This is a genomic window from Nonomuraea sp. NPDC050153 (assembly GCF_044460125.1).
GTDB lineage: Bacteria > Actinomycetota > Actinomycetes > Streptosporangiales > Streptosporangiaceae > Nonomuraea.
In genome coordinates, this window is record NZ_JBITJQ010000016.1 from 168,059 (window position 1) to 251,355 (window position 83,297).

Here is an 83,297-nt window from a genome sequence, read left to right on the forward strand (position 1 = left end):
GGGGCGGGGGCGGGGAGGCTCGGGTCGATCTGGTGGGCCCAGAATCGGTGGTGCTGGTTGTGGCTGGCGCGCTCGCCGTATCCGGTGACGTAGGACTGGTTGAGCGCGTTGCGTCCGAGCAGGTAGTCCATCGACTCCAGGACCGCTTCGCGGTAGCGGCGGTCGAGGGTGAGGTCGTAGGCCGTCGCCATGATCATTGCGCTGTTGGTGGTGGCGCTGGTCGAGCCCCAGACGTACTTTCCGTCGGCCGGCAGGTAGGGGTTGGCGTAGCCCTGGGCGTTCATGTCGCGTACGTGGCGGTCGGCGACGGACAGCACCCGCCTGCGTGCGGCGGCGGACATGGCGGCCGGGAAGCGGCCGGGCAGCCGGGCGACGGTCAGGTCGGCCAGCGCGCCGGTCGACTGCCAGGAGAACCCGTCCGCGGTCAGTTTCGTGGTGACGAAGGGCAGGTAGGAGCGCTTCCCGGTGGTCGCGTACAGTTCGGCGGCAGCCCAGGAGAACTCGTCGGAGACGTCGGTGTCGTCGTAGGCGCCCCCGCCCTCGCCGCCGGGCGGTGCGTAGAGGTCGGGATGCGCACGGGCCGCCCGCCAGGCGGTCTCGGCGGCCTCAAGGCACCGCCGGGCGAACGCGCGGTCCCATGCCTTCCAGATCCGGGCACACTGGGCGCCGGCCGCGGCGAGGTTGAGCGTCGCGGCGGTGGAGGGCGGGTAGAGGTAGCGCGGCTGGGCGTCCAGGTGGGGGATCGTCGGGTGCCCGGTCCACGCGGCGTCGTGCATCTTGTGGTGGACCAGGCCGCTGGCGGGCACCTGCATGCGAAGCAGGAACTCCACCTCCCAGCGCGCCTCGTCGAGCACGTCCGGGACGCCGTTGCCGGCCTCGGGGATGCGCAGCAGGCCGTCGCGCGTCCCCTCCCGATCGTTCTGCCTGAGCGAGCGCTCGTAGAGGTCCATGAGCTGCCAGGCGGCGAGCGCGCCGTTGACCACGTACTTGCCGTGGTCGCCCGCGTCGTACCAGCCTCCGCGCACGTCCAGCGTGTGGTCGCAGGTGCCCGGCAGGCACGGGACGCGGGTGTCCCCCTGGTTGGGCGCGACGCCGAGGTGCCCGGCGGGCCTGGCGTAGGCGTCGCCGACGTACGCGGCCTCGATCGGGATGCCGCTGCGGTTGTGGTAGAAGTACGCCAGCGCGTCCCTGCGCAGCCCGTCGTACAGGTCGTCGCCGAGGTCGAAGGGCAGGCTGACCTGGTCGCCGACCGCGAGCGTGTAGCCGGTGCCCGCCTTGCGGACGGACGAGAAGTCGGCCACGTGGACCTGGTCGCCGGACATCGCGTCGGCGCCGTGCACCCGGGTGCGGCCCCGGGCCACGGCTGTGCCGCGGGCGTCGAGCAGCCGCCATTCCAGCGGCTCCGTCCCGGGGTTGACGATCGTGGCGCGCTTGGGGCCCGAGATCGCGTAGCCGTGCTGGTTGACCCGCACCGGCGAGCCGAGATCCCGGACGCCGCCGGGCGGGAGCACCCCGCCGACCAGGGAGATCTCGTCCAGGCAGAGCGTGTACGGCTCCGTGGCGCCGCCCATCTGGAAGCTCAGCTGTCCGTGCGAGTCCGTGACGTTCGATGTCGCGGTGTACTCGAACGTGCGCGGCGTGGCTGTCAGCTCGGGCCGTTGGTCCAGGGGAGTGGTGTACGGCGGGCCGGCGAGCTGGACGGTGGTGCGGATGGTGACGTCCCGGCTGGCGGAGGCGGTGAAGCGGAGCGTGTACGGCTGGCCGTCCTCCAACGGGACGTCGTTCTGGCCGATCATGGAGTCCCACGGGTTCGTCGTCCCGGCGGGGACGTCGGCGCACAGCCGGCCCGATTCGACGCGTGACGGGGTGTTCTGGCTGCTCCACCAAGGGTCTTTGCCGCTGTCGAAGCTGCCGTTCAGGAGCCTTTCGTAGGAGTCGGCGTGCGCGGGGGACGCGAGGCCGGCGAGGAGGAGGACACAGGCCGCGGACAGCCTGAGTGTGGCGGACATACCGGGACCTTTCAGGTCGCTGGACAGATCGTCCCCGGCACACCACGGCGTCAGTGCCGAATCCTCTGCCGGAGCGCCGCGAGCTGTCAACCGTTTCGCAGAGATTGAACCTTGCTTTCGTCGCCCCCTTCTCAGCGGTGCGACAATCCCCTAACATCGGCTGGGAGCGCTCCCAATAATGCGCACAAAATCTGCTAGAACACCGACACAATCCGCGGCGTCAACGCAGGTAGTCGAGTGTATCCAGCGGCTCCATCCCTCTGGAACCGCTCCCGAAAGCAGGGAGAAATGACATGACGACAAGGCTGGCGCGGCCCCTGATCGCCGCCACCCTCACCGGCCTGCTCGCGGCCTGCGGTACCGGCACACAGACGCCGGACACCGCGACGCAGGGAAAGACCACTCTGGTGGTCAAGACCTTCAGCGAGTTCGGCTACGAGGAGCTCTACAAGCAGTACGAGGCCGCCCATCCCGGAATAACGATCAAGCAGGAGAGCATCGCCCAGCTCGGCGACTACCTGCCCAAGCTGCAGCAGTGGATGGCCTCGGGCAGCGGAGCCGGAGACGTGGTCGCGCTGGAGGAGGGCATCCTCATCCAGTTCATGGCCAAGCCCGAGCAGTTCGTGAACCTTCTCGACCACGGAGCCGGGTCGCTGAAGGCCGATTTCCTGGAATGGAAGTGGAAGCAGGCGCTCACGAACGACGGCGCCAAACTCGTCGGGCTCGGCACCGACGTCGGCGCGCAGGGCATGTGCTACCGGACAGACCTGTTCGCCAAGGCCGGGCTGCCCACCGATCGGGAGAAGGTCGGCGAGCTCTGGCCGACCTGGGACGCCTACCTCGCCACCGGGCAGAAGTTCGCTCAGGCCAAGACGGGAGCGCACTTCTTCGACTCGGCCGGGGGCATCTATCAGAACATCCTGATGCAGCAGGGCGACCACACCTACTACGACACCTCCAACAACCTGGTGATCGACACCAATCCCGGGGTGAAGGCGGCCTGGGACCAGGCGGTCAAGATGGTCCAGGGCGGGCTGTCGGCGAATCTCGCGCAATGGAGCCCGCAGTGGAACGCGGGGTTCAAGAAGGGCACCTTCGCCACCATCCCGTGCCCGTCCTGGATGCTCGGCGTCATTGAGGAGCAGGCGGGGCCGGAGAACGCCGGCAAGTGGGATGTGGCGCGCGTGCCGGGCGACGGAGCCGTTCGCGGCGGCTCGTTCCTGGCGGTGCCGACGCAGAGCAAGCACCAGAAGGAAGCAGCCGAGCTGGTGAAGTTCCTCACCAGCCCGAAGGGGCAGGTCGCGGCGTTCAAGGCCAAGAGCAACTTCCCCTCGTCGCCGCAGGCCATCGACGATCCGGCGGTGCAGGGCTTCGTCAACGACTACTTCAACAACGCTCCCGTCGGGAAGATCTTCGGAGCCAGCGCGAAGGCGCTCAAGCCGGTCTACCTGGGGCCGAACAACAACCCCGTCGGTGACCGCGTCGGCAACGCGCTGATGGCCGTGGAGCAGGGCAAGCTCCAGCCGGACGCGGCGTGGGCCAAGGCTGTCGAGGACGCCAAGCGTGCTGCGAAGTAGCAAGGCGCCGTCCGCCGCGCACGCGAGGTCGAGGGCGGGGCTGCGCTCCCGCCTCGACCTGGTGGGCTCGCCCTACCTCTTCGTGGCGCCGTTCTTCGTGATCTTCGGGGTCTTCGGGCTCTTCCCGTTGCTGTACACCGCGTGGGTCTCGTTGCACGACTGGGACCTGGCAGGGAACGCGGGGTTCGTCGGGCTGGCGAACTACGCGGAGCTGTTCGCCGACCCCGACTTCTGGAACGCGGTCGTCAATACACTCGGCATGTTCGTGCTGGCCACGGTGCCGCAGTTGCTCCTGGCACTGGTCGTGGCGAGCCTGCTCAACCAGCGGCTGCGCGCGCTGACATTCTTCCGGATGGGGGTGCTCGCGCCGATCGTCACCTCGGTGGCGGCGGTGGGCATCGTGTTCAGCCAGATCTTCGACCGCGACGCCGGCATGGCCAACGGCCTGCTCGCCCTGCTGGGGGTGGACCCGGTGGACTGGCGGGCGGACAAGTGGTCGTCCTGGCTGGCGATCTCGGTCATGGTCGATTGGCGATGGACCGGCTACAACGCGCTGATCTTCCTGGCCGCGATGCAGTCGGTGCCGCGGGACGTGTACGAGGCGGCGGCCATCGACGGCGCCTCCAAGGTCAGGCAGTTCTGGGGCATCACGGTGCCGCTGATCCGGCCGGCGATCCTGTTCGCCGTGATCATCTCGACCATCGGCGGCATGCAGCTGTTCACCGAGCCGCTCATCTTCGGCCAGGGCGGCTACGCCATCTCCGGCGGCAGCCTGCGGCAGTTCCAGACCGTGGCCATGTACATGTTCGAGAAGGCCTTCAGGGACTTCGACTACGGCTACGGATCGGCCGTCGCCTGGATGATCTTCCTGCTCATCGTGGTCTTCGCTCTGGTCAACTTCCTGGTCACGCGGAGAGCGAGATAGCCGTGCGAAACTCCGGACCCCTGGTCTACCTGACGCTGCTGGCGGCGATCGCGCTGTCGGTCTTCCCGCTCTACTGGCTGTTCGTCGTGGCCACCCGGGACAACGACGTCGTCGGCGACTGGCCGCCGCCGCTCACCCCGGGCGGCAACCTGGGCGAGAACGTCACGCGGCTCTTCGCGGCCGAGGACGCCAATTTCCTGCTGGGGATGGTCAACTCCGCCATCGCTTCGGTCACCGTGACCGTGTCGGTGGTGTTCTTCTGCTCGCTGGCCGGCTTCGCCTTCGCCAAGCTGCGCTTCCGCGGCAGGAACGCGCTGTTGCTCGTCATCCTGGCCACGATGATGATCCCGGTCCAGATGGGCATCATCCCGCTCTACATGATCATGGTGGAGCTCGGCTGGCAGAACCGGCTGCAGGCGGTCATCGTGCCGTTCCTGGTCTCGGCGTTCGGCGTCTTCCTGATGCGGCAGTACGCCGAGCGGGCCGTTCCCGACGAGTTGGTCGAGGCGGCCCGGGTGGACGGCTGCTCGACCTTCGGCATCTTCTGGAAGGTCGTGCTGCCCGCTCTTCGGCCGGGTGCCGCCGTGCTGGGGCTGTTCACCTTCATGGGCACCTGGAACGAGTTCCTGTGGCCGCTGGCCGTTCTGGAGGCCGACAACCCGACCGTCCAGTTCTCGCTCAGCCAGTTGTCCAGCACCTACTACACCGACTACACGCTCATGTTCTCCGGGACGCTGATCGCCACGCTCCCGCTGCTGTTCGTCTTCATCGCGTTCGGCCGCCAGATCATCGGCGGCATCATGGAAGGAGCCGTCAAGGCGTGAACACGTTCGATCCCGGCTTTCTCTGGGGGGCCGCCACCTCGAGCTACCAGATCGAGGGGGCGTCCGCCGAGGACGGACGCGAGCCTTCGATCTGGGATGTCTTCGCCGCGCAGCCCGGCAACGTACGCGGCGGCGTCGGCGGCGACGTCGCCTGTGACCACTACCACCGCTATCGCGACGACGTCGCCCTCATGGCCGAGCTCGGCCTGCGCGCCTACCGCTTCTCCGTGGCCTGGCCGCGGGTGCAGCCGCGCGGATCGGGGGCCGTCAACCAGCGCGGCCTGGACTTCTACCGGCGCCTCGTGGACGAGCTGCTGAGCCGCGGGATCCAGCCCTGGCCGACGCTGTACCACTGGGACCTGCCCCAGCCGCTGGAGGACGCCGGTGGCTGGCCCGCGCGGGACACGGCCCTGCGCTTCGCCGACTACGCCGCCGCCGTGCACGACGCGCTGGCCGACAGGGTGACGGACTGGACCACGCTCAACGAACCCTGGTGCTCGGCCTTCCTCGGGTACGCCACCGGAGAGCACGCGCCCGGCCGGCGTGAGCCTGCCGCCGCCATCCGTGCCGTGCACCACCTGCTGCTCGGTCACGGCATGGCCGCGAGCGCCATGAGCGGCTCGCGGGTCGGCATCACCCTGAACCCCACCCAGGCGCGCCCGGCCACCGGCTCGGCCGAGGACCTGGACGCCGCGCGCCGCATCGACGGCGTGGCCAACCGGATCTTCCTGGACCCGCTGTACCGGGCCGCCTACCCGGCGGACGTGGTCGAGAACCTGACCGAGACGACCGGCTTCGAGCACGTCCGTGACGGCGACCTGAAGGTGATCGCCGCGCCGCTGGACTTCCTCGGCGTCAACTACTACACCCCCGCCATCGTCTCCGGCGACGGCCCCGCCCACCCGCCGGGCACGCCGAGCCCGTACGTCGGGGCGGAGACGGTGCGATTCGTGGACGGCGGTCGGCCGCGGACCACCATGGGATGGGAGGTCGACGAGAGCGGGCTGTCCGACCTGCTCGTGCGGCTCGCCCGCGACTACCCGGTGACCGCCCTCTACGTGACCGAGAACGGCGCGGCCTACGACGACGAGGTGCACGACGCCGACCGGATCGCCTACCTCGATGGCCACCTGCGCGCCTGCCACGACGCTGCGGCGCGGGGAGTGCCGCTGCGCGGCTATTTCGCCTGGTCCCTGATGGACAACTTCGAGTGGGCGCATGGGTACTCCCAGCGGTTCGGCCTGGTCCACGTCGACTTCGCCACGCAGCGCCGTACCCCCAAGGACAGCGCGCGCTGGTACGCCGAGGTGATCAGGCGCGGTGGGCTGTGAGACCCACGATCGAGCAGGTGGCCGCGCACGCGGGGGTCGGCCGGAGCACGGTCTCCCGCGTGCTCAACGGCTCCTCGAAGGTGCGCCCGACGACCAGGCTCACCGTGCAGAGGGCCATCGAGGAGTTGCGCTACACGCCCAACCGGGCCGCGCGTTCGCTGGTCACCCGGCGCACGGACACGGTCGCGCTGGTCATCTCGGAGTCTCCCGAGCGCGTGTTCAGCGACCCGTTCTTCGCGGGCGTCGTACGCGGCATCGCGGCGCAGCTGACGTCGTCCGGCAAGCAACTGCTGATGACCATGGCCCGGTCGAGCAGCGAGCGGTCAGCCTTGGAGTCCTATCTCGGGGGCGGCCACGTGGACGGGGTCCTGCTGCTCTCGCTGCACCATGAGGATCCGCTCCCGTCCCACCTGGGGGAGCTCGGGGTCCCGGCGGTGCTGGGCGGCAGGCCGCTCGATCCCGCTCTCGCCGCTCATGTCGTGGACGTGGACAACCAGGCCGGAGCGTACCTGGCGGTGCGGCACCTGATCGAGCGGGGACGGCGCCGGATCGCGACCATCACGGGGCCGATGGACATGCTCGTCAGCGTCCACCGGCTGGGGGGCTACCGTGATGGCCTGACCGCCTCCGGGATCGAGGAGAGTTCCGAGCTCGTGGCGGGCGGGGACTTCAGTGAGCACAGCGGTGCCGTGGCCGTGCGGGCGCTGCTGGCTCGCAGGCCCGACCTCGACGCGGTCTTCGCCGCCTCCGACCTGATGGCACTGGGCGCGCTGCGGGTGCTGCGCGAGGCAGGCCGCACCGACGTGGCAGTCGTGGGCTTCGACGACTCGCCACTCGCCGAGCAGGCCGGGCTCACCTCGGTCCATCAGCCGGTCGAGGACATGGGCCGGGAGATGGTGCGCCTGCTGCTCATGCTGATCGGCGGCGGGACCCCGAGCCGATCGGCCCTCGTCCTCACCCCACACCTCGTGACAAGGGAGACTTCATGAAATTTCGTCATCTTGGGCGCAGCGGGCTCATGGTCAGCGAGATCGCCTTCGGCAACTGGCTGACCGAGGACACCGTCGAACCCTGCGTGCACGCCGCCCTCGACGCCGGGATCACGACGTTCGACACCGCCGACGCCTATGCCGAGACCCGCGCCGAGGAGGCGCTCGGCCAGGCGCTGCGGGGCGTCCGCCGCGAGTCGGTGGAGATCCTCACCAAGATCTACTGGCCCACCGGCCCCGGTCCCAACGACCGCGGCCTGTCGCGCAAGCACATCATGCGCTCGATAGACGGCTCCCTGCGCCGTCTCGGCACCGATTACGTGGATCTCTACCAGGCGCACCGCTACGACTACGCCACCCCTCTGGAGGAGACCCTGCGGGCCTTCGACGACCTGGTGCGAAGCGGCAAGGTCCTGTACGTCGGCGTCTCCGACTGGACGGCGGAGCAGATCGCCGACGCGCTGCGGATCGCCGACGACCTGGGCCTGGACCGGATCGTGTCCAACCAGCCGCAGTACAACATGCTCCGCAGGGTCATCGAACCGGAGATCCTCCCGCTGTGCGCCAAGGAAGGTGTCGGCCAGCTCGTCTACCAGCCGATGGCCCAGGGCGTGCTGGCCGGGCGCTACTCCCTCGGGCAGGCGCCGCCCGCCGAGGCGCGCAGGGAGTTCGTGGGCCGTCTGCTCACCGACGACGTCCTGACGCGCGTGGAGCGGCTGCGCCCGATCGCGGCGGACCTCGGGCTGACCATGGCGCAACTGGCCATCGCCTGGGTGCTGCGCGGCCCCGGGGTCTCGGCCGCGATCGTCGGCGGCTCGCGGCCCGAGCAGGTGTACGACAGCGCGGCGGCATCGGGGGCGAGCCTCGGAGACGACGTGCTCGGCGCGATCGACGAGATCTTGGACGACGTGGTGGAACGCGTGGCCGACGGACCGTTCAGCCCGCTCACCAGACCCTGATCGCGATTGGGAGCGCTTACAGACAGGAAGCCTGATACGCTCCCCATGACCAGCGTGTACACACTTGGGAGCGCTCCTAAAAATGACGGATCGGCAGCCGACGCTGGACGAGGTGGCCCGGCGAGCGGGAGTGTCCAGGGGCACGGTGTCCCGGGTGATCAACAACGCTCCGCATGTCAGCCGGGCCGCGCGGCAGGCCGTGGAGCGGGCCATCAAGGACCTGGGCTACGTGCCCAACGTCGCCGCCCGCTCCCTGGCCACCCAGCGCAGTGGCGCGGTCGTGCTGGCGGTCTCCAGCGACGACCAGGCGCTGTTCACCAATCCCTTCTTCGCCGAGGTCATCGTCGGGGTGAACGCCGCCCTGGAGGAAACCGACCTTGAGCTGCTGCTGATCCTGGCCGCCTCCGAGCGCGGCAGGAACCGGCTGGCCCGCGTCCTGCTGTCCCGCAGGGCCGACGGTGTCATGCTGCTGGCCCTGCGGGAGAACGACCCCTTGGCGAAGGTGGCCGCCGAGGGCGGCGTCCCCGTGGTGCACGGCGGACGCTCCCTGGGCGGCTCCCACCACTGGTACGTGGACGCCGACAACCGCGACGGCGCGCGCCAGGCGGCCGAATACCTGATCTCCACCGGCCGCACCCGGATCGCGACCATCACCGGGCCGCTCGACATGCATGTCGGCGTATCCCGCTACCTGGGCTTCCGCGAGGCGCTGGCGCTGGCCGGGCTCGGGGACGAGCGGGTCGCGCACGGGGACTTCACCGAGGCGAGCGGAGCCGCCGCGATGGCTCGCCTGCTGACCCGGCATCCGGACCTCGACGCCGTGCTGATCGCCTCCGACGAGATGGCCGTGGGCGCGCTCGGCGTGCTGAAAGAGCACGGCCGGGCCGTGCCCGGCGAGATCGCGGTCGTGGGGTTCGACGACGTGGTGACCGCCCGGCACACCCATCCCACCCTGACCACGGTGCGCCAGCCCATCAAGGCTCTCGGCCGCGAGATGATCCGCATGCTGCTCGCCCTGATCCGCGGCGAGCAGCCCACCCCGCTCATCCTCCCCACCGAACTGGTCATCCGCGAATCCGCCTGAACCCACATGGCGGCACCTGGGCGCTGCCGGGCCTGACCGGGGCCGTACGGTCACCGCTGCAACCCCCGCGCACCGGCTGGCCGGCGATTGTCCGTAAAACTCCGTGCGCGGGCGGTTACCATGACGGCGAGCCGGGCCTGAGGAGGCGCTCGTGCAGGAGCAGGCACTCATCACGACCCGCGAGGAGTTCGGCCAGGCGCTGACCCGGCTGCGCGAATCGGCCGGAGTGCCGGTGCGCCAGGTGGCGGCCAAGGTGGGGGCCGACATCGCCCCCAGCACGCTGGGCGACTGGTTCGCCGGGCGCGGCCTGCCCTCCCTCTCCTCACGCGACCTGCTGGTCGAGGTCCTGCGGGTGTGCGGGGTGAACGACGACGCGGCCGTCGAGCAGTGGCTCAACGCCTGGCACCGGGTACGCCGCGCGCCCGGGCGGCGGCCCGACCGCACTCGGCCGTGCCGTTTCGACAGGCAGGCCACCATCGGGCACGGTCATCGGGCGCGGTCATCGGGCGCGGTCGTCAGGCAGGGGCGATGCTTGCGGCGATTGCGCGGCCCAGCTCCTCCGGCCGGGTGAACTGCGGCCAGTGGCCCGTGGGCAGGTCGACGTAATCGACGTGGCGGATCCTGGAGAGCTCCCGCGTGAACGCGAGCGACTGCTCCATCCACTTGTGGAGCGTCGCGGTCGGGAACTCGCAGGCGATGACGGTGGCGGGCACGTCGTAGCGGCGCTCGTCGGACAGCTGCACCCGGTCGCTCGCGACGCGCGCCGGCGAGGGGATCGCCCGCGCGCGGAACGCGGCGCGCAGCTCGTCGTCGAGGTCGACGAGGTCCTCCTCCTCGAAGAGCGCCCAGTCGGGCAGCGGGATCTCGCCGTTCTCGACCGGGAGCTCGTCGTTGATGAGGCCGCCCTCGCCGGGAGGGACGCTGTCGACGTAGACGACCCGCGCCACCCGGTCGGGACGCGCGTCGGCGGCGACGTGCGCGACCGCGCCCCCGCCGGAGTGGCCGACCAGCACGACCTGGCCGCCGGCGGGGTCGAAGGAGTCGATCACCTCGACGACCGCGTCGACGTGGTCGCGCAGGGTGATCTCGGAGCGGTCGGCGTCTTTCGACTCCATGCCGGGCAGCGTGAGCGGGTGCGGGCGGTGCCCCGCCTTCTCGAGCGCGGGGACGACCTCGTCCCATGACGAGCCGTCGAGCCAGAGACCGGGAATCAGGATGATGTCCATCGCCCCGAGGTTAGGGCAGGTCACCGACAAAAAACCGAGACGCCTCCGCGCAGGCCGGCCCCCTGTGCGAGCCGGCCTCGGATCGGGCCGACCCCCGCTTTGGGGCAGGACCCTGCGCAGGCCGGCTCCCCGCTCGGGCCCGGGCCTCACGGGGTGCCGGTTCCCTCGGCTACTCGCCGGTCAGGCCGTCCACCGACTCCCGGATGAGGTCGGCGTGGCCGTTGTGCCGCGCGTACTCCTCGATCATGTGGCACAGGATCCACCGCAGGCTGGGCGCCTGCCCGTCGGCCCAGCTGCGCCGGGCCAGTTGGCCGAGGTCGCCGTCGGCCAGTGCCTCCGCAACCGCGGACCGCGAACGGGACACCGCCTCCTGCCAGAGCGCGAAGAGCTGTTCGGGGGAGTCGTCGGCCGCCGAGCTCCAGTCCCAGTCGCGGTCGGCCTGCCAGTCCACCGTGTCCCACGGAGGCGGCCAGTCCCCGCCGCGCAGCGACCTGGAGAACCAGTAGTCCTCGACGTAGGCCAAGTGCTTGATCATCCCGCCCAACGTCATCGACGACACGCCGACGGTCACCTTCAGCCCGGCCACGTCGAGATCCGAGCACTTCCACGCCAGAGTGGCGCGCTGATAGTCGAGGTAGCCCAGGAGGGTCGCGGTCTCGTCGGCCGCGAGAGGGGGCTCGGGGCGGCCCTGCTCGTCCAGTTGAGTCACGAGCGACGAGTCTAGAGGCCGGACGGGCAGGTGTCCGCGATCTCGGGTGGGTGAATCTTGCCGGGACCTTGCCGAATCGGTGACGGGGAAAGCCGCGCCGTTCGTGCCGGACCACGGTGGAATGGGCGATGTCGTGCAGCGCGGGAAGACGGGATGTCGGAGTGCTCGATCGGGTCCGTGAGGCCGCGGGAACGGCGCTGGCGGAAGACGCCGGCGCGGTCGTCGCGGCGGCGGCCGCCATGTCGTCGCGGTTCCGCGGCGGAGGCAGGCTGCTGGCGTTCGGCCGGGGCGAGGCCGCCTCGGACGCGGCTCACGTGGCCGTGGAGTTCACCCATCCGGTGATCGTGGGCAAGCGCGCGCTTCCGGCGTTCGGCCTGGGCGCCGAGCCCTCCCTGCTGCCGGTGCTGGGACGTTCCCAGGACATCGCCGTGGGGATCCGGCCGGCCGACGGTGATCTGGCCGTCGCCCGCGGGCTCGGCATGCTGACCGTCGCGCTGACGGCGGGCGAGGGGTGCGCGCAGGCCGAGCACGTGCTGGCCGCGCAGAGCACCGATCCGCTGGTCGCGAGGGAGATCCACGTCACGGTGTACCACCTGCTGTGGGAGCTGGTCCACGTGTTCCTGGAATCGGAGTGCTCCCCATGAGCGGCGAGTCCCGCGTGGCGCGCGGAGACAGCGGTGAGGCTGTCCGCGGCGACTCTCACGCGGTGCGCGGAGACAGCGACGAGCCCGTCCGCGGCGCCTCCATGGCCTGCGATGACGTCGGAGACTCGTGCGTGACGTGCGGCGATGTGGCGGTGGCGGTCCGGGTCGTGGGGTTGCTGCCCGGCGGGCTGGCTCGCGCCGGCACCGGCGAAGGGACCGAGGAGATCAGCGTGGCGCTGGTGGAGGCGCGGGTCGGGGACACCGTGCTGGTGCACGCGGGCGAGGCCATCGCCGTACTCGGAAGGGACGACCGGTGACCGGGACGCTCTACCCGTTCCTGCGGCGCGACCCGCTCGACGCGGCGGCGTCCACCGCCGAGAAGGCCCGCGAGAGCCTGGAGTTGCGGCGGCGCGTGCTCGACGAGCTGGAGGGGCCGCTGGTGGCGTGCGCGGCGGCGATGGCCGCCGCCTTCCGCGGTGGCGGGCGGCTGTTCACGTTCGGGAACGGCGGCAGCGCCACTGACGCGCAGTCGGTGGCGGCGCTGTTCACCGGCCGCGGCCTGCCCGCGGTGTCGCTGGCGGCCGACACGGCGCTCGTGACGGCGCTCGGCAACGACGTCGGCTTCGAGGTGGTGTTCGCCCGCCAGCTCGCCGCGCTCGGCGGGGCGGGCGACATCGCCTGCGCCCTGTCCACCAGCGGCGGCTCGGCCAACGTGCTGCGCGGCCTGGCGCAGGCCGCGGGCCTGCGGATGGTGACCGTCGGCTTCGCGGGCTCCGGAGGCGGCCGCATGGCCGAGGAGCGGCTGGCCGAGCACCTGTTCGTGGTCCCGTCGTCGTCGGTGCACCGCATCCAGGAGGCGCAGGCGACGCTCTACCACGTGCTGGCCGAGCTGGTGTCGGCCGAGGCCGATGCCGATGCCGGGTAAGTAGCGCGCCGCCCGCCGGGGCTCCGCGGGTGCGGGGCAGCGGGTCGCCCGCGACGCGCCGCCCGCCAGGGCCCCGGGCTCAGCAGATGCGGGGCAGCGGGTCGCCCACGAGGACGTCGACCACCCGGGTGCCGCCGAAGGCGGTGCGGAGCAGGACCAGCCCGGCCGGCGCGGTGGCGACGGTGCCGATGATCGCGGCCTCGGCCCCCAGCGGGTGGGAGCGCAGCACTTCGAGGGCCCGGTCGGCGTGCTCGCCGTCCACCACCGTGACGAACCGGCCCTCGCAGGCCACGTACAGCGGGTCGAGGCCGAGCAGCTCGCAGACGCCGGTGACCTCCGGCCGCACCGGGATGTCCTCCTCCCGCAGGACGACGGCCACCTCCGACGCGTGGGCCACCTCGTTGACGATGGTGGCCACCCCTCCCCGGGTGGCGTCCCTCAGAGTACGGACGTGCTGCGGCAGCGCGGCCAGCAGCTCGGCGACGATCCCGTGCAGCGCCGCCGTGTCGGAGGTGATCGGCGCTTCGATGCCGAAGTCGTCCCTGGCCAGCATGATGGCGGCGCCGTGCTCCCCGATCGGGCCCGAGACGAGGACCGCGTCCCCCGGCCGCGCGTGCGAGGCCGACAGCGTCACCGGCTGCTCGACGAGCCCGACCCCGGCCGTGGTGATGTAGCAGCCGTCGGCCTTGCCGCGCTGGACGACCTTGGTGTCGCCGGTCACGATCGTGACGTCGGCCGCCGCCGCGGCGGCCGCCATCGAGTCGGTGATGCGCCGCAGGTCGGTGACGGGGAAGCCCTCCTCCAGAACGAAAGCGGCCGACAGGTGGGCCGGTCGGGCCCCGCACATGGCCAGGTCGTTCACGGTGCCGTTGACGGCCAGGTCGCCGATGTCCCCGCCGGGGAAGAACAGCGGCGAGACCACGTACGAGTCGGTGGTGAAGGCCAGGCGCTCGCCGCCCACCCGCAGGAGCGCGCCGTCGTCCAGGGGCGCGAGCAGCGGGTTGCGGAACGCCTCCAGGAAGACCGCCTCGATCAGGGTGTGGGTGGCCTTGCCCCCGGCGCCGTGGGCGAGCGTGATGCGCTCCTCCCTGACGACGGGCTTGCGCCGCCGGATCCGCTCGATGCGGTCGAGCACCTGTCGCTCGCGGTTCATGCCCGGCTCGCCTCCTCCGTCAGCGGCTCGTCGGCGGCCGTCCCGCCGTCACCCGTCCGCAGCTCTGCCCCGCCGTCATCCGTCCGCGGCTGCGCCGGGCCGCCGCCCGCGCGCAGCTCCTCGCGGCTGAAGCGCCCGAAGTTGTAGTACGCGGCGCACGCGCCCTCGGAGGAGACCATGCACGTGCCGATCGGCGTCTCCGGGGTGCACGCGGTGCCGAACACCTTGCACTCCCACGGCTTGAGCACGCCCTTGAGCACCTCGCCGCACTGGCACGACCGCGGGTCGGCGACGCGGACCCCGGGCAGGTCGAAGACCCGTTCGGCGTCGAAGCGGGCGTACTCGTCCGCCATGGCCAGGGCGGAGTGCGCGATGAACCCGAGCCCGCGCCACTCGAAGTGCGGCCGCAGCCGCATCACCCGGCCGATGGCCGACAGCGCGATGTGGTTGCCGTGCCACGGCACGACGCGGGCGTACTGGTTCTCCACCTCGCAGCGGCCCTCGGCGAGCTGCGTCAGGAGCCGGTGGACCGAGTCGAGGATGTCCAGCGGCTCGAACCCGGCGACCACCATCGGCTTGCCGTAGTCGCGGGCGATGAACTCGTACGGCTGGCAGCCGATCACCGCCGAGACGTGGCCGGGCCCGATGAACCCGTCGAGCCGCAGGTCCGGCGAGTCGAGGATGGCCTTGATCGCCGGAATGATCATGACGTGGTTGCAGAAGACGGAGAAGTTCGTCAGCCCTTCGGCCTCCGCGCGCAGCACGGTCATGGCCGTGGACGGCGCCGTGGTCTCGAAGCCGATGGCCATGAAGACGACCCGGCGGTCCGGATTGGCCCGCGCGATCTTGAGCGCGTCCAGCGGCGAGTACACCATCCGGATGTCGGCCCCCGCCGCCTTGGCGTCCAGGAACGAGCCCGCCCCGCCGGGCACCCGCATCATGTCGCCGAACGACGCCATGATCACGTCCGGTTGGCGGGCGATGTGGATGGCGTCGTCCACCCGGCCCATCGGGATCACGCAGACCGGGCAGCCGGGGCCGTGCACGAGGTTCACCTCGGCCGGCAGGTGGTCTTCCAGGCCGTGCTTGTAGATGGTGTGCGTGTGGCCGCCGCAGACCTCCATGAAGGTGTATCGGCGCCCCGGCCGGCAGCGGGCGGCGATCTGCGCGGCGAGCGCCCGCGCCGTGCCCGCGTCGCGGTACTCATCGACGAACCGCATCAGAGGTCCTTCCTAGGCGATGTCCGAGGTGCGCAGCGCGTCGAGCTCGTCCTCGTACGCCTGCCCGAGCCCGTTGAGGTAGTCGAGCACCGCCTGCGCCTCCAGCTCGGAGATCTTGGACAGCGCGAACCCGACGTGCACGAGCACCCAGTCGCCGGGCTCCAGCGCCTCGTCGGCGAGCAGGCCGACGTTGATGCGCCGGCGCACGCCGCTGACGTCCACCACGGCGAGGTCTTCGTGTTCGGCCAGGCGCTCGACGAGCTCACCGGGAATGCCAAGGCACACCGGGCACCTCCCCCGTGGCAGCGCCGGAGGAGCCCGCGGCGGCGAAGGTGAGCGACTCCAGGACCAGCTCGTCGCCGCCGCTGACGTCGACGCCGTCGTCGCCGCAGCCCGGGCAGACCGCCAGCGAGTCCACCGACTCGGAGCTCTCACCGCAGTTGTGGCAGCCGACCGTCATCGGCGTGATGACGAGCTCCAGCACCGCGTCCTGCACGGTCGTGCCGGCCGCGGCCAGCGTGAACGCCTGCCCGAAGGCCTCGTCGACGACGGCGTGCCGGGCGCCGACGCGTACCCGGGCGGCCGCGACCGGCCTGCCTCCCGCCTGCCGCTCGATCAGCTCGACGAGCCCCTCGCACATCCCGATCTCATGCATGCTGCCTCTACATTCGCTCCATATTGATGTATCGCCGGATGTCCGGCCACATGCGGATGACGACCAGCGCCACCCCGCAGAGCACGACCAGCTTCACCGTGCGCGACTTCCACATCTCACATCACCTCACCGTGGGTGCCGGATCGCGGGCGTCCGGAGTGGCACTTTCCGCAATCATTTCCATAACCAGGGACTTCACTAGGCCGGCCGCCTCGCCGACCATGGCGCGTACCGGCTCACTCAGCTCGAAAGGGTCCTCCTCGACCGAGGCCGGCTCGCAGCAGACGACCCGCACCAGCGCGGGGAGCCGGCCGAGCTGCCGGGCCAGCCGCAGGACCCGGACCGGGTCCATGCCGTGCGTCTCCACCGACAGGTCGTCCCCGTCCGGCAGCTCGGGCTCCAGGACGGTGAGCGTGCCGGGAGCCAGGCCACGCGGGGCCGCGTCCACGAAGACCACGCCCGTGTAGTCGCGCTGCAGGGCATAGGCCAGGTCCATGCCGCGGATGCCGAAGTCGACGACCTCCATGCCCGGTACGCCCGCCTGCCCGGCCAGGTGGCGGGCCACCTCGACGCCGAACCCGTCGTCCCCCAGGAACACGTTGCCGATCCCGGCCACCAGGACGCGGCCGGGGGCGGGGCGGTCCTTCTGCTCCCCGAGGGGTTCGATCTCCTCGGGGGAGTAGAAGAAGCGGTGCCCGGGCAGCCGGGCCTCGCCCAGGTCGCGCCCGGGATCGTCGTCGAGCGTGACCGCGAGGTGGAAGGCGCCCTCGTCGTCCTGCTCCACGCTCTCCACGACCGCCACGCGGCCGTCGAGCACGAGGTCGAAGACGTCGGCCTGAGCGCGGGGCCGCAGCCGCACCCGGCTGCCCGGTCCGACCGGCACGCCGGCGATGACGACCTCGTCGGGGCCGCGGCCCGCCATCCGGGTCCAGAATCCAGTCATTCGTGTGGCTCCGTCCTGCGCATGATGCCGTGCAACCGCATCAGGTCCTCGGGCGTGAGGGAGTCGCAGCGGTCGAGGATCGCGCGGGCGCGCGGGTCCCCGTGGCGGATCTCCTCCCGTTCCCGGTCGCTGAGGGCCAGCACGCTCAGCGTGAGGAGCTGGTCGATCTCGGTCGCGTCGAACAGGTCGCCGGGGCTCTCCGGTGCGATCCGCGGGTGGTCGTAGAGGATGATCGGCGCGGACAGGACCGTGTGCCGGTCGCCGTCCGGCCCGGCGAGCACCGGCCAGGCGCCGGCGTTGTCGCAGGCCGCCGCCTCCGCCCGCAGGTCCTCCGGCGGGTCCATGAGCGAGACGAACCGGGCGTCCGGCGCGTGCAGCACGGTGTGCGCGGACACCAGCGTGCGCCGCATGGCCTCCTCGCGGGGGCCCCCGGGCCAGGGCGTGGTGTTGACCACCTCCACCGTGATCCGGAACAGGTCGGTGCGCAGCCGCCGCGCGCTCGCCTCGATCCGGCCGCGCAGCTCCCGCCGGCTGCGCAGCACGGTTCCCTCGGAAGACTCCTGCCCGGCGGGCACGTCGATCTTCTCGATGACCGGGCCGCCCAGCAGGTCCTCCAGGACCAGGCCCGGCATGCCCACCTCGCGCTCCTGCGCCTCCTCGCCGACCCCGGCGGCTTCCTCGCGCAGCCGGGTGATGACGTGCAGGAAGCGTACGGACACGTCGACGACGTCACGGGGCCCGCCTTCGAGCAGGCACTCGGTACGCATCAGCCACGGATGGCCGTCGTTGGCCCGCCCGTACGCCTCCGGATGGACGCCGCCGATCGTCCAGCGGTGCCGGTTCTTCAGCGACGACTCCCGGTACGGCCACAGCAGGTAGCCCTCGTACAGCACGGCCTGCGCGATCTGCCTGACAGGGTCCATGTGCGGTCAGCCTCCGCCCGTCTCCAACAGCGACCGCACCGCGTCGTCCCAGCCGAGCAGCGTGTGCCGCACCCGGTGCGCGTACAGGCGGTCGAACGTGCCGCGCTCCAGCCGGATCCACGCGGTGTCCGGGAAGTGGCGGTCCATGAGGTCCTTCCACACCCGCACCGGCATGCGGAAGTCCGCCTCGGTGTCCCACGGCAGGCAGGCCGCCTGCAGCCGCCCGTCATCGAGGTAGAACACGGTGCCGGTGAACAGGAACCGCAGCGGCACCTCGCCGTCCGGCAGGCCGTGCAGGTACTTGGTCGCGGCCACGTCGAAGTCGTACGTGCACGCGACCGTGATCGGCGCGCTCGTGTCCCCGGTGAAGGCCGGGACGTGGGTGACGGTCTGCGTCCACAGCAGGCTGGACAGGTTGCGCCCGAACTCCTCCGGCGGGCCGAACAGCTCCTTGAGCCGCTGCCGCGCGTGCTCGTCGTAGCCGCGCGCGGCAGCGTCGACGCGGATCTGCGTGGCCAGCGTCAGCGCCCGGACCGGAGCGTCCGCGCGCAGGTGGACCTGGAAACGCAGAGCGGGCGCGACGGCGGGCGTGGCCGCCTCGACGCCGCGCACCTCGATCCGCAGGGCCGGTGGTGTCGCCATCGATGGTGGTGGCATCACGCGGGTGACAGGTTGGGCATGTCGGGGTCGATCGGGTCGTGCATGCGGGGGTTCACGCCGGTCGAGCGCCGGGCCGTGGAGCGGCCGTCGGGCAGGTGGCCCTTCTGCCGCTCGTAGCCGCCCGGCGCGTTGCCCTCGGCCACGCCCTTGACGTGGGAGGGAGCGTCGGGGCGCACGTCGCGCCGCCCGGTCCTGATCGTCGACTTCTTGTTCACGCTGGGCTCCTGTCGCTGCTGGTGGCCGGCACGGTGACGGACCGGCCGCTGAGGTCGGTGAAGAATCGGGTGATGTGCTGGCGTACGTCCTTGCCGCCCGTCAGGCCCCGCCAGTGGGCGCGGATGGCGCCGACGAGCGCGTAGCAGTCGTCCACCGGCACGATCCAGGCCTCGCTGTCGACGAGCAGGGCCTCGACGTCCGGCTCCAGCTGCCGCAGCACCGGGTTGTCGCGCCGCAGCAGCTCCCAGGCGGTCCGGTCGGCGGGAGCCCGCACCGCTCCGGCCGGGCTCGGGTAGTACAGGACCGGGAGGCCGGTGTCGGAGTCGTGGATCAGGAAGACCGTGCGGACCGGGGCCCGCAGGCGGGTCCAGGCGCCCTCGTCCAGGCGGAAGCCGCTCAGCCGCCAGCGGCGCTCGGGCACCAGCCGGTAGTGCCCGCCACCGGCCGCCGCGTGGTCGAACAGCACCTGGCAGGCGCGGCACGCGCAGCGCAGCTCGCGCCCCGCCAGCTCCAGCAGGTGGCGGTGGACGGCGGGCAGCGGCTCGGCGCACAGCTCGCAGCGCTGGGCGCGCAGCTCGCGCCGCGCGGGCTCGGCTGCCTGCGTGGCGAGCCGGCGCAGCAGGCCCGTCATGGCACCGGCGCCCGCGAGGCGGGGCGGACGGCCAGGCTCTCGATCGGGATCAGGGCCGCGTCGGCGACCTCGACCTCGACCTCGACCTCGACCCGCTCGATCTCCGGGGCCACCTCCAGCACCGCCTCCCGGAGGGCCGACGCCGCCCCGGCCGCCGAGGAGCGGCAGCCGGTCGGGCGTACGCGCAGCCGCACCAGGTCGCCCTCGACGGCGATCAGGTCGGCGGATCCGGCCAGCGCCTGCTCCACCCGGGCCCGCGTGTCCAGCGGGTGCAGATCGTGCAGCAGGAGCAGGGGCGAGACCAGCTCGTCGGCGCCCAGCCGCGCCGCCGCCTCCTCGCCCACGACTGTCATGACCCGGGCCAGGCCCTCGCCGTACAGGCCGAGCACCTCGGCGACGAGCTCCGTGGCGGCCGGGTCGGCCTTTTCGAGCAGGGCTTCGATCCTGCGGACGCGCTCGTTCATCAGCCGGAGACGCTCGCGCCGAACGTGGGCGAGTGCACTTGTTTCAGCACCTTGCCGTCGCCGAGGTACATGTGCACTCCGCAGGGCAGGCACGGGTCGAAGCTGCGCACGGTACGCATGATGTCGATGCCCTTGAACGAGTCGGCGCCGTTCTCCTCGAAGATCGGCAGCCCCTGCACCGCGTCCTCGTACGGCCCCGGCGTGCCGTGCCTGTCGCGCGGGCTGGCGTTCCACGGCGTCGGCGGGTACGGGTGGTAGTTGGCGATCTTCCCGTCGCGGATCACCACGTGGTGCGACAGCACGCCGCGCACCGCCTCGTGGAAGCCGCAGCCGATCGCCTCGTCCGGCACCTCGAAGTCGGTGAACACCTGCGTGCGCCCGGCCCGCACCTCGCCCATCGCCTGTTCGAGGAAGTAGACGGCCATCGCCGCCGCGTACGCCACGAAGTAGACGCGGGCGCGGTTGCGCTCGATGGTGTTCGCCCAGCGCGGGATCCGCCACTCCATCCGCGTCTCCGGGAAGGCCGCGCTCTTGGGCAGGTGGATCTCCACGCTCTGGCCCGTGGCCTTCACCGTGCCGGTGTCGACGAGGCCGGCCAGCGCCGTGGTCCACAGCCGGGCCAGCGGGCCGCCGCCGGTGTCGAGCGCCAGGTGGTCGCCGGTGCGCTTGTCGTACCAGCGGGGGCTCATCACCCAGCTGTAGTTGCCGTTCTCCAGGTCGCGTTTCTGCGGCTTGGGCAGGGTCGTCTGGTTCCACGGGTGGCGCTGGTCCACCGGGTTGCCCAGCGGGTCGTGGGTGACGAACGTCTCCTCGGCCTGCCAGTCGTCGTAGTAGGAGCTGCCGAGCAGGATCCTGATGCCGAGGTTGATGTCCACCAGGTTCGTCGTCACCAGCTCGCCGTCCACCACGATGCCCGGCGTGACGAACATCCGCCGGCCCCACTCGTTCATGGTCCGGTAGTCGTAGTCGGCCACCGCCGGATCCTGGAACGAGCCCCAGCAGCCGAGCATCACGCGCCGCCGGCCGACCTCCTCGTAGCCGGGCAGCGCCTCGTAGAAGAAGTCGAAGAGGTCGTCGTTCATCGGGACGGACCGCTTGACGAAGTCGAGGACCCTCAACAGCCGCACCATGTAGTCGGTGAACACCTGCGGGGTCGCCACGGTGCCGACGCCGCCGGGGTAGAGCGTGGACGGGTGCACGTGCCGGCCCTCCATCAGGCAGCACATCTCCCTGGTGATCCGGCTCACCTGCAGCGCCTCGCGGTAGAGGTCGCCGCTGAACGGGTTGCAGGCCCGCATGATGTCGGCGATCGTCCGGTAGCCGTGGATCGCGGAGTTGGGCGCCAGGGTCGTCTCGGCCCGGCGCAGCAGGCTCGGGTTGGTCTCCTTGACCATCTGCTCGCAGTAGTCGACGAAGACCAGGTTGTCCTGGAAGAGCGTGTGGTCGAACATGTACTCGGCGGCTTCGCCCAGGTTGATGATCCACTCGCCCAGCGGCGGAGGTTTGATGCCGTACGCCATGTTCTGCGCGTAGATCGAGCAGACCGCGTGGTTGTCGCCGCAGATGCCGCAGATGCGGCTGGTGATGAAGTGGGCGTCACGCGGGTCCTTGCCCCTCATGAACACGCTGTAGCCGCGGAACAGCGACGAGGTGCTCTTGCACTCGACGACCTCGCGGTTCTTGAAGTCGATCTTCGTGTAGATGCCCAGGTTCCCGATGATCCTGGTGATCGGGTCCCAGGACATCTCGACCAGCTCGCGGGCCTCGCCCTTGAGCTTCCTTTCCCCTGCCGTACGGGTTGCCACCTCGCCGCTCTCCCTCTTAGCCGTTTCCCCAGCGCGGGTCGAACCCGCTCGTCAGCCTGCGGCGGTTGTGGCGCCACTTGGGCTCCTTGTTCGCCGCCTTGTTGGTGATCGCGCGAAGCCTGCGGATCATCGCGCCGTACGCGCCGCTCATCGCGACCGAGACCGCCGCTCCTGGGGGTTCGTCCATGAAAGGCATGAACTTGTCGGGAAAGCCGGGCATGGTGCAGGCGATGCAGATGCCGCCCACGTTCGGGCAGCCGCCGACGCCGTCCATCCAGCCGCGCTTGGTGACGTTGCAGTTGACCACCGGCCCCCAGCAGCCGACGCGCACGAGGCACTTGGGGGAGTTGTAGTCGTGGGCGAAGTCGCCCTGCTCGTAGTAGCCGGCCCGGTCGCAGCCCTCGTGCACGGTCTTGCCGAACAGCCAGGTGGGGCGCAGCATGTCGTCGAGCGGGATCGTCGGCGCCATGCCCGCCGCCTGGTACAGCAGCCAGGTCAGCGTCTCGGTGAAGTTGTCCGGCTGGACGGGACAGCCCGGGATGTTGACGATGGGCAGCCCGCCCGCGGAGCGGAAGTCGCGGCCCAGGTAGTCGGCCAGGCCCATGCAGCCGGTCGGGTTGCCGGCCATGGCGTGGATGCCGCCGTACGCCGCGCAGGTGCCGATCGCGACCACGGCCCAGGCCTTGGGCGCGAGCCGGTCGATCCACTGGTTGACCGTGATGGGCTGGCCGGTGGCCGGGTCGTTGCCCATGGACGTCCAGTAGCCCTCGCCGTTGATCTTCTCGTTCGGGATCGAGCCCTCGACCACGAAGATGAACGGGCCGAGCTCGCCCTCGTGGGCCCGGTGGAACGGCGCCATGAAGGCGTCGCCCGTCTCCGCGGCCAGCACCTTGTTGTGCAGGTGCACCTTGGGCAGTCCCGGTACGAGCCCGAGCAGGACGTCTTCCAGGCTCGGCAGCGTGGCGGCGGTGACCGAGACCGTGTCACCGTCGCAGCTCATGCCCTCCGAGGTCCACAGGATGTGCACCTCGTCCAGGGCTTTCGGTGTCTGTGTGGTTGTCATGGCCCAAGCCCCCTTCTTGGCCCGTGTAGAGGTTTAGGCCCTCATATCGTTTGGTATCGGACCCGCGACTCTACGTAGCGGACATACCGTGATGACGGGGGTTGTAAACCACGGCGTGCACCCTGCCACCCGTGGTGAGCTGCGCGAACGCGGGTCCACGCGGCCTCACGGGGAGGTGCCGGCACGCCCCGTGGAGTGCTCGCCGAGCCGGTCCCGGGCGGCGGCGACGGCCACCTGGCCGAGGCTGATGCCGCCGTCGTTGGCCGGCACGCCGGAATGGGTGAGCACCCGGAACCCGGCCCCGCTCAGCCGCTCCAGCGTGCGGCGCAGCAGCAGCAGGTTCTGGAAGACGCCGCCGGACAGCGCGACCGTCGCCAGCCCCGTCTCGTCGCGCAGCATCCGGCAGCAGCGCACGATGAGATCGCTCACGCCGTTGTGGAAGCGGGCCGAGACGACCGGCGCGCCGACGCCCGCGGCCAGATCCGCCGTGGCGGCCCGTACCAGGTCCGAGCCGGCCGCCACCAGCACGCCGCCGTCGCGGGAGACGGCCGCCGGGTAGCCGTCGCGCTCGCCGGGGTCGGCGAGCTGTTCCAGCTCGATCGCGGCCTGCCCTTCGTAGGTGATGGCGTCGCGCACGCCGAGCAGCGCCGCCACCGCGTCGAACAGGCGGCCCGCGCTCGACGTGAGCGGCGCGGCCGGCCCGCCGCGCCGGGCCAGCGCCGTCACCTGCCCCCACCGCGGCTGGTTGCGCCGGGCCACGGCCAGCGTCTCGCCGTCGCCGTCCAGGTACGCGGCGGCCATCCGCCACGGCTGCCTGATCGCCGCGGCGCCGCCCGGCATCGGCACGGGGGCCAGATGCCCGGCCCGCTCGAACGAGGCCAGGTCGGCCAGGAGGAACTCGCCGCCCCACAGGGTCCCGTCGAGGCCGTAGCCGAGCCCGTCGAACGCGACGCCGATCACCCGGCCGTGCTCGCCGTTGTCGGCCAGGCAGGAGGCGATGTGCGCGTGGTGGTGCTGGACGCCGACCAGCTCGACGTCCGGCAGGCCCAGGGCGTGCTTGGTGGACAGGTACTCCGGGTGCAGGTCGTGGGCCACCACCTCGGGACGCACGTCGAACAGCGCGGCGAAATGCGAGATCCCCTCCACGTACGACCGGAAGGTCTCGTAGTTCTCCAGGTCGCCGATGTGCGGGGAGACGAACGCGTGCCGCCCCTTCGCCACGCAGAAGGTGTTCTTCAGCTCGGCCCCGCAGCCGAGGATCTGCCGGGGCGCCTCCCCGGCCAGCGTGAACGGGCTCGGGGCGTGGCCGCGCGAGCGCCGCACGGCCATCCCCTTCCCTCGGAAGGGCCGCACCACCGAGTCGTCGGCGCGCAGGTGGATCGGCCGGTCGTGGCCGAGGAACGCGTCCGCGATGCCGCCCAGCCGCTCCACGGCGTCGCGGTCGTCGTACGCGATCGGCTCGTCCGAGCGGTTGCCGCTGGTCAGCACGATCGGGGCGCCCGCGTCGGCGAGCAGCAGGTGGTGCAGCGGCGTGTAGGGCAGCATCAGGCCGAGCCGGCGGTTCCCCGGCGCGACCGCCCCGGCCACCGGCGCGGCGAGCGAGGTGTCAGGGCGGCGCGGCAGCAGGACGACGGGCCGCGCGCGATCGGTCAGGAGCGCGGCGGCGACCTCGTCCACCTCGCACAGCCGCCGCGCCGCGGCCAGGTCGGCGACCATGACCGCGAACGGCTTGTCCTCGCGCTGCTTGCGCCGCCGCAGCTCGGCGGCGGCGCCCTCGTCGGTGGCCAGCACCGACAGGTGATAGCCGCCCAGGCCCTTCACCGCCAGCACCCCGCCCTGACGCAGCACCCGCACGGCGCCGGCCAGCGCCTCTTCAGCTCGCGGGTGGCCTGCCGCGTCCTCCAACCTGAGCGTGGGGCCGCACGCCGGGCAGCAGGTGGGCTGGGCGTGGAAGCGCCGGTCGGCCGGATCGTGGTACTCGGCCAGGCAGCCGTCGCACATCGCGAACCCCGCCATCGTGGTCAGCGGCCGGTCGTACGGCATCGCCCGCACGATCGTCAGCCGCGGCCCGCAGTTGACGCAGTTGACGAACGGGTAGCGGTAGCGCCGATCGGCGGGGTCGGCCAGCTCGGCCAGACAGTCGGCGCAGGTCGCGATGTCGGGCGACACCAGCGTGCGCGACGTCCCCGCCGGGCCGCTCGCGACGATCCGGAAGCGGCCGTCCGCGTGCACCGTGCCGGAGGTGACGGTCACCCGCTCGATCGCGGCCAGCGGGGGCGCGTCGCACTCCAGCCGCACCAGGAACTCCGCGATCTCGCCGCGCCCGCCCTCCAGCTCGACGAACACGCCGTGGGCGTCGTTGCCCACCCGGCCCGCCAGCCCGAGCCGCGTGGCCAGCCCGTGCACGAACGGCCGGAACCCCACCCCCTGAACGACGCCCTCGACCCGGACCCGTACCCCCATCGGGCCAGTCTGCAACGGAACCGGCCCGGACTGAACAACCCCGGCGGCGAGGCGCGGATTTTGCCTCCGACCAGCGGGAACGCTCACGCCGGGAGGTGTCGTCGAACTCCGCGCAGAGGTCGCGGGGCCGGGTCCGGCGGGTCGGCGACGATCCGCCGCCCGCTCGCCGTGGTCAGCGCCGTGGTCAGCGCCGCGGCTGCAGCGTCACGCGGCGCTCGTCCGGGTTGTGGCCGGTCAGCACCACGGTCGCGCCGTAGAGGGGGGAGACCCGCTGCGGCACGTCGGCCGGCATGACCGGCGTCTCGGCGGGCCGTCCGACCATGCCGGGGCCGGGCGGGAACGGCGCGGCCCGCTCGATCTGCGACTGGTAGAAGCCGAGCCACATCGCCTGGTCGAAGGCGACCGCGGCGGTGATGCGGCCCCGGTTGCCGTAGACGGCGACGAAGCGCCGCTCGGCCACCGAGCCCTGCGCGATGACGACCTCGTCGGCGAAGGTCGGCACCCCGACCGACTTGATGTTGACGCCGAACTGGGCGGACCAGAAGACCGGCAGGGACACGTGCGGCCAGCGGTCGCTCTCGGCGCTGATCATGTTGTGCGCCGCGACCTGGGCCTGGGTCACCGCGTTGCCCCAGTGTTCGAGGGACAGGAACTGGTACTCGTACACCGGGTGCGGGAAGCGCGCCACGTCGCCGGCGACGAAGACGTTGTCGGTGACCAGGGCGTTGACGTCGAACGCGCGGCAGCCCGCGTCGCAGGCGACGCCCCACACCCCGGCGGCCAGCCCGGAGCCCTCCAGCCATTCGACGTTGCGCTCCGCGCCCAGCGCGGCCACCGCCACGTCCACGTCGAGCGTGCTGCCGTCGGACAGCCGCGCCCGGCGCAGCCGCCCGTCCCCGTCTCCTTCGAGTGCCTCGACGCTGACCCCGCAGCGCAGGTCCACGCCGTGATCGCGCTGAATGTCCGCCGCGATCGCCCCGATCGTCCCGCCCAGCGCGCCCGCCAGCGGCGTCTTCCCGCGCTCGGTGACCGTGACGTCCAGGCCCAGCTCGCGGCAGACGGAGGCGACCTCCGACCCGGTGAAGCCGGCGCCGATGATCAGCACGCGCCTCGGGCCCGCGACCAGCCGCTCCCGCAGCCGCGCCGCGTCCTCGTTGGTACGCAGCACGAACACCCCGTCGAGGGCGGCCTCCCGCGCGTCCGGCCAGGGCCGGGCCCGCGCTCCCGTGGCGATCAGCAGGCGGTCGAAGTCCACCTTGCGGCCGTCGGCGAGGTGAACCTGCCTGGCCGCCAGGTCCAGGCCGGTCGCCGCCTGCCCGAGCAGCCATTCGGCCTCGAACTCGGCGCGCCGGGGCAGCGCGGTGTCCTGCGCGGTCACCTGCCCGGTCAGGACCTGCTTGGACAGCGGCGGCCGGTCGTACGGCTCGTACGGCTCCGCGCTGATCAGCGTCAGCGTCCCGGCGTAGCCCTCCCTGCGCAGCGTCGCCGCTGCCCGCAGGCCGGCCAGCGAGGCGCCCACGATGACGACGCGGCCGATCTCCACCGGCCTCCTCCTGGGGCCCGGCCTGGGCGGGGCGGCCTTCTCCGGCCTTCCGAGCGTGTGGACCTGGTCGACCACCAGGGCCTGGACCGGGCAGGCCGCGGCGGCGCGCAGGACGCGGGAGCGCTCCGAGTCGTCCGGGTGGAGCTCGTACATGAGGGCTTCGGAGCGATGCATCGCGAAGACGTCCGGCGCGAGGAAGGCGCACTGCCCGTACCCCTCGCAGCGGGTGAGATCAACGACGACTCTCATCTGGATCGTCCTTTTCGAAACGTGGCGCCGATGATTACTGTAAGTAATCATCGGCTGGCATACCCATTGCGGTCATAGCCATACCAACCGCCCGCGGGTCAGCGCCGGGCCGTCAGCGCCAGCACGTCCGCGAGCGGCCGGCTCCCGCCCGGCGCGGCTCGGGCCCCACCCGAACGCCTCGCGCACGTGCGCGACCAGTTCCGTCACCAGGCTCAGCCCTCCGTGTGACCCGGAACGGCCAGTATGGCCCCCTTGACAGCGGGGCGCGCCTGGTTGAAAGCTGATTCCAGAACCAAGTTCTAAAACTTCGGTCGGCAGGAAGGCAGGGTGGCCGTGGGCGTACTCGACGGCAAGGTCGCGCTCGTGACCGGGGCCAGCAGGGGCATCGGCGCCGTCATCGCGGCGGAGTTCGCCGCCGCGGGCGCCCGCGTGGCGGTCGGCGCGCGCACGCTGGAGGCGGGCACGAACCGGCTGCCCGGCACGCTGCGGGAGACGGTCGACGGCATCCGGGCCACGGGCGGGGAGGCGGAGGCCTTCGCCGCCGACCTGTCCGTCCCCGGCGACCGCGAACGGCTCGTCGAGCAGGTGCGCGAGCGCTACGGCGAGGTGGACATCCTGGTCAACAACGCCGCGGTCACCTACTTCACCCCGGTGGCCGACTTCACCGCGCGCCGCTTCGCGCTCATGTTCGAGGTGCAGGTGACCGCGCCGGCGCACCTGGCGCAGCTCGTCATCCCCGGCATGCGGGCGCGCGGGCGCGGCTGGATCCTGAACATCTCCTCCGTCGCGGCCCGGCACCCGCCGATCCCGCCGGGCCCGTACGCGGGGCTGGGCGGGACCGTCTACGGCATGTGCAAGGCGGCGCTCGAACGCTTCAGCACCGGCCTGGCCGCCGAGCTGTACGCCGACGGGATCGCGGTCAACTCCCTCGCCCCGACCGACGTCGTGCCCACCCCGGGCACGCTGTTCCACGGCCTGGTCACCGAGGACGGCCCGGGCACGGAGCCGCCGGAGGTGATGGCCGCCGCCGCGCTGGCCCTGTGCCGGGCCCCGGCGAGCGAGCTGACCGGCCGCGTCGCCTACTCCCAGGAGCTGCTGGCCGAGCTCGCCCGCTGAGAGGAGCCCCATGCCCGCCAAAGCGACGCCGGTGCCGACACCGGAGACGCGACCGTACTTCGAGGCCGCCGCCCGGGGCGAGCTGCGGATCCAGCGCCGAGGCGAACACCAACGGCGGCGGGCTGTCCTACACCCACACCGGCATGTACGGCATGTTCCTCCTCCAGGAGTCGGTGCGGCAGCTGCGCGGGCAGGCCGCCGCGCAGGTGCCGGGCGTCGAGGTCAGCGTGGCGCTGGGCAACGGCGGCATGTTCACGGCCGCGGGCACGCTGGTGCTGAGCAACCGGACCCCGTGAGGCCGCCGCCACTTCGGCGTTCACTCGGTTGTCATCCGTATATGTCATGATCCACGGGTTCTCATGGATCTTGTGACAGGAGAAGGATGACTGCATCAGCGCGCCGCGCGCTCCGGGCCGCTCTCGCGGGCGGCCTGGCCGCGGCCGTGGCGATCTGGCCGGTGGCGGCACCCGCGGAGGCGGCCGTCGCCGCCGCCGTCTCGGTGGACTTCACCAAGCCGGTTCGCACGCTGTCCGCCGGTGACTACGGCGTCGGCATCACCGGGTACGGCGAGGGCTCGTACATCACGAACGACGCCCGGCACCGCGAGAACCTGCGCAACCTCAAAGCGGGCCGGATGCGCATTGAGCTGCACTACCAGGAGCCGGGCAACCACTCCAGCCCCATCGTGTGCGGCGGGTACAAGTGCGACACGACCATCACGGGCGACGCCTGGATCGCGGCCATCCGCGACCTGGGCGCCGAGCCGGTCGTCATCCTCCAGGTGGACGGCCGCCAGACCGCCGAGGTGAACCGGGACGACGCGGTCGCCCTGTACCGGCACTTCGCCGCCTCGGGCACGCCGGTGCGGCGCTTCATCCTGGGCAATGAACTCAACTGCACCTGCACCCCAGAAAAGCCTGAAATGTCGGCATCTGAGTACAGCCGGCGCTTCAACCTGATCACCGACGCTCTCGACGCCGTGGACTCCGCGGTCCGCGTCGGCGGCCCCGCCACGGCCTGGAACGACCTGTCCTACATCAGGACGTTCCTGGAGGGCTCGCGGGACCGGGTCGACTTCCTGGACTACCACGACTACGGCAACGGCACGGACCCGATCAGCGACGAGGACCTCCTGGGCGCCGCGATCCGGAGCTACGAGACGGACCTGAAGGAGGTCGGCGCGCTGGCCGAGTCCGTGCTCGGCCGCAAGATCGACCTCCAGATCGGCGAGTTCAACTCCGACTTCGACGACCCCGACGGCCACCGTACGCTGACCCACTTCAACACGCTGTGGGGCGCCGCGGCGCTGGGCCAGATCCTGCACGCCGGAGCCGCCGCCTACCAGTACGGCGACAAGAACGGCCAGCTCGGCCTGACCAGCACGAAGGGCGAGGGCGGCATCCAGCGCAGCGAGCCGCTGCCCATCTACCACGGCATCGGCATGTTCACCGGCGAGGGCCTGTTCCGCCCGTTCGGGACCACCATGGTGCAGGCGACGGCCGACACCGACCAGCTGTACGCGTTCGCCTCCGACTCGGCCAAGAACGTCGTCCTGGTCAACGTCGGCGCCCAGCCGCTGGAGACCAGCCTCGCGTTCACCGGCCTGACGGCGGGCACGGCCGCGATCTGGCAGAGCACCTCCGACGCGTGGGCCCCGCACCGCACCGGGACGGCCTCCATCGCGGGCGGCGCCGCGACGCTCACGCTCCCGGCCGGCTCGGCCACGACCCTGGTCATCGACCAGCAGGGCCTGTCGGCGACCTACTTCGACAACGCCGACCTGACCGCGCCCAAGCTGACCCGGATCGACCCGGCGGTGGACTTCGACTGGGGCGCCAACGCCCCGGACCCGGCCGTGTCCGCCGACACGTTCAGCGTGCGGTGGACCGGCAAGGTGATCGCCGCGCGCGCCGAGACGTACACGTTCATCACCACGAGCGACGACGGCGTGCGGCTCTGGGTGGACGGCACGCTCCTCGTGGACAACTGGACGGACCACTCCAAGCGCGACGACAGCGGCGACATCGCGCTGAGCGCCGGGGCGCATGACATCAAGATGGAGTTCTACGACAGCGGCTACGACGCCATCGCCCAGCTCCACTGGTCCAGCCCGACCGTGCAGCGGCAGGTCATCCCTGCGGCGAGCCTGCTCGCCGGCTGAGCCGTGAGCCCCGGCCTCGGCCGGGGCTCACCTGGCCAGCACCCTGGTGAGCGCCTCCTGGACGGCGGCGCGCACCGTGGCGGGATCGTCGAGGTCGAAGCCGACCACGAGCCCGTCCCTGAGCACCAGGAGGATGCCGGCGGTCCCGTCCGGGTCGGGGTGGCCGTCGGCGGCCAGGAGGTCGCGGTAGAGGCCGCGGACCCAGCGGCGGTATTCGTTGATGGCCTGCCGAACGGGGTGAGCGGGGTCGGGATACTCGGCCGCCGTGTTGACGAAGGGGCAGCCGCGGTAGTCGGGCCCCGCGCCGAACTCGCACATGAAGGCGAAGAGCTCCATCAGCTTCTCGCGCGGCGAGGTGGCCTTCAGGGCCGCGACCATGGCGCGCTGCCACGCGCTCTGCTGGTTCACGTAGGCGCGGACGAGGTCGTCCTTGCCCGGGAAGTGGTGGTAGAAGGTCGCCTTGGCGACGCCCGCCTCGGCGATGATCCGGTCGATCCCGACCGAGTGGACGCCCTCCGTGTAGAACAGGCGCGTCGCGGTCTCGAGGACGCGCTCGCGCGCCGGGCTGGGGCGACGGCCCTCCAACGTTTCTGCGCTCACCAGTTGACGATACCAGACAGACCTGTCTACTCTCATGCCTAGACGCCAGACAGACAGGTCTGTCTAAACGAAGGGCAACGACCATGAGCATCTACACCGCCATCGCCACCTCCGCCGGCCGCGACGCCCGCGCGGTCTCCTCGGACGGAAGGCTGGACGTCAAGCTGGCCCTGCAGAAGGAGCTGGGCGGCGACGGCGAGGGCACCAACCCCGAGCAGCTCTTCGCCGCCGGCTACGCCGCCTGCTTCGCCTCGGCGATGCGGCTGGTGGGCGCGCAGCAGAAGCTCGACGTCTCGGACGCGTCGGTCACCGCCGAGATCGGCCTGTCGCCCAACGGCAAGGGCGGCTTCCAGCTTGAGGCCACGCTCCGGGTGGAACTGCCCGACTCCATCGCGCCGGAGGCGGCCAAGGAGCTCGTCGAGGCCACGCACCAGGTGTGCCCGTACTCCAACGCCACCCGCGGCAACATCCCCGTCAACCTGGTCATCGAGTAGCCGGATCGTCGGGGCGGAGGGTGACGGCCTCGATCTCCTCGGCGATCTTCCACAGCGGCGTGCGGCGGGTGGTGAGGACGACCATGACCTCGTCGGCGGCGGCCCCGGCGTCGACACCGTCCACCCAGGGGCCGAGGACCCCGGCCACCTCCGAGATCGCCGCCGCGAGCCGCGCCCGTACGTCGCCCTGGCCGCCGGACCGCAGCCAGCCGCGCAGCACGTGGTTGTGCGCGGCCACCACGGCGGCGGAGGCGACCTCGTGGCGCAGCCGGAACTCCGGCCCGCCGCTCTCCGCGCGGCGCCCGTCCAGGTAGCCGACGAAGGCGCGCTGGTAGCGGCTGGTGGCGGCGATCTCCCACTCGCGCAGCGCCGGCACCCGCCGCGTCAGCTCGTACCGCCTGACGGCCGTCTCCGGGTCCTCGGCATACATGTCCAGGACGATCCCGGCCGCGTCCGCTATCACGAGGAGCGGCGAGCGCAGCGGCGAGGCCGACTCGAGGAACTCCGTCACCCGCGACAGGCACGCGTCGTGATCGGGGAGGATCGCGTCCTCCTTCGTGCGGAAGTGCCGGAAGAACGTCCGCCTGGCCACTCCGGCGGCCCTGGCGATCTCGTCCACCGTGGTCGCGTCGAACCCGGCGTCGAGGGACAGGCCGATGGCCGCGGACATCAACTCCCGGCGCGCGTCTCGCCTCGCGGACATCTGCTCCCTTCCGTCCGCCCATGGGGTGATTCACCGTACACCCGCTCTGGCGTACTGTCACTCAGTGCCTTATCTTAAGTCACTGAGTGCCTGTCCTTGAGTTGGGAGAAGCGTATGAGCCTGGCCGGCCACCTGCACGACGTGGCGGAGGAGCACCCCATGCTCCGCGAGGCGATCAGGGCCCTCGCCGAGGAGAAGATCGCGCCGCGCGCCGCCGCCGCGGACGAGAACGAGGAGTTCCCCTGGGAGGTCTACAAGGACCTCGTCGCCGCCGACTTCCACGCGGTTCACATCCCTGAGCAGTACGGGGGCGCGGGGGCGGACGCGCTGGCCACGGTGATCGTGATCGAGGAGGTGGCCCGCGCCTGCGCGTCGTCCTCGCTGATCCCGGCCGTGAACAAGCTGGGCACGGTCCCGCTCCTGCTGTCGGCCTCGCAGGAGCTGAAGTCCCGCTATCTGCCCGCGGTGGCCAGGGGTGAGGCCATGTTCTCCTACGCGCTGTCGGAGCCGGAGGCGGGCTCGGACGCGGCCTCGATGAAGACGCGGGCGGTCCGGGACGGCGACCACTACGTCCTGAACGGCACCAAGATGTGGATCACCAACGCCGGTGTCTCGGAGTACTACACGGTGATGGCGGTGACCGACCCGTCGGCGGGCGCCCGCGGGATCTCCGCCTTCGTCGTGGAGAAGTCCGATGAGGGCGTCTCCTTCGGCCCGAAGGAGAAGAAGCTCGGCATCAAGGGCTCACCCACCCGCCAGGTGATCCTGGAGGACGTCCGCATCCCGGCCGGCCGCATGGTCGGCGCGCCGGGCACCGGCTTCAAGACCGCCCTGGCCACCCTCGACCACACCCGCGTCACCATCGCCGCCCAGGCCCTGGGCATCGCCCAGGGCGCTCTCGACTACGCCATCGGCTATGTCAAGGAGCGCCGCCAGTTCGGCCGCCCGATCGCCGACTTCCAGGGCCTGCAGTTCATGATCGCCGACATGGCCATGAAACTGGAGGCGGCCCGCCAGCTCACGTACGCGGCCGCGGCCATGTCCGAGACGGCCATGCGCGGGACTCCGGTCAAGGACCTGACCTTCTTCTCCAGCGCCGCCAAGTGCGCGGCCTCGGACGCCGCCATGGAGATCACCACGGACGCGGTGCAGTTGCTGGGCGGCTACGGCTACACGCGCGACTACCCGGTGGAGCGCATGATGCGTGACGCCAAGATCACCCAGATCTACGAGGGCACCAACCAGATCCAGCGCCTGGTGATGGCCAGGCAGCTCCTTAAATGAGCCCTGAGCAGCGCAAACGCCCCCGGCAGTGAGATTGGGTGGAGGCTAGTCCGGCAGCCGCCATTCGTACGGCACGACTCCGGTGGTGAAGATCGCGCGGCGGCCGACGCGGTCGGAGACCGACCCGGAAGTGAGACCAGGTACTGGGCGCTCCTCATCACATCGCGTTCGCATCGCCGTCCCTCGGGGGATCAGGCCTTCTTGCCGGCGGTGGCTGGTTTGTGCGGCTCACCGCTCCAGCTGAGCCGGGAGTGCTGGTGGCGGATCCACTTGGCAGCGCGATGCCCTGCCGGGTGGCCCACCGCCTGGAACGCCGCTTTCGGTCATCAGCATCATCCCGGCCGAGGACGAATGTGACCCTTCCGCGTTGCCGCCGCCTCGCTAGATCGGTAGCATCTTGAAACCGAACGAGAGGGTGTGGCATGGTGCGACGAACGCGTCTGGACGGCGACACCTGCCCCGTCGCCCGGGCGCTGGACGTGATCGGCGACTGGTGGTCGCTTCTGATCGTCCGTGCGGCGCTTGACGGGGATCGCCGATTCAGCGAGTTCCATCGGACGCTCGGTGTGGCCAAGAACATCCTCGCCGCACGTCTGCGCACTCTTGTCGACGCCGGGATCCTGAAGATCGTGCCGGCTCCCAGCGGTGGAGCTCACCACGAGTACGTGCTCACGCGGAGAGGTGAGGCTCTGCGCACGGTGATCGCGGCGTTGCGGGAGTGGGGAGAGGAGAATGCGCCCGCGATCAGTGGACCACGTATGTAGCCGACGCCTGTGGCGGCCTTTCGTTCACCTGTCCCGCAGCAATAGGAGGACCGTGTGCCGCAGTCAATGATCGTGGTAGGCCCATTGCGTTTTGACGCGCTGATGGATGGTCCACCGGATGGAGAGCTGGTCATCCTCCTTCACGGTTTCCCGGAGAGCTCCTTGCAGTGGGTGGCACACGTCGCAGCGCTGGCCGAGTCGGGATACCGCGCGGTGGCCGTGGACCAGCGCGGGTACTCACCCGGCGCACGTCCGGCCGAGGTGGAGGCCTATCGAATGCCGTACCTGGTGCAGGACGTGCTGGATGTGGCAGATGCGCTGGGCGCTGATCGTTTCCATCTCGTCGGGCATGACTGGGGTGGCTCTGTTGCATGGTGCACCGCGTTCGCCCATCCCGAAAGGGTGGCGACGCTCACCTCGTTCTCCACTCCCCATCCGCGTGCATTCGCCGATGCGGTGCGGGAAGGAGCGCAGGCGGTGCCGGACTACCACGGGACGTTCACCCCTGAGGGAGCGGAGGCGATGCTGCGCGATGATCTCGCGTGGATCCGGAATTCGTTGGGATCGGCGATCTCGGCGGCCCATGTGCAGGAGTATCTGAGGCGGCTCAGCCATCCTGAGGCGCTGAAGGCCGCATTGAGCTGGTTCGCCGCCAAAGCGCCGGCGGACGTGGCGATCGGTCCGGTGGGGGTGCCGAGTCTGTATGTGTGGAGCGACGGTGACCCGGTGGTTCAGCGCCGCACTGCTGACCTCACCGCGAAATGGGTGTCCGGCCCGTACCGATTCGTGGCCTTGGAGGGGGTCGGTCACTGGATTTCGGAGGAGGCGCCCGAGCTCACCTCGCGGCAGGTGGTGGAGCATCTGCGAGCCTATGCCGGCCTCTGAGATGCGGCCGCGGAGCCGGCTCATTCTTTAGCGTCGATGACCGTGCCTTGTCTGCTGCTCTGTGCGAGAGCTTGGCGGCGAAGGACGCGAGGGCTAATGCTGTATGGGGTGGGAACGTCGCGGCTGCACTTCACGCCGTTCCTGAACCCAGCGGGTGCCGATCGCCCGATTCCGTCCGACCGTGTGGTGGGTTCAGGAGGCTCTCCGCCGCCGTCCGAAGATCCGCAACCTCGGCCTGGCCCGCAAGATTGTCGGCGCTTGAATCAGCCGAGTTTCGCCGAGGCACCGACCCCCAGCGCCCCTATTTCGCTGTCTTTGCGGACAGTCACTCCCCTCGGCCGCGTCGGCTTTGGCGCATGCGGTCAAGCCGTCCGTGAGTTTCCGCCGTGTAGGCGTTCTGTACTTCCGTCAGATCGCGCTGGAAGGCGTCCAGCAGACTCTCGCCGTCCGGCAGAAACGAGAGCAGCGCCTGGGCTTGACGCTCGTGGTCGACCTGCGCCGCGGTCACGGCTTCGATCACCTCGCGGCTCAGTTCGTGGTTGCCGAGCTTCATCGCTCGCGGACTGATGACCAGCTCGACGAGCCTGCTGTCGGCGGTCACGCGCGCCGAGACCACTCCGCTCCCGCTATCTCCGCTCCCGCTCAGTCGGCGTAGGTCCTGCATGGCCTGTCCGAGCTCGCGCATCGAACGCTCGCTCTCCTGCACCAACGTGTCCAACTCGGAGAGTTGCGTGTCGTCCGCATCCATGAGGGTTACGCCATCGCTCTTCGGTGAACCGAGGCAGAGCGCCAGCTGGCCGGACGAGGAATTGATCATGAATCGGCCACGAGGCGGTACCCGAAACACCGATGAGTCCATAAAGATCCACACGTATGAACACGGATGCCGTCCCAGGACGCGACCTCTATGTCACCTCCACCGCGATCGCCGCCCTGCGCGGGCGGGTCGATGGCGAGATCAAGGTGGCCCTCACCTTTGTCAAAGACCTCGTCGACGCGACGAGTGTGGCCTCACCGGGCTTCGGCATTCTCGGTGACGCGGTGATAGGCGGCACCTATGAAGACATCCGTCAGTGGGCGGAAATGCAGCTCGGCAGGGCCGAGACCGTCTGCGACGGATGGAGCGCAGCGCTGGCTCAAGCCGAGGCCAACTGGCGGGCCGCAGAAGACGCCAGCAAGGTGCGGTACGTCTGATGGCTCCCACAGGCCCACAGGTGATGGCCAAGCTCAATCGGTTGGGCAAGATTTCGATCTGGGTAGCACCGGCTGTGGCCATTGCGGGCACAGCCATCGCGAATGAGCCCGGCATGGCGCAGGCGGCGTCCAACTGGAAGCACGGCATCTCCGGGCGCCTGGACGACGGGGTCAAACAGTTGCTGGCGCAGGTGGTCACCACCTCGCGCGATGGTTGGGTCGCGCGCGATCAGCAGGAGTTCGAGAGAGTCGTGTGGTTGCTCCACCGGGAGATCGGTGTACTGCGCGGGGTCCTGGGCGACGTTGGCGGCATGATGGACGAGATCGCCGCCGGATACCGCAGCTATTGGCTCAAGGTCGGCAGCCTCGCCGCGAGCACGTTCACCTTGCTGCTGTTCGCCAAGAGGCTGCAGAGTAGTCCACATACCTCGCTCTATGGCGGATTGCTGGAGAAGTTCGTCGCCTCCGGGCTCAATGGTGCGGTGGCCGTGCTCACGCTGACGCTGGTGTCCGGCTTGCGAGGCGTGGGCGAAGTCATGGCGACGGCGACCAAGAAGAACCATCAATTCGCCTATGTGGCCCCCTCGGGCGAGGGGCGGATCGACTTCACCCAGGCCACCATCGACGTGGAGTCCTTCCCGCCGTTCCAGGCGCCCGTCACATCAGGGGAGTTGCCTGCGGGCGCCGACGACTTCGACTGGACGGAACCGGGCGCCAAGGGCTGATGGGCGGCGACTGCCGCCCGAGCGAATGCCAGTGCTGTAGCAGCTTGGGTTTGCCCCGTTTCGAGGTGACACGCCGATCAAGGTCCCACCTCAGTCGGTGTGATCGCTTCAGACCCTGCTCGTGGCCGAACGGGTTGGTGTACGTGAGATTGATGACGACGAGGGGAAACCGGCTGCTGCGCATCATTCGGCGTGGCAGCGGGTCGGTGGTGACCTGGCGGCGGGCGCAGATGGTGCTGCTGGCGGCCCAGGGCATGTCTGTTGCGAAGATCGCGCAGGTGGCGTTCACCAGTGAAGACCGGGTCCGGGATGTGATCCACAACTTCAACGCCGACGGGTTCGACTCCCTGTATCCCAAGTACAAGGGCGGCCGGTCGCCGACGTTCACGCTGCCGCAACGCCGCGAGATCAAGAAGATCGCCAAGTCCAAACCGGCTGAGCACGGGTTGCCGTTCGTTCGCTCAACAGGCGCTCCACAAATTCTCAACATCGGCCTGGCTACCTTCGCGGTGTCCAGTACGACGAGCACCAAGGAGAACCCGATGCGAACGCTCAACACGATGGTCCTCGGGGCGGCGGTCGCCGCCGCGGCTCTGACCGCGGGCGCCCCCGCGCAGGCCTCCGTCCAGACCAGCGCCCAGACCTCCCCCACCACCGTCGCCACGGCCGCCGCGGCGGCCAGCTCGACGGCGATGTCCTGCCGTGAGGTGCGTGTGTACCGTCCGGAGATGCGCAAGGGACACGTGGCCGCGACCGGCTGGGCGATAGGCTGCTCCCGCAACCAGCGCATCAAGATCATGCTTCAGCGCAAGCGCTGGTGGGGCTGGCAGAACATCTCCAGCGCCTCCTGGTACGGGGCCGGCAAGAAGACGTTGTACAAGGGCTGCAAGCGGGGGACCATCTTCACCTACCGCCTGCAGGGCCAGGTCAGCTACTACGCAGGAAGCAAGTACGTCGTCCACAACGGCTGGAGCCCCAAGCTGCGCGCGAAGTGCCCGTGACGCGCTCCGTCCGCCACCCCGTGGGGTGACCATCCAGCTAGTGCCGCGTCGCTCTTGACGATCCTGCGTAGGCGGGGGTTGTCGGTGTTGCGGTTTCGCCAGGCGATGTAGCGGCGGATCATGCTGCCCTGCTCGCGGTGGCCGGCGTGGTCGGTGCCGTTGAGGGTGAACTCGCGCGGTGAACTGGGCCTCGATTCGCCAAGCAACAGCGTCGCGACCATGCGCGTAGCCGCACGGTCGGGACGGCTGGAATCCCCCGGATTCATCCGTGGGGAGCGCTTCAAGCGGTTCAGGTAGGAGGAGTTGGTGGGCGTGTAGGCGATCTCGACGTTGTTGGCCTCCGCCCACTGCCCGACTCGCTGGTCCTTCTTGGTGGTCAGGTGCGGGCTGAAGTTGTCGCAGACGATGGCGATGCGGACCTCGGGCGGGTAGAGACTGCGCAGGTAGCGGCAGAACTCCAGGAACTCGCCGCGCCGCTTGCGCTTCTTGATGTGCCCGTACATCTTGTCCTTGCCCAGGTCCAGGGCGGCGAATAAGTGGCGCACGCCCTGGGTGCGGGTGTAGGTGGCGCGCATCCGCGGGCGAGGGTCCCGCTCGGGGTCCTTGCCCTTTCCGCCGATGCCGGTCCACTGCCTGCCGGGGCGGGGCTGCACGGCCGCCCTTGTACTTGGGATACAGGGAGTCGAACCCGTCGGCGTTGAAGTTGTGGATCACATCCCGGACCCGGTCTTCACTGGTGAACGCCACCTGCGCGATCTTCGCAACAGACATGCCCTGGGCCGCCAGCAGCACCATCTGCGCCCGCCGCCAGGTCACCACCGACCCGCTGCCACGCCGAATGATGCGCAGCAGCCGGTTTCCCCTCGCCGTCATCAATCTCGCGTACACCAACCCGTTCGGCCACGAGCAGGGTCTGAAGCGATCACACCGACTGAGGTGGGACCTTGATCGGCGTGTCACCTCGAAACGGGGCAAACCCAAACTGCTACAGCACTAGTAGGGCCGGTAGCCGCCACCCCGCTCCAAGGACGAGATGCCAGGGTGGCCGCCCAGGTTGCCGTAGCGGCTGTAGGTGTACAGGACACCCGCGATGATGTTGTCCACCGGATCCAGGATCTTGCCATGACCGGGCAGGGCGTGCGCGTTGAACGTCGGCGGGATGGTCTGCATCAGTCCCTGGGACGGCACGCCTTTCTGGGCGTTGATGTCCCAGGTGTTGATGGCGCCGGGGTTGCCGCCGGATTCGTGATAGATGATCGCCCAGATGCGTTGGACGTCGTTGGGGTCGTTGGCATCGAGATCGCTGACGTCGATGGCACGTTCGCGCATGGTGTCCGCCATCTCGGGAGACTTGATGATCGCCAGCGCCTGCTTGATCCACTCGACGACCTCGGCCTTGGGCGCGGGGGTGCCGCCGCCCGATGAGACTCCGCCGCCAGATCCAGATCCACCGCCGGCCGATTGCGTTTGCTCCTGAACAGGCGTCTTGGTCCAGACGACCTTCTCCTCACCCGGAACGAAGTCCGGTCCGCCGGGAGAGGGAATATTGGTGAAGAAGCCTAACCCGGCATCCAGGTGGCTCTTCAATGTGTCCCTGGCGGCGACCACCGCGTCCTCGGCCGTTTTGACGTGACTCTTCGCCAGTTCGATATTGCCGTTCATGAGGCTGATCATGCCGGGGTCGGCGCTCAGCGCCGCCACCGCCGCGGCGTAGTCCTTGTCGGGATTTTTGACGAGGTAATCCTTAATGTGCGTGACCGCGCTCGCAAGCGCCTGACGGCACAGCGCCTCGACATTGTTGTGAGCGTTCTCCATTGTATTGGCGAGGTTGGTGAGCGCTTCTGCGCCGGCACGAACGGCGGTGTTGAAATCCTCGCCCGCTTTAGGATATAGGCGCATGTGCCGATCGAAGGCGTCCGCCGAATCTCCCTCCCACTTCAGGTCCACATCGTTGACGTATCTGATGAGTTCGGCGGTGGTCTTCGCCGGCTGGAACGAGCACGCTCGCCATGCCGAGGCGATGTCCCTGATGCCCTGAGGGACGCCTATCACCTTCTGGAGCAGGCCCGACAGCACATCGCCGCCGGGGAGGCTGGTGATGTCGGGCGCGTCGAGGCTCATGCGCCGGATGCCGTTGCGGCCGTGCGGAGATTGGTCTCGACATCGTTGAGCGCCCCCTCCACCTCCGTCAGTTTCAGCCGGCCGCTCTGTATTTCAGCTCGGATGGCGGCCCAGGTCGCGTCCATCTGCACGGTCAACTCGTGAACGTTGTTGAGCATGCCGAAGAGTGTTGCGTCCGTACGCTCGGCGGGGGCCTTCGACTTACTGTCCTTGAGAATGTCGTCAAGGTTGAACTCCTGGGACGCGGCGTGGACTCGCGTCCTGCACTCGTCGAATGCCGTGTAGGAGACATCTACGAATCTTTTGGTCATGAAAATGGAGCATACTGGATATCAATGAGTTTGGTCAGAGCCATTTTCGGCCGTTTCCAGGGATGCCGTCTGAATGAGCCGGTCTCCGGATTTCCTGTCCACATAGAAACCTCGGCCGGGAGGAAGGGGTTGTGGCCGGGTCTTGCCGAACAGTACGCCTTCCTCCCGGTTTCCGGACATGATCAGTGCTGGGCTCGCCATCTCCTTGAGCCGTTGCACCGCGTGGTCGTACATCGCGCGGTTGGCGCCGCCCATCTGGCGGGCCATGATCACGTGCAGGCCGATGTCACGAGCCTGCGGTAGTAGCTCGGCCAGCGGTTGCAGGGGGTTGTTCGTCGTGGCCACCAGGTCGTAGTCGTCCACCACGACATAGAGATCGGACCCTTGCCACCAGTTGCGCTGACGAAGCTGATCAGGAGTGAGATCAGCCGCTGGAAGACGCTTGAGCAGGGCCGTGCGGACCTCCTGCATCAACTCGGCGGCTGCCACGCTGGCCACGGCATAGCCGATGCGGTGCTCGGTGGCCGCGGTGTCCAGCAGGGACCGGCGGTAGTCGATCACGACCATTCTGGCTTCCTTGGGTGTCTGGCGCGCCACGATGCCTTCCATGATCAGCTTGAGCACGTTCGACTTGCCGCATCCGGTGTCGCCGAAGACGATGAAGTGCGGGTCGGCTTCGAAGTCGAGCGCGACAGGTGAGAGCGTCGCCTCGTCGATGCCGATCGCGATGCGGTGTTTGCCGGTCTGTTCCGGCCCCGGCATGTCGGTTGCGGGGAGCAGAGGCGGCAGCAGCCGCACGGGAGGGGCGACGGGTCCTTGCCACGCGGTCTTGACGCTCTCCACGAGGGCACGCATCCCGTCGGCGAGGTCATTGGCGCTGCGCAGCCCGTCGATTCGAGGAAGGGCCGACAAGAAATGCATGCCGTCCTTGGTGAGCCCGCGTCCTGGGGCGCCTTCGGGCACCGAGGTCGAGGCATTGCGCCCGATTTCCGACTCGTAGGCGTCGCCGAGCTTGAGTTCGATCTTGGTGCCGAACAGATCGCGAATGGCCGGTCGGAACTCCGACCACTTGTTCGTGGTCGCCATGACGTGGATGCCGTAGCCGAGCCCGCGGACCGCGAGGTTGGTGATCACCTGTTCCAGGGCCTCGTGCTCCTGCCGGATCGTCAGCCAGCCGTCCACGACCAGGAACACATCTCCCCAGCCGTCGCCTTGGACGCTGCCATCAGCCAGTCGCGTGCGGTAGGTGGCGATGGAGTCGATGCTGTGCTGCGCGAAGTCCTGTTCGCGTTGCTGGAGGATGGCCGAGATCTCGGCGACCGTACGGCGGATCTTTTCCGCGTTCTGCCGGTTGGCCACGCCACCCACGTGCGGGAGGTCCTCCAACGCCGACAACGCGCCGCCACCGAAGTCCAGACAGTAGAACTGCACCTCACGGGGCGTATGCGTGAGAGCCATGCTGCTGATCAGTGTGCGGAGCACGGTGCTCTTGCCGCTCTGCGTGCCGCCGGCGATGCCGACGTGCCCGGCGGCGCCCGACAGGTTCAGCCAGTACGCGTCGCGGCGCTGGTCGAAGGGCCGGTCGATGATGCCTATAACGGCGTGCAGCCGCCCCCTGCCGTTCCAGTCCGAGGTGGAGAGCCCGAGCTGCGGGGTCACTGACAGTCGGGGAAGCAGGTCGGTGAGGGTCGGCGGCTCTCCCAGTGGCGGCAGCCAGATGCGATGCGCGGCGGGGCCCCGCCCCTGCAACCGGCCGACCACGATGTCGAGCAGACTGGGCTGAGGTCCCTTTTCCTCCGCCTCCGCGGGCGTCTTCGCCGACGGCTTCTCGACGACGGGCAGCGGGACGTAGTGCGGCCCGTACTCGACGATCTCACGTGCCGCAGGCTTGCCGTCCTCCGTCACCCGCCTGGCGTCCGCTTGGAAGGCACCGGAGACATAGGCGGCCTTGAACCGGGTCATGCCGCTGGTGTCGAACTTGAGATAGCCGTTGCCCGGCGCCGAGGGCAGTTCGTAGGCGTCGGCCACGCCCAGGACGGCGCGGCTCTCCATGGCCGAGAACGTGCGCAGGCCGATCCGGTACGACAGGTGGGTGTCGAGCCCGCGCAGCCTGCTCTCGTCCAGCCGCTGGGAGGCCAGCAGCAGGTGCACGCCGAGCGAGCGGCCGAGCCTGCCGATCATCACGAACAGGTCGATGAACTCGGGCTTGGTGGACAGCAGTTCGCTGAACTCGTCGAGCACGACGAAGAGCGTGGGCAGCGGCTTCAGCTCGGCGCCATGTTCGCGGGCGCGCTCGTAGTCACGAAGGGAGGCGTAGTTGCCGGCCGATCGCAGGAGTTCCTGCCGCCGCACCATCTCGCCCTGCAGGGCGTCGTGCATGCGGTCGACCAGGGGCAGCTCGTCCTCCAGGTTGGTGATGACCGCCGAGACGTGGGGGAGGGAGTCGAGGCCGAGGAAGGTCGCGCCGCCCTTGAAGTCGACCAGGACGAAGTTGAGGATCTCCGAGGAGTGGGTGATGGCCAGGCCGAGCACCAGTGTGCGCAGTAGCTCCGACTTCCCTGAGCCGGTGGCTCCGATCAGCAGGCCATGCGGCCCCATGCCGCCCTGCGCCGACTCCTTGATGTCGAGTTCGACCATGCGGCCGTCGGCACTCAGCCCGATCGGCACGCGAAGCTTGTTACGGCCTGCCCGCGGCCGCCAGGTGATCGCCGAGTCCAGCCGTCGAGGGTCACTGATGCCCAGCAGGTCGGCGAGCGTGGTGTTGATCGAGAGCGCATCCTCGCCGTCTCCGCCGCTCGTGGAAGAGGCTCGGAGCGGGGACAGCTGCCGGGCCAGGCCTTCCATTGACACGATGGAGAGTCTGTCCGGCGCGCCCAGCCGCGACTTGCGCTCCTTGCCCGCGTGGTCGATCTTCACCATGTGCAGGTCGTCCGGTTGGACGTCGAGCCGTAGCGTGCTGCCCTCCTCCACCGCGCCCGTGGAGCCGGTGAGATCGATGACGGTCACGCCCTGAATGGCGTCGCTGCCGAGTTGCGAGTCATGCGGCATATGGCCGCCGTCTACGATCACCACGTGGTATGGCAGTGCGTCGGCAGGTGAACCCGGCTGAAACCTCGGACGCTCCTTGAGCTCGCCCCCGACGAGGCGGTCCAAGTCTCCGAGGTTCTCGGCCATCAAGCGTACGGGCCCCGCCATGTCCATCGCGTCGGGATGCTGGGCATGCGGGAGCCATTTGGCCCACTCCCAGTGCGGCATGCGCTCGGGAGCTGCGCAGACCATGACGCGCATGTCGTCGGGGGAGTGGAAGGCGACCACCTGGCCGATCAAGGCCCGCACGAGGTCTCGTATGGCGGTGAGGTCACCGCTGAGCCGGATGCGCGCGAAGGAGGACAGAGCGACGGACATGGGCAGCCGGGAGACTGTCGAATGGGCACGCATGAATCTCCGCAACGCACCGGACGCCAGCGCGTCCAGATCCTCCACCGGCTTGGAGTCCGGGGGGATCAGCTGGACGGCCAGCTTCTGCACGCCGGTGCCGAGCCGGATCGTGCTGAAATCGTCATCTCGTGGCCGGCGTTCCCACAAGCGCGGGCCCATGGCGATCCACCACAACGATCCCGGCTCGGGCCCTCTCCACTCCAGGGCCTCGCGCTGCTGCTTGGCGGTGCGCCTGGCGTTCTTGCGGACCTGTCCGAGGTAGCGGAAGTAGTCGCGGCGAGCGCCGTTCAGCCGATACCTTCGCTCGCCCGCTTGGCGTCCCATCTGGCCGATCGTCATGCCGAGCATGGAGACGGCGAACAGGCCACTGGCCACGTACATGATCGGGCTGGAATTACCGTTCGAGGTAAACATTAATGCCATTGCGGCCGCCCCGGCCAGCATGGGCAGATAGGTGAGAACCAACATGAAACCTTGGCCTTGGACCTCCGGAATTTCCGGCGGAGACTCTAGCATGACTTCTCCGCGAGGTGGCTTTGGGCCCGGGCGGCGCTCGGGGCGCCGAACAACCACTTTACTCACGCGACGTTCTTACCAGATACAACCCGCTATGTTCTGTGCTGTCCATGATGCTTGTGAGACGGAGTGGACCGTGGAATCAATGGTTCAAAATCCGCTGCCGGAGTCTATTTCCGCTGCCGGAGGGCCTGATACGCCCGCTCCTGCGCACTCGGGGCCGATTCAGCAAAGTGCTCTCGCGCAGGTACCTCTGCCGCTGCCGATCGTGTGTCAGGTCACGATCGTGGGGCCCAGCCGCAAGGCTGATCTGACGCTGCCCGCCGACATTCCGCTGCCCCATGTGCTGCCTGGGCTTTTACGCCTGCTCGGGGAAGTGGGTGGCGAGGCCACGTCCTCGCCGGGATGGGTGCTGCAGCGGCTCGGCGGCGAGCCGCTCGACCTGGAACAAAGCCTGGGCACGCTGGGTGTGCTCGATGCGGAGATCCTCTACCTGCGCCCACACGAGTCGATGCTGCCGCCGGCGGTTTTCGATGACGTGGCCGACGTCGTCGCCACGGGCGTGCGTCAGGGACCGGGAAAGTGGACGGTGGCCCACACCAGGACAGCGGGTGCGGCCAGCGCCACGGCACTGCTCGTCCTCGGCGCCGCCGGCCTGGCGCTGGCGGGTTTGCCCCCGTCGATCAGCACGATCGTCTTCGCGGTGTTCGCCCTGCTGTTGATCACCACGGGAACCGTGTTGTCGCGTGCGCTGGGCGCGTCCATGTCCGGCGCGTTGATCGGGTATGCGGCACTGCCGTACGGCTTCCTGGCGGGACTGTTCGCACTCGCTCGCAGCGGGAGTCCGGCCGAGCTCGGAGCTCCTCACCTGCTCGCCGCGCTCGCCTGCACGGCGCTCACCGCCGCCGTCGCCGGGGCGGCGATCGCGTACGGTATCTCCGGTTTCCTCGGTACGGCCATCGCCGCGTCGTGCGGTGCGAACGGTGCGGCCGTGGTCATGGTGACCGAGGCCTCGCCGGCCGGGGTGGCGGCCGTGGCCATCGCCGTGTTGCTGGCGCTGAGCCCGCTGGTGCCGTCGATCGCGTTCCGGCTCGCCCGGGTGCCGTTGCCGGTCATGCCCACCACGGCCGACGAGCTGCGCGCCGACAACCAGCGGCTCGACGCGGCCATGGTTCAGGAGCGCACCGCGATCGCCCAACGCAACGCGACTGCGCTGGTCATCGCGGTGGCGCTGTCCGCGCTGGTCGCCCAGGCGCTGCTGGTGCTGCACGACGAGCTGACCGCGTACATCATGTCCGTCACGCTGTCCGTGACGCTCATCATGCGCGCTCGGGTCTTCTCCGGCCGGGGCCAGCGGATCTGGCTGGTCGGCTCCGGTGTGGCGGGACTGGCGGTGGCGGCGTGCGCGCTCAGCGCCAAGGGTGGAGTCATGGGTGCGCTGGCTGTGGCGTTAGGTCTGCTGTGGGCATCTCTGCTGGCAGTGGGCATCGGAACGAGGATGGCCACCGGGAAACCATCGCCGTTCTGGGGCCGGGCCATGGACATCCTGGAAGTGATACTGGTCGTCGAACTCTTCCCGCTGGCGGCCGACGTGCTGGAGATCTACAGCTGGGTTCGCGGATTGTCGGGCTGATACCTTGCTGCCCCCTATGAGGCAGAGGAGTGAGAGTCGTGCAGGGATTCGGTGACTTCGCGAACATCGACATCGACAAGCTGATCAAGAAGGCGGACGAGCACTTCGCGCAGATGGAGGCGTTCCAGCAGGACATGAACTCCTACGTCGGGCGGGGGCAGGACGAGCACGGTCTGGTCGTCGTCGAGTACGGCCAGGAGGGGCTCCGTGAGCTCTACCTGCACCCCAAGGCTTTGCGCCTGGCCTCCGGCGACCTCGCCGAACTCATCAAGACCGCGGTGAAGGACGCCACCCTCGACCTGCAGCGCCAGATCAACGAGGGCATGACCGCGGCCTTCGGCGAGTCGGACAACCCGATGCGGTACATCAACGATCCCGAGGCGGCGGCGAAGCAACTGAAGGATGCGGAGGCCGCCTATAACCGGACATTCGATGATGTGATGGGCGAACTCGACCGCATCCGGCGGCGGCTGGAGCTGTGAACCGAGACCGGTCCAGCGCAGCGGTCGCCGCCATCCGCTGACCCGCCCAGTCCAGCAGATTCCTTCTCGCATCCACCGACGCTCTTCGTCGTTCAAGAAAGCCCTGTCAGCCGTTTCAGGGAAATCCGGCTTTTCGCTCGGAGATCTCGCCCTGTTGCGGTGGCCTGGCCGCGCGATTGGCGCAGAGTGCAGAACGTGTTGTGAATGAGCGCAGACTTCCTTCTCACGGCGAATGGTTGTGATGGACGGGTCTGGTGGTGGTTAGCATGCGAATTGTTGTTGGGGCGGTGCCCGCTCGTGTGGGCTGCCCGTTGTATTAGGCGAGACCGGGTTTGTTGGGAGGTTCAGTGGCGCTGTATGGGGCGAGTCCGACGCAGTTGACCAATGCGGCGGGCTATTGCCAGGACACCGCGCAGTACATCGAAGGCATGCGTCTGCGGGTTCAGGAGATCAAGGGCGATCTGACCACGCAGGGCTGGCGGGGTAACGCGGCCGAAGCGTTCAGCCGCGCGCTCAATGACTGGGACGCCGAGTTCAAGGGCGTGATCAGGATCCTGGAGGACATCCATGACCGGCTGAACATGGGTGCCGGCGTCTACCGCAACGCAGCGGATCAGAACATGGAGCTGTCGGGGTCGTTGACCAGGGACGGCTACGCGGGCCGGATCGATTCAGTGATCAACAGTAACTAGCCGACCGACGTAACGGAGATCGCAGTGACCGTTCCCGATGATCACACATTCGTAAGGTTCGGCAGCATGGAGCAGGCCTACGATCAGCTCCAGAAGATCGTCACCGAGCTGGACAGGGCCACCGACGATCTGTTGGTCGACATCAGGAAGGAGCTCGGTGCGAGCTGGGAGGGCGACGCCGAGCAGTTCTTCAACACGAAGAAGAACCAGTGGAACGCCCACGAGCAGGCGATGGGCCTGCAGTTGTTCGAGGCTGCCAAGGCCGTGAACATCGCCAAGGGCAACTACGAGCTCGCAGAGAAGCACAACATCGCCATCTGGTCGGACTGACCGTCATCATCCACGCCTTCGCTCTCGGTCACTGCGGCGGCGCGGTGATCGAGAGCTCGTGACTGCAGGGGTAAGTGATGGATACGCCGGAGCTCGACCCGCAAGTCGATCCTCTCCACATCGATCCGTACACGGCTGACCTGCTCAAAAGCGATGGAAGGGTTCACGAGCCCTCCACGATGCGAGTGATCGCCGAGGAACTGGCGAAGAACATCGAGGCCGTCGAGAAGGCGGGCGGCAATGGATCGGCCATCGCCGACATCCACGTCGGCGCCATCCCGTTCGGCCAGTGGACCGACGCCAAGACCTTCGGCGCGGCCGCAGGCGACAGCGCGGGGCGGCAGCTCGGACAGGTCTACGCGGAGTTCATCCAGGCGTACAAGAGCGTGATCGCAGCCGTCGAAGCGAGCGCGGGCAACCACGCCGAGGCGGACATGCGAAACGAGGGTGCCTGACCATGGCCAACAGCGGCTCGGAGCGCAAAACCCTGACCATCTGGGCGGGCCAGGGCCCTACCGGTGAGACGGAGCCCCATCCGAAGGACATGATCCGCTGGCTTCTCGGGACGGCCCAGAACGATCAGATCATGAAGGCCGCATCCGCGTACGACATCCTGGCCAATGCTCTCGTCCATGCCACCGTCGGGATCATGACTCACGCAGGCAAGATCCTCACTATTTGGCAGGGGCCGGATGCCGACAAAGCGCGAGTGGCACTGGCGCTGATGTACGCGACCGGCCGCGAACTGGCGCTGAAGTTCGCCGACACAGGTTGGAGCCTTCAGCGCTACGCCGGGTACATTCCCACGGCGATCGCCGAGGTCGACGGCATCAAGGTGGACAGGAACGATGCGAGGGTCCAGGAACTCATCCGATTCAACGAGCAGTACTACAGGGGGATCAGCTGGAACGGCAATGAAGTCACCCTCGTTGAGGACGCCATGGCGCAGGAGGCCCTGAAGAGGCTCAACGAGAAGATCCGGGATCTGCAGATCACCTCGCTGCCGTCCAGCGTCACCTATGAGCTGCCGGCGGTGGCAAGTCCGTCGGTATCCGGCGCCTCGACCAGTGTCGTCCATCAGAACAGAAACGGGACCGAGGGGGCCTCGTCCGGCACCCCTTCCACCGGCGGGGATGGCGGGAACGCCGCAGAGACCAACGGCGCCGGCGACGCGGGCAGCCGAAACGAAGGTTCTACAGGCGGCACTACGGGGGGCAAGCCGGATGGTGGCTCCCCGCCGTCAAGCCGACCGGAGGTCCAGCCGGCCCAGGAACAGCACAGTGACAAAGATCAAGGCGATGCTCGAGAGGAGCAAGGCGGTGAAGGCCGACCCGCCACACCGGAACAACCCGATGGCCAGGCCGCCGATCGGGACCGGAGCCTTGAGGCGAATACGGACGACGAAACCACTGCCCCGGTGATCGGTGCCGGGGACCGAGCCCCCTACGACGATGCCAATACGGATCTCGATTCCACCCAGACTGAGACCTCGGCATATCAACCTCCGTCGGCTGTCGTGCCGGCCACGATCGGCGAGACCCCGGCAAGCACGGCGACCCCAACGTCAGCCCCGACACCGACTGTGACCGCTCCAAGAGCTCCGACATCGATCAGCCCGAACGGTTCTTACACGCCCGCCGGGGCCCTCGCATCGCTGCGGGGCGGAAACGCGGCAGGCACGTCGAGCATGCCGTACATGCCGCTGATGGGAGCAGGCGGTGCGATGGGGGATCAGGTCGGTGGCGACATGGAGCGCAGGACCTATATGCCGGAGGACAAGTCGTTCTGGAACGGCAGTAGCCAGGACGTGACGGACCCGGTCATCGGATGAACGACCAGCAGCCCACCAACGCCGGTCAGCAGCCCGTCGGTACGGGTCAGCAGCCATATGCAGTTTACGGTGGTTTGCCGATAACCCCTCAAGAATCGCAACCCTCGTCCAGCCTTTCCTTCAAGGAAGGGGGGCTGGACGCGGTCAGTCGCGACATCGACAGTCCTATGTCGCTCTTCGATTCGTTGCAGGCCAAGTCTGGTGATCTAGGTGTTCCGTTCCCTAGCTTTGGAGTGATCGGCTTAGGGGTGACCCGAGCCCATGACAAGGCGATTGAGCGCCAGGTAGCCGCCCTGAACCAGGGGAAGAAGGCACTGGAAAGCTGGAAGACCGCGCTGAAAGCGGCCGACGCCAACTATAGAGCGGCTGAAACACCGCCTGGCACGGGCAATGGGCAAACTCCCCCGCCCTCCGGAGATCCTGGTCTTGGCGGACTGCCAACCGGAGAGATGCCAGCCGTGCCGGACATGGACTCGACCGATGCCGGTCTGCCCAGTGCTGATTCGCCCGAGATGGATCTCGGGGAGGGGGATCTGCCTGGTACGGATAATTCAGGTGCCGAACTGCCGGGCACGAACACTCCAGGCGCCGATACGTCCGGCACGGATGTTCTCCCTGGTGAAACGCCGAGTGGGAGCCTGCCTGGAAATCAATCTTCTGATCTGGACCCACCGAATCCTGGCTCGTCCGGTGTTGATGATCCGAATATGAAGGTCCCCGGCCTTGATTCGGTGCTCAACCCCAGGCAAGACAAGACTGACCTTTCACCGTTCGATCCCGGGACTCAGTTGAGCGGAGTGCCGAATCCGAGCCTGATCGATCCGAGTACCCGCCCGGGATCCACACTGGGCTCACCCATCGGCAATGGTGCGGTGGGGGTGGGCTCTGGCAACGGTGCGGGCCTAAGACCGTCAGGCATGAGCGCTTCCGGCACCATGGGCAACAGTATGCCGATGATGCCGATGATGCCGATGACCGGCGCCGGCACTGGGGCCGACGAACGCGATCGGGAGCAGAGTCCGCTGTTGTCAGAGGACGAGAGCGTGTGGGACGGCGATGAGGACATCGCCCCCGAGATCATCGGATAGGAGCAGTACGTGAGCTACGAGGAGGGCAAAACCCTCTACAGCGCGGCAGCAGCCTCAGCGGCGATCGCCTCGGGAATAATTTTGCGGCCGTGGGCGGCCTATGTGACTGCCATGATCGGCCTCATGATCTCCGACCCTGGGCAGATGTCCGCGTCCGCCAAAACATGGCGCACGACCGACAACGGCGGGCAGGCTTACGAGCTGTTCTTACTTCAAACCGATCTGGCCGTTATCAAGGCATCGCTCCAGAACAAGGACAAGGCCGCCTGGGATGGTGCAGCATTCGATCAGTTCGATCAAGCCCACCAAAAATTTCTTGATTCGCTGAAAGTGCTCGAATCAGCCCGAAACAGCACAGGTGAGGCTGTGGATCAGAGTGCAAAGCTATACTACCAGGGTGCGCGTATATGCGTGGGCATCGCTGCATTAATGATGGCTTATGCAATTAAGCTGCTGATATGCAGCACCAATCCAGTGGCCTACTTCAAAGCTCGCCTGGATGAAATCAAGACTGCCAAGGCGGCCGTTGGAACGGGCAAGAGTCTACTGCTCAAGCACGGCATCGCGATCGGCGCTCTGACGTATTTGCTATTCCAGGTCATCGAACACACAGAGAACACCGGGCAGGCATTTCCCACGGTGAAGGCGATACCGAGTGAGCTCAGCGCGCTGAAGCCCGGTGCCTCGCCGGAGTTCGACAGCGCCGCCCTCGAGTACGTTGAGGAATCCGGCAAGCTCGCCAAGCCTCAGCTCGACCTCCAAAGCGGCGGCATCGCCCTGCCTGGGCAGGGCTGATGGCTCACCGCCGGGTGATGCGGTTGACGGTCACCTCCGTGACGGGCATCCGTGCCGAGACCGGGTCCAGCAATGGGCCCTCTGGAATAAGCCGTAGCAGGTGCGCGGGTACCGGTGCCACGTGAGTGGCGTCATAGCCGAGCTTCTCCACGACATCGGCGGACGCGAGCCGGAACCGCATGCCCTGGTCGGTGATGAGGGAGTACTCGTTGATCCCGCCCGTCTGTCCTTCTCCGGGGAGCTGGCCGGCCAGCGCCGCACCACCCTGGGGCAGCAGCACCTGGTCGACGTGGTCGGGGCCGCCGCTGTTCGACGGCTTGGGGATGGTCATCGTCGCGCCGGTTGTCAGTTGCGCCCGGACGGAGCCCTTGACCGTGTCGGCGTACACCGCGCACAGGGGCGTGGACGCCTCCGGCGCACGGAACCGCGGCATGGTGGCCGGCAGCCCGCCCCCCAGAACGCGGTGATCGGAGATCTTGGCGGCGTTGACCGTGGCCGCGTCGATGGCGATCTGGCGCACCTGCCCCTTGCCATAAGCGATTTTGCTGTCCGGGTCCTGCAAGAGGAGCGACGCCTGTGTATGGCTGATGGGCGCGAGACCATCGGCGAGCAGGACGTACCAGCGATCCGGAGTGCCGGGAATGGAGGCGATTGTGAAGACTTGTCCGACCCGCGCGGGGAAACCGCCGGGGCCCGTCACCCGCTTGCCGCGCTGCGAAACCGTGGGCGCGGCGAAGTCGGGCCCGGCGGGAATGGCGTTCACCCAGGAGGCCGGCACCTTGCGCGGCACCTGGTCAGTGAGCCGGCGCAGGTTCTTGACGAGCATGCGGTGGTTGTTCCACAGCACCCAGTTCTGCTGCCCGTCATTGACGACCAGCGCGTCACCGCCCACGGATGCTCCGCCGACGTTGATCCCGCCCAGCAGCGTGACGCGCGACCGGCGCATCCCGGTCGCGTCCGTCTGCTCGACGACGCAGACCGTCCAGGGCGATTTGATCATCTTCTCCGGTCCGGGCAGCGAGTCGGGCGCGCCGGAGATGCCGATCTTCTGCCCCCTGGCCAGGCCGGCCAGCGACTTGGCCGACACCATGCGGACGTTGATCTCCTGGCTGTCCAGCACAAGCCTGGCGGAGACGTAGTTCGCCACGGGCTGCAGCTTGCCGTCACCCTGGTTGTAGATGTAAGAGGCGCCGGTCTCTTCCTCGATGAGTAACTGGCCCGCCTCTTTGAGTTTGGTGGCTCCGCCGGGCTGGAGCATGCCCCAAATTCCGAACCCGGCAGTTATCAACACCAGGAGGAGAATGCCGGAGAACGTCGCCACGTTATATCGGCGCATGGGCGACTCGGGAAGGTCGGGCTCACCCTGGAGCAGCGCCAATCCCAGGCGCTGGGTCAAGAATTTATGGGCCTGGTAGAGATCTTTGCGGGTCTGCACGCCAACCTATGGTACGCACGTTGTGCAGAGCATTGGTAGAGGTGATTGTCACACTTCTACACAAAAATGAAAGCGGAGTAGGATGAGGTAATCAGCTGCGCGTAGGAGGATATTATGGCAGCAGCAGGAGACAGTTGGGAGCTGGAGCCGAACTGGCCCGGACTTGTCGCGGACAGAGATGTCGTCGAGTACGACGACACAAAATTCGACGACGTCGTCATCATGCTTGAGAAGGCGCTGTCCGAGGTGTCCGGCGATGGCGTAAGCATGGAAGGCTCACTTCCGGATGTGAAATTTCAAGCCGAGGTGCTGAAGACGTTCGCCCGTGCGATCGAGAAGGTAGGCGAGTGGGACGGTGGCGTGAGCTTCGTGGCGGCACTGAAGAAGAGCCACGAAGGGTTGACCACGGTCTACAGCGAGGTCAACGAAAAACTCGCGATCGCCGTCAAACTGATCGCTGCGAGCGCGGAGAGCTACAAGCAGGCCAACACGGCGAACGAGAGATGAGATGGCTGAGAACCTGACGAGCGACCATGAGCTTCGCCCCTACGGAAACGTGCCGTTCTCCGTCAACGACGACGGCCGAAGCGTTGCAGAGATCACGCGTCTCTTCACGAGGCTTGACCCGGAGGCCATCGCGAGCACGGCAGAGTCCTACCTGGCCGCCGCGGCCAAGCTCACAGCGCTGCAAGACACCCTGGTGTCGCAAGCGGCTGTGATGGCTCAGATCTGGGAAGGAACCTCGTCGGTCGAATCGCAGCAGTCCTTGCGCACTCTGCACGCCACCATCCGCGAACTGGCGGCGAAGTTCAAGGCAGTGGGCCTGCCGTTGCAGGCGCTCGGCAAGCGGTTACAGCAGCACCAGGACTTCATCCAGGACAAGAACGGATCATGGAGCGTCGACAACTGGATGACTTGGGACGACGACCTCCCCGGTTTGTATCGGACGATGAACGGGGGATATGAGTGGGGCTCGCAGAACGAACTCGCGGGCCAGCATCTGCGACTGCTCAACAATGACCTGCTCGAAATCTACGAACAGTTGCCCACTTACGTGCATAAAGTCGTTCCTGACCTCCAGCTTCCCACGCCTGCCGGCCCAGACTTGAAGATCGACCCGGATTCAGACGATTACCAGATCGATCCAAACCTGATCAACCCGCCTGGCGGCGATCTTGATGGCCCTGGCGTGGACGACACCGGAACGCCCTCATTCGTCAAGTCGGACATGCCCAGCCTGCCGAACGGCGCCCTGTCCCCAGACGGCACCTCTTCGAACGGAACCTACACCGGTAGTGATGCGGATCCGACCGGCACCGGGGCGGATGGCCGTTTCCCGGACAGCGCCTATCCCACCGGCAGCATGCCCGGTGATGGCAACGTGAACGACGGTAGCTCCAGCACTCCAAGCCCGGTCAATATGAAGTCCGGTACCCCTGATCCGGACCTCACCACCAACGCGGGGATGCCGGACACCAGCAGCGTGAAACCGTCCGACGCGCGCACCACGCTCGAGGACTTCCAGCGTCCGACCGGCTGGGACCCGAGCATCCCCGTCACCACGCCGAACGGCAGTTACCCATACGCCGCCACCGGCAATGGCACCGGCCCGGGTACGGGTTCCGGTGGCAACGCCATGTCCGGTCCGGGAATCACTCCGCTCAACCCCAGGTCGGCCTCTGCGATCGGCAGCGGCATGCCGTTGATGCCGATGGCGGGGGCAGGGACGGGTGCCACGGAATCGGAGGACAGAGAGAAGACCACATGGCTTCTCGAGGACGACGACGTCTGGGGCGCCGACGCAGACGACGCCGTCTCGGAGCAGATCGGTTAGTCGGAAGAGAAGCGGTATGGCGAGCAATAGTCGAGACCTGTGGATCAGGACCAGCTGACGCCACGCGAGAACCGGCAGGTCGGACACCGAATTCTAGTTATGAGTCGCATCAGGGAAAGGTCGTCTCCACACCGACCACTTCGACTGAAAGGCGTCGGGCACCGAAGGGTTGATGAGAAGTGACTCTTTCCATTCCGTACGCGGCGTGGACTCCAGCGGTTGAAGTCGTCGGCAGCGATACGGAAGTCTCCACGACTTCGCCGCTCAACGAGTGCTGTTTGTGGTCGGTCCAAGTTGGGCCAGGTGCCTGATGCGCGGTCTCGCCAGGGCGGCCGCCCCACCAGGCGCCCAGGGGATCACGGTCGAGATATGCCGTGATCTAGGTAGATTCAGGGGTTGCGGGCGGGGCAGCCTCGTCGCGCTTGGGGGCGACGTAGGTGGGTGGCGGGTCGGTTTTGATCACGGCACGTTCGAAGTTGATGGCGGCGCCTCCGCTCGGTTGGATCGTGAAAAGCTGACCCAGCGAATACGCACCGACTGCCATCGTGGTGCCCGCCACTGCGAGGAACCCGTACAGAAACTTGGTCGCCCGGGCGATCATCTTGTTTGTCAGCGCGACGAGCCGTTCGAGCCACATCTGACCCGATACCGCAAAGGCGGCCGTTCGCTTCATGGCCATGCAGATGGCGATATAGCCGAGCACGGTGCCAGCCAGAAGCCCGATCTGCGCCCAGTAGGCGATGTAGGCGTTGCGCACCGAGTCGACCTGGCTCTCCATGTTGTAGCAGAGGCCGCTGAGCTTCTGTAGATCACCTTTGAAAACACTGGTGGCGTTGAGGAACTCCTCCCGGTCCTTGGCGGTCCAGCCGGCTCTGGAGATGAAGACGGCATTGCCGATGAGCTCCGGATATTCAACCTCCAGAGCCTTGGCCAACGAGTTCCAGTTGGTCTTGGCCTCACCCATAGCGGGGACGTGCGCCACCGCGGTGGTGGCGATGGAGATGCCGACCAGGAGGCCTGGGGCCGATCTGGCGGCAAGCTTGAGGTTGGCGAGCGCGGCCTGGGCCACAAGCCTGCTGGGGATGTAGGGGGTGGTCATGAGTCAGATTCATCCGATTACTGGTAGACGACGGTGCTGTTCAACTCGGCCGCTTGCCAGGCTTTTTTGATCGTTTCCAGGGCGTCGATCCAGTTGCGGACGGTCTGGATGGCGTCGTCGGCGTACCCCTTGACATCGCCGCGAATGTCGTCGTATTTGTTGCCCAGCACTATTCCTAGGATCCCGAAGCCGGGCATGGGGACATGCGTGGTGTCGACGGAACTCTTAAACTGTTCCAGGCCGGGAATCACGCGCTCGGCGAGATTGCTCTGAATGGCAGCGATGGTTTCAGAAGTCACGTGAATGTCCTGCGACATGGATCTCCCAGGCGTAACTAACGTTTGCGAAACACTGGCTTAACAAGGAGCAGAATATCTAGTAATTTGTTCTGTGTCAGTAGGGATCGGTGTTACAGCTGAGACAAGGGGTGTGTCGTGCTCGATCCTGGTGATATCACCAACGAAGAACTGGAGCGGGTCGGACGGGAAGCCGAGCAGACGATAAAGCGGATCGCCGGACTCCAGGAACGGCTAGCGGCCATCCGCGGAACGGGTTCGGGAGCCGACGGGCGCATTGTCGTCAACGCCGATCCCTCGGGCCGCATTGACTCGATCGACCTCCATCCGCGCGTGATGCGACTGGCCAGCGCAGAGCTGTCGGAAGAGCTGTTGCGAGCGGTCAACGCGGCTCAGGACGATTGCGCGCGGCAGACCAGTGCGCTGATGGCCGAGATTGGAGTGGGGAGTGTAATGGACAAGGCCGTGTTCGAGAAGATGGAACGTCACTTGACGGACGCGCACACCGCGTTCCTGAACGAGATCGAGAGATACGGCCGCTAACGGCCGTGCTGCGATTGTCCGCCTCTTAGGCTGTCTGCCGGACGACCGAAGCGCGAGCGTCCGACCGCTGGACCGAGAGCCGGGCTCGCCACAACCAAGTGCCTGAGGTAGGCCGGCATGCGCGCTACATGCGGCGTTGGACGAGGAAGACCCGACCGTCTTGAGTAGCTGGTGGGCCCGGAGGGCGTGGATGTCACGGTCGCCGCAATGGGTGTCTGTGCGGTGGGTCGTGTTCATCCGCGCCTTATCTCTGACCCGGCCGGTGCCACGGCGAGTCTGAAAAGGAAATCTCAGACGCCCTGACCCTCGAATCTGCAGGAGCGCACACCCGTTCTCTGTCGGCTCGCACTCGGTCGGAACGCGCATTCTGTGACGTCTCCATTGCTCGATGAGCTTGGTGATGGCCGGATGTCGGCAGCCTGGCGCTGGAACCGAGGATCGGCCCAGGGCTCTACGAAGTCGCCGCTGGACAGGCAGCCAGGCAGAGTAGTGGCAGTCTCTAGACGATGGTCGAGCTCTTGCGGCTCGTTACGCCCGTCAGCGAAGTAGGCGTCGACCTCGGCTTTGAGTGCCTCGGCGAGCATCCGGCGAGCGCCGTATCCATAGAATCCTGGACGATTCGGTGCAGCCCGTCATGAATGTTCTGCAGAATTTTGATCACGACCTTGAACTCGGTGTCCCAGCCACCCGGTGCGTGGCCGGACTCCGGGCCGCACCACCCCGCCAGCCCTACGTGGTCAGCTCATTCTTGATCTCCTACATCCGCGACGCAGGCCCTCGACGTGTACTGCGCGATGTCCTGGCATACCCCGCCGCATTGGTCATCTGCGTTGGGCACGCCCCGTACGGTGGCACTGCACCTCCCGGCAAATCCGGTCTCTCCCCAATCGCATATTAACCACCATCAGCCCCGGCGATCACAGCGCCCCGTCGTTGAAGATAAGTCGGCGCTCATTCCCAAAACGTCTGCGCTCTGCGCCAACAATGCCCGTCGTTCAACGCGCCTGAACGAACGTGGCGCAACTTTGCGGGATGGCGCCCAAGGATGTTGCTTGGAGAAAGGTGGAGATGTTCCCAGGGCACGACTCAGAGTCCGAAAAGGGGAGATCTGGCTTATCGAAACGCTATGATCGTCCAGTCTCTCCACTCCTGAGCTCAGCCCGTGAGTCGTCAGAGGTGCCCGACGTCCCAGCGCATTCCTGCCATCGCCGTTCGCGCAGAGATGAAGATCATGACCCTCAACTAAGACCATGACCAGCGTGGTCATCCTGCCGGAAACAGCAGCGCCAGGACCGCCTGATTCTGGCCTTGAGAGCCGGGGGGTGGCGCCCTCACTCACGAGCTCAAGGTTCAGCCGATCTGTACGTCTGACCGTGCACGAAGCTACTCTCTTTGATCGTTTAGAACGCCGCGGTTCAGGAGGCGTAGGTGACTGAATTCGGGAGTATAGACAGCCTTCTCAACTGGGCGCCGGTTGAGGAGCAGAAGACGGCAGAAGGGGTCGAGGTGAGGATAGAGGCCCTTGCGGACTTGGTGAGTTCGACGACCCCTGCTGTTTCACCGGATCGCACTGACTCAGACGTGAGCACTGGTAGCGGTGCCGAGGATGGCGTGGGAAGCGATCTTGGGGAGCCCGGCTTCGTTGCTCCGGAAGCGGCAACCGGAGATTCTGCGTGGCAGCCGGTCGGCGAGGCTGGGCTCGGTGAGCCTGGGCCTGCCATCGATGGTCTGGTATGGGAACCACCCGACGGTGACGCCGAGGTTGAGGCGGGGAACGGGGACGTGGATTTCAGTTGGCGCGAGGACTGGCCGGATGACAGCGCCGCCGAGTCACAGGATCCACGAGGGCCTTCCGCGGTCATCGAGGCCGACAACCTGGCTGACCAGAGTCAGGACACTGCTGTGACGATGGCCTTACTCTCCGAGACTTCTGCGGCCGAGCCCTCCGTGAGCTCCGAGACCTCCCCGCCGAAACCATCTGAATCCACCAGCTCGAGCACGCCTGCCTCGCCGGATGGAGAGCATACAGTCAAGGTCGCACCGGACGGAGGAACACCGGAACCCAGCCCGAGCCCAGCCGTATCCCCGGATCCAAGAGAAGCCTCAACAGCACCGACTCAGCCCGCAGGGTCGCCGACCACGGCGGTGCCCCCCTCTACGCCGTCCACGGCACTTAACTCGGCAGACAGTTCTCCTGCGACCATGAGTCCTGCGGGACCGGTCGCCGCGACGCCTGCCCCCACGGTGTCTACGCCGAAATCCCCAGCTGACGGCGCACCCGAGGGTGATGAGGGTTCAGGAAACGACGCACAGACGTCCGGTGGCGGTGGCGGGATCCCGACTGGAAGCGTCCCCACCGGGACGGGCACGACTTCAGTTGGCGCGGGTGCTCCGGCTACGGGTGCTCCGGCTACGGGTGCTCCGGCTACGGGGGATGCGGCTTCAGGTGCTCCCAGCACCAGCGCCCCGGTCTCCGCCCAAAGCAAGGACACGACCGGCACGGAGCCCCCCAAGGATTCGAAGGCGAGTAGTGGGAGCGTCGACGGCGCTTGGCGGGAGGCATCTCCCACGATCATGGAGAGGCTAGGGAACGACCTTGGTCCGACCCTCGAGGGCAACTCCGGCTCACCTGGAGACCAGATGGCGGCGGCGGAAAGCGCGATCAGAGGCGCTGCCCCCGGCTTCCCAGGCTTCGGCCTGGTCGGAAGGGTGGCCTTCGACAGCGCCTACGATTCGGCGCGCAGCACCGCTGCCGACTATCTCAAGCATGCCAAGAACCAGTTGAGCCGCTGGCAAGGGCAGCTGATTGAAGGCGCCAAGGTGATCAGGGATGCCGAGACCAAGAACACGCAGTAGGAGCAGGTGTGCAGAGTCATTACGACGACGGCTGGATTCTTTATGTGGTGGGAATAGCCAGCGCTGTTGCAGGCGCCCGCACGACGATCAATCCGGTGTTCGCGTCCGTCTGCCATATGTGCGCCTCAATCATCGGCACGATGCTGTCCAACCCGGAGGACATCCGTGATAAGGCTCGCGACGTGCGAGCCGTGACTCACGACGTCGAGCAGGCGAAGGAGAAAGTGACGAGCCTCCTCGCCGACCTTCAGTACTGGAAGGAGATGGGGCAGCCGCAGATGGAGGATGAGTCGGTGCGGTTCACCAATGAGGTGGCTAAAACTGAGAATGTTTACAGAGAGCTGGCCGGCACCCTCGACCAGCTGGCGAAGATGTCCGCCCAGGGTGCACTGGCATCCGCCTCGCTGGGCGGCTTGCTACTCGCCCTTGCTTTCGCCTGTCGGTCCGCTCCAGTTGATCCTTTCGCCAACAGCATGACGACAGCAGCGGCCACTCAGGTGCAGCGGAAGGCCAGGAATGTGCTCGTCAAAATGCTTGTGGTGTACGGCTCGGCCGCGGCCTTGGCCCTGCTCGCCAGCGTGATGCTCAGTGAGTTGATGGACCCGGGCTTGACCAAAGCAGCCACGCTCACCGGCCAGGATGCGCCTGCCTTCGAACAGGTCGTCATTCAAGGGCTGCCCGTGCCTGGTCAGTCGTAGTTCACAGTTCGAGGCAGCAAGAACATCGAGACCGCCGGAATACGCGTGGTCGACCGCCTATGCCGCGCCCAGCCGGCTGACGGGACCGAGGGTGTGAACGGCAACGGCTTCACCCGGGAAGCCTTCCCGGGTGAAGCCCGTCGTGCGCTGGATCAGCCGCAGTTCGCCCAGCCTGCGCTGGTGCTTCCCGCACCGACGCTGCCGGAGAACTTCACACACTTGCCCGGGGCGGGCAGCTTCACCGGTCCGGCGTAGTACTTGTAGGCGCCGCTGTCGGTCGCGCTGTCCCCGCCCTGGACATCGAGCGTCGCGCTGACAGGGCTCGCCGTGCCGACGCCCGCATACTTCATCGTCATGACGCAGTTCTGCTTGGTGCCGGTGTTGTAGAGCTGGAAGGTCTCACCGCCGTTGAACGGCTGTGAACGCTGCACGTAGAACCCGGGCCCGCACACCTGAGCCGCAGAGTAGGGATTCTTCGGCTCCGGCTGCACAGGCGGTGGTGCCGCGCTCTTGGTGGGTTCCGACGCGGGCGCGGGTGCCTGTGTCGTGGGCGGCGGCACCGGCGTGGACGCCTGCGTGCTTCGGGATGGAGACGGTGTCGAAGGCGGGGCCTCGGTGCTCGTCGTGGGAGACGCCTTCGGCTCCTGGGACTGTTCCGGCGTTGTGGTGGGCTGGTCCGTCGGCGCTTTCGTGACGGTCTTGGTCGCCTGAGGGGTCTTCGGCTGCGTGGACGTCGCCTGCGGGTTCGCCGACGCGGTGGTCGTCGGCTGGACGGTGGGAACAGGCTGGGAAGGCACGGGGGAGGGCGTGGGCACCGTGCTGTAGACGGGCGCGGTCGGCGCGCCCGACGGCTTTTCGGTGGGAAGGACGAGCGGGCCCACGCCGTACGGATCGTCGCTTGAGGTCGCCCAGGGAACGGTCACCTCCTCCTGCGGCCGGCCGCTGTCCTGGTCGTTCGGCTGCGGAACTGTACCGTCACCGGGATCGGCGACCGCGCTCTTCGCCGCGTCAGTCGGCGTGGCCACGTTACCGGTCGCCTTACCATCCGCGGCTACGTCTATCGAATTGATTCGCTGGGCGTCCGCGTAGTGGCTCGCACCCCAGAGCCCCAGGCCGGACAGCACCATGAGCGCCGCCACGGAAGCCGCCAAGGCGACGGGAAACTTGCGTCGTGGGCCAGAATCGTCCACGACCGACGTTCGCCACACTCTGGGCCGACGCGGCGGCTCCCGCGTCGGTTGCTGCGGCGGCCCCCACGATTGGGGAGGCATCGGCGGAGGCAGGGGCGGCGGCTGCACCGGCACGCCTTCGAGCGGCGGGTTGCCGCTCCCCGGTCCTGACGGGAGGGAGCTGCCGTCCACCGGCAGCAGAGACGGAGGCTCGAGCATCGGAAGCTGAGCCGAGACTGGCGCCGCTGACAGTCTCGCCGTGGCCTCCACGTTGGCCTTCTGGCCGCCGAGCAGGCGCAACATCGCCTTGTACACCGTCGGACGCTGCTTGTCGTCCTTGGACAATGCCTCGAGGACCACGGCCCGCAGTGGCTCGGCCAGCGCGCCCAGTTCGGGGACACCGGTCAGCACCGCGTCGGCGTCGTGGTCGAACGGCGCCTTTCCGGTGGCTGCGAAGACCACCGTGGCCGCCCAGGCGAACAAGTCCGCGGACAAGCCGTACGGCTCACCCTTCAGCTGCTCGGGTGAACGGTAGCCGATCTCGCCGACGGCGTCGCCGAGGTCCGGGTCGGTCACGCGAGGGCCGTCGACGCCCATGATGACGTTGTCCGGGGTCAGCCCTCGGTGAGTGATGCCTGCCACATGGACGGCGGTCAACGCGGTCAGCATCCCGACCGCCGCCCGTTCCACGGCGTCGGCGTCGAGCGGCCCATGAGCTGCGAGCGTCTCGGTGAGGCTGCGCCCCTGCACATGCTCCCGTACGACGTAGGGATGGCCATCATGGACGCCGATGTCTACGGTCCTTGCTACATACGAACTGGAAATGCGCCGGGCTGCAGTGAAGCGGGCGACACTTTCCGTGTCCTGCTCCGGCATGCCGGTCAACAACTTGATCACTCGGACGGGCGCGTCGTCCGACTTCCGGCCGAGGAAGGTCGCCCCGCGCGGTCCTCCTGGGAGTCGTTCAGACAAGACGTAGTCGCCCAGCATTTTGGGGTCACCCGGCTGTAACGGGTGCATATTGTAATCCTTTCGCGTCTAAGCGTGGTGAGACGAGGCAAGGAGAGGTGACCGAACGGAGTGCTGAGCCATCGCAGGAGTGGAGCTGACGAAGCTAGGCCGGAGGGTCGACCCGCCAGCCTCGGCTTCTGCCGAGCGGCAGCAGCAGTCCAAGCGCTCCGATCATGGTCGCCAGGATCAGCGCTCCTGCGAAAACCGCCAGGGAGAGGTTTCTGGTCAGGACATCCTTCGGCGGTACTTTGGCGATCGCGTCCGCCGAGATCGGTGCCGGCGGAGGAGCGGCCACCACAGGCCGACCCGTAGGCTCGAAAGGCAGTACGGCACTGACCGCCAGGACCGGGTTGACCATGCCCGCCCCTGTGCCTTCGCCTACGGAGCCATCGGCCGTGGCGATGATACGCCGCCGCACCTGCTCCTGGTCAAGATGCGGGAATCTGGCGCGCACCAGTGCGGCGGTCCCGGACACGTAGGCGGCGCCGAAGCTGGACCCCTCAAGGTCCAGCTTGTAGGCGCCGCGCGGCCAGGGGGCGGTGATGTCGACGCCCGGCCCAAGGACGCCGACAGGTGTCGCCGTGCTGGAGGAGTCCGCTCGGAGTCCGTCAGGAGTGGCCGAGCCAACGGCCAGGACTCCCTCATATGAGCCCGGATATGCAGGCACATCCTTGTTCTTGTCCGTGATGTTGCCCGCGGCGGCGACGATCACAGCATCGTTGGCCAGGGCGTTCTGCACGGCCGCTTTGAGCGTGGGATTGTCGGCCGCCTTGATCGAGATGTTGATGACATCGGCTTTCAGCTGCACCGCCTTGTCGATGGCCGTGGCCAGGTTGGCGACCTGACCCTCGGACTGGTTGCTCTGCTTGAGCTCGATGACGGTCGCCTGCGGCGCCACACCATGGAAGGCGACGCCCGGATAGACACGGCCGGCGATAATCCCAGTGACAGCGGTGCCATGACCGACGCAGTCGGTGTAACCGGTGCCGGTGATGTCGATGAAGTTCGAGAATCCGCGCAGTTGCGGGTGCTTGGTGTCGAGGCCGCTGTCAATAATGGCGACCCGCACGCCGACACCGGTGCTCAGCCGCCATGCGGTTCTGATGTCTAGCCTTCTTTGGGCCCAGGGCTCGTCTGCGGGCAACTTCACCACGCCCACTTCGGGATCGCATTCCTCCATCACCGACATGGCGGCCGCTGGGTCGGCGCCCCCTGGAACGGCAACGAGACCGAGAACCAGCGCAGTCGCGAGAAGCGCTCGATCGATCATGGCGGAGCACCCTATCTCGTCCGGAAGGATCGAAAACGAGATCCTTCACCCGCCTGGCTCTTCGACATCATGGCCTCACCGCGGCCAAGACCGTTTCGACCCAGGGATGATCTGCGCTCATTGCCCAGATATCCTGCGCTCTCCGCTAAGGACACCGAAGATCGGGTCTTGGAAGATTGCCTCGACCGAGTCGACCCGATCGAGGGCAGATGCGTGTACGTGAGAACGGCGAGGCCAAGATGCGCGCGTTTCTCGTCGTCCTGCTCGTCTTGCTGATGGCGGCGTGTGGCGTGCTCGTCGTCCTGCTCGTGCTGGTCATGGCCGGACACAGCGGCGGGGCGCGTGCGGCGGTGAGCCATTCCGCTTCCGTGGAAGCGGCCACGGGCACCCAGTCGGCAACGTTCGTGCGCGTCTGGTTTCACCCGCTGACGACGGTCGAGGCTCGCAGCATCGGGCCGACGACTCCAGACCCCGACGGCGCCGCCGCCTGCCTGATGGCATGGGAGCGATACTCCTCGGGGAAGACGTGGAAGGTGCCCGTCCTGCCGGCGGCGGCCTCGCCGGGCAGAAGCCCGCCCGTGCTCGCTGTCAGGAGAACCCTGAGGGGGAATGCGGAAACAGGGCTGGCGGTTGAGAGGCCGTCTTGAGCCGGATCCCGGAGCGCCGTTCGCCGGCACGGCGGGGCGATCAGTGGACTTCAACCACTTTGACGTGCATCGTGCTCTTGGTGTCTTAGCCGGCAGAAGACCGGCGTAGCTCACGCAGGGTCTGCTCGGCGACGGCCTGGTCCACTGCCGGGCACCGGAAGCCCTGCGCGGCAATGTGCGCGCAGAGCTCGTCGTCCGGACGGATGCCGTGCTCTTCGAGGTAGTAGGTGACGGTGTCCGTCCACACCCAGGTGCCGTCGGTCCGGAAGGTGAGCGGCACCACCGCGCCCCGCGCCGGGTCGAGCCGGTCGAGGTCCAGGCTCATGGTCGAGAGGATGGCCGCGCCGGCCTTCAGATAGCCGGTCAAACGCGGATCTTGCACCCGTGGATGGCCGGGCAAGAAGTACGGCACACCGTCCCTGACACCATCGAACACCCTGGCCACCGAGATCTCAGGAACGATCTCCACGTAGCCGTTGCTCCACCCGCGCAACCCCTCGAAGGCTTCGGTGGAGGTCCAGTCCCGGGAGGCGGCCATCGTCTCGATCATGGCCTGAATGTCGGCCGAACTGTACTCAAGCCGGTCCCCGTCCCGCTTCAGCGTTCCGATGACCACGTCCGAGCTGACCTCCACCACCTTGAGCGTGCTCATGCGGCCCTCACTTGGACGATGCCTGCCCGGCCGAGAGTCGACAGCAGCGAGGACTCGTCGGTCGGATCGATCCAGATGATGTCGCCGGTCGGTCTCGGCCGCGGGCAGTGGGTGGTGACGAGCACAAGAGGCACGGCCCCGCTCCAGTGCTCAACCGAAGGCGGCTGCGCGCGGTCGGCCAGTATCACCTCACGCTCAGCAGCGGTGCATCCGCCGAACGGTCCTTCGGCGGCCAGCATCGCTTGGAGCCGCGCCGCGGCGGCGCGCGCGAAGGCTTCCCTGTCTTCCAAGGTGCCCGAATAATGGGGAATAAGTTCGGCGATCAACTCCGCAGGCTCGTCACCGTAAATCCGCCACCAGCCATCGACGACCTCGTAGATGTACGGGGAGCCGTCGGCCTTCACCGGTTGTGGTGGCGGAGCCGCGGCAGCGGAGGTGTTCCTGATGCGTACGCTCATCTCGGTGCCCATCGTCCGTCTTCCGAGGCCGCCTGCCACTGGGTGATCGCGAACAGGGCGGTCAGTTGTTCCTTGTCGGCCTGGCGGGTGAACAGGGTGTTCACCATGTCGATGAAGGAGGCCGCGTCCTGATGCGGGCTCCAATCGTATTCAAGGTGGAGGCCAAGCTGATCGCGTGGAGGCAGGTACTCCCCGCCATGGAGAGCGTAGTTCACCATGGCCACGGCGAGTTTGACCCGTGCCTGGATGATCGAGGGATCCAGGTGCCCGTCGTTGTGGCGGAACTCGACGTGGTCGTTGTCCGTGCCGACGACGGTGGACAGGTTGAGCGCGGCGGGACGGCTGTTGGCGGAGCGCAGCGCCGCCGTGGAGGTCTCGGCGGTGCTGGTGAACTCGTTGGGCTGGCACGCGTGGTAAGGCCGGTGCATCCCGTAAGGTTCCCTGGGATCCTGTCCCAGCCGGAACAGTACGTCCTCGTAGCCGTAGTAGAGCGTCAGCAGCCGATGCAGCGCGTTCACGTCGGTGCCGAGGCGGGGAGCGCCGACATGGATGTGCCCGCCGGCGTCCGGGGTGATCTCGCCGCCATGTGATCGGATGATCTCGGTGACCAGGGGCAGCTCCGCCCACGTCTGCCCGGTGTCTCGCAGGATGCCGGTGATGAACTCACCGCCGAGACGATCGCCGATGCTCTCCCACTCCATGTGTGAGCGGCCACTCATCGAGGCGGGAGCGCGGTGGTGCGGGAACACCTTCGGACTCGCGGCCAGCCCTGCCCGGTGCAGCTCACGAGCCATCAGAGCGATGTCCTCGTGCCAGGCCCGCATGTCCCCGCCCACGCGGGTGAACTCCAGCTCCAGCCCGAACGCCAGGTCCAGGTTGATCGCGTCGCGGGTCATGTACGGCACGATGGACGCGACGTCCTCACCGTCGGCCAGTCGCCGGGCGGCGTCCTGGACGACCGCGTTGTGATCGTCGAAGTCCCAGCCGAAGTGATGCTGGACCCGGGTGGGCGCGGGCGCCGCGGGAGCGATCAGCGAGGTCTCTCCCTTGGCGTGCATTCCGATGTGGTACAGCCGGTCCAGCGCTACGTCGTAGGCGGCATGGAAGCCGTGATGTTGATAGTGCGGAAGCAGCGACATCATGACATCGGTGAGGAACTCGACATCCTGCCGGCTCAGCGGGTTGTCGACCCACACGGCACGGCCGTCGGCGTCTTCCGCGACGAAATTGCCTCGGAGAGATTTGCCCAGCAGCGAGGGCCTGGAATCGTCGACTTGGAAAGCACGTCCATGGTCAAGGCCCGTGAGGCCGTCCTCCGTGATCTTGAGATTGCCCCGGTGCCGGTCATTGTTGACGATCAGAACGTCGAGCAGTTCGATCAGTATCGCGCCACGCACAGAATTCGTCCTGACGTTGTCAGCAGGGTGCCGGCCGTGGACGTACTCCATGAAGACCACCGTCGGGTCTGTCGGGTGCTCGACGACGGCGGGCACGTTGGCCCCGATGAGCTGTCCTATTATCGCGGCGAGTACCTCGGCCCTGACCTGGGCGATTCGTGTCTTCTTCCGTACGACCTTGGTGCCTTCCACGTCGAGATGCGCCACTCTGCCGTCCTTGCCCTGCTCCGGGAACAACTGCCAGTCGCCCAGGTCGGCGGCCAGCGCGGCTTCGCCGAGATGGTGAGGCAGGCCCCGCCGGGGAGCGGGTGGTGGTGACGTGACAGGGACCGCGCTGTGGGGAGCCGCCACCGGTGCGCTTGGATGGGCGTCGAGCCAGTGGCCGTCGTCGTCGCGCGGGAAGATCGGTCGTCCGGTCGAGTCGTATTCCTGAACGGCCGCGGTGTGCGGGTGTCTGTCGGCGCCGATGTAGACGACCTCGTTGGCGCCGAGGATCGAGCGGCCCGTGAGGTCGGCCAGTTCCTGAAGCACCGCCTGGTTGCGCGCCATCTCGCAGCCCAGGATGCGCAGCCACGCGTTGGGCTGGGCGAGCACGCGCGGGTCATGGGCGAGCATGGTGGCCAGGTCAGCGGTGCTGATTCGGTCCGAGCCGATGAGGAAGCTGGTGCCATCGCCGGCGATCGCGACTTCGATGATGCCAGTGGAGCGTCGCAGCAGGCGTGGATCGGCGGTGGGCATGACCGCGGAGTCCTCGTCGCGGTACCAGATGCCCGCGGTGACCTCGTGGCGATACCGGGAGATCAGCTCGTGGTGCCGGTCCATCAGCGGTGGCGGGGCGAGCAGACCGGCCGCTTCGCCGGATCTGTCGCCACGCATGGAGTCCGGGAGCGAGGGGGGTTGAACCTGCCGTGGGGGACGTGGACGCCTTCCACGAGTGGTCCGCGGCTCACCCGTCGCCGATGCCGGCTCAGGACCGAGCCAGCTCAGGAGTTGCTCCGCGACCATGACCGATGTGTCAGCGGGCAGGAAGATCTTGAACTGGCCCGATGTCCGGCCGGTGTTCCCAATGCGCAGATTACCCTGCGGCGTGGTCTCCACCGGGCCGTCCGCGGCCAGCACGACTCGGCCGGTGAACCAGGCGAGGCTCTGCGCGAAGGTCGTCGTTCCGTCGTGGGGACCGGCGAGCAGGATGGCGGCGCCGGGAGGCAGGTCCGGGGAGCGCAGCAGCATCGCCGCGGCCACCTCGGCCGGCAGACGCCGGCCGCCGATCATCATGCCCTGCTCCGAGTAACGGCATTCCACCACGAAGGCGCCGTCGACCGGGCGGATCGTGGGACGCCTGCCGTCCCCAGAGAGCCCGCTTTGGACAAGTATTCCCGCTTGTGTCCTGCTGACGGCGTTGGTGAGGTGATGCGTAAGATCGTGTGCCAAGTCACGAGTGAGGCCGATCGTCGGCGTGATCACTGGCCTCGCCACAGGCGAGGCGGGCTGCTGGGTGAGGAAGTAATGAACCTCGCCGTCGTCGGAGACCAGCGTCGCAGTCACGGCGAAACGATCGCCGGCTCTGAACAGAGCGTGATGCGGCTTGCCCGACAGGTCCCCGACCGGTACATAGTCAGTCGCCAGGATGGTCACCCGTACGCCGTGGGGACTCTCGGGCAGCACGTCGGCGTTGTCGACGCCGTCGAGAAGGGTGTCCACGGCGAACTCTTCGCCAGGCCGGATATCAGGGGGGATCAAGCCCTCGGGCAGGCGGGCGAACACGTGCCCTTCCGCGCTCGGCCGCTCCGCCAGCTCGGCATCGGCCCGGGAGATGACGTCGGCCTGGTTCCGCGCGTTCACCTGAGACAGGTGATCATTCTGTAGCAGGTCGCTCAGGATGGGCCCCGATCCCGGTGGCGGCCGCCACGCGGGCACACGATATTCGGCAGTGGTCAGTTCCTCGGAGACCGCCAGCGGGATCAGCCTGGCGTCGTCCGAGCCGGCGAACCGGCTCAGCGTCTCGAGCAGCCGCTCGTACCGGGCGGCGAGGCCGATCCTGCGGAAGGTGTCACGCAGCGCCTCGAACCGGGCGGTGAGCGAGGCGACATCATGGGCGCTCAGAACGGGGGCACCCGCCCGGAAATCCCAGTCGGTGGCCTCGCCGAACTGGACGAGGAGTGAATTGGCGTCGAGCAGCCGTCGCAGGGTCGTGTGGTCGATCGGCCGGCCGTGACTCAGGAGCGTGTACAGCGCCCTGGTGGCCAGGCGAGCTCGCGTCTCGGCGCTGAGTTCCAGGGGGTGGGTGAGCTCTTCGTAGATGATGAAGGGAGTGGCCCGATGGGAGCCGGGCAGGCCGTCACTGACTTCATGCGCCTCCTCCAGCCTGGCTTCGTACTCGTCCGCTGCCGCGCGGGTCGGGAACTCGTGTCGCAGGGCACGCCGGCCGTCACCGAACACCACCTCGGTCGTGCGGCCGTGTGGCCCGGGCACCTCGGTCACGCGGGAGATGCCTGTGGCGACGCTCGCCCGTAATTCATTGTTGCCGAACGTCACCCACACATACCCGTCGGCGTCGAGGTCGACGGCCGGACCGGCGAGACCGAGGGCCCGCCTGGCCAGGGCGCGTACGAGGACCTCCCTGGCGTCGACAAAGGGGATCCGGAGAGCCTGCGACCCGTCGGCGAAGGTGACCACGTGGCCCAGCGCTGACTCCCTCTCGGACACGATTCCCTGGCGGATGTTGAGGTGGAGGCGGCGAGCCGGGTTGATGGCCCGGTCTTCGGAGGCCGGATTCGTGCCTGCTCGCGGAGAGTGCGAGCCCTCGTCCAAAGCCTTCAGCCGCTCGAGGTCGTACAGGGGAAGGCGGTGCCCCGGCGAGGCGGCCACCACGCTTTCCAGGCCAACGGCATTCACCGCGAGCGGGCCACCGGCAAGAGACCAGTGCCTCTTCATGATCTCGTCGAATTGGTGCTGCAGGCCCATGCTGACGAAGTCGGCGCGCGCGTCCTCCAGCATGGTTGCGAGCACCTGCACGTCCTCCCAGGACAGCGGGTTGCTTCCCCAGCCGCGCTCGCCGGACGAGTCCTCACGCAGGAACAGCTGAAGGAGCGGAGTGCCGCTCGCGGGCACGTGGAGAGCGGGCCTGGTGACGAGTGGCGTCATGTCTGCCAGGGCGATGAGGTATCCAGCCAGCACCGCTTCGCGTGTGCCGAGGAAGCCGGAAGAAGCGTCGCGGGGCGGCCAATCGATCAAGATGTGCCGATCACCGGCAGCCCGCGGGAGACCAGCCAGCCCCAGTCGGTTGGCGAACTGGGTTACCAGCAGTTGCAGATCTCTCTCCATGCTGGTCGAGAGTTCAAGGAGCAGCGCGGCGGAGCCGTCGCTCAGCGTTACCTTGAAGACGTTCGCATTGACGGGTTCCGGTCCGCCCTCTATCCCCATCGTCACGAACTCGCCGGGCTGCCCGAAATTGATCATGTTGTCGATCGATGGTGATGGGCGGGTGCGTTTGTCGAGGTCGATTTGGACTGCGGCGATGTCTTGGGCGAGTAGCTCTGCGAGTTCGGTGTTGCCTGCCGCTTGGGCGGCTTGGTGTTTGCGTTGCAGGTAGCGGAGTTCGTTGCGGCGGGCGGTGACGCATTCGTCGCGGGTGGCTTGTCCTGGTGTGTGCGTGTGCGCTTGTTCGAGCTGGTGTTGGATGACGTCGCTGATCTCGTGGAGGACGAGTCGTGCGACTTGGTCTTCGTGGACGCGGGGGGCGAGGGTCATCGTGTAGGTACGGGGGCCGTTGCCGGGGTTGTCTTCGGCGGCGCTGGTCTGGCCGAGGTAGCCGCCTTCGACCGGGCCGACTTCGACGGTGAAGTGGAGTTCGCCCAGGGTGGTGTGCTGGACGATGAGTTCGGTGTTCGACAGCCAGGTGATGGCGGTGACGGCGTCGCCGAAGTCTTCCGGGATCAGGTCCGGTTCGCTGAGTTCTCTGACTTCGGCCTCGGTGAGGTCTTTACCGCTGGTACGGCCGTCCGGAATGAAACGGGAAGCCCGGTCGGGCGAGCCGTGGGTGACCTCGCCGTGACCCGGGCCATCGGTACCTTCCGTCTCCGTGGGCTGTCGGCCGGGCTGCCAGCTTGCCGGATCGGTGCTCTCACGCCTCGCCATCTCGCGTTCCAGTTGCTTCGCGATGGCGAGGCGGTGCGCGAGCTTCTCCGCTCGGCCGCGGTTCAGCAGGGCCGTACCGCTCAGGTCGGATTCCCATCGGTTGATCTCGTCGATGACGGCCCGGTGTATCGCCGCGGGACCCGTCTCGCCGGGCAGGGGAGTCACGGTGGCGACGCCGACGAGGTACTGAACCAGCCGGCTCTCGACAGGCGCGGAGGTGTCGCGCGTCAGCATTCTGTTGATCTCTGCGTACAGCGGCCGCGGCCGCGGGGGCATCTGACCGAGCAGGAGCCTGGCCAGGGGTGCGAGCGAATCGAGGAGGCGGATGTCGACGATGTGCCCGGGCGTCACCTCGTAGATTTCGCGCGCCGTTTCGATGAGCGCTTCGGCGTACTCCAGATGTCGCCGAGTCAGCCGTGGCTCGTGGCGGAACAGTTGCTCCATGGATTCCAGGAGGCCGAGATGTTCCCGCAGCGAGCGGGCTTCCCTGGGAAATGCCGCGAGCAAGCCGGGCATGTCGACGGGCTGACGTCCGCCGGGGACCCTCGCGGGACGGACCCAGTCCGCGGCGGGGTGCGCGTCGACGGGCGGTGACGCACTCGCAGTGATTTCGCGTTCCAGACCCTCCGCCATGGCGATCACCTGTGTCAGCTCCGCCACCTGGGCGGGGTGGAGCCGCGGGGCCTGACGCAGTGCCAGCATCAGGCGGTAGACGTCGTTGGCGACGGCCCTGTGTACCGTCGCGGGACCCGTCTCGCCGGTCAGGGGAGACACAGCGGTCGTGGTCTTGACGAGATATCGGATCAGGCGGTTCTCGACGGGCGCTGAGAGGTCGCGCCCCAGAAGCCTGTTGATCTCCTGGCGCAGCACTTCATAGTGCGGCATCCTGTTCGGCGCCAGGAGACCGGACAGGTAGTTCAGCCAGCCGAGTTCGGGGAAGACGAAGGAGTGCTCGGGCCCTGTCTCGAAGATCTCCTGCGCCGCCTTGATGAGGGTTTCCGTGTACTCCAGGTGCTGCCGGTTCAGCGCCGACCGCGGCAGGTGATGGAACAGTCCCGCCATGCGGTCGAGAAGCATGAGGTGGTCCAGCAGCGGCCGGTCTTCTGCGGGAAAGGCATCGAGGAGGCTTCTGATGTCACGCGGAAGATGTGCGCTGGGAACGTATGCGGAACGCGTCCACTCCTCGGCGTCCGACGGGGTGAGCGGGCGGTGGAGGGGCACGTTCGCCCGCGCGTCGCTTTCAGGGATGAGCGCGTAGAAGTGCTCCAGATAACGATCACGCAGGCCGGTGATCTCAGGAACCAAGTGGCCGTCTCGGTCGAGGACCCCCATCTGCCTCGTCCAGCGGAGAAAGGCATCTCCCGCCAGGTTGGCGTCCGCGCGGACGCCTGGGGCGCCGAGCCAGCTCCTGTCATAAACGGACCCCCTGACGTATTCGTCCGTCAGGTCGAGCAAGTGCAGCACCTCGTGCGCGAACACGACAGGCTCCTGCCGTGCATGCCAGTTCATGTAGTGAATGGGCTCGCGGCGGCGAAAAGCGTGCAGCTGCTCCAGCGGCGTGCGGATCGGCTCGCCGTCGCCGTACCAGCTCTTCCTGTCGGCGAACTCGGCGGCAATGTGGCCGGCTCCCGCCCGAAGCTTGATGACTCCTTCGGCCGGACTGGAGTCCGGGGCATGGATCAACTCCATCCGGATGTGCAACTGTGATCCGTCGGGCAGCTGGTGTTGATAGTTGTAGTAGAGGTCGATGCCGTTGAGCAGGTTGGCGTGGGCGATGGCGAGATCGTCCGGGCCCACGTCGGGATCCGCACGGTAGAGCACCCGGAGCGTGAACTCCGTGACCGGACGCGTCGAACCCCTCCACGGCACCAGCAACCTGCGTACTTCGACGGAAACCGCCCCTGACGTGGGCAGCCTGGTGATCTTCACCGGGATGGGAGTGGCCGATGCGCGCAGGTCCTCCCACTGGTGTGCCCATGGCACCTCGCGCGGATCGTAGACGTTCGCGTACTGTTCTCCTGGCCATGTGGCCGGGTTCATGTTGAGCTGGGGCGTGCGCGTGGCATGGTCGAGCGCTGATAGGTGCGCCGGGCCGTCACCTTCGGTTCCCGTTGTCTCGGCCTCGCCGGGCTGCCCGAAGTTGATCACGTTGTCGATCGATGGCGACGGGCGCGTACGTTTTTCGAGGTCGAGTTCGACTGCGGCGATCTCCCGGGCGAGCCTTTCTGCGATGTCGGCGTCGCCTGCTGCTCGGGCGGCTCGGAGTTTGCGTTGCAGGAAGCGGAGCTCGTTGCGGCGGGCGGTGACGCATTCGTCGCGGGTGGCTTGTCCTGGTGTGTGCGTATGCGCCTTTTCGAGCCGGTGCTGGATGACGTCGCTGATCTCGTGGAGGACGAGTCGTGCGACTTGGTCTTCGTGGACCCGGGGGGCGAGGGTCATCGTGTAGGAGGGGCGGCCGTTGCGGGTGCTCTGGTCGGCTTCGGTCTGTCCGAGATAGCCGCCTTTGACGGGGCCGACCTGGACGGTGAAGTGGAGTTCACCGAGGGTCTGATGCTGGACGATCAGTTGGGTGTCCGACAGCCAGGTGATGGCGGTGACGGCGTCGCCGAAGTCTTCCGGGATCAGTTCCGCTCGGCTGCGTCTTCTGGCTTCGGCCTCGGTGAGGTCGTTGGGACTGGTGCGGCCGTCCGGGATGAAATGGGAAGCCGGGTCGGGCGCGGCATGGGTGACTGCACCGTGACCGGGACCATCGGGTGTGGTGCCGATCGGCCGGTCGTGCTGTTCGGCCGTAACGCCGTCGAGGGCGTTCGCGATTTCGGACGCGGTGCTGGTGTCGGGTGCGCCGGCGTCTCTCGAACCGCTGATGGGTTCGAGGGCATCGGCGGCGGTGGGTTCGCCGGTGTGCTCCGGGGTGCCGGCCTGCGGAGTGTTGGCCTGGTCGGAGGCGCTGGTCGGCTGGGAGGAACTGGCCGATGGTGGCGTAGTCGCGGATGCACTCGCGGCTTCAGCAGGAACGTGCTCCGTCGTGGCTGTGGATTGCTGGTGGGCGGGCGGGGCGTTCTGCGCATCGGGCTGGGGCGCGGACCCCTGGTCCCGCCTCTGGTCCTGGTCGTCGTGCCGGGCCTGGTGCTGAGTGTCGGGTTCCGCCTGATTCCGTGGTGCGGGGAGGTCTGGCTGTGGTTTGGCATTGTTGTTCTGTACGGGCTTGGACTGGCCGGCGTCCGGCGTGATGATGTCGGGCGCTGGTGCGGCGGACACCCTTATCGAGGTGGTTTGCGGGACCGTGGGCTCAGTGGTCGTGGCGGCCCGGTCACGTCTGGCCGGGCCGGCGATATCGACGCTCTGCTGCTGCAGTGGTGCCGGGAACGTGGCGTTACCATCGGCCGGCAGGGGGGCGCCGCCGATGGCGGGGCCTGTTGCGGTACCTCCTGCGGTGCCGGGGCCACCGTGGTGCGCTGCCACCCCTGCCATGGCCTCGTTGAGCAGATTGCTCAGGAAGGCCATCGGCTTGGCGCCTGCGCGCACGACGCTCCAGCTGAAGGGGCTGATGGTGTTGGTACGACCGGCGCCGCCCAGGAAACCGCCGTACATGCCCTCGGCGCCCGGTAGTGAGAACTGGTCGTAAACGAAGTAGTTGGCGGCGACGCTGCCGGCGGGTGAGGCGGCCATGTTGTTCAGACCGGTGTTCAGGGCACGTCCAGGGAAGCGCAGAAAGGCGTTGCCGACGCCGCGGTTGTCGCCTGCGATCCTGTTCAGCCGGGAGATGCCGGGCAGATCGTTGGTGAAGCGTGATACCGGTCCGCCGAGTCTGGTGCCGATGACCGCGCCTGCGCCGGCGCCGATCGCCGCGGCTTGGATCTTCTTCCAGTCCCAGGCGTCTCGGGTGCCCATCTTGATCTGCTGGTATTGGGCGTAGACGTCGATGAAGACCTCTTCGGTGATCTCCTCGAACAGTTCGTAGATCAGTGCCTTGTTGAGGAACTTGCTGCCGGTGCCGGCTGCGGCGAGTCGGGTGATCTGGCCGCTTTTGGCGACGGGGCCGACTTTGGAGGCCGCGAGGACCAGGCGTTGCATGATCAGGGCGATCCTGCTCGCGCCCGCCGTGCCGACGCTGCGGAGCAGCAGGCTCGCGAGCGGGACGAAGCCCGCGGCGATCAGGGCGATGAACGCGGCGATCACCGCGACCCAGAACGCGACGTTGACCGACAGCTTGGAGTACTGCGTTTCCCGGGCGAAGTTGTCGACCATCTTGGCGTAGGAGAAGGCTTCCTGAGCCTTGGCGACCACGCCGGCTTTGTCGTCGGACAGTGTGGCGAGCCGTTTGAAGATGGCCGGTTTGGCCGGGGACTGGAGGCTGCCGTTGAGGGTCTGCACCGTGGCGGCGGTGGGGTCGAGGGTGCCGATGAGCAGGTTCATCAGCCTGACGTATTCGACGCGTAGCTCCCACAGCTTGCTCTCGCTGCCTTTGGGCCAGCTCTGGCCGGCGGTGAGGAGCGGGATCAGGTGGTGGACCACCCAGCCGGGCAGTGCCTCCGTCTGCCAGACCGGTTCGACGTCTTTGGTGGCGATGCCGCCGTCGAAGACGTGGGCGCTTGCCGCGGGTTTGCGTGCGTCGTTGACATTGGATCTGCCCGCCATCATGTCCGGCGGTGAGTGTTGGTGAGGCCGAGCTCGATCGCTTGCTCGGTGGTGAGCGTGTTGGACACGGTCGCACGCAGCAGCGGACCGGAGCCGGAGATCTCCTTGACCAGCTCGTCGGTCTCACGCAGGAACTTCTCTGGGCCGCCACCGGCCAGGTAGTTCACGTCGAAGGACATGCCGTCGGTTCCGTCGCCCTGAGGATGGGCGGCGTTCAGCGCGCGGATGCGTGCGGCGATGCCGGGCCAGGCAGCGCTCAGGTCGGTCGCCATCGCGTCCCATTGGTTCAGGCCGGAGGTGATCGGTTCGCTGATGCGCAGTTCCGCGGGGTCGCCGGTGGTCATCGACGGCGTCCTTCTCCTGACATGCCGCTGGAGAGCTGATCGAGAACGGTCTCCAGATCGCCGTTCAGATGGGCGCGTAACTGCTCGGGAGGCACCACGGGTTCGAAGAGTTCGACCAGCTCCTCGATGGCCTTGGCCGCGGCGCGCCGCACCGTGTCGGTGATCATGTCCGCCAGGCCTCTGGCATCGGGACGGCGGAACACGCGAGGGTCGAGATCCAGCCTGATCAGCTCGCCGCGGACGCTCACGGTGGCCGAGACCAGGCCGTCGGCGGACTTCTCGGTTATCCGGATCGTCTGGGCCCGTGCGCTGAGGTCGCTCGCCTCGCGCTGCATGCGCATGAAAGTGTCGCGCAGCTCGTCGGCATACGCCTGTAGTCCTGCCACGTCACGGTCTTCCACAAGGCACACCCCCCTCGCTGGGGGGTGAACATAGTCGCGGCAGCGCACGATGAGAAAGAGCTATGAACACCTTCTGCGTCACATGCCAACAATCGCCGCACTCTTCGCGCTGTGTGCTACATCCGCCTGATCGACACGGCCTTCTCGCTCATCGCCGTCACCTCGTCGCGCCGTACCCAGAGGCGGTACACGCCGCGTTCGACCCGTTCCACACCCAGTGACATGGCCTGGAGCACGTCGCCGCCGGTGTACTCGATGAGCAATTGCGTTTCGCGCGTTGTGTGCACCAGAAAGGGTGCTCCCTGCCACTCGCAGACGACTGTCACATGCCAGATCGCGGAGCAGTCCGCCGCCGGCACTGTGCGCACGAATCGGCCGGGCGCTATCCTCTCGAAGCCCTCAGCAGGTGCCGCGCCGTACAGGCGCATCCAGAGCCGGCCATCGACGAGGTCCGGCGCCGCCTCATAGTCCGTTCCGGCCCAGCGGGCGCGATACGTCGTCTGCGTCACTCACTCTCCACCAGGAGCCAGCGGCCATGGTCGGCGTCGTACCTCGCGCGCGTACGCTCCTGCCCGTCGGCCGCCAGCTCCACGATCTCGGAGCCATGGGGCAGCGCGATGCCGTCGACCTTGTACTCCCTGATGGTCTGACCTGGGTTCGGTACCAGGCCCATCCCGACGAACGGCGGTTCCTCGATCACCCAGCCCGCCACCGCCGCGCGGCCCGCTTCGTCGGTACCGCCGTACGGGGTGCGATAGAGCTCCAGCCCGATCGCCGGCCAGCGCAACAGATTGACCGCCCCCTCAGCGGTGAGCGTGTCCTCCTGCAGCAGCGCGTCGGCGAGGACGGAGGGCGTCGCGATGTGCGCGACGTCGAGCGCGTGATGGCAGTAGCCGGACACCGACGGGCGCTCGCTGTCCAGCAGTTCGTGGATCTGCGAGACCTGAAGCAGTTTCTGAACGATCGGGATGCCGCTGTCCGGCTCGGCCGCCAGATCCTGCTCCAGGGTGGGCACCGCCAGCCGCGCGAGTGTGCCAGGCTCAAGCAGAAACGACGGTTCGAGCCCGGGGTTGACCGCCAGCCCCCAGCGCGGATCGGGCCAGCCCGCCGCGAGCTCGACCAGCGAGAGAACCCGGAAGTGCCTGATGACATTGCCGGTGGTCTCACGCATCGCCTCCACCGAGGTGTACACCGCTACCCAGACCCGACCCGCGCCTGTCACCGTCGGCCATGCCAGCTGCTCCTCACCTCTGGCGGCGGCGTCACTGACCGGGCACGCGAACTCGGCGAACCGTAACAGTGTGAGGCAGGCGGTGAGGTCTCCCCGTTCGTACGCCTCCTGGAGCCGCTCCTCCATCGGTGTGGGCGCCCGCATGGCGCCACAGTAGTGCGTTCACACCGGCTCCCTGTAGGTTGCGCGTGTGACGCAATGGCCGGTTGCCCGCACCCGCGATGAGGCTCTCGTGTATCTCGACCTCCATCCGTGCGCGTGCGGCTCAGCGGAGACCCAGTGGGACAGCGGTGTCGTGAGCATCGAAGGATCGCTGGTCAAGTGCTACTCGGGAGTCTGCGGAAGCTGCGAGATCGAGCGAAGAGTCTACTTCTCGCTGCCCCGGCGAGAGATGATGCCGAGCGGCTGGCCGACCTTCGGCGGTTCTGAGCCCTCTCAACTGCTCGACGCGGGAGAGTGGATGTGGCTTGCCGACTTCACCGCCGGCAGGGTTCCCGAAGACCCGGTGAACGCTCGCCGTACGCTCTCCATGGCACGCGCGGCGGTGGAAGAAGTGCTGAAGTTCATACCCGAGGGTCAGGACGACGTCCCCGCTGACGCCTTCTGGTCTGCGCGCGGGCAGGAGGTGCGCGATGCGGAGCCGCCCCGATTTCGCCGCGACCGCCTCCTGGTCGTCCGAGACACCTACCGTGACCTCGCTGACCGTTGATCTCCTGTTCCCCACGCGTGAGGACAGCGCATCCGATCGAGATGCCGAAGACGGCGGCTCAACCTCCGGGGCGCACGGCTACCGTCACCGATCGGGCTGGACCGCCGATGCGGCGCCACGTGGCCGTGTCACGGGACCACTGGACGATCTCTGACCGGTCGGCGGCCAGGACGTACACCCCCCGCGGACCGACTCCGACTTCCGCACCCGCCGCGCCGATGTCCCGCCAGCCCTGGCCGGCGCCTGGGCGCCCGGGCTCGGGTGACAGGACGCGTAGCCTCTTACCCGACGGATCGGTGGAGTAGAGTCCCGATGCCCCTCCGAACAGGGTCCCGGCCGGGCCCGCCGCGTGGACCCAGGGGGGCAGCACGGGGGCCGGCTGTTGCTCAGGCACCCAGCGATTGACGGCTGTGCGCTCCGGATTGAGCCCGTACAGGTCGCTGGTCGTAAGCGCGAATGAGGCTCCGGCGGTGCCGACGAATTCCCAATGGCCGGGCTGCCCCAGATAGCGGAAGATCCGGCCGTCGTTCGGGTCGGTCGCGAACAGGCCGGGCTCGCCGCCGAACAAGCGTGCGGCGGGGCCGCCTATCCGCGTCCATGACGTGCCGTGCCCGTCCCACACGCTTACGCCTTTGCGGTCCGCATCGAGGCGGTAGACACCGGAGCCGCTGACCGCGACGTCGTGGCCCGCATCGCCGATGGACGACCAGAGGCCGGGGCGTCCTTCGTACCTGTGGAGCCGGTTGTCGGCGTCGGCGGCGAACAGACCCGCGGGCCCGGACCAGAGATGTGTGGCGCTTTCGCCGACCTTGGTCCACCCGGTCGTGTCCGTACCGTCCCAGCGGAAGACGCCCTGGCCGCTCGGCCCGATGGCGAACACGCCGGCGTCCGCGAATGGCGCACCGGCGCCAGGTCCGCGCGGCGCACTCGCCGGCCCCGGCCACGCCAGCGGAACGAGCAGCGCGAAAGCGACGAGTACAACTCCACCGCCGGCGAACATCAGCAGGCGGCTGCGCCGGCGTCCTTTCACGAGTGCTTCGCCCGCTTGCGCGTCCGCCGCCGAGGGGACATCGCCGGGCGGTTCGAAGGCCATCGCCTTTTCCGGTGCCGGCGCGGCCGCGGCTGTGGGGGGCATCGTGGGAACGGGTGCCTCCAGCGCCGCGGCATGCAGTCGTACGGCGGTCTCCAGCCGTTGCCTGCGTGAGCGCTCATCCGATGTGCGGTGCTCCACCAACTGGGTGAGTAGATCGAGAGGGATGATCTTCTCGCCGGACCGGTACTGACCCCATAGCGTCTTGCCCACGGGGTAGCGCGTGGCGAGCTCACGGACGGTTATCCCGTCGGTCAGTGTCAACAAGAACTCCGCCAGCGCATTCGCCTGCTCGGTGCCGCCTCTCGCCCGACCCTGAGGTCTACCCACTCTGCCGGTCACCGCAGTAGCCTCTCTCCGCGCGCCTGAAACCGTTGATCAGTGCAGCACAAACGGTTGTCCGCGGACAACGCATTGTCCGGACTTCACCAGCTATTTCATGCCGAACTGTTACGGACAATCGTCGAACCTGCCAGCCTCAGAACCGGCAGCGGCCCCTTGAAACCGCCACGCCCAGAGCGGACGACGTTGATCAATCCCGTCACTGCACGTCCGTCTGTGCGTGGCGCGTACGGCCGAGAGGTCCGCATCGCCACCATCAAGCCGAGCTTCGCCGGAATGCCGCTCCGGCACGATTCGGTGCTTCAGATCGCTAAGCCGTAGGGACGAAAGGTTCATATCGTGTCAAAGCTCTCTCCAAGGGATGTGAGGGGCGTACGGCCGGACCAGTGGCCGGGACGGGGGAGTGGCGCTGTTGCCGTCGGCCCTGCGGCCGAGCTGGAGGGTGCGGAGACGGAGTGCGCCCACTCGTACGACACCTCGTGGATTCATCGCGCGGCTGGACGCGGTTCTGTGGCTTCCGTGTCGACCGACCTGGTGCCGAGGCAGGACCGCCTCGCATGGTGGGCGCACATGTCCGCGCACGAGATCGCGCCGATAGCACTGTCCAGTGAACACGCCGACGACTTCCGCGGCCGGGCGTACTCGGTTGACCTGACGGCCGCACGGGTGGCCGAGTACGCGACGTCACCGCTCAAAGGTCGTCGCACACCAGCTCACATCCGGCGCCACGACCCCGACGGCTACTGGCTCTTCCTGGTCCACAACAGTGCCGTACGGCTGGAGCAAGGGCACAACGACTCCGTGCTGGAGCCTGGCGAAATCTCATTGTTCGACACCTCCCACCCTTTCGCCACCGAGTTCGTCGACGCCGGCGAGCTGACCCGGCTGACTCTGATGTTCATGCCGAAGCAGGCGCTGCCGCTGCCCCACGGCAAGGTGGATCAGTTGCTGGCACGCAAACTGCCTGCCAGGACCGGCACGGGAGCGATTCTGACCCGCTATCTCACCGGGCTACGCGAACAGGCCGCCGACTGCGATCCAGCAGAACTACCCCGCCTGGGCACCATCGGCATAGATCTGGCCGCCGCATTCCTCGCCGGCCACCTCGACACGGACCGCCATCTCCCGGGCGAGAGCCATCACCGCGTGCTCGCCGCACGCATCGACGCCTTTATCGACCACCACCTCGGCGACCCCAGTCTGGGGCCGACCGTCATCGCCACGCACCACCACATCTCCGTACGCACGCTGCATGTACTCTTCCAGAAGCGGCGGGAGACGGTCAGCGCCACCATCCGGCGACGCCGACTCGAACGCTGCCGTGCCGACCTCGCCGACTCGCGCCTGAGGGACCGGCCGATCGGCGAGATCGCGCTTCGCTGGGGCTTCAAGACCACCGCCGAATTCAGCCGCGCATTCCGTGCCGCTTACGATATGAGCCCGCGTGAACACCGGCAGCAAGCGCTTGTCACGGAAGAGCCGACCGCCGCCGTCCTTCGCCTTCACTGAGCTGCTCCACCACGACTGCGGGCACCCCTGCCAGGCCGAGTTCGTAAAGCTCGGCGTGCCCCGTTCCGCAACGTTACTGGCACGACCCGGCCATCGGCCGGCAGCATGCCTGATCACTACAGGACTGCGCTCGCCGCCAAGACATCTGCGCTCTGCGCTAACGACACGCGAAGTGCGGTGCCGCAAGATGACAAGCGCATCATGTCAAGGACAAAAAAGCTGTCACGTAAGGCATCGCATATGGGAACGAAGTCTGTGAAGCTGGCGATCGGCGCGATCACCACGGCGGTGCTCGGCACCGCAGCGATCTTCACCGCCACCACCGCTTCGGCCACCCGGGAGACGGCCGAAACGCCCGCCACGGTCTGTGGCCCGGGATACCGAGTCGAGCGCCAGGCCTCGTTCACCGGTGGCGTCGCCTACCTGCTGTACAACGCCGGCAAGCAGAACGCATGCGCGGTGACGTTCAAAACCAAGGACGTGGGCACGCGCAGCCTGGTCTGGTCCGCGGTGGACGTCAAGGGGGCCGGCGTGGTGAAGAACGAGGAGATCACGCCTTTGCACACCGTGCCCGTCTACCACGCTGCCCCGACCGGCTCCTGGGTGAAGTTCTCCGGCGGCACCAAGACCGCTGACTCGGGCGGTAGGTACGAGCAGATCAAGTAGCGGCTGCATGTTCGCGCTGAGCTGCTGAGTCTCTGATCGTCCGGCATCAGACCGGCGCCACGCCTCGCCTCGTCCCCGAACGGGGCGCCGAATTGATCGGTTTCCCGCATGCGCAGGTCAGGGGGTGAAGCGCCGTGAGCGATGCCGTTGTGGTGGGCTCGAAGCGCGGCACGGCCGACGGCAGCGCCGGCCGCAGCCGTGGCCCGGTCAGCGCGACTGGGCTGGAAGGCTGGCGGCCAAGGAGCGCACGAAGCACTGTGGCGATCGCCACCGTTGTTGCCATGGTTGTCGCCGGCTGCGGCATCACCATGGATGAACGCCTGAGCTATCTGCGTACGGCCGGCCGCCGTGGCGCCGATGCTCACGAGCAGCTTCGTGTCCGTGACGTGCGCATCGACGTCGCGCGCTGCGAGCAGGTTTATGACAGCAGCGGAGCCGGCGACGACATACCCGCCGACAGCCCGGATGGCAGTAGTTCCGACATATGGAGGGAACACGTGAAGGGCAACTTCGTGAAAGCTTGCGTCAGCGGTGTTTTCCCACCCGACCGATGAAGTACGGCGCGTTTCGCATCTTCAAATGCTTCAACTGCGATCAACCGCGAACGTTGATCATGTGTCAGACAGTCCTTCGCATACGGAAGGATGGCACCACGTTCACCGGCCTGACCAACTGCTTCGCGAGGAGTGGCAGCATGTTTCAGAAGTTGACCGATCGGGCGCGGCGTGTCGTCGTCCTGTCTCAGGACGAGGCCAGAATGCTCAACCACGACTACATCGGTACCGAGCATCTTCTCCTCGGATTGATCCGCGAAGGTGAGGGTGTGGGCGCCACGGTCCTCAAGAACATGGGTCTGAGCCTTGAAGACGTGCGCCGGCAGGTTGAGGAGAGCCAGGGCCGAGGCCAATCCGCTGTGTCGGGACACCTTCCGTTCACCCCGTCGGCCGGCGAAGCCCTCCAGTCGTCGAACCAGGAGTCCTCGCAGCGTGGCCTCGACTACATCGGCACCGAGCACCTCCTGCTCGGGCTCATCCGGGATGGTGCGAGTGCGGCGGCCCAGGTGCTGGTCAAGCTCGGGGTCGACCTTGAACATGTCGGGCGCGCCGCAGACGAACTCGTCCAGCAGCACGTGGCCAAATAGACGCTCGGAAGCGATCAGAGGCTCGCAGGTGTGAGGCGGTTGCCGTCACGTTGGTTGACGACACCCTGGGTTGAGGGACCGATGGCGTTTGGCGGTCAGGGACTTCGGTCGTGTGTGGACTTTCCCAAGGTCATAGCAGGGAGCGCGCTGCCGGTTGCGTGAGCCAAGCGGCCGCCCGGGGCCGGGTTTGCTGGGTTTGGGTGCACGGGCCGGGCATGGCGGAGGCTGTCGCAGAGTTGTCGATCTTCACTTGTCAAGGGCGGACGTTTGGGTGTGGTGGCGGAGGAGCTTGTTGAGGTTGTGAACGGTTCCCAAGAGTTTGATCTCGGTGTCCACGCTGTGGGTTCCTCGGTAGTTGAGGCGGCGCCCA

Annotated in this window: 77 protein-coding genes and 2 pseudogenes (1 of these 79 cut by a window edge); 40 read left to right on the plus strand and 39 right to left on the minus strand. The window is 68.0% G+C overall.

The annotated features are described in order from the left end of the window. Positions 1–2,009 carry the 5' portion of a glycoside hydrolase family 9 protein gene (locus ACIBQ1_RS33960; protein WP_397283392.1) on the minus strand. Its footprint begins 181 nt before the window's first position, so the window shows 2,009 of its 2,190 coding nt (coding positions 1–2,009); the start codon lies at positions 2,007–2,009; the stop codon falls past the left edge of the window. A 293-nt stretch (positions 2,010–2,302) separates the two neighbouring features. On the opposite strand from ACIBQ1_RS33960, the gene ACIBQ1_RS33965 reads away from it, so the two are divergent. From ACIBQ1_RS33965 to ACIBQ1_RS34000, 8 genes are all read left to right on the plus strand, one after another. Continuing rightward, entirely contained in the window at positions 2,303–3,586 is a 1,284-nt protein-coding gene (locus ACIBQ1_RS33965) for an ABC transporter substrate-binding protein (RefSeq protein ID WP_397283393.1), read from the plus strand. After that, a complete protein-coding gene (locus ACIBQ1_RS33970) occupies positions 3,573–4,511 on the plus strand; it encodes a carbohydrate ABC transporter permease (protein WP_397283394.1) in 939 nt (312 codons plus the stop codon). The genes ACIBQ1_RS33965 and ACIBQ1_RS33970 overlap by 14 nt, the downstream gene beginning before the upstream one ends. Before the next feature lie 2 nt (positions 4,512–4,513). Beyond that, positions 4,514–5,335, plus strand: coding sequence for a carbohydrate ABC transporter permease (locus ACIBQ1_RS33975; RefSeq protein WP_397283395.1), 822 nt, complete (start codon positions 4,514–4,516; stop codon positions 5,333–5,335). Next, the gene (locus tag ACIBQ1_RS33980) at positions 5,332–6,666 is read left to right on the plus strand and encodes a GH1 family beta-glucosidase (RefSeq protein ID WP_397283396.1); all 1,335 of its coding nucleotides are present in this window, start codon (positions 5,332–5,334) and stop codon (positions 6,664–6,666) included. The genes ACIBQ1_RS33975 and ACIBQ1_RS33980 overlap by 4 nt, the downstream gene beginning before the upstream one ends. After that, on the plus strand, positions 6,663–7,655 hold the full coding sequence (locus ACIBQ1_RS33985) for a LacI family DNA-binding transcriptional regulator (RefSeq protein ID WP_397283397.1): 993 nt from the start codon (positions 6,663–6,665) through the stop codon (positions 7,653–7,655). The genes ACIBQ1_RS33980 and ACIBQ1_RS33985 overlap by 4 nt, the downstream gene beginning before the upstream one ends. Further along, complete coding sequence (locus ACIBQ1_RS33990; RefSeq protein ID WP_397283398.1) at positions 7,652–8,614, plus strand: aldo/keto reductase family protein; 963 nt, start codon at positions 7,652–7,654, stop codon at positions 8,612–8,614. The genes ACIBQ1_RS33985 and ACIBQ1_RS33990 overlap by 4 nt, the downstream gene beginning before the upstream one ends. An 82-nt stretch (positions 8,615–8,696) precedes the next feature. After that, the gene (locus ACIBQ1_RS33995) at positions 8,697–9,698 is read left to right on the plus strand and encodes a LacI family DNA-binding transcriptional regulator (RefSeq protein WP_397283399.1); all 1,002 of its coding nucleotides are present in this window, start codon (positions 8,697–8,699) and stop codon (positions 9,696–9,698) included. Positions 9,699–9,849: 151 nt separating this feature from the next. Then, entirely contained in the window at positions 9,850–10,269 is a 420-nt protein-coding gene (locus ACIBQ1_RS34000) for a helix-turn-helix domain-containing protein (RefSeq protein ID WP_397283400.1), read from the plus strand. Here ACIBQ1_RS34000 and ACIBQ1_RS34005 read toward each other — a convergent pair. Both ACIBQ1_RS34005 and ACIBQ1_RS34010 read right to left on the minus strand, forming a co-directional pair. Further along, positions 10,214–10,924, minus strand: a complete 711-nt coding sequence (locus ACIBQ1_RS34005; protein ID WP_397283401.1) for an alpha/beta fold hydrolase — start codon at positions 10,922–10,924, stop codon at positions 10,214–10,216. The genes ACIBQ1_RS34000 and ACIBQ1_RS34005 overlap by 56 nt on opposite strands. Positions 10,925–11,093: 169 nt before the next feature. Continuing rightward, positions 11,094–11,633, minus strand: coding sequence for a DinB family protein (locus tag ACIBQ1_RS34010; RefSeq protein ID WP_397283402.1), 540 nt, complete (start codon positions 11,631–11,633; stop codon positions 11,094–11,096). Between the two features lie 161 nt (positions 11,634–11,794). Between ACIBQ1_RS34010 and ACIBQ1_RS34015 the strand changes: the two genes are divergently transcribed. Genes ACIBQ1_RS34015 through ACIBQ1_RS34025 form a run of 3 tightly spaced genes read left to right on the plus strand, consistent with a single transcriptional unit; the run spans position 11,795 to position 13,202 of the window. Next, positions 11,795–12,277, plus strand: a complete 483-nt coding sequence (locus tag ACIBQ1_RS34015) for a phosphoheptose isomerase (RefSeq protein ID WP_397283403.1) — start codon at positions 11,795–11,797, stop codon at positions 12,275–12,277. After that, positions 12,274–12,594 carry a HypC/HybG/HupF family hydrogenase formation chaperone gene (locus ACIBQ1_RS34020; RefSeq protein WP_397283404.1) on the plus strand — a complete coding sequence of 107 codons (321 nt, stop codon included), beginning with the start codon at positions 12,274–12,276 and terminating at the stop codon, positions 12,592–12,594. Before ACIBQ1_RS34015 ends, ACIBQ1_RS34020 begins: the two co-directional genes overlap by 4 nt. Then, the gene (locus tag ACIBQ1_RS34025; protein WP_397283405.1) at positions 12,591–13,202 is read left to right on the plus strand and encodes an SIS domain-containing protein; all 612 of its coding nucleotides are present in this window, start codon (positions 12,591–12,593) and stop codon (positions 13,200–13,202) included. Before ACIBQ1_RS34020 ends, ACIBQ1_RS34025 begins: the two co-directional genes overlap by 4 nt. A gap of 79 nt (positions 13,203–13,281) precedes the next feature. On the opposite strand, the gene hypE is transcribed toward ACIBQ1_RS34025, so the two are convergent. The 15 genes from hypE to ACIBQ1_RS34100 all read right to left on the minus strand — a co-directional run bounded on the left by hypE (position 13,282) and on the right by ACIBQ1_RS34100 (position 27,190). After that, a complete protein-coding gene (hypE, locus tag ACIBQ1_RS34030; protein WP_397283406.1) occupies positions 13,282–14,355 on the minus strand; it encodes a hydrogenase expression/formation protein HypE in 1,074 nt (357 codons plus the stop codon). Then, entirely contained in the window at positions 14,352–15,575 is a 1,224-nt protein-coding gene (hypD, locus tag ACIBQ1_RS34035; RefSeq protein ID WP_397283407.1) for a hydrogenase formation protein HypD, read from the minus strand. Before hypD ends, hypE begins: the two co-directional genes overlap by 4 nt. 12 nt (positions 15,576–15,587) lie before the next feature. Further along, positions 15,588–15,860, minus strand: a complete 273-nt coding sequence (locus ACIBQ1_RS34040; protein WP_355383076.1) for a HypC/HybG/HupF family hydrogenase formation chaperone — start codon at positions 15,858–15,860, stop codon at positions 15,588–15,590. Then, a complete protein-coding gene (locus ACIBQ1_RS34045) occupies positions 15,838–16,230 on the minus strand; it encodes a hydrogenase maturation nickel metallochaperone HypA (protein ID WP_397283408.1) in 393 nt (130 codons plus the stop codon). Before ACIBQ1_RS34045 ends, ACIBQ1_RS34040 begins: the two co-directional genes overlap by 23 nt. Positions 16,231–16,237: 7 nt before the next feature. Beyond that, the gene (locus ACIBQ1_RS34050; protein ID WP_397283409.1) at positions 16,238–16,345 is read right to left on the minus strand and encodes a DUF6893 family small protein; all 108 of its coding nucleotides are present in this window, start codon (positions 16,343–16,345) and stop codon (positions 16,238–16,240) included. A 6-nt stretch (positions 16,346–16,351) separates the two neighbouring features. After that, positions 16,352–17,173, minus strand: coding sequence for a hydrogenase maturation protease (locus ACIBQ1_RS34055; protein WP_397283410.1), 822 nt, complete (start codon positions 17,171–17,173; stop codon positions 16,352–16,354). After that, positions 17,170–18,096 (minus strand): hypothetical protein, encoded by a 927-nt coding sequence (locus ACIBQ1_RS34060; RefSeq protein ID WP_397283411.1) that lies wholly within the window; start codon positions 18,094–18,096, stop codon positions 17,170–17,172. Before ACIBQ1_RS34060 ends, ACIBQ1_RS34055 begins: the two co-directional genes overlap by 4 nt. 6 nt (positions 18,097–18,102) lie before the next feature. Then, the gene (locus tag ACIBQ1_RS34065; protein WP_397283412.1) at positions 18,103–18,738 is read right to left on the minus strand and encodes a DUF6084 family protein; all 636 of its coding nucleotides are present in this window, start codon (positions 18,736–18,738) and stop codon (positions 18,103–18,105) included. 14 nt (positions 18,739–18,752) lie between these two features. Next, positions 18,753–18,971: a hypothetical protein gene (locus ACIBQ1_RS34070; protein ID WP_397283413.1), complete on the minus strand. Its 219-nt coding sequence runs from the start codon at positions 18,969–18,971 to the stop codon at positions 18,753–18,755. Then, positions 18,968–19,603 (minus strand): DUF5947 family protein, encoded by a 636-nt coding sequence (locus ACIBQ1_RS34075; protein WP_397283414.1) that lies wholly within the window; start codon positions 19,601–19,603, stop codon positions 18,968–18,970. The genes ACIBQ1_RS34070 and ACIBQ1_RS34075 overlap by 4 nt, the downstream gene beginning before the upstream one ends. Further along, positions 19,600–20,067 (minus strand): hypothetical protein, encoded by a 468-nt coding sequence (locus tag ACIBQ1_RS34080; RefSeq protein WP_397283415.1) that lies wholly within the window; start codon positions 20,065–20,067, stop codon positions 19,600–19,602. Before ACIBQ1_RS34080 ends, ACIBQ1_RS34075 begins: the two co-directional genes overlap by 4 nt. After that, on the minus strand, positions 20,067–21,872 hold the full coding sequence (locus tag ACIBQ1_RS34085; protein ID WP_397283416.1) for a nickel-dependent hydrogenase large subunit: 1,806 nt from the start codon (positions 21,870–21,872) through the stop codon (positions 20,067–20,069). The genes ACIBQ1_RS34080 and ACIBQ1_RS34085 overlap by 1 nt, the downstream gene beginning before the upstream one ends. Before the next feature lie 16 nt (positions 21,873–21,888). After that, entirely contained in the window at positions 21,889–22,935 is a 1,047-nt protein-coding gene (locus ACIBQ1_RS34090) for a hydrogenase expression protein HypE (RefSeq protein WP_397283417.1), read from the minus strand. Positions 22,936–23,100: 165 nt separating this feature from the next. Further along, positions 23,101–25,398 (minus strand): carbamoyltransferase HypF, encoded by a 2,298-nt coding sequence (hypF, locus tag ACIBQ1_RS34095; protein ID WP_397283418.1) that lies wholly within the window; start codon positions 25,396–25,398, stop codon positions 23,101–23,103. 184 nt (positions 25,399–25,582) lie between these two features. Beyond that, a complete protein-coding gene (locus ACIBQ1_RS34100) occupies positions 25,583–27,190 on the minus strand; it encodes an FAD-dependent oxidoreductase (RefSeq protein ID WP_397283419.1) in 1,608 nt (535 codons plus the stop codon). A 327-nt stretch (positions 27,191–27,517) separates the two neighbouring features. On the opposite strand from ACIBQ1_RS34100, the gene ACIBQ1_RS34105 reads away from it, so the two are divergent. From ACIBQ1_RS34105 to ACIBQ1_RS34115, 3 genes are all read left to right on the plus strand, one after another. Next, positions 27,518–28,306 (plus strand): SDR family NAD(P)-dependent oxidoreductase, encoded by a 789-nt coding sequence (locus ACIBQ1_RS34105; RefSeq protein ID WP_397283420.1) that lies wholly within the window; start codon positions 27,518–27,520, stop codon positions 28,304–28,306. Continuing rightward, positions 28,231–28,602, plus strand: a complete 372-nt coding sequence (locus ACIBQ1_RS34110) for a thiolase C-terminal domain-containing protein (RefSeq protein WP_397283421.1) — start codon at positions 28,231–28,233, stop codon at positions 28,600–28,602. The genes ACIBQ1_RS34105 and ACIBQ1_RS34110 overlap by 76 nt, the downstream gene beginning before the upstream one ends. Positions 28,603–28,688: 86 nt before the next feature. Then, the gene (locus ACIBQ1_RS34115; protein ID WP_397283422.1) at positions 28,689–30,467 is read left to right on the plus strand and encodes a PA14 domain-containing protein; all 1,779 of its coding nucleotides are present in this window, start codon (positions 28,689–28,691) and stop codon (positions 30,465–30,467) included. Between the two features lie 27 nt (positions 30,468–30,494). Here ACIBQ1_RS34115 and ACIBQ1_RS34120 read toward each other — a convergent pair whose 3' ends face one another. After that, positions 30,495–31,067, minus strand: coding sequence for a TetR/AcrR family transcriptional regulator (locus tag ACIBQ1_RS34120; RefSeq protein WP_397283423.1), 573 nt, complete (start codon positions 31,065–31,067; stop codon positions 30,495–30,497). A gap of 83 nt (positions 31,068–31,150) precedes the next feature. On the opposite strand from ACIBQ1_RS34120, the gene ACIBQ1_RS34125 reads away from it, so the two are divergent. Continuing rightward, complete coding sequence (locus tag ACIBQ1_RS34125) at positions 31,151–31,561, plus strand: organic hydroperoxide resistance protein (protein WP_397283424.1); 411 nt, start codon at positions 31,151–31,153, stop codon at positions 31,559–31,561. On the opposite strand, the gene ACIBQ1_RS34130 is transcribed toward ACIBQ1_RS34125, so the two are convergent. Then, positions 31,551–32,264 (minus strand): TetR family transcriptional regulator, encoded by a 714-nt coding sequence (locus ACIBQ1_RS34130; protein WP_397283425.1) that lies wholly within the window; start codon positions 32,262–32,264, stop codon positions 31,551–31,553. The two genes, ACIBQ1_RS34125 and ACIBQ1_RS34130, sit on opposite strands and share 11 nt — an antisense overlap. A gap of 114 nt (positions 32,265–32,378) precedes the next feature. Here ACIBQ1_RS34130 and ACIBQ1_RS34135 point away from each other — a divergent pair, with 114 nt between their 5' ends. From ACIBQ1_RS34135 to ACIBQ1_RS34145, 3 genes are all read left to right on the plus strand, one after another. After that, positions 32,379–33,548 (plus strand): acyl-CoA dehydrogenase family protein, encoded by a 1,170-nt coding sequence (locus ACIBQ1_RS34135; RefSeq protein ID WP_397283426.1) that lies wholly within the window; start codon positions 32,379–32,381, stop codon positions 33,546–33,548. 422 nt (positions 33,549–33,970) lie between these two features. Then, positions 33,971–34,312 carry a winged helix-turn-helix transcriptional regulator gene (locus tag ACIBQ1_RS34140; RefSeq protein WP_397283427.1) on the plus strand — a complete coding sequence of 114 codons (342 nt, stop codon included), beginning with the start codon at positions 33,971–33,973 and terminating at the stop codon, positions 34,310–34,312. A 54-nt stretch (positions 34,313–34,366) separates the two neighbouring features. Next, positions 34,367–35,197, plus strand: coding sequence for an alpha/beta fold hydrolase (locus ACIBQ1_RS34145; protein WP_397283428.1), 831 nt, complete (start codon positions 34,367–34,369; stop codon positions 35,195–35,197). Between the two features lie 325 nt (positions 35,198–35,522). On the opposite strand, the gene ACIBQ1_RS34150 is transcribed toward ACIBQ1_RS34145, so the two are convergent. Then, a complete protein-coding gene (locus ACIBQ1_RS34150; RefSeq protein ID WP_397283429.1) occupies positions 35,523–36,014 on the minus strand; it encodes a YbaB/EbfC family nucleoid-associated protein in 492 nt (163 codons plus the stop codon). A gap of 56 nt (positions 36,015–36,070) precedes the next feature. On the opposite strand from ACIBQ1_RS34150, the gene ACIBQ1_RS34155 reads away from it, so the two are divergent. The 3 genes from ACIBQ1_RS34155 to ACIBQ1_RS34165 all read left to right on the plus strand — a co-directional run bounded on the left by ACIBQ1_RS34155 (position 36,071) and on the right by ACIBQ1_RS34165 (position 38,117). Beyond that, on the plus strand, positions 36,071–36,391 hold the full coding sequence (locus tag ACIBQ1_RS34155; protein WP_397283430.1) for a hypothetical protein: 321 nt from the start codon (positions 36,071–36,073) through the stop codon (positions 36,389–36,391). Between the two features lie 20 nt (positions 36,392–36,411). Next, positions 36,412–37,116 (plus strand): hypothetical protein, encoded by a 705-nt coding sequence (locus ACIBQ1_RS34160; RefSeq protein WP_397283431.1) that lies wholly within the window; start codon positions 36,412–36,414, stop codon positions 37,114–37,116. A 152-nt stretch (positions 37,117–37,268) separates the two neighbouring features. Continuing rightward, entirely contained in the window at positions 37,269–38,117 is an 849-nt protein-coding gene (locus tag ACIBQ1_RS34165) for a transposase (RefSeq protein ID WP_397283432.1), read from the plus strand. Here the strand turns inward: ACIBQ1_RS34165 and ACIBQ1_RS34170 are convergent. From ACIBQ1_RS34170 to eccCa, 5 genes and pseudogenes are all read right to left on the minus strand, one after another. Then, the gene (locus ACIBQ1_RS34170) at positions 38,051–38,770 is read right to left on the minus strand and encodes a transposase (RefSeq protein ID WP_397283433.1); all 720 of its coding nucleotides are present in this window, start codon (positions 38,768–38,770) and stop codon (positions 38,051–38,053) included. The two genes, ACIBQ1_RS34165 and ACIBQ1_RS34170, sit on opposite strands and share 67 nt — an antisense overlap. A 55-nt stretch (positions 38,771–38,825) precedes the next feature. After that, positions 38,826–38,990, minus strand: a pseudogene (locus tag ACIBQ1_RS34175) (hypothetical protein); the annotation flags it as partial. Positions 38,991–39,110: 120 nt separating this feature from the next. Further along, positions 39,111–40,238 (minus strand): transglycosylase SLT domain-containing protein, encoded by a 1,128-nt coding sequence (locus ACIBQ1_RS34180; protein WP_397283434.1) that lies wholly within the window; start codon positions 40,236–40,238, stop codon positions 39,111–39,113. Continuing rightward, positions 40,235–40,549, minus strand: coding sequence for a hypothetical protein (locus ACIBQ1_RS34185; RefSeq protein WP_397283435.1), 315 nt, complete (start codon positions 40,547–40,549; stop codon positions 40,235–40,237). Before ACIBQ1_RS34185 ends, ACIBQ1_RS34180 begins: the two co-directional genes overlap by 4 nt. Before the next feature lie 21 nt (positions 40,550–40,570). Next, positions 40,571–44,503 carry a type VII secretion protein EccCa gene (gene eccCa, locus ACIBQ1_RS34190; protein ID WP_397283436.1) on the minus strand — a complete coding sequence of 1,311 codons (3,933 nt, stop codon included), beginning with the start codon at positions 44,501–44,503 and terminating at the stop codon, positions 40,571–40,573. A gap of 145 nt (positions 44,504–44,648) precedes the next feature. Between eccCa and eccD the strand changes: the two genes are divergently transcribed. The 8 genes from eccD to ACIBQ1_RS34230 all read left to right on the plus strand — a co-directional run bounded on the left by eccD (position 44,649) and on the right by ACIBQ1_RS34230 (position 51,354). Beyond that, positions 44,649–46,136 carry a type VII secretion integral membrane protein EccD gene (eccD, locus tag ACIBQ1_RS34195; RefSeq protein ID WP_397283469.1) on the plus strand — a complete coding sequence of 496 codons (1,488 nt, stop codon included), beginning with the start codon at positions 44,649–44,651 and terminating at the stop codon, positions 46,134–46,136. Positions 46,137–46,174: 38 nt separating this feature from the next. After that, on the plus strand, positions 46,175–46,618 hold the full coding sequence (locus tag ACIBQ1_RS34200; protein ID WP_397283437.1) for a YbaB/EbfC family nucleoid-associated protein: 444 nt from the start codon (positions 46,175–46,177) through the stop codon (positions 46,616–46,618). Between the two features lie 347 nt (positions 46,619–46,965). Further along, positions 46,966–47,310, plus strand: a complete 345-nt coding sequence (locus ACIBQ1_RS34205; protein WP_397283438.1) for a WXG100 family type VII secretion target — start codon at positions 46,966–46,968, stop codon at positions 47,308–47,310. Positions 47,311–47,376: 66 nt separating this feature from the next. Next, positions 47,377–47,640, plus strand: coding sequence for a WXG100 family type VII secretion target (locus ACIBQ1_RS34210; protein WP_397283439.1), 264 nt, complete (start codon positions 47,377–47,379; stop codon positions 47,638–47,640). 179 nt (positions 47,641–47,819) lie between these two features. Further along, on the plus strand, positions 47,820–48,095 hold the full coding sequence (locus ACIBQ1_RS34215; protein WP_397283440.1) for a hypothetical protein: 276 nt from the start codon (positions 47,820–47,822) through the stop codon (positions 48,093–48,095). Positions 48,096–48,097: 2 nt separating this feature from the next. Further along, entirely contained in the window at positions 48,098–49,471 is a 1,374-nt protein-coding gene (locus tag ACIBQ1_RS34220) for a hypothetical protein (RefSeq protein WP_397283441.1), read from the plus strand. Next, complete coding sequence (locus ACIBQ1_RS34225) at positions 49,468–50,559, plus strand: hypothetical protein (RefSeq protein ID WP_397283442.1); 1,092 nt, start codon at positions 49,468–49,470, stop codon at positions 50,557–50,559. Before ACIBQ1_RS34220 ends, ACIBQ1_RS34225 begins: the two co-directional genes overlap by 4 nt. Positions 50,560–50,568: 9 nt before the next feature. Then, positions 50,569–51,354, plus strand: a complete 786-nt coding sequence (locus ACIBQ1_RS34230) for a WXG100 family type VII secretion target (protein ID WP_397283443.1) — start codon at positions 50,569–50,571, stop codon at positions 51,352–51,354. A gap of 4 nt (positions 51,355–51,358) precedes the next feature. Here the strand turns inward: ACIBQ1_RS34230 and eccB are convergent, their stop codons facing one another. Continuing rightward, positions 51,359–52,789 (minus strand): type VII secretion protein EccB, encoded by a 1,431-nt coding sequence (gene eccB, locus ACIBQ1_RS34235; RefSeq protein WP_397283444.1) that lies wholly within the window; start codon positions 52,787–52,789, stop codon positions 51,359–51,361. 114 nt (positions 52,790–52,903) lie between these two features. On the opposite strand from eccB, the gene ACIBQ1_RS34240 reads away from it, so the two are divergent. Together ACIBQ1_RS34240 and ACIBQ1_RS34245 are read left to right on the plus strand one after the other, a co-directional pair. Next, on the plus strand, positions 52,904–53,296 hold the full coding sequence (locus ACIBQ1_RS34240) for a hypothetical protein (protein ID WP_397283445.1): 393 nt from the start codon (positions 52,904–52,906) through the stop codon (positions 53,294–53,296). A 1-nt stretch (position 53,297) separates the two neighbouring features. Further along, entirely contained in the window at positions 53,298–54,623 is a 1,326-nt protein-coding gene (locus ACIBQ1_RS34245) for a WXG100 family type VII secretion target (protein WP_397283446.1), read from the plus strand. Between the two features lie 379 nt (positions 54,624–55,002). Here ACIBQ1_RS34245 and ACIBQ1_RS34250 read toward each other — a convergent pair whose 3' ends face one another. Then, positions 55,003–55,722 carry a hypothetical protein gene (locus tag ACIBQ1_RS34250; RefSeq protein WP_397283447.1) on the minus strand — a complete coding sequence of 240 codons (720 nt, stop codon included), beginning with the start codon at positions 55,720–55,722 and terminating at the stop codon, positions 55,003–55,005. 17 nt (positions 55,723–55,739) lie between these two features. Next, positions 55,740–56,039, minus strand: a complete 300-nt coding sequence (locus tag ACIBQ1_RS34255) for a hypothetical protein (protein WP_397283448.1) — start codon at positions 56,037–56,039, stop codon at positions 55,740–55,742. A 117-nt stretch (positions 56,040–56,156) separates the two neighbouring features. Between ACIBQ1_RS34255 and ACIBQ1_RS34260 the strand changes: the two genes are divergently transcribed. The 3 genes from ACIBQ1_RS34260 to ACIBQ1_RS34270 all read left to right on the plus strand — a co-directional run bounded on the left by ACIBQ1_RS34260 (position 56,157) and on the right by ACIBQ1_RS34270 (position 60,115). Beyond that, entirely contained in the window at positions 56,157–56,561 is a 405-nt protein-coding gene (locus ACIBQ1_RS34260) for a YbaB/EbfC family nucleoid-associated protein (RefSeq protein WP_397283449.1), read from the plus strand. Between the two features lie 2,640 nt (positions 56,562–59,201). Next, entirely contained in the window at positions 59,202–59,417 is a 216-nt protein-coding gene (locus tag ACIBQ1_RS34265) for a hypothetical protein (protein WP_397283450.1), read from the plus strand. An 8-nt stretch (positions 59,418–59,425) separates the two neighbouring features. Beyond that, a complete protein-coding gene (locus ACIBQ1_RS34270; protein ID WP_397283451.1) occupies positions 59,426–60,115 on the plus strand; it encodes a hypothetical protein in 690 nt (229 codons plus the stop codon). Positions 60,116–60,267: 152 nt separating this feature from the next. Here the strand turns inward: ACIBQ1_RS34270 and ACIBQ1_RS34275 are convergent, their stop codons facing one another. Together ACIBQ1_RS34275 and ACIBQ1_RS34280 are read right to left on the minus strand one after the other, a co-directional pair. After that, positions 60,268–62,304 (minus strand): hypothetical protein, encoded by a 2,037-nt coding sequence (locus ACIBQ1_RS34275; RefSeq protein ID WP_397283452.1) that lies wholly within the window; start codon positions 62,302–62,304, stop codon positions 60,268–60,270. A gap of 94 nt (positions 62,305–62,398) precedes the next feature. Further along, on the minus strand, positions 62,399–63,565 hold the full coding sequence (locus ACIBQ1_RS34280; protein WP_397283453.1) for a S8 family serine peptidase: 1,167 nt from the start codon (positions 63,563–63,565) through the stop codon (positions 62,399–62,401). 209 nt (positions 63,566–63,774) lie between these two features. Here ACIBQ1_RS34280 and ACIBQ1_RS34285 point away from each other — a divergent pair, with 209 nt between their 5' ends. Then, positions 63,775–64,212 carry a hypothetical protein gene (locus ACIBQ1_RS34285; protein WP_397283454.1) on the plus strand — a complete coding sequence of 146 codons (438 nt, stop codon included), beginning with the start codon at positions 63,775–63,777 and terminating at the stop codon, positions 64,210–64,212. An 85-nt stretch (positions 64,213–64,297) separates the two neighbouring features. On the opposite strand, the gene ACIBQ1_RS34290 is transcribed toward ACIBQ1_RS34285, so the two are convergent. From ACIBQ1_RS34290 to ACIBQ1_RS34320, 7 genes are all read right to left on the minus strand, one after another. Next, complete coding sequence (locus ACIBQ1_RS34290; protein ID WP_397283455.1) at positions 64,298–64,864, minus strand: hypothetical protein; 567 nt, start codon at positions 64,862–64,864, stop codon at positions 64,298–64,300. Next, complete coding sequence (locus ACIBQ1_RS34295) at positions 64,861–65,334, minus strand: hypothetical protein (RefSeq protein ID WP_397283456.1); 474 nt, start codon at positions 65,332–65,334, stop codon at positions 64,861–64,863. Before ACIBQ1_RS34295 ends, ACIBQ1_RS34290 begins: the two co-directional genes overlap by 4 nt. After that, a complete protein-coding gene (locus tag ACIBQ1_RS34300) occupies positions 65,319–75,497 on the minus strand; it encodes a hypothetical protein (protein ID WP_397283457.1) in 10,179 nt (3,392 codons plus the stop codon). The genes ACIBQ1_RS34295 and ACIBQ1_RS34300 overlap by 16 nt, the downstream gene beginning before the upstream one ends. Continuing rightward, positions 75,494–75,838 (minus strand): hypothetical protein, encoded by a 345-nt coding sequence (locus ACIBQ1_RS34305; protein WP_397283458.1) that lies wholly within the window; start codon positions 75,836–75,838, stop codon positions 75,494–75,496. The genes ACIBQ1_RS34300 and ACIBQ1_RS34305 overlap by 4 nt, the downstream gene beginning before the upstream one ends. Then, positions 75,835–76,239 carry a YbaB/EbfC family nucleoid-associated protein gene (locus ACIBQ1_RS34310; protein WP_397283459.1) on the minus strand — a complete coding sequence of 135 codons (405 nt, stop codon included), beginning with the start codon at positions 76,237–76,239 and terminating at the stop codon, positions 75,835–75,837. The genes ACIBQ1_RS34305 and ACIBQ1_RS34310 overlap by 4 nt, the downstream gene beginning before the upstream one ends. 116 nt (positions 76,240–76,355) lie before the next feature. Then, positions 76,356–76,748, minus strand: coding sequence for a hypothetical protein (locus tag ACIBQ1_RS34315; RefSeq protein ID WP_397283460.1), 393 nt, complete (start codon positions 76,746–76,748; stop codon positions 76,356–76,358). After that, positions 76,745–77,596 carry an SseB family protein gene (locus ACIBQ1_RS34320; RefSeq protein WP_397283461.1) on the minus strand — a complete coding sequence of 284 codons (852 nt, stop codon included), beginning with the start codon at positions 77,594–77,596 and terminating at the stop codon, positions 76,745–76,747. Before ACIBQ1_RS34320 ends, ACIBQ1_RS34315 begins: the two co-directional genes overlap by 4 nt. Before the next feature lie 106 nt (positions 77,597–77,702). Between ACIBQ1_RS34320 and ACIBQ1_RS34325 the strand changes: the two genes are divergently transcribed. After that, positions 77,703–78,179, plus strand: coding sequence for a hypothetical protein (locus tag ACIBQ1_RS34325; RefSeq protein WP_397283462.1), 477 nt, complete (start codon positions 77,703–77,705; stop codon positions 78,177–78,179). A gap of 58 nt (positions 78,180–78,237) precedes the next feature. Here the strand turns inward: ACIBQ1_RS34325 and ACIBQ1_RS34330 are convergent, their stop codons facing one another. Then, positions 78,238–79,533: a hypothetical protein gene (locus ACIBQ1_RS34330; protein ID WP_397283463.1), complete on the minus strand. Its 1,296-nt coding sequence runs from the start codon at positions 79,531–79,533 to the stop codon at positions 78,238–78,240. Positions 79,534–80,130: 597 nt separating this feature from the next. On the opposite strand from ACIBQ1_RS34330, the gene ACIBQ1_RS34335 reads away from it, so the two are divergent. The 4 genes and pseudogenes from ACIBQ1_RS34335 to ACIBQ1_RS34350 form a co-directional block, all read left to right on the plus strand. Then, entirely contained in the window at positions 80,131–81,120 is a 990-nt protein-coding gene (locus ACIBQ1_RS34335; RefSeq protein ID WP_397283464.1) for a helix-turn-helix domain-containing protein, read from the plus strand. A gap of 105 nt (positions 81,121–81,225) precedes the next feature. Beyond that, positions 81,226–81,786 carry a hypothetical protein gene (locus tag ACIBQ1_RS34340; RefSeq protein WP_397283465.1) on the plus strand — a complete coding sequence of 187 codons (561 nt, stop codon included), beginning with the start codon at positions 81,226–81,228 and terminating at the stop codon, positions 81,784–81,786. A 257-nt stretch (positions 81,787–82,043) separates the two neighbouring features. Further along, on the plus strand, positions 82,044–82,340 hold the full coding sequence (locus tag ACIBQ1_RS34345; RefSeq protein WP_397283466.1) for a hypothetical protein: 297 nt from the start codon (positions 82,044–82,046) through the stop codon (positions 82,338–82,340). A 140-nt stretch (positions 82,341–82,480) separates the two neighbouring features. Next, positions 82,481–82,924 (plus strand): annotated as a pseudogene (locus ACIBQ1_RS34350) (Clp protease N-terminal domain-containing protein); the annotation flags it as partial. Positions 82,925–83,297 lie beyond the last annotated feature (373 nt).

Bases quoted from the DNA above. Each gene is read 5' to 3' on its own strand.
- hypE (WP_397283406.1), bottom strand. From the start codon at position 14,355: ATGAACCGCGAGCGACAGGTGCTCGACCGCATCGAGCGGATCCGGCGG.
- ACIBQ1_RS34275 (WP_397283452.1), bottom strand. From the start codon at position 62,304: ATGCACCCGTTACAGCCGGGTGACCCCAAAATGCTGGGCGACTACGTC.
- eccD (WP_397283469.1), top strand. From the start codon at position 44,649: ATGGTTCAAAATCCGCTGCCGGAGTCTATTTCCGCTGCCGGAGGGCCT.
- hypF (WP_397283418.1), bottom strand. From the start codon at position 25,398: ATGGGGGTACGGGTCCGGGTCGAGGGCGTCGTTCAGGGGGTGGGGTTC.
- ACIBQ1_RS34250 (WP_397283447.1), bottom strand. From the start codon at position 55,722: ATGACCACCCCCTACATCCCCAGCAGGCTTGTGGCCCAGGCCGCGCTC.
- ACIBQ1_RS34165 (WP_397283432.1), top strand. From the start codon at position 37,269: ATGACGACGAGGGGAAACCGGCTGCTGCGCATCATTCGGCGTGGCAGC.
- ACIBQ1_RS34115 (WP_397283422.1), top strand. From the start codon at position 28,689: ATGACTGCATCAGCGCGCCGCGCGCTCCGGGCCGCTCTCGCGGGCGGC.
- ACIBQ1_RS34065 (WP_397283412.1), bottom strand. From the start codon at position 18,738: ATGGCGACACCACCGGCCCTGCGGATCGAGGTGCGCGGCGTCGAGGCG.
- ACIBQ1_RS33990 (WP_397283398.1), top strand. From the start codon at position 7,652: ATGAAATTTCGTCATCTTGGGCGCAGCGGGCTCATGGTCAGCGAGATC.
- hypD (WP_397283407.1), bottom strand. From the start codon at position 15,575: ATGCGGTTCGTCGATGAGTACCGCGACGCGGGCACGGCGCGGGCGCTC.
- ACIBQ1_RS34055 (WP_397283410.1), bottom strand. From the start codon at position 17,173: ATGACTGGATTCTGGACCCGGATGGCGGGCCGCGGCCCCGACGAGGTC.
- ACIBQ1_RS33965 (WP_397283393.1), top strand. From the start codon at position 2,303: ATGACGACAAGGCTGGCGCGGCCCCTGATCGCCGCCACCCTCACCGGC.
- ACIBQ1_RS34020 (WP_397283404.1), top strand. From the start codon at position 12,274: ATGAGCGGCGAGTCCCGCGTGGCGCGCGGAGACAGCGGTGAGGCTGTC.
- ACIBQ1_RS34295 (WP_397283456.1), bottom strand. From the start codon at position 65,334: ATGGGCACCGAGATGAGCGTACGCATCAGGAACACCTCCGCTGCCGCG.
- eccCa (WP_397283436.1), bottom strand. From the start codon at position 44,503: ATGCTAGAGTCTCCGCCGGAAATTCCGGAGGTCCAAGGCCAAGGTTTC.
- ACIBQ1_RS34180 (WP_397283434.1), bottom strand. From the start codon at position 40,238: ATGAGCCTCGACGCGCCCGACATCACCAGCCTCCCCGGCGGCGATGTG.
- ACIBQ1_RS34220 (WP_397283441.1), top strand. From the start codon at position 48,098: ATGGCCAACAGCGGCTCGGAGCGCAAAACCCTGACCATCTGGGCGGGC.
- ACIBQ1_RS34005 (WP_397283401.1), bottom strand. From the start codon at position 10,924: ATGGACATCATCCTGATTCCCGGTCTCTGGCTCGACGGCTCGTCATGG.
- ACIBQ1_RS34075 (WP_397283414.1), bottom strand. From the start codon at position 19,603: ATGACGGGCCTGCTGCGCCGGCTCGCCACGCAGGCAGCCGAGCCCGCG.
- ACIBQ1_RS34300 (WP_397283457.1), bottom strand. From the start codon at position 75,497: ATGATGGCGGGCAGATCCAATGTCAACGACGCACGCAAACCCGCGGCA.
- ACIBQ1_RS34130 (WP_397283425.1), bottom strand. From the start codon at position 32,264: ATGTCCGCGAGGCGAGACGCGCGCCGGGAGTTGATGTCCGCGGCCATC.
- ACIBQ1_RS34265 (WP_397283450.1), top strand. From the start codon at position 59,202: ATGGCGGCGGCGGAAAGCGCGATCAGAGGCGCTGCCCCCGGCTTCCCA.
- ACIBQ1_RS34080 (WP_397283415.1), bottom strand. From the start codon at position 20,067: ATGAACGAGCGCGTCCGCAGGATCGAAGCCCTGCTCGAAAAGGCCGAC.
- ACIBQ1_RS34210 (WP_397283439.1), top strand. From the start codon at position 47,377: ATGGAGCAGGCCTACGATCAGCTCCAGAAGATCGTCACCGAGCTGGAC.
- ACIBQ1_RS34245 (WP_397283446.1), top strand. From the start codon at position 53,298: ATGGCTGAGAACCTGACGAGCGACCATGAGCTTCGCCCCTACGGAAAC.
- ACIBQ1_RS34285 (WP_397283454.1), top strand. From the start codon at position 63,775: ATGCGTGTACGTGAGAACGGCGAGGCCAAGATGCGCGCGTTTCTCGTC.
- ACIBQ1_RS34320 (WP_397283461.1), bottom strand. From the start codon at position 77,596: ATGGAGGAGCGGCTCCAGGAGGCGTACGAACGGGGAGACCTCACCGCC.
- ACIBQ1_RS34240 (WP_397283445.1), top strand. From the start codon at position 52,904: ATGGCAGCAGCAGGAGACAGTTGGGAGCTGGAGCCGAACTGGCCCGGA.
- ACIBQ1_RS34280 (WP_397283453.1), bottom strand. From the start codon at position 63,565: ATGATCGATCGAGCGCTTCTCGCGACTGCGCTGGTTCTCGGTCTCGTT.
- ACIBQ1_RS34150 (WP_397283429.1), bottom strand. From the start codon at position 36,014: ATGATCAATTCCTCGTCCGGCCAGCTGGCGCTCTGCCTCGGTTCACCG.
- ACIBQ1_RS34140 (WP_397283427.1), top strand. From the start codon at position 33,971: ATGGTGCGACGAACGCGTCTGGACGGCGACACCTGCCCCGTCGCCCGG.
- ACIBQ1_RS34125 (WP_397283424.1), top strand. From the start codon at position 31,151: ATGAGCATCTACACCGCCATCGCCACCTCCGCCGGCCGCGACGCCCGC.
- ACIBQ1_RS34225 (WP_397283442.1), top strand. From the start codon at position 49,468: ATGAACGACCAGCAGCCCACCAACGCCGGTCAGCAGCCCGTCGGTACG.
- ACIBQ1_RS34290 (WP_397283455.1), bottom strand. From the start codon at position 64,864: ATGAGCACGCTCAAGGTGGTGGAGGTCAGCTCGGACGTGGTCATCGGA.
- ACIBQ1_RS33995 (WP_397283399.1), top strand. From the start codon at position 8,697: ATGACGGATCGGCAGCCGACGCTGGACGAGGTGGCCCGGCGAGCGGGA.
- ACIBQ1_RS34100 (WP_397283419.1), bottom strand. From the start codon at position 27,190: ATGAGAGTCGTCGTTGATCTCACCCGCTGCGAGGGGTACGGGCAGTGC.
- ACIBQ1_RS34305 (WP_397283458.1), bottom strand. From the start codon at position 75,838: ATGACCACCGGCGACCCCGCGGAACTGCGCATCAGCGAACCGATCACC.
- ACIBQ1_RS34215 (WP_397283440.1), top strand. From the start codon at position 47,820: ATGCGAGTGATCGCCGAGGAACTGGCGAAGAACATCGAGGCCGTCGAG.
- ACIBQ1_RS34050 (WP_397283409.1), bottom strand. From the start codon at position 16,345: ATGTGGAAGTCGCGCACGGTGAAGCTGGTCGTGCTCTGCGGGGTGGCG.
- ACIBQ1_RS34060 (WP_397283411.1), bottom strand. From the start codon at position 18,096: ATGGACCCTGTCAGGCAGATCGCGCAGGCCGTGCTGTACGAGGGCTAC.
- ACIBQ1_RS34045 (WP_397283408.1), bottom strand. From the start codon at position 16,230: ATGCATGAGATCGGGATGTGCGAGGGGCTCGTCGAGCTGATCGAGCGG.
- ACIBQ1_RS34135 (WP_397283426.1), top strand. From the start codon at position 32,379: ATGAGCCTGGCCGGCCACCTGCACGACGTGGCGGAGGAGCACCCCATG.
- ACIBQ1_RS34340 (WP_397283465.1), top strand. From the start codon at position 81,226: ATGCCTGATCACTACAGGACTGCGCTCGCCGCCAAGACATCTGCGCTC.
- ACIBQ1_RS34255 (WP_397283448.1), bottom strand. From the start codon at position 56,039: ATGTCGCAGGACATTCACGTGACTTCTGAAACCATCGCTGCCATTCAG.
- ACIBQ1_RS34155 (WP_397283430.1), top strand. From the start codon at position 36,071: ATGAACACGGATGCCGTCCCAGGACGCGACCTCTATGTCACCTCCACC.
- ACIBQ1_RS34090 (WP_397283417.1), bottom strand. From the start codon at position 22,935: ATGACAACCACACAGACACCGAAAGCCCTGGACGAGGTGCACATCCTG.
- ACIBQ1_RS34185 (WP_397283435.1), bottom strand. From the start codon at position 40,549: ATGACCAAAAGATTCGTAGATGTCTCCTACACGGCATTCGACGAGTGC.